A 112,382-nucleotide genomic window follows, 5' to 3' on the forward strand; every position below is an offset into this window, starting at 1 on the left:
AGCCCGTTGCCTGGAGACGGGCACGGCGGGTTCGGGAGGCGGCCCGAGGAAACCCACCGATGGCAACATCGGCAGGGCGTCTCGGGCCGACCTCACGCCACCTGTGCCGTGCGGACTATCCCGCCCGCCTGGGTCGCGCAGGTCCGCCCAGGTGGGACGATCACCGCGCCGATGCTCGGCTGGATCGGAGGAGCCGCGTTCGCCCACCTCGAGGTGGCTGAGGACGGCACCGCGAGCGGACGGTTTCGCGCCGACACCGTGTTCTTCATGCCGGCTAGGCCGCACGCTGCGCCGCCGCTGGAGTCCATGACTCTGGGCGTCGGCGATGTGAGTCACACGAAGCTCGATCCGGAGCTGCTGCGAGACTACACGGCCCTGTTCGTGGCCCAGCTCGCCGTCCCCCACACGAAACATGCCTGGGCCAACGGCGACATCTTGGCCCTTCACGATGTGGAGAGCGGCTCGGGCGCCGACGTCAGACCTGCCGAGGACGGTGGCTGGCTGGTGCATCAGCACGGTCCGCTTCGTCTTTGGGACGCGGTCGAAGAGGTTCTGACGGTGTGGAGCGATGCCAGGAGGCCGGACCCGTCGGCGTTCACCCTTACGGTTACGCCGGACCGGCAGTGGATATCGTTTGGCGGCCCGGAGTGGCTGAGCTGGGATCTTCCCGCCTAGCAGCACCACCCGTCGTCTGGTCGCACCGGCGGCACGACGCACTGGGGTGGTCACGCGTGCGTGCGAGAGCCCCGGTCCTGCTTCCCCGCAGGGCCGGGGTTCTCTTGTGGGACAGGGCAATCGATCCCAAGAACTTCATACCCAAATGTCCGCCTTATATACATTTGCCCGTTTTGCGTACGGCGTTGGCGAATTGGGTTGGGCACGGCTCGTTTCGAGGGAGCTCGCGAGCTGGGCATGTGGGGTTCTTGGAAGGGAACAGAAGCCCCGACCAGGGCGGGACATTCCTGTCACAAGCGGATGCTTGTATACCCGTATGGATCCCGAGACAGTACTGTCCGACCTGCGTGAGTTCTGCGCCGAACGCCTTTGGGTCGAACTCGCTGCCGACTGCATCGATCTTGCCCGGCCCGGTTTTGTCCTCACCCCCGCCGAACCCGGGAAGGAAGCCGGGCACAGCCGCTTCGGTGGCCGGGCGCTGCTTGAACCTGGCACGCCGTGGCCGACATGCGAGGGCTTTCCGCTGAGCCTGCTCGCCGTCCTTGACACTGACGCTCTGTCCCCCTGGCTCGGTGATCTCCTGCCCGCGGGGACAGGCCTGCTCAACTTCTTCTACCTCGACAGCGAATCCGAGCAATCAGACGACGACGCCTGCGACCTGGCGATGAAGTACCACAGCTATGACCCGCACGTGGGCAGAGTGATCGCAGCCCGGTCGGCGGATGCCGTGGAGACGCCCCCACCCACCCGGTCAAGTGTCTTCGCGCCGGTCACGTGGTCGGCATCGCCAGGAGTGTCGTTCCCCGACGCCCACGACTCGGTCTGGGAAACCCTCGACCTGAACCCTGAGGCCCACGATATGGACCTCTACGACGTCGCGGACCAGCTTGCCAAATGGCCAGGGTCGTCAGGCGCCTTTTACGCCCGGGACATCGCCTTCGGCTGGCCGCTCCTCCCGTCAGGAGCTCCCCTGGCGCTGCCCCAGTACGAAGTCCCGATCTACCACCACCTGCTTCAACTGTCCGGACATGGGCCGTACGAATGGGGCATCGAGGGCGACGGCGGCTGGATGCACTGGTCGATCCCCACTAAAGCACTGAAGGCCGGCGACTTCGGCCAGGCGATCCCGGCTCCGGACATTTGGTGATCAGCGGGCACCCTCACGAGCAGGCTGCCCGCGAGTCGAGAACGCCTCGGCGAACTCCTCATCTGCGAACAGCGCGTCACCGGAGCAGGCGACACGTTCGCCCGGCCAAGCACCGCACTGATGAGCGCCACGAACGCCGCAGTCTGCTGCTCCGTCACCGTCCACGAGACGCTGAAGATCGCCCATGTACGGGAACCCGATTAGCTGTCGACGATCACCCCTCCTATCGCGGTGCGGCCGGCCGGGGTGGCGACGAGTTCGACCGTGATGGTGTCGCGCAAGTGCGCTCCGAGGACGTCGGCCGCGGCGTCGGTGACGGTTCGCACGAGCTTGGCCACGAGGTCGCCGCTGTCGGGGCGGGTGAACGCCGCCTCGCGGATGCCGAACATGATCGTGGGTGGGGCCTCGTCGACCGGCTTGCCGCGCAGGCCCCACCGTCCGGCGGGGACGCCGTCGAGGTGGATGACCGCGACGTCGCGCGCCCACGCGCCGTACACGTCGACCACCGCGTCGGTCAACGCGGGGCCGGTGCTTCACGCGTAGCGCTGGAATTCCCACGGGTCGTGCGAGCTGAAGATCTCGACCTCGTCGCCGTGCTCGCGGTGCAGCGCGCGGAGCCGTCGCAGGCTGTCGAGCCGCACGTCGCGGTCGACCTGCACGCTTTCCTGGACGAAGTCGAATTCGGGGTGTGACGTGGGAGGGTCTGCCGTGATCTCACCGTGGTAGAAGTACGCGTCTCCCGCGTGCAGCAGCCAGCGGTCGCCGAGTCGGACGGCCACTCCGCTGTGTCCGGGGGTGTGCCCGGGAAGCGGGATCAGCAGGATGTCGTCCGGCAGCCCTTCCAGCCTGGCGGCCTCCATCCCGAACCATGGGACGCGCCCCTGGGACGGCGCCCAGCGCGGGCCGTGCGCACGGTGTGCCTCCATGAAACGGTCGAGGCTGTCGCGGTGGTGTTCGGCGTCCGGGTCGGTGACGGCCCGGTACTCCGCCTCGTGCACGTGGACCGTGGCGTGCGGGAAGTCGGGAAGACCTCCGGTGTGGTCGCGATGCAGGTGAGTGAGCACGATGTGCCGGACGTTCGCGGGCGCGAATCCGAGCCGTGCCACCTGTCGTATGGCGGTCTCTTCCGGGTCCAGCACCGGTTCGGCGAAGGCCAGGAAATCAGCTTCAAGCGATTCGCGCGGACGCTCGATGTCGGTCAGCCCGAATCCGGTCTCGACGAGGACGAGTTCGTCCGTGTCGGTCTCGATCAGCAGGCAGTGACAGACGGCACGTTCGGGAGACGACGAACCCTCGATCGGCGTGATTGTTCGCAGTGACCCGCAGTTGAGATGATGCACACGCATGGCGCCCCCCTGATCTTGGACTGAACACTCAAGGACGTTAGGAGACGCGTTCGTGGCTCACCAAACGGTTGGTCATGCCGGGCTGCCGGGCGTGTGCACGGGCCCGGACGCCGCCCCCAGCCCAGACTGCCCCGTTGAGGCCGCTCTTACCGTGCTGCGCGGGCGCTGGATGCCGCTGGTGCTCCTGCAGTTCCTGCGCGACGGCGAGCTCGGCTTCTCCGAACTCGCCGTCGCCCTGCCTGGCCTGTCGGACAAGGTGCTGTCAGAACGCCTGGCACAGCTCACCGACGCGGGCGTACTCGTCCGCCACCGCACCCCCGGCTGGCCACCGAGGGTGAAATACGTGCTGACCGACCGAGGACGGACGCTCGCCCCGGTGCTGGAGGCGCTGTGGTTGTGGGGCGCTGGGCATGACGGCCCTGAAGACCACATCGTCGAGCAGGCTGGCTGATGACGTGCGTTGGTGTGATTTTGGCGACTTCGACTGAACCGCCACGTGGCGTGCATCGCCTTGCTGGCAGGGGATCGAGACGCCTCAAGAGTCTTGTTGAGTCACCCCAACCTCACGGGAATGTCCTCATTTAGGTGACAAATTAGTTGCGATCCCGCCAGAATGCGGAGCCACCAGCGTCTACCGCAACTGGAGGAAGCCCAATGCGTAGACCCCTTGGGGCATTCGCCGGACTCGTGAGCCTGGCGGCTCTCTGCACGCCCATCACTGGGGCAGAGGCCACCGCGGCACCGGCGAAGACGACATCGCAGGCCGACTGCCGGGTGAGCGTGACCAAGCCACGCCTCACCGGCAAACTAAAAATCACCTCTTCTGCGGCCCGCGAGGGCTGTTCCGACTCCGCGCTCATGCGGATCCGTATCAACCGCGCCGTCCCTGGCGAGGACAAGGTCGTCAAGAGCGGCGCCACCGAAGACGGCAAGCTCACCCTGACCCTGCCGTGCGCACCCGGCACCTACTACGCCACCGCCACCGACTACCGGGGGCACACCGCCAGGTCCAAGCCGGTCAAGCTGACCTGCAAGCCCGGGGCCGCGTCGTCGGTCGGCACGACTTTGGAGAACGAGGTCGTCAAGCTCACCAACGCCGAGCGGGCCAAGGGCGGCTGCCGGCCGCTCACGCACGACCCGAAGGTCCGCGCCGCCGCCTTCGCCCACTCCTCCGAGATGGCGAGGACGGGGAACATGGACCACACCTCAGCGGACGGCCGCCAGATGCAGGACCGCCTCAAGGGCGTCGGCAGGGTGTCGGCCATGGCGGAGAACATCGCCGAGGGCCAGCGCTCCGCCGCCGAGGTCATGGGGAGCTGGATGAACAGCCCAGGCCACCGGCGCAACATCATGAACTGCGACTACACCCACATCGGGGTCGGCGCGGTCAAGAGTTCGGGCGGCCGGATCTTCTGGACGCAGGACTTCATCGCCCGCTGACCAAGTCAACAGGTCAGACCCAGCCACGGCGGATCGCTTCGACGCCGGCGTGGAAGCGGCTCTTGGCGTTCAGCGCGACCAGCACGGCCTGCACGCGGCGCCGAACCGTGCGCGTGGTGATGTCGAGCTGACGGGCGATGGCCTCGTCCTTCAGCCCGGCGGCCAGCAGGGTCAGCACCTCACGCTCGGGTTCGTCCAGGGTGCCGGGCCGGGCCTTCATGGGCACGGCCCGGCTCCAGCAGGTGTCGAAGAGCATGAGCAGGCCGTCGAGGAGCGGCGAGGGCCTGATGAGCAGCGCCCTGTCGTTCTGCGACTCGCGGTCCATCGTGATGACGCAGAGTCTGCGGTCGGCGATCGCGCCGCGAAAGGGCACGTCGGGGTGGAGCCTGGCCTGCAGGCCGCGGAGCTCGGCGAACTCCGCGATCAGCTCCGTGGGCAGGTCCCGCGGATCGCACAGCACGTGGAAGCGCACTCCGCGGTCCAGCGCGGCGTACTCCTTGGGCGCGTTCGCTCCGACGACGTACGGCGCGTGGTCCCACATCAGCACCTCCTGCCGCGCCTCCTGCAACAGTTGGTGGTAGCGGTTGCCGATGTCCTCCCAGCTGTCCAGGCTCTCCAGCACGCCCTCCGCGCCGTCGTCCTCCCGCGACCGGTGGAACCGTTCCCGCAGGTCGGGCAGGACGCCACGGATCCGGTGCAGTTCGTCCTCACGCCGGCGCACGAGCTCGTGCAGCGCGTGCGCGGGGTCGGCGGCCGCCCACACGTGGGCCCCGCCGGACAGGGCCAGACTGTTGGCCTTGAGCACCAGCCCCCGCGCCCGCAGCCAGGCGAGCAGGCCGGACACCTCCTCCTCGGTCCTGCCGGTCTCGGCGACCAGGTCGGCCGTCGTGGTGGTGGGCCGCTCCAGCATGGACAGGTAGATCGCCTCGGCTCCCTCGGGCATGCCGAGTCCGGACAGTGCACGGGACACATAGCGATCTTTCCTATTGCGGACACAGTCCACAAGGGGACGGATCTTACTCATTGTCCTAAACCGGTCCCGAAGCGAGCCTTTTGTGCATCGAGCCTGATACGGTCCCCCACCCCTCGAGGACACGATGCGCAAACTGATCTCTGTCGCGACGGTGGCCACCGCCACCGCGGCCTTGCTGGCGGTGAGCACGCCGAGCCACGCCGAGCCGGTGCCGGCCCAGCCGAGCCAACCGGCGACCCACCGCCTGACGTTGCTGACCGGCGACGTCATCACGGTCCAGACCTTCGCCGACGGCCGGCGCGGCGTCGCCGCCGACCCGTCCGGGCCGTCACGCGGCGGCGTGTCGGTGTACCGCTGGGAAGGCGACCTGTACGCCGTCCCGCTGGCCGCCCAGGAGGAGCTCAACCTCGGCGCGATCGACGAGGCCGTCTTCAACGTGGACGAGCTGATCCGCAGCGGGTACGACGACGCGGCCACGACCTCGATCCCCATCGTGCTCGACAACCACGGCAAGGGCGACACCCCCGCCGCGCCCGAGAAGGCCCGCGCCCGCCACGCGCTCGAAAGCATCGACGCGCTGGCCGTCACCGTGCGGAAGGCGGACACGCGAAGCTTCTGGAAGAGCCACGACACCCCCGCAGAACGCCGCTCCGCCGGCATCGGCAAGATCTGGCTGGACCGCAAGGTCAGCGTCGACCTGGCCCAGTCGGTGCCGCAGATCGGCGCCCCGGCCGCGTGGTCGGCCGGCTTCGACGGCAAGGGCGTGAAGGTCGCCGTGCTGGACACCGGCGTCGACGACTCCCACCCCGACCTGGCCGGTCGCATCACCGCCGAGCGCAACTTCACCACGGCCGCCGACGCCAAGGACCACTTCGGCCACGGCACCCACGTCGCGGCGACGATCGGCGGCAGCGGCACGGGCAACGGCGCCAAGGGGGTCGCCCCCGGCGCCGAGCTGATCAGCGGCAAGGTGCTCGACGACACCGGCTCCGGCCAGATGTCCGGCATCATCGACGGGATGGAGTGGGCGGTCGACAGCGGCGCGGCCGTGGTCAACATGAGCCTCGGCACCGACGTCCCGGACGACGGAAAGGGGCCGCTCAGCCTCGCGGTCGACACCCTCACCGAGCGCACCGGGGCGCTGTTCGTCGTGGCCGCCGGCAACGCGGGACGGCCGGCGATCGGCAGCCCCGCCTCGGCCGGCGAGGCGCTCACCGTGGGCGCGGTCGACCGGGCAGAGGCGCTCGCGCCGTTCTCCACCAGGGGGCCGAGGAGCGGCGACTTCGCCGTGAAGCCGGAGCTGTCGGCTCCCGGCGTCGACATCGTCGCCGCCCGCGCCGCGGGCACCGGCATGGGCACGCCGGTCGACGAGCGCTACACCAAGGCGAGTGGCACGTCGATGGCCACCCCGCACGTCGCGGGCGCGGTCGCCCTCCTCAAGCAGCAGCACCCGGACTGGACGGCGCGGCAGCTCAAATCGACGCTGGTCACCACCGCGACGGCGGGCGGCTACCAGGTCGCCCAGGGCGGCGTGGGCCGGGTGGACGTGGCCCGCGCCGTCGCCCAGCAGGCGTACGGCACTCCGGCGTCGCTGAACCTGGGCGCGATCAGGTTCGCCGAGACCTACCAGCCGGTCACGCGCGAGATCACGATCCACAACGACGCCGGCCAGGCCAGAACGTTCGCGCTCGAAGCCGCCTGGGTGAACGCCGCGGGCGCCGCCATGCCGCGGGACGCGGTGGCCTTCGGCAGCCCGTCGGTCACCGTGCCCGCCAAGAGCACGGCGACGTTCACCGTCAGCCTCGACCCCAACGGGCTGACCAGGGACACCTTCTACAGCGGCAGGATCACGGCCACGGCCCAGGACGCCGTGCTCCGCTTCCCGTTCTCCTTCCAGATGGAACCGCTGATGTACGACGTGGCAGTGACCGGGGTCGGCCGGGACGGCGTCGCCGCCGGCGGCCCGAGCCAGGTGATCCTCTTCTCCGAGACGCAGGGCACCACGCTGACCTACCGGGTGAGCTTCAGCGACGGTGTCGCGCGGGCACGGGTGCGACCGGGCACCTACACGATGCAGAGCGTGATCTACACCCCCGACGCGGCCAGGAACTGGATCGACGACGTCACCGCGGCCTACCGGCCCTCGATCGTGGCCGACCGCGACGTGGCGATCACGCTCGACGCGCGGCAGGCCCGCGAGATCACCGTGAACACCGGCAGGCCGGTCGAGCGGATGGGCGGCGCGCTGGCCTACTACCGGACCTGGCAGCAGAACGGCCGCGGCCTGTCGTGGGACTGGACCACGCTCATCTCCCCCGACGTGAAGCGCTGGTTCGCCTTCCCCGCGCCCGCCGCCGCCAACGGCACACAAGAGATCGCGATCCAGTCCACGCTGACGGCGCCGCCGCTGACCGCGAGCATCGAAGGCAGAAAGCCGCTCCGGCTCAACCCGACCCGCCTGGACGGCGCCAAGCCCTTCGAGGGCCGTCGCACGCTGGAGGTCTTCAGCGCGGGCACCGGCGTCGACTACCCCGCCAGGCGGGCCCGCGGCAAGCTGGTGCTGGTCAAGCACTCCTCCGACGTCCCGATCGCCAAGGTCGTCGACACGGCGGCGGCCAAGGGCGCGGCGGCCGTCGCCGTCATGAACGCGGTGCCCGGCAGGCTCGTCGCCGCCGCGGGCTCCACGGCCGTCCCCGCCTTCGCGCTCACCGGCGAGGAGGGCGTACACCTGGCCGCCCGCGACGGGGCCGAGGTCGCCCTGTTCGGGGTGCCCTACAGCCCCTACCAGTACGACCTGGTCAACTCCTTCACGGGCACGATCCCGGAGGGCGACCTCACGTTCACCGCCGACGCCGGCAACACCGCGAAGATCACCGCCAACCACTACGCGCACGCCCAGCCCACCGGCAAGCTGCTGCAGGCCGGCAAGCGCTCCTGGGCCTACATCTACGCCTCGACGCAGACCCCGATCCGGTTCGGCGGGTCCCACGAGGAGTGGGTCAGCGCCGACCCGAACACCAGGTACCAGACCGGCGTGGCCTTCGACGGCTCGGGATATGCGATGTTCGAGCGGTCCTGGCACTCCTTCACTCCCGGCGCCCAGCTCACGACCGAGTGGTTCAAGCAGGTCAGCTCGCCCAGGGACTACGGCATCACGCAGTCGTACTCCTCGGCGCGCGGGGACTACCTGTCGCTGGGGGCGCAGTTGTGGCCCGACATCGACCCGACGCACCTGTCGCTGGGGGACTACACCGACAAGACCACGCTCGTGCTGTACCAGGGGGAGACCGAGGTCGGCCGCTGGCCGTACTCGTCCGTGAGCCCCGGCATCAGCGCCGATCCCGCCTCCTACCGCGCGGTCCTGACCGCCGAGCGGACCGTGCCCGGGTGGGCGTTCTCCCCGCGCTCCACGACGACGTGGACGTTCGCCACCACCGGCAGGAAGACGAGCCTGACGCGGATCTCGATGCCGCAGATCTCCTACGACGTCGGCGTCGGCCTGGACAACCGGGTCAAAGCGGGGCGCCGGCTGGTCTTCACCGTCCGCGCCGCCGACAGCACCCAGGCCGGCACGTGGCTCTCGTTCGACGACGGCCGCTCCTGGAAGTCGGTGCGGCTCGCGCCGACCGGCACGGCCGGCGTCTTCACGGTGACCGTGGACCTGCCCAAGGCGCCGGGTTATGTCAGCTTGCGAACCCAGGCCGCCGACGCCGCGGGCCACCAGGTCGACCAGACGGTCGAGCGAGCCTTCGGCCTGAAGTAACACCTGGGACGGGCGCCCATCCGCGCGCGAAGGACAGCGGGCGGATGGGCGTACGGCACGCCGAGAGGCCGAGCCCGTACGACGGCGGGAGATCAGCCCATGTCTTCGAGTTTGCGGCCCTTGGTCTCCCTGATCCACTTGGTGACGAAGACGAACGACAGCAGCGCGAACAGCGCGTACATGGCGTACGTGACCGGCAGGTTCCACGCCGCCAGGGCCGGGAACGTGACGGTGACCAGCCAGTTGGCGATCCACTGAGCCGCGGCGGCGAGGCCGATTGCGGCGGCGCGGATGCGGTTCGGGAACATCTCGCCCAGCAGCACCCAGACCACCACGCCCCACGACAGCGCGAAGAACAGCACGAACAGGTTGGCCGCGATGAGCGCGATCGCGCCCTGCGGCTGCGGCAGCGTGACCGCGCCTGCGGCCGGCACGGCCGCGCTGAACGCCCACGCCGCCGCCGCCAGTGAGATCGTCATCCCGGCCGAGCCGATCAGCAGCAGCGGCCTGCGCCCGATCCTGTCGACCAGCGAGATCGCGACGAACGTGCCGACGATGTTGATGATCGAGCTGGAGAAGCTGATCAGCAGGGAGTCGCTCTGGTTGATGCCCACCGACTGCCACAACACGGTCGAGTAGTAGAAGATCACGTTGATGCCGACGAACTGCTGGAACGCCGACAGGGCGATGCCGATCCAGACGATCGGCAGCAGCCCGGACACCGGGCCGCGCAGGTCCTTCAGCCCCGGCACGCGCTCGGTGCGCAGCACCCGCTGGATCTCGGCGATGCGGCTGTCGAGGTCCACGTCCTCGCCCTCGACCTCGGCCAGCACCTCCCGCGCCCGCCTGGTGCGCCCCGCCATGATCAGGTAGCGCGGCGACTCGGGGATGGTCAGGGCGAACCGCAGGTACAGCAGGGCAGGCACGAGGCAGGCGCCCAGCATCCACTGCCAGGCCTCCAGCACCCACAAGTGATCGTTCACCTCACCGCCCGCCAGACGCGCGATCAGGTAGTTGACGAGCTGCGAGACCGCGATGCCGAGCACGATGGCCAACTGCTGGAACGAGCCCAGCCGCCCCCGGTAGGCCGGCGGCGCGACCTCGGCGATGTAGGCGGGCACGAGCACCGACGCCATCCCGATCGCGAACCCGGCGATCACCCGCCAGAACGCCAGGTCCCAGATCGCGAACGGCAACATCTGCCCGATCGAGCTGACGGCGAACAGCAACGCCGCCACCTGCATCGACCTCGTGCGCCCCCACCGGTCGGCCAGCCCGCCGCCCGCCCACGCCCCCGCGGCGGACCCGAGCAGCGCGATCGCGACCACGACCCCGGTCGTGACCGGCCCGACGTCGAAGTAGCGCTGGATCCCGATGACGGCGCCGTTGATGACCGCGCTGTCGTACCCGAACAGGAACCCGCCGATGGCCGCCGCCGCCGTGATGAACACGACGTGTCCCAGATGCTCCTGGTGGGCGTGCTGACTGGCCATGCGGGTCCTTCCCGAGGATCGGGAACTACCCGTGAGCCGGGCCTCTATTCACAGGCGCGGGTCGACCGGCTCCGACTCCAGCGCCAGCACCGCGAAGACCGGTTCGTGCACCCGCCAGCCCGCCTCGCCGTCCGCCAGCCGCGACAGCGCCTCCAGGCCGAGCGCGTACTCGCGCAGCGCCATCGAGCGCTTCTTGCCCAGGAAGCGCCGGCGCAGCACGTCGAGCGACTCGCTGTAGTCGGGGCCGTAGATGATCCGCAGGTACTCACGCCCGCGCACCTTGACCCCCGGCTGCACCCGCCCCGGCGCGTAGACGGCCGGTTTGACGACCATGCCCTCGCCGCCCGCCGCCGTCATCGACTCCCACCAGGCGGTGGCCGCCTGCCTCGACTCGGGCGAGTCGAGGTCGACGAAGACGTGCTCGGTCCTGGTGATCAGCGGCGAGTCGAGCAGCGCCAGCGTGTCCAGGTGCCAGGCGTGCGGCTCCAGCGCCGTGGCACGCCCCTCGCAGGCCAGGATCTGGAACGGCGCCAGCCGGATTCCATCCAGACCGTCGACCGGCCAGCAGTAGCGCGCGTAGGCGTCGCGGAACAGGGCAGCGTTACCGGCGCGGCGCCGGGTGCGGTCCAGCAGATCGCTCACACCCAGCCCGCGCCCGGCCGCCGCCTCGAGGGCCGTGACCGCCTCGGGGAGCGCGGCGCGCGCCGCCGCCCCGACCGAGGCGTACTGCGTTCTGATCAGCTCGCCGGCCTTCGCCGACCAGGGCAGCAGTTCGCAGTCGAGCGCCACCCAGTCGGAGCCGAGCGCGGCCCACAGCGGCTCGCACGCCTCGCGCAGCCGCTCCACCAGCGGCGCCGTGTCGGCGAAGAACGGCCGCCCGGTACGCGTGAACACGGCCCCCGCGGAGCCGTCGCCCACCCCGAACCTGGCCGCGGCCACCTCGGGCGTCCTGGCCAGCACGGCCACGGCCCGCGAGCCCATGTGCTTCTCCTCGCACACGACCTCGCGCACCCCGGCGGCGGCGAACTCCTCGAACGCCTCGTGCGGGTGCTCCAGGTAGCCGTCGAGCCGGGACGTCTCCGGCGGGGCCATCGTCGGCGGCAGGTACACCAGCCAGTGCGGATCGACCGCGAACCGGCTCATGACCTCCAGGGCCGCGGCCGCGTTCTCCTCCATGACCTTGACCCTGGAGCCGAACCTGGTCTCGACGTACCGGGTGCCGATCACGTCGGTGATGTCCAGCATGCCGGGGTCGCGGGCGGGGCCGTCGAGCGGCTTGGCCGGCTCGTACCACACCTTCTCCGCCGGAACCTGGACGATCTGCCGCTCCGGGTAGCGCAGCGCGGTCAGGTGGCCGCCGAACACGCACCCGGTGTCGAGACAGATCGTGTTGTTGACCCACTCGGGGCGGATCGTCGGCGTGTGGCCGTAGACGACCATGGCCCGGCCCCGGTAGTCGTCGGCCCACGGGTAGCGGACCGGCAGGCCGTACTCGTCGGTCTCGCCGGTCGTGTCGCCGTACAGGGCGAAGGAACGCACCCGGCCTGACGCGCGGCCGTGGTAGGCCTCCTTGAGCCCGGCGTGCGCGACGACCAGCCGGCCCCCGTCGAGCCGGTAGTGGCTGATCAGGCCGTACATGAACTGGGTGGCCCGCTCCACGAACTCGGGCGGCTGCGCGGCGAACTGGTCGAGCGACTCCTGCAGCCCGTGCGCGACCTTGACGTTGCGGCCCTTGAGCGCGCGCACCAGCTTCTGCTCGTGGTTGCCCATCACGCAGATCGCGGTGCCGGCCTCGACCATGTCCATCACCAGACGCAGGACGCCCGGCGTGTCGGGGCCGCGATCCACCAGGTCGCCGACGAACACCGCCGTGCGGCCCTCCGGGTGGGCGAGCCCCTGCCAGCCCAGCTCGCGCAGCAGCGTCTCCAGCTCCGCGCGGCAGCCGTGGACGTCGCCGATGATGTCGAACGGGCCGGTCAGGTCCGTCTTGTCGGTCCACGCCTTCTCGTAGGTGATCGCGGCGGCGTCGATCTCGTCGAGGCCGCGCAGCACGTGGACCCGCCTGAACCCGTCTTTGGAGATCTTGCCGAGCGAACGGCGCAGGTCCTTGCGCTGGCGGATCACCACCCCGGGGCCGAAGTCGCGGTCGGGACGGCCGGCGTTGCGCTCGATGGCCACCTCCTCCGGCACGTCCAGCACGATCGCGTCGGCCAGCACGTCGTATTTCTTGGCCAGCTCGATCAGGCTCCGGCGGGCGGCGTACTGCACGTTGGTGGCGTCCACGACGGTGAGCAGGCCCCTGGCCAGGCGCACGCCGACGATGTGGTGCAGCAGGTCGAAGGCCGCGGGGGTGGCCGACTGGTCGTTCTCGTCGTCGGAGACCAGGCCGCGGCAGAAGTCGGAGGAGATGACCTGCGTGGGCTTGAAGTGCCTGGCCGCGAACGTCGACTTCCCGCTGCCCGACACGCCGACGAGCACGACGAGGGACAGCTCAGGAACGCTGATCACGGGTGAACACTCCCATCTGGGTCGGGGGGCCGACCTCGGGGTCGATGTCGCCGACGGGCTCGAAGGCGACCTGGTAGCCGTAACGGGCGGCCACCTGGGCGGCCCACTCGGCGAACTCGGCGCGGGTCCACTCGAAGCGGTGGTCGGGGTGGCGCAGGCCGGTCAGGAACTCGTAACGGACGTTGTGCTCGACGTTTGGGGTGGTGACGAGCACGTGCCGGGGTTTGGCCTGGCCGAACACGACGTGTTCGAGCGAGGCCAGGCGGGGCGGGTCGACGTGCTCGACCACCTCCATGAGGACGGCGGCGTCGTAGTCGTCCAGCCGCCTGTCGGTGTAGGTGAGCGCGCCCTGGAACAGCGTGAGCCGGGCGCGCTTGCCGTCGGGCATGCGGTCGAGGCGCAGCTTGCGGGCGGCGATGGTCAGCGCCATCGGCGAGACGTCCATGCCGCCGACCCTGACGAACCTGGGCCTGGACAGCAGCGCGCCGACCAGCTCGCCCTGGCCGCAGCCGAGGTCGATGACGCTGGCCGCGCCGAGCTCTTCGAGCTTGGCGAGCACGGCTTCGCGGCGGCGGGTGTTGAGCGGCCTGGGCTTGGCGCCCTGCTCGGGCGCGCCTGCGGACCCGACCTCCTGGGAGGCGTCGCCGCCGGCTTCCGCCTCGGGCGCTGCCGCCTCGTCGGCGGCGCTCTCCTCGGGCTGGAGCTCCTCGGCCACCGCGGGCTCCAGCTGCTCCTCGACCTCGTCGCCCAGCTCCGCCAGCCTGGCCAGCGCCGTGCGGGTCAGGGCCCAGCGCCGTCCCATGTAGCGCCGGGTGATCAGCGCGCGTTCCGGGTGGCCGTACAGCCAGCCCTCGCCCGCCCTGATCAGCTTGTCGACCTCGTCGGGCGCGATCCAGTAGTGCTTGCCGTCGTCCAGGACGGGCAGCAGCACGTACAGGTGGTTGAGCGCGTCGGCCAGGCGTACGGTCCCGGTCAGGGTGAGCCGGACGTAGCGGGAGTCACCCCATTCGGGGAAGCCCTCGTCGAGCGGCACCGCCCGCGCGTCCACCGTCCACCCGAGCGGCTCGAACAGCCGCCGCGCCAGATCGGGCCCGCCACGGCAGGGCAAGGCGGGAAGCAGCAACTCCAGCGGCAGCGCGGTGCCCGGCAGCTCCGGCCTGGCCTTGCAGCGGCCCGCCCGCGCGGTGCGGAACACGTCGCCCAGCGCCACGGCCAGCAGCGACGAGGCCGCGTAGGGGCGGTCGTTGACGTACTGCGACAGACTGAAGTCGGGCGAATTCCTGCCACGCGACCTGACCAGCGCGATCGGATCGACCTCCAGCATGAGCGCCGCCGTGCAGCGCTCATCGCCCGCCTCCGGATAGAACACCGTGGCGGTGCCGAAGGACTGGCTGAACTCCTGCACGCGCTCGGGATGCTTGTGCAGGAGAAAGCCAAGGTCGGTGGCGGGCCTCGCGGTGGTCGTGATCATCAGCAGCACGCCCCAAGTCTGCCGTAACACCGCAAAACGCCGCCATAGGGTTTACCCCACGTGCGGAAGGACCTCGGCGGCGATCAGTTCCAGGTGTTCGAGGTCGGACAGATCCATGATCTGCAGGTAGACCCGGTCGACCCCGAGCTCGGCGAACTTCCTGATCTTCTCGACCACCTCGGCGGGGGTTCCGGCCAGACCGTTCTCACGCAGGGTGTCGGGCACCTGCTCGGCGGCGGCCGCGCGCCGCTCGATCTCCGCCTGGTCGCGTCCCACGACGGTGGTCTGCGCCACGGAGTAGGCCAGGGTGCGCCCGGTCTCCTCGCAGGCCGCGCGCACCGTCGCCAGCGCCGTCTCGGTGTCGGCGAGCGTGCGGAACGGCACGTTGTACTCATCGGCGTACCTCGCCGCCAGCCGGGGGGTCCGCTTGGCGCCGACGCCGCCGATGATGAACGGTGGCCTGGGCCGCTGCACCGGCTTGGGCAGCGCGGGCGAGTCGACGAGCCGGTAGTAGCGGCCGTCGAAGGAGTACCCCTTCTCCGCCGTCCACAAGCCGGTGATGATCTCGAGCTGCTCCTCGAACCGTCCGAACCGCTCGTTCAACGGCGGGAACGGGATGCCGTACGCGGAATGCTCGGTGTCGAACCACCCGGTGCCGAAACCGAGCTCGACCCGCCCACCGCTCATCTGGTCGACCGTGGCGACGCTGATGGCCAGCGGCCCGGGCAGCCGGAACGTGGCCGGCGTCACCAGCGTGCCGAGCCGGATCCTGGAGGTCTCCCTGGCCAGGCCCGCCAGGGTGATCCACGCGTCGGTCGAGCCGGGCCCCGGGTCGCCCGCGCCGATGCGCTGGTAGTGATCAGACCTGAAGAAAGCATCGAAACCCAGGCGCTCGGCGGCCTGGGCGACGGTGAGCAGGTCGTCATATGTCGAGCCCTGCTGGGGCTCGGTGAAGATCCGCAGCTTCATGCCCACATTATCCGCACACTTCGGACGCGAACCGGAAAAGGCCCACGCTGTTCCGCGTCGGCTTGCTAACGTTCACCTACGAACGCCGTACGTAGCCGACCGAACACATGGGGTGGCCGATGTCGCGGCACAAGAGGGAGCCCGGCCTGCTCCCGCGCCCGATCGCGATCCTTGGCGCGCTCGCGCTCATCGCCGGCACCGTCGGCGCGGTCCGCCTGCTTCCCGCAGGCGCCGCGCCGGCTCGCAAACCACCGCCGGCGGCCCCGAACTACTCCCTCGCCGCCTCGTCCCCGGCGACCCCGCCGATCGCCGCGTTCGTGGCCTTCGTCGACACCGCCCGCGAGCCCGACTTCAACCTGCCCGTCGAGTCGCGCCGCACCGGCGTCCTGCACTACGCGCTGGGCCACCTGGTGGCGGGCGACGACGGGTGCGCACCCAAATGGGCACCCCCGCTCGATACCGAACAACACCAGACGAGCCCGCTCGATCCCGGCAAGAACCCGGTGGCCAACAGGATCGGCCGGCTCAGGGCGCTGGGCGGCGACGCCGCGCCCGTTTTCGGCGGCCCCGGCGGCCGGGAGCTGGCCGTCACCTGCACGAGGCCGGGCGGCCTGGCCGCCGCCTACCGCAGGGTGGTCGGGGCGTTCGACGCCACGGCCATCGACTTCGAGGTCCGCGACAGCGCCGACAGGGCCGCGGTGCTGCGCAGGGCCAGGGCCATCCAGTCCATGCAGAGCGAGCGGCGGCTGCGGGTGAGCTTCACGCTGCGCCTCAGGCCGGACGGGCTGAGCGACGGGGACGTCGCGATGTTGCGCGCCACCCGCCAGGCCGGTGCGGAGGTCGCCACGGTCAACCTGCTGGCGCCGGTCGAGCCGCGTACCGCGCCCGAGGGCCGCCTGCGCAGGATCGCGGAGGCCGTGCTGACGGCCAGAGACCAGGTCGCGCGGGCCCAGGCCGTCACGGACCCGGGCCAGGCGTGGCGGCGCATCGCGCTGACCCCCGTGCTGACCGGCGAGTCCGACCTGAGCGAACTCGACGCCCACAAGCTGGCCGACTACGCCGCCGGCCACGGGCTGGCCTGGTTGTCACTGCGTGGAGTCATCCCGAAGCCGGACGTATCCCGAATTCTTCGGAGTATCCCTCCCTGACTATAGGATTCTTGACATCGCGGGCAGCGGAGGGGAGGCGCGGTGGCGGCACGTCCTGAGCACGCGCGCAGGCTCCTGCTCTTCTGGATGGACGTCGTCATCGGCTTCCTGTGCCTGATGTTCCTGCTGGTCGTGTTCGTGCACGCCGTCAACGAAAGGATCTCCCCCCTCAGCGCCGCGCTCACCATCGTGTGCCTGGCCGGGGTCTGCGGGCTGTTCCCCTTCCTGATGCGGGACGCCTACGACGTCCCCCGCAAACCCACACCGAAGCTGTTCCTCGCGGGGCTGCTCGCGGCGGGCGCGATAGCTCTCCTGCCGGACCGGCCGCTGACGGGGACGACCACCTGGATGGAGGTCGGCATCCTGTGGCTGGCCGTGGCCGCGCTCTACCTGCCGCTGGCCGCCACCATCTGCCTCGGGACGGCCGTGGTCGGCCTGGTCGCCGCCTATGCCGGCCTCGTCACCGAGCAGCCGTGGCAGGGCGTGCTGCTCACGCAGGTACCCAGCGCCGTCGTGGTGACCGGCGGCATGCTGGTGTGGCGCTGGGTCTGGTGGTCGATCAGGGACGCGCACGACGGCAAAGAGGCCAAGGCCACGCTCGCCGTCTCGGAGGAGCGGCTGCGCTTCGCCCGCGACCTGCACGACCTGCTCGGGCACAGCCTGTCGGTGATCACGCTCAAGAGCGAACTGGCCGCCAAGCTGGCGAGCAAGGACCCGGAGCGCGCGGCGTCCGAGATGGCCCAGGCGCGCCGGCTCATCGCCGACGCGCTGAGCGAGGTGCAGCAGGCGGTGCACGGATACCGGGCGCTAGACCTGGACGAGGAGCTCTCCGGGGTGCGCGCGACGCTGGAGGCGGCCGGCACCCGCTGCGTCATCGACGCCAGGGCCGGCGGGCTGTCGCCTGCCGCCAGAGTGCTGCTGGCGTGGGCGGTGCGCGAGGGGGCGACGAACGTGCTCAAGCACAGCAGAGCCACCCACTGTGCGATCACGATCGACGGCGGTGTGCTGGAGATGCGTAACGACGGCCTGGACGGGCAGCCGTCCGGCCACGGCAACGGCCTGCGCGGCCTGTCGGAGCGGCTGGTGGCGGCGGGCGGCTCCTTCTCGGCCGGGCGGACGACGACGGACGAGTTCCTGCTGCGCGCGGCGGTGCCCGCGTGAGGCGGCGCGCGACGAAGCTGGACAAGATCCGCTGGCTGATCGTCTACGGCAACGACTGCATGCAGTTGCTGTCGCTCTTCGCCTACTACGATCTCTATATCCGCTGGCAGGCGGGGGTGCCGCTGCCGTTCATCGTGGTCGGCGTCGTCCTGATGCTGGTCTTCAACGTGCTCATGACCCGGCCGGTCAGGGTCGCCATCAGGGGCGGCAGGCGGCCCACGGCGATCCTGTCGGTGACAGGGGCGATCACACTGCTGCTGAGCGCCTTCGTGGTCTGGTGGGTCATACCGACGTGGCTGGGCATGCTGGTTCCCTTCGTGCGCAGAAGGACCGTCGTCATCGTCTCCGTCGCGTCCGTCGTGGCCGTCAACCTGTTCGTGACGGTGATCGTCGGCCTCAACCTGGGGGTGCTGCTGATACAGACCCTGTTCACCACGATCGCCGTGGGCACCACGATGGCCAACCTCAAGCTCTGGTCGATGGCCAAGGAAGCGCACGAAGGGCAGGAGACCCTGGCCATGCTGGCGGTCTCGGAGGAGCGGCTGCGCTTCGCCGGCGACCTCAACGACCTGCTCGGCCAGAGCCTCACCGACGCCGGGGCCAGGATCGCCCACGCCGAACGCGTCCTGCGCACCGACCCCGCGCGGGCCGCGGCCGAGATGTTCGAGGTGCGCGACCTGACCAGGCGGTCGCTGCGCGAGGTGCGCTCCGTCGTCCAGAACTACCGGGCCATCGACCTGGACGAAGTGCTCGCCAGCGTGCGGGCCGTGCTGGAGGCGGCGGACGTCCGCTGCACCGTGCGGGCCGAGACGGGCTCGCTGACGCCGGAAACCCGCACGCTGCTGGCCACCGTCGTGCGCGAGGGCGCCACCAACGTGCTCAAACACAGCAGAGCGGAACGCTGCACGATCACGATCGAGAACGGGGTGCTGGAGATGTCCAACGACGGGGTGAGCGGGACGCCGGGCGAACACGCCCCCAACGGCCTGGCGGGCCTGGCCCAGCGGGTCCGCGCGGCGGGCGGCACCCTGGAGGGCCGTCCGACGGACGAGGGCCGCTACCTGCTGCGCGCGGCGGTGCCCGCATGACCGAGCTTGCCGAGGTCATCAGCGAACAAGGAATCATGGGGCCGACGAAGGAGGCCGCATGACCACGCGCGTGCTGCTCGCCGACGACGAGCACCTGATCCGCGGCGCCATCGCGGCCCTGCTCGACCTGGAAGAAGGCATCGAGGTCATCGCCCAGGTCGGGCGGGGCGACGAGGTCGTGGCGGCGGTGGCCGAGCACCGCCCCGACGTGGCCGTGCTCGACATCGAGATGCCCGGCATGGACGGGCTGAGCGCGGCCGAGCAGATCAGCTCCCAATGCAAGATCGTCATCCTGACGAGCCTCGGCCGTCCCGGCTACCTGCGCAGGGCCATGGCGGCGGGGGTCAGCGGCTTCCTGGGCAAGGACGCCTCGGCGGAGGAACTGGCGATGGCGATCCGCAAGGTCCAGAGCGGCGGCCGCTACCTCGACGCGGAACTGGCGGCGGCCGCGATGGCGGCCGGCGACAGTCCCCTGACCGAACGCGAACGCGACGCCCTACGGCTGGCCGGCGACGGGGCCACGATCGCGCGGATCGCCGCCGAACTGCACCTGACCGAGGGCACGGTCCGCAACTACCTGTCGAGCGCGATGACCAAGCTCAACGCCCAGAACCGCTTGGAGGCCATCAGAACCGCCCAGCGCATGGGCTGGCTCTGAACCAGGTCGAAAGCTTTCGCTGCTGAACGCTATGCGGCGCCCGCGCTGTATTGCAGCGGGCATCACCGACAGGGGGCAAGGCGGCTTTTCGAGTTTCGCGTCCCAGCGGCGCCCCGCGACCAACGGTGCGTGTCTATCGAGAGGCGAGTTCGGGCCAGCCGTGCAGGCCGATGCCCACACTTTCGAGGTAGAGGCCGATCCCGGCGGCCGTGTAGGGGACGGTGTTGTCCGGCAACTGCTTGGGCGGCGCCCAGCGCAGCTCGGCGCACTTGGCGGGCTCGGCGTTGAACACCTCGCCGTCCCAGGAGTCGGCGGCGAAGAACACGCCCAACCGTGGCTTACCCTCCGGTGACAGGTGGTGTACAACGGTGGCGGGCCGCAAGGAGGCCGGGTCCAGGTGGATGCCGACCTCCTCTCGAGCCTCGCGGATCGCGCAGTCCACCACCGTCTCACCCTCTTCGAGATGACCGGAGGGCAGGCAGTACCAGCCGTCTCGGTATCCCGTGCCGTCTCGCAGGCACAGCAGGATGTCGCCGCCGCGCTCGAGGATCACATGGACATCGACGACCACCTGGTACCGCTGCGCCATGCCAATCACCTCTGTGAGCTACTCCGCTTGGTTGCGTGACAGTAGCGCACTGGCGTGGCAGGTGATGGCCTGGACGGCGGCTTGCGGTGAAAACTCCCCGCTGTCCAGTTTGAATGTTGGGAAGCCGTCCTCGGCGAGTACGCTGGCCAGCTCGTCGTACAGGCGCACCTCAGGACCGCTGGAGCCGTCGTGCTCGAATCGGGAGTGCGTGCCGCGCTCGCGTAACCTGGCGTCGAGCAGGTGCGGGGCGGCGGTGAGGAGCACCGCCAGGTCCGGGCGCCGGGCGGGTGCGTTGAGGCGGCGGACGTATTCCAGCGGCACGCCATCGAGTACCTGCAAGACGTAGGAGGAAGGCACGTACCGGTCGCACAGCACGAGTCGGCCACGAGCCAACGCGGGCTGGATCTCTTCCGCCAGGTGATGGAAGCGGTCGGCGGCAACCAGGCATGCCAGCGACAGTCCGTGGAAATCGCTGGTCCGCTCGCGGGCGGCGCGGCCGAGCGGTCCGTCTGAAGGCTCGCGGGTGAGATGCACATGGTGGCCTGCCGTCTCCAGGGCAGTACCGAGAAGCGGCAGGAGAGTCGACTTGCCTGTGCCACCTGGCCCGTCGACGGTGATGAACAGGCCAGACATCAGGGGCTCCTGGTGGCGTGATGGCGCGCGTGCTGTTCACGGGCGAGCTCGGCCAGGTGCTGATGGATCTCGTCCTCGGTGGCCTCTCCGAACTGGATGCCGGAGGAGAAGTTGAACTCGTCGCGTCCGCGCAGGGCTGCGTCCTCGGCTCCGAGGTCGACGGGGGTGTAGTTGAGCAGCTGCTCAGCGGTGTAGCGGTCGTCGGCCATGAGTCGTCCCCATTCTGGTGTGCCCGGGTAGGGGCGGAACTGGAAAACGGACGCCCGGAACGTTCCAGAATGGCGGTCGGTTACCTCCCACAGCTGCCGGACGAGGTTGACCGTCTGCTGTAGTTCGGCGCGGCTCTCGCCGGGGAAACCGAGGATGAAGTACCCCTTCACGCCGATGCCGCGGTGTGCGAGCCGCTCGACGACCGATAGCACCATGTCTGGGGTGATGCGTTTGTCGATGTAGGACAACATCCGCTCGCTGCCCGACTCGATGCCGAGCGCGACCTCGCGCAACCCGCATGCGGCGAGCTGGTCGAGCTGGTCATCACGACGTCGGTCGAGCACGTTGATCCGTCCGGTGGCGTCCCATACCGCCCATCTCCCGATGTCGGCCTGCTCGAAGGCATACATCATCCGGTCAATGATGCGGCCGGCGCCGAGGAACAGGTCGTCTACGAACCGGAACGCCCTCACCGCGTGCCGGTCCTTGAGCTGCTGCATCTCGCTGATGATGTTGAGCGGGTCGCGTACGCGGATCGTCACGTCCGGATTTGCGGAAACGGCCGCGCCGCAGAACGAGCAGTCGTACGGGCAGCCGCGGGCGCCCACCATGTTGGCTTCTATCCGGCCGTCGTCGGCGACGTAAGGGTCCTGGGCAAGGTAGCTGCGGTCGACGAACGGGAGTGCGTTGATGTCGGGCGCCAAGTGGTGGCTGGTGTTGGCCCGGCCGCCGGTGACGGGCTGGCGGAGGATCGGGTCCAACCACATGACGGCGGGCAGGTCGGCCCGGGATCGGTGGTCGGCGAGGAGCTCGACGACACGGGTCTCGGCTTCGCCCAGGATGAGGGCGTCGCAGCGGGTCATGCGCGGGTCGGTGAGGATTCGCTGGGGCATGGCTTTGGCGTGGTGGCCGCCGGCCATGATGCGGATGTCCGGGTCGAGTGCGGCCACGATGGTGGCGGTGAGTTCGTAGGTGGGGGCCAGAAGGTTGAACCCTGCCCAGCGGGGGTGAGCCTGGTTGATGAGGGCGATGGTCTCGTCCACCGGGAGACCGGCGGCCTCGGCGTCCAGGACGCCGACGCGGTAGCCGCGGGTGGCGGCGTAGGTGGCGATGTAGGCCATCCCGAGGACGGGCAGCGTGTAGTCGTTGACGCGGGGGCGGATTCGGTAGTCGCGCAGCGGCGCGTTTACGAGGAGCAGGTCGAGCTGCCCGCCGGGGTCAGTGCACGGGCCTTCCTGGATGAACGTGGTGTTGATGGACATGATGGTCTCCCCAAGAGAGGGTGAGAGCGGTCAGGGTGGACAGGTGCGGCCCGGCCAGCTCGCGCCAGCGGGCGGCGAAGGCGAGCTCGTCGTGAGGCCACGCTGATGCCGGGTCGGCACGGCGGGCCCAGGTGCGTACGGCCAGATCGTCGTATGGGTAGAGCGAGAAGTCGCCTGTGTGATCGGCGACCGCGGCACCGGCAGTCCACGGACCGATCCGGGGTACCGACTGCAGTGCCTTGACCAGCGCGTCGGCAGGCATGGCGGCCCACTCGTCACGGTGGCGTAGGTATGCATCGGCGGCGGCCTGGAGAGGGCGGTGCTTGAACGCCATCCCGAGATCCGCGAACTCCTGATCCGTCATGGCGAGGATCTGCTCCGCTGTTGGAGGCAGATATGCCTGATCGACCGGTTGCCCGCGAGCGTCGAGCAGGGCTCGGTACAGGGTGCGGGCTTGGGCGGCGCGGATGACCTGGCGGATGATGGCCGTGGCCAGCGCGTCCCACAGATCGGCGTTGGTCACTCGGCGAATGGGGTTGAGCCCCTGCAGGGAGTGGGCCAAGCCTGCGGGCAGGGGAAGTTCCGCCAGCGTGGCGGGGTCGTAGATTTCCAGACGTGGGGCTGCTCCCTCGCCGTGGAGCAGGATCGGGTCGTATGTGGTGGTGGCCTTGATCAGCCATATCGCCGTCGGGGTGCGCATGGCACGTGTGGGCTGAGGATGCAGGTTCCAGCTCGGATGGTCGAGCATCCAGCTCATGGGCGTCGATCTCCAATGTGTGCGGCCTTGGGCTCAAGTGCAGAGTGTGACAGGGCATTGACCTCCAGGAGGTGTGTGGCGCGATATCAGGACCAGAACACGAACCAGACCCACGGGTAGAGCACGGCAACTGCAGCTGCGGTCAACGCGCAGCAGCCCCAGACCTTCGTATGGTGGCTGGCGGTGCGAACCACCTCCGTGTCCCGGCGCGTCTCGGCCGCGTACGCGCGGGCCTGGTGGGCGTGGCGTTCGGCGTCGCCGAGAGCGACCTTCAGCGCAGCGAGCTCGTCGGGCGTGGTCATCGCTCTCCCCCGCCGGCAAGTTCGATGTGCAGGGCCTTGACTTCGCCGAGGATCGAGGCGACCTCGTCAGGATCGTGGGGGACGCCGGCGGCGACAGCGCGCGCGTAGTTGGCGGCCTGCGTTGCGATGCGCTGGGCGCGAGCATCTGCGGTGCGGTTGCTCATTGTGGTGGTGGGTGGCTCACCCATGCTGGGTTTCTCCTCGATGGGGCGTGGCAGTGAGGGCCGTGCGATGTGAGGGCTTCTTTGGGACCGATCGAAGGGGGGATCGGGTCTCGGGCGGGGCCCGCCGCCTGCGGCATTAGCGGCGGGCCAGTGCTGCTCATATCGGCCCGATGCGAGCGGGCTCCTTGTCGGGTTTCCAGTGCATGGTTCCATCACAACTCTCAGTAACGCCACGCGGACAGGTGCGGTCGGGGGACACTGGGGGACGCAAGCGTGTCCCCTCCCAGGTGATGAGGAGCGAAGACATGGCAGAAGGCGGGCTTTCGCCCTGGGTCCACCGCATTCGCGACGAGCGACGCACACGAGGCTGGTCCCAGAAACGGCTCGCGACACACCTGTTCAGGGCAGCCGGGACGGACATCACGCTGCCCGAGTTCGAGTCCGTGGTACGCCGCATCAAAGACCATGAAGCAGGCTCCCGGCCGAAGGACCCCTATCCACTGCTGTACTGCAGGGCGTTCGGCATCGACGAGGCCACACTGCTCGGCGACACCAGCGCGCCCGCAACCCTCGTACCCGACATCGAGGACATCAGCGCGCACGCCGCGTGGATCGAGCAGACCAACGTCGGGGACATCACCATTAGTATGATCGACGAGACGCGCTATCACCTGGCCGAAAGGCACACGCAGACACCGCCGGCCCGCATGCTGATCAGCGTGCTACATCAGCATCGTCAAGTGCGGGCCCTCCTACGTGGCGGCCGACAGCGGCTACGGCAGACGCGCGAGCTGTTCCGAATCGACGCCGACCTGCTTGCTCACGCCTGCATCCTTCTCGGCGACCTGTACGACGACGAATCAGCCGTCGCACACGGGATGGCGGCATTGTTGTCGGCACAAGAAGCTGGTGCCAATGAAGCTGCAGCTTTGAGCGCCCAGGCCAAGACCGAGCGGTGGCGACGCCGGTACGCGGCTTCCGCGGATGCCGCCGCGCACGGTTTCAATCGCAGTCCTCCCACGCCGATGCGTGTGCTTCTGGCCTGCCAAGAGGCGAACGCCGCCGGCCTGCTCGGCGACCTTGACCGAGCTCGCGAAGCGCTGCGTCGAGCTGAGGAGGCTGCCGAATCTGCGGCTGACGATTCCGGGCTGTCGCCATGGTCGTGTCCTCCGTCCCGGCGGGCCCTCTTCACCTTGTCTGTGGCTTTGCAGGCGAACGACCCAGTCGCGGCGTTGAAGGCGGCTGCGGCGGCGGAGGAGGCGTGGGCGGGCGGTGCCCCGTGGGTGGCAGGCACGTGGGCGCAGGTTCGTTTCGGCGCCGGGATCGCTTGTGTGATGATGGACGACCTTGACGCCGCCGCCGAGCAGATCGATCCTGCCCTGTCGCTGGCGCCCGAGTATCGCCTCTCGACGATCACGAGGCATCTGGTACAGATGGACACGCGATTGACCGCGCCGAGATTCCGAGGCTCCGATATGGTGACGACGTTGCGCGAGCAGATCAGAGTGTTCAACTCCGACCGCGCTCTTCCCGCCCTTGAGGAGGATGCGTGAGCCCACTGCCGACGCGCATGGCCAACCGCTGGGAGCGTCGGCAGGCGTTCATGCTGCCGCCCGGCCAGGGACGGCTGTACTGGCATGTCTTGCTCGGCGAGGATCCGGCGGCGCGAGCGATTGTGCAGGAGGCTCACGAGCGGCTGACCGGCTGCTCCGGCCTCGACCTGGTGCCGCACCAATTCATCCACCTGACCACGTTGGTCGCCGGGTTCGTGCACGAGATCACCGACGTCCAGGTGAGCGCGATGGTGGACGAGGCCACGCGGCGACTCGCCCAGGTCGAGCCCATCACCGTGTCGCTGGGTCGTGTGCTGTACCACCCGGAGGCGATCGTGCTGGAGGCACGACCGGCTGAGCGGCTCTCACCGCTGCTGGAGGCGGCGAAGGCGGCGACCGAGGTCGCGACGGGCTGGGAGGGGGTTCTCGCGCACGATGCATGGATCCCGCACGTCACAGTGGCCTACAGCTGCGCGGACGGCCCGGCTGCGCCCATCATCGGCGCGTTGGGGAGGCGGCTGCCCGATCGTGAAGTGACCATCCGTAGCTTGCACCTCGTCAACCAGGACGGGCCTGAGACAGTGTGGGACTGGCGCCCGTTGGCCGAGGTGCGACTGGGCGTCCGCTAGCGCGCACGGGCGCCCCAGCTACGGCCTGAGCCATTAGCCCGCTCCGGCCTGTTGCGGGTCAGCTCTTAGGTTGCGGTCCTCATGGGCGTGGCCCTGTCCGGCATCGGGAATCACGGTTCTCCGGCGCGCGTCTCGTGGGCCGGGAGTTCGCGGACCTCGCGGACGGACAGCGCGCAGGCGGTGGCGGCGGCGATCGTGAGGGCGCTGCCCCAGAGCGCTCCGGCCAGCCCGAACGCGGCCTGCGCCGGTCCGGCCAGGGCGTTGCCCAGGGGTACGACGGCGTTGGAGCCGAGGGCGTCGTAGGCGTACACGCGCGACAGGCGCTCGGCGGGGACGTGACGCTGCAGCATGACGTTCCAGTTGACCGCGAAGACCTCCAGCCCTGCCCCGGCCAGGAACGCCACCCCGGCCACCAGCGGCAGCGGCACGGCGGAGGCGAGCGCGGCCGGTAGCGGCGCCACCAGCAGCAGCGCGGCCACCCCTGCGAACAGCGGCCGTGACGTGCGCGACCAGGCCGCGGCGATCCCACCGGCGACCAGCCCCGCTCCCTGGGCGGCGACGACGATTCCCCACGCGCCGGCCCCGCCCCAGTGCCGCTGGGCCGCGACGGGCCCCAGCACCTCGAAGCCGGCCGCGATGGCCGCGTTCACCACGGCCGCCTGGCAGACGCAGACCCACAGCCACGTACGCGAGCGCACGTCGCGCCACCCCTCGGCCAGATCCCGCAGCGCGCTCTGCCGGGGTCCGCCCGCCCGCGCCGGGGTGAGCCTGATGCCGGCGAACAGCGCCGCGGAGACCACGAATGACAGAGCGTCGGCGGCGATGCTCCAGCCGGGCCCGACGGCGGCCACGAGCAGCCCGCCCAGCGCCGCGCCGCCGATCATGGTGCCGTTGGCGCCCAGCCGTACCAGGGCGTTGGCCTGCTGGAGCCGCTCGGACGGGACGGCGCGGGGCAGGGCGGCGTTGGTGGCGGGGAACAGCAGCGCCGCCGCCAGCCCGTTGCCGAGTTGGAGCGCGGCCAGCAACCAGACGTGGGCGTTCCCGGCGAGGATCAGGACGGCGGCCGCGGCCTGTGCCGCCGCGGCGAGCAGGCTGGCCGTGACCAGCACCGAGCGCAGCGGGAACCGGTCGGCGAGCACGCCGGCGAACAGCAGCGAGGCGACCACGGCGACGGCGCGGGCGCCCAGCACCAGGCCGATGTCGCCGGCCGAGCCGCCGCTCTGGATCAGTGCGAAGGCGAGCGCGATGGGGGCCACGGCGTTGCCGATCGAGGACACGAGCCGGCCCGTGGCGAGTAAGACGAACGGGGGATGGGTGAGCATGCGGGAAGAAGGCATGCAGAAGAAACGTAACACCTGCTGTCAAGCTGTCGGCCGCTTCGACCGGCACAGGACCTACGACCGCACCCAGAACGAGAGCCGGCGGACTCCGTACCCGCTGGAGGAGCTCGAACGACGGCCCTGTTGAACCGGTTAGTCCTGTTCCTGAGAGCGTTCACAAGCGCACGTATCGAAACCGTCACGGCTATTGACGGCACAGACATGCTGAATTTACGTTCGCGGTACTTATCCGGTTCAGCAGATTCCCATCGATGAAAACAGCTCCCCTGGGAGCGCTCCCAGAGTTTCGCCAGGACAACCGGCTCATCGGGGTGCCGACAAGCACGTGCGAACCTTCGCGCCGGGCGCGGAGGAAGGAGAGAAGCGATGCGTAACCGGGCTCGGATCATGATTCCGCTCGTGGCGGCGGGCCTGCTCGCCACGGCCTGCACCGGCGGCGGAGCCACGCCGGCCCCGACGGCCGCAGCACCGCAGAGCCAGGGCGCGGCGACCAACGCCAATCCCGACTCGCTGCCGCGCAACGAGACCCTCTACACGACCGGCACCCAGTGGGGCCCGCCGCCCAACTTCAACCCGATCAGGGAATGGGACTCGGCCGTCGGCACCAAGGGCCTGGTGTACGAGACGCTCTTCCACTACGACACGGTCGCCGCCAAGCTCACGCCGTGGCTGGCCACCGGCGGTTCGTGGACCGACACCAGCACGTACGAACTCAAGCTCCGCCCCGGCGTCAAGTGGGCCGACGGCCAGCCGTTCACCGCCAAGGACGTCGTCTTCTCCCTCGAACTCGGCAAGATGGAGACGATCCCGTACCACAACCTGTGGAACTGGCTGAAGAGCGCCGAGGCCACCGACGACCAGACCGTGAAGTTCACCTTCTCCAAGGCCAACTACCAGGAGTGGGACTTCATGCTCTACACCCGCTCGATGGTCCCCGAGCACATCTGGAAGGGCCGCTCGGAGAAGGACGTCCTGGACGGCGTCAACGAGAACCCGGTCGGCACGGGCGCCTACACGTTCATGAGCAAGGACCAGGACCGCGTCGTCCTGCAGCGGCGCGACGACTGGTGGGGCAAGACGGCGCTCAACATGGAGCCCAAGCCCCGCTACATCGTCGACATCGCCACCCCGAGCAACGAGGTCGCGATGGGCCTGCTGCTGCAGAAGGGCCTGGACCTCAGCAACAACTTCCTGCCCGGCGTGGCCAACCTGGTCAAGGGCAACTTCGGGCTGACGACCTACTACAGCGAGCCCCCGTACATGTTGTCGGCCAACACCGCCTGGCTGGTGCCCAACACCACGAAGAAGCCGATGGACGACCCGGCCTTCCGCAAGGCGCTGGCCTCCTCGATCGACGTCAAGAAGATCGTCGAGGGCGTGTACGGCAACCTCGTCAAGGCTTCCAGCCCGACAGGGCTGCTGCCGCAGTGGGACAGGTTCGTGGACCAGAACGTGGTCGGCGCGTCCGGCTTCGCCTTCGACACGGCCAAGGCCAAGAAGCTGCTGGCGGACGCGGGCTACAAGGACGGCGACGGCGACGGGTACGTGGAGAACAAGGACGGCTCCAAGATCGCCCTGACCCTCATCGTGCCGTCCGGCTGGACCGACTGGATGGAGTCGGCCAGGTCGATCTCGGCCAGCGCCAAGACCGCCGGCATCCAGATCACCCCAGACTTCCCCGACTTCAACGCGCTGGTGGAAAAGCGCGCCAAGGGCGACTTCGACCTGCTCATCAACAACGAGCGCCAGCTCTCGAACTCCCCCTACACCTACTACGAGTACATGTTCCAGCTTCCGATCCAGAAGCAGCAGAACACGGTCAACTTCGCCCGCTACGACAACAAGAAGGCATGGGACCTCGTCCAGCAGCTCGACCAGGTCAAGACCGACGACACCGCGGGCATGCAGAAGATCATCTCCCAGCTCCAGCAGATCCATCTCGACGACATGCCGATCATCCCGCTCTGGTACAACGGCCTGTGGGCGCAGGCCGGCACCAGCGTGTGGAAGAACTGGCCGGCCGCGAACGGCAGCGCCCCCAAGACCGGCGCCGTGATGTGGCGCAACTGGCTCGAACTGGGCGGCTTCGAGACGCTCACCCAGCTTCAGCCCGCCGGCTCGTAGCCGATCCCACCCCCTCCGCCGCCGGAGCCACGGGGGCGGAGGGCCTCCCCGGAGAAACTCAACGTGCGTCGTTATTTCGGTAGGAAACTGCTCATCTACGGGCTGACCTTCTTCGTCGCCGTCACCGTCAACTGGATGATCCCGCGCTTCATGCCGGGCGATCCGGTCGCCAGCATGGTCGCCAGGGCCAACGTCGCCAACGCCGGGGCCGTCGAGGCGATGCGGGCCTACTACAACAACCTTTTCGGCCTCGACCAGCCGCTGTGGCAGCAGTACGTCAACTTCTGGGGCGCGCTGTTCAGGGGCGACTTCGGGCTCAGCATCTGGCTGTTCCCGACGCCGGTGGCCGACGTCATCACGAGGGCGGTGCCGTACACGCTGGCCCTGATCGTCCCGTCGGTGCTGCTGAGCTGGGTGGTGGGCAACCAGTTCGGCGCCTACGCCGCCCGGCGCAAAGTCCTCGACAACACCGTGCTCCCGATCGGGTACGTGCTGACGGCCATGCCGTACATGTGGCTGGCGGTGCTGCTGGCCTGGGCGCTGGGCGTGATCGCCGGCCTGTTCCCCGTCGCGGGCGGCTACAGCTTCTCGATGCGCCCCAACTGGTCGTGGACGTTCCTGCTCGACCTGATGCACCACTGGGCGCTGCCGTTCCTGTCGCTGTTCCTGGTCGCGCTGGGCGGCTGGGCGATCGGCATGCGCAACATGATCATCTACGAGCTGGAGTCCGACTACTCCACCTACCTGTCGGCGCTCGGCGCGCCCACCAGGCTCATCCGCAGGTACGCCTTCCGCAACGCCGTCCTGCCCCAGATCACCGGACTGGCCCTGCAACTGGGCGTGCTGGTGGCGGGAGCGCTGGTCACCGAGATCGTCTTCGCCTATCCGGGCCTGGGCAGCCTCATCCTCAAGGCCATCCAGAACAAGGACTTCTTCCTCCTGCAGGGCACGTTCCTGTTCATCGTCCTCGGCGTGCTGATCGCCAACTTCATCATCGACATCGTCTACGTCGTGGTCGATCCGCGTACCAGGGCGGGAATGGCGGGCTCGTGACCGCACTTCAGGAAGTCGCGCCGCGTGAGCGGGCAGGGGTGCGGCGCGAGGCGCTCTACTTCGCGGTGCGCAACGGCAAGCTGATGACCGGGTTCGGCATCGTGCTCGTGCTGCTCGTGCTCGGGCTCGCCGGGCCCGTGCTGCTCGGCGGCGTCCCCAACGAGTACGGCACCCGCCCCATGACCCCGCCGTCGGGCGAGCACTGGTTCGGCACCACCACCTTCGGCCAGGACGTCTTCCTCCAGTTCGTGCACGGCCTGCGCAGCACGTTCGCGGTCGGCGTGATCGGCGGTGGCATCGCGGCGGTCATCGGCATGCTCATCGGGTTCGTGGCCGGCTACCGGGGCGGCCTGGTCGACGAGGTACTCAACATGCTGACCAACGTCATCCTGGTCATCCCCACCCTGGCCGTCCTGCTGATCGTCAACGCCTACCTGGGCATCAGGAGCGTGGCCGTGCAGGGCCTGTTCATCGGGCTGACGCAGTGGCCGTGGGCGGCGCGGGCGATCAGGGCGCAGACATTCTCGCTGCGTACCCGCGAGTTCGTGGACCTGGCCAGGATGAGCGGCGCCGGCACCTGGCGGATCATCACCAGGGAGATCGCCCCGAACATGAGCTCCTACCTGTTCATGACGTTCATCCTGCTGTTCGGCGGCGCGATCCTCATCGCCTCCTCGCTGGACTTCATCGGCCTCGGCCCCACCGAGGGGGTCTCGCTCGGCCTGATGCTGCAGAACGCCAACCAGTGGAGCGCGCTCCAGCTCGGCCTGTGGTGGTGGTTCGTGCCCCCTGGAGCGGCCATCACCGCCGTCGTGGGCGCCCTGTACGTGGCCAACGTCGGCCTCGACGAGGTCTTCAACCCGAAGCTGAGGGAAACATGAGTCTGCGGGTCAGCGAGCTGCGGGTGCACTACAGGACGCTCAAGGGCGAGGTGCGCGCCCTGGACGGCATGTCGTTCGAGCTGGCCGACGGCGAGATCCTCGGCCTGGTGGGGGAGTCCGGCTGCGGCAAGAGCACGCTCGGCAAAAGCCTCATCCGCATGGACGGCCGCATGCGCCACGTCGGCGGCACGGTCGAACTCGACGGCGAGGAACTGCCCATCGGCGACGACCGCGCGATGAACGACTTCCGCTTCAAGAAGGTCTCCCTCATCCCGCAGTACGCCATGAGCGCGCTCAACCCCACCCGCAAGCTCCGCAAAATGGTCACAGAACTCCTCAGGTCCAGAGGCGTCGCCGTGGACGCCGCCGCGCTGGAAAGCCGGATGTCCCAGGTCGGCCTGCCCCGCGAGGTCCTCGACCGCTACCCGATCGAGCTGTCGGGCGGCATGAAACAGCGCATGGTCATGGTCATCTCGACCCTGCTCGACCCGTCCCTGCTGATCGCCGACGAGGTCACCTCTGCCCTCGACGTCTCCACGCAGAAGGCCGTGGCCCGCGCCCTGCTCGGCTTCCGCGACAGCGGCTACGTCAAGAGCATGATCTTCGTCACCCACGACCTCGCGCTCACCCACCACATCGCCGACACGATCATGGTCATGTACGCGGGCAAGCTCGCCGAGAAGGCGCCCGCTGACGTGATCGTCAAGGCGCCCCGGCACCCCTACACCAAACTGCTGCTCGACTCCCTGCCCGAGGTCGGCGTCCGCTACGCCGACAGGCGGCTGGAAGGCATCGCCGGCAGCCCGCCGTCGCTGCTCGACCCGCCCGCAGGCTGCCGCTTCCGCGAGCGCTGCCCGATCGCGGGAGAGGAGTGCGCGCAGGACCCGCCGGTCACCGAGCTCGCCCCCGACCACCACGTCGCCTGCTGGAAGGCATGATGCTCAAACTCGACGACGTCACCAAGGAATTCAGGATCGGCGCGTTCGGCGGCAAGAGCGTCGCCGCCGTACGCAACGTCAGCTTCGAGGTCGTCCCCGGCGAGGTCGTCTCCCTGATCGGGGAGAGCGGCAGCGGCAAGAGCACGATCGGCCGGATGATCCTCGGGCTGAACCCGGTCACCCGGGGCTCGATCACGTTCGACGGCCTGCCGGTGCGGGCGGGCAAGGAGTACTACCGTCACATCCAGGGCATCTTCCAGGACCCGTTCAGCTCCTTCAACCCGGTGTTCAAGGCCGACCGGGTGTTCGCCATGATCAAGGACACGTACTACCCGGACGTCGCCGAGGCCGAGTGGGCGAGGCGGGTCGCCGTGGCTCTGCGGGACGTCCGGCTCAACCCTGACCAGGTGCTCGGCAAGTACCCGCACCAGCTCAGCGGCGGCCAGCTCCAGCGCCTGCTCATCGCCCGCGCGCTGCTGCTCGACATCAGGCTGCTGGTCGCCGACGAGATCACCAGCATGCTCGACGCCTCCACCCGCATCGACGTGCTCAACCTGCTGGCCGAGCTCAAAGCCAGGGGCCTGGCCGTGCTCTACATCACGCACGACCTGTCGCTCGGCAACTACCTGGCCGAGCGCACGGTGGTGCTGCGCGGAGGCCGCGTGGTGGAGATGGGGCCCACCGAGCGCGTCTTCGGCGACCCGCTGCACCCCTACACACGCGAGCTGCTGTCAGCCGTGCCGCGCCTGCACGAGCCCTGGGACGACGCCGCGCCCGTGGACACCTGCCCCTACCACGAGCGCGGTGGCTCGGGCGGCCTGGTCGAGGCCGAACCCGGGCACCACGTGGCCTGCGCCGAGCTCCAGAGGTGCCTCAGACCCTGAACTCCTCCGTGCGGTGGGCGTAGGCGGGCAGCGCGGCCCGCATCTCGTCCGTGACGACCGGCGGCGGCAGCGGGGCGATCTCCCGCTCGTGGAAGTCGAGCACGTCCTCCCCCTCGGCGAACAGCTCGCGCACCGCCCGCAGGCAGGGGCCGACGACCAGGGGATCGGTGATCCGCCTGCCGCCCCCGCCTCCGCCGTACCGGTCGTAGAGCACCTCATACATGAGGGACGCGGAGAAGATCACCAGTTCCGGCAGCGGCTCCAGCGCCGCCACCCGCGCGGCGGACACCACCCGGCAGGGGGAGCCGGCCCTGGCACGCTGGGCCAGCACGTGCATCTCCCACTGCAGATACGGCGTGATCGGGAACTCGACCACCCGCACCCGCCAGACAGGCACCCGGCTGCGGAAGAAGTCGGCCAGCGGCTCGGCCATCCGGGTGACCAGCTCCAGCGAGCCCGGCCAGTCGCCGTCCATCATGGCCCGCCAGCTGGCCACGTCCGGCTCGTAGAAGACCTGCGCGCGCTCCAGCTTCCACATCGGCTCCGCGCAGAGGGCATGGTCGCGGTCGAAACCAGCTTGGTACTCCGGCACGTCCAGGTCGAGGCCGCCTGCCGTGAAGACGGCGGCGAACGGATTCGGAGTGCCGTACTCGATCACGAGACCTCCTTCGTCGGCCTCGTGTTTCCCTGCTTACTGATGACCTCGACAAGCTCGGTCACGAGACCTCCTTCGTCGGCCTCGTGTTTCCCTGCTTACTGATGACCTCGACAAGCTCGGTCATGGCTCCCTTTCACGTCTGAAGACCCGCCCCAGATCATCAGCGCAGGCCCTGAGAGAATCAAGGCCCAAAACGATCTGGGCGGGCGATCAGTCGCGGTAGTGGAACCTGCGGCGAACCATGCTGAACAGCATGCTCCCCAGCCACACCGCCAACAGCACCTTGAAGATGCCGAAACCGCCGAAGATCAGCCCCAGCACCATCAGCACGAACAGCATGGGCACGAGCGGATGCGGGCCCCGGTGGCGCCGCCACGGGCCGCCCCGATGCCCGCGCGACTCACGCATCGAATGCATCTGCTGGTGGCGCATCTCACGGTGAGCCTCACGCATCGACCGCATCTGCTGCCGCTGCGCCGCCATCGCCTCCCGCCAGGCGTCCCTGTCCCACTGGTGCGGACGGTCGGGAGCGTCGTAGACGGGCGCCTGCCCCTGCCCCGGCAGGTCGGCGGTCACCTGGTCGAGATCGCGGGCCGTCTTGGCGGCCAGCGTCCTGTCGAGTCGCTCGTCGAGCTCCTCGTGGGTGAGGCGGCCCTGCGCGAAGTGCTCGCGCAGGGCGGCCATCGTGTGTTCGCGCTCGGCGTCGCCGATGCGGAGATCGTTGCGGTCCAAGCTCGTTTCTCCTTCCCCCGCCGCTCGACTGCTAGGCGTCCTCGCCGGGGTCGCCGTCGGCGAGGATCTGATAGAGCTTGCGCCGGGTCTCAATCAAAGTCTTACGCGCTTCGCGGATTTGTGCGTCGTTTCCTGTCTGGAGAACCTGCATCATCGCGAAGGCCGACTGTCGAGCGATGTGCCACAGATCGGCGGTGTTGTCGTCGATGTCCGGCCGCATCTCGTCCCACGGCGCGCGGACCTCGTCCGCGTGGGCCTCGATGTAGGTGCGCCCCTCCTCGGTGAGCCGGAACGTCTTACGCCCCTCGTTCTCCTCCGAGATCACCAGCCCTTCGTCGGTGAGCTGCTGCAGCGCCGGGTAGACGGCGCCAGGGCTGGGCTTCCAGCCGCCCTCGCTGCGCTCGGCGATCTCCTGGATGATCTGGTAGCCGTTGCGCGGCTCCTCGGAGAGCAGGGCGAGGATCGCGGCGCGTACGTCGCCCCGCTTGGCCTTGCGACCCCTTCCGCCCCAGCCGCGGTGCCCGCCCCACGGCCCTCCGGGGCCGCCCCACGGGCCTCTGGGCCCGAAGTCGAACGGGAACGGGCCCGGCCCGCCTCGATGGGCGCGCTGCCGGTGCTCGTGGCGGTGGTGACCCATCTGGTCGAAGGCGTCGGCCACGGCCTTGAACGCCTCGCGGGCCGCCTGCTTGTACTCGTGTGCGCCGGGCCAGGGCTGGCCGGCTGCGTGTGCGGAACCCATAGTTGTCCCCCTATATCGTGATCTATTCTCGATGCGTCAACGATATATCGATACTATGTCGGTAGCAACCCAATGGGAGGAGTGAGCCAGATCACGAAAAAGTTGCGGAATTGGGGAACACGACTGGGGAGAGGCGCGTTGTTCAGAGCAGACGAGGTCGTTCCGCGTCGGCAGGGCTGGGGGGTGCTGTCGCCGCGGAGACGACCTCGTCTGCGTTTCCGGACACTTCTCGCGCAGAGGACACTTCCGTCTGCTGACGCAACGGTCCCAGGCCAGATTTCACCACTTACCCAGCCAAGTATGCGCGCGTAACGGCGCCCGGCCCCGTGCGGGTCAGCGGGCGTATTCCTGGAGGCCATCGGCCACGTGCGACGGGCAGCGGCCTGCTTGGCACCGCCGTACGGGATGGGGATTTTCGAGAGGAAGAGCCGTGTACGGCGAGCACAACCAGAGCTGCGGGGGAGCGCAATTTCGGTGGGGGAAGGCAAAGAGCCGCTCGGTGGGGGGTGTCCCACCGAGCGGCTCTTTTTTCGGGTTGGGTGATTCCCCCGAGACGGGCGCGGAAGGATCGCGCGCCCAATCCCCGGCCCCTGCCCGGCTCATGACCAGGCGGGAGCGCGGGAAGCCAGTGTGCGCCCGGCCAGCGAACGACCGGAGGGCCAGGAAATCCGCGCGCCGGCCGACGGACGGCCGGATGGTCAGGAAGTCAGCGCCCCGGTCGGCTCACGAGCCGACCGGGGCGCGGGACGTTACTTGGCGAGCAACGAGCGCAGAACGTACTGCATGATGCCGCCGTGCCGGTAGTAGTCGGCCTCGCCGGGCGTGTCGATGCGCACCACCGCGTCGAACTCCACGTCGCCGGCCTTGACGTGCACCGTGCGCGGGATGCCGCCCCCGTTGAGCTCCTCGACGCCCGTGATGTCGAACGTCTCCTCGCCCGTCAGCCCGAGCGCCTCCGCCGATCCCCCCTCGGGGAACTGCAGCGGGAGCACGCCCATGCCGATCAGGTTGGAGCGGTGGATGCGCTCGTAGGACTCGGCGATGACGGCGCGGACGCCCAGCAGTGCGGTGCCCTTGGCCGCCCAGTCGCGTGAGGAGCCGGAGCCGTACTCCTTGCCTGCCAGCACCACCAGCGGCGTCTGCGCGGCCGCGTAGTTGACCGAGGCGTCGTAGATGAACGACACCGGCCCGTCGGGCTGGGTGAAGTCGCGGGTGTAGCCGCCCTCGGTGCCGGGGGCGATCTGGTTGCGCAGGCGGATGTTGGCGAAGGTGCCCCTGATCATCACCTCGTGGTTGCCGCGCCGCGAGCCGTAGGAGTTGAAGTCCTTGACCTCGACACCGTGGGCCTGCAGGTACTGGGCGGCAGGGGTGCCGACCTTGATGGAGCCGGCCGGCGAGATGTGGTCGGTGGTGACCGAGTCGCCGACCTTGACCAGCACGCGGGCGCCGGCGATGTCGCGGACGGGCTCGGGCTTCTCCGGCATGCCGTCGAAGTAGGGGGCCTTGCGCACGTATGTCGAGGACGGGTCCCACTCGAAGGTGTCGCCGGTCGGGATCGGCAGCGAACGCCAGTGGTCGTCGCCCTTGAACACATCGGCGTAGTCGCGCTCGAACATGTCGCGGCCGATGGAGGAGTTGACCACGGCCGAGATCTCCTCGGGCGAGGGCCAGATGTCCTTCAGGAAGACCGGCCGGCCGTCGCCGCCGATGCCCAGCGGCTCGTGGTCGAGGTCGATGTCCATCGTCCCGGCCAGCGCGTAGGCGACCACCAGCGGCGGCGAGGCCAGGTAGTTCATCTTGACGTCGGGGTTGATGCGGCCCTCGAAGTTGCGGTTGCCGGACAGCACCGCCGTGACGGCCAGGTCGTTGGCCTGGATGGCGTCGGAGATCTCCGGAAGGAGCGGGCCGGAGTTGCCGATGCAGGTCGTGCAGCCGTAGCCGACGAGGTTGAAGCCGATCTTGTCGAGGTACGGCTGGAGCCCCGAGCGCTCGAAGTAGCCGGTGACGACCTGCGAGCCGGGAGCCAGCGAGGTCTTGACCCACGGCTTGCGGGTCAGGCCCTTGTCGACGGCGTTGCGGGCCAGCAGGGCCGCGCCGAGCATGACGAACGGGTTGGAGGTGTTGGTGCACGAGGTGATCGCGGCGATCGAGACGATGCCGTGGTCGATCTCGAACGCCGTGCCGTCGGCCAGCGTGACGGGCACCGGCTTGTGCGGCCGGCCGCCGTTGGCGGTGGCGTTGGAGGCGGGCGCGTCGGAGGCGGGGAAGGTCTCCTCGCCGGCCTCGTCGACGTCGTCCTCGACGTAGTTCTGCACGTCGTGACGCCACGTGGCCTTGGCGGCCGACAGCGCGATGCGGTCCTGCGGGCGCTTGGGGCCGGCGATGGACGGGACGACGGTGGCCAGGTCGAGCTGGATGTACTCGGAGAAGGCGGGCTCGGGCGCGGACGGGTCGAGCCACAGGCCCTGGGTCTTGGCATACGACTCGACCAGCGCGATCTGCTCCTCGGAGCGGCCGGTCAGGCGCAGGTAGTCGACGGTCTGGCCGTCGATCGGGAAGATCGCGCAGGTGGAGCCGAACTCGGGGCTCATGTTGCCGATCGTGGCCCGGTCGGCCAGCGGCACGGATGCGACGCCCTCGCCGTAGAACTCCACGAACTTGCCGACCACGCCGTGCCCACGCAGGATCTCGGTGATGGTCAGGACCAGGTCGGTGGCGGTGGCGCCGGCGGGCAGCTTGCCGTTGAGCTTGAAGCCGACCACGCGCGGGATCAGCATGGAGATCGGCTGGCCGAGCATCGCGGCCTCGGCCTCGATGCCGCCGACGCCCCAGCCGAGCACGCCGATGCCGTTCTCCATGGTGGTGTGGGAGTCGGTGCCGACGCAGGTGTCGGGGTAGGCCTTGCCGTCGCGGGTCATCACCACGCGGGCCAGGTGCTCGATGTTGACCTGGTGGACGATGCCGGTGCCGGGCGGGACGACCTTGAACTCGTCGAAGGCGGTCTGGCCCCAGCGCAGGAACTGGTAGCGCTCGCGGTTGCGCTCGTATTCGCGCTCGACGTTGCGCTGGAAGGCGTCGGGGTGGCCGAAGTAGTCGACGATGACCGAGTGGTCGATGACCATCTCGGCGGGCGCGAGCGGGTTGATGCGCCCGGCGTCGCCGCCCAGGTCGCGCACGGCCTCACGCATGGTGGCCAGGTCGACCACGCAGGGGACGCCGGTGAAGTCCTGCATGATCACCCGCGCCGGGGTGAACTGGATTTCCACGCTCGGCTTGGCGTTCGGGTCCCAGCCGGCAAGCGCACGGATGTGGTCGGCGGTGATGTTGGCGCCGTCCTCGGTGCGGAGGAGGTTCTCCAGAAGGATCTTCAGACTGTACGGGAGGCGTGTGGCGCCCTCGACCGCGTCCAGCCGGAAGATCTCGTATGACGCGTCGCCGACGCGTAGCGTGTCACGGCTGCCGAAGCTGTTCGCGGACACGGTGATTCGCCTCCTCGGTAGACAAGTGTTCAGATCAAATCCTGCCGCACTCTGCGATGGCCGAGCACGTTAGGTGCCCCTAACCAGCAGGCGGCGGTTAATGTCTCGACGTCAAGATATCTCCTACGATATCTCGACATCAAGTTAAACCGGCGCCAGCCGCCAGAACAGCAGCCCGACGATCGCCACGGACAGGGCCGGCGCGAGGATCTTCTGCTCGAACTTCCTGCCCGTCTTGATGCCGATCTTCCACGGCAGCACGAACTTGAACCCCAGCGGCCACAACACCGGGCACCCCCGCTCGGTCATGCAGTCGCCGACGACGTGGATGAGGCAGCCGAGCGCGACCGCCAGCCCCAGCCAGGCGTAGCCGACCGACTGGGAGAGGAAGACGGCGTACAGGCCGGCGGTGAGGCCGATGTTGATCATCGCGGAGCCGAGCTTGTTGCCCGGGATGCCGACGCCGATGGCCCGCAGGGCCAGGCCGATGAGCAGCACGACCATGATGTCGCGCCCGATCGGGTAGGCGTTGGCCAGCCAGTGTGTCCCGAACCCGAGCGCCACGGCGAAGGCCAGCGAGTGCGTCGCCCCCCGATGGCCGCCGCTGACCCAGGACACGGCCTTGCTGAGCGCCCACGTGACCGGCCCGAACGTCTGGGCGATGGTCGCGCTCGGGTGGTCGAGGTCGGGCAGCATGGCGGCGCCCGCGCAGATGATCGCCCCGGCGATAAGCTCGGCCGGGCTCAGCGCGCTGGCCATGATGCCGGTGTCGATGAAGCGTGAGGACTCGTTCATCAGCGGGAGTGCGGCCAGCGGCGGGGCCAGCCCCAGCCAGGCGATGGCCCCGGTCATCGCGTGCGTGTGCCCCATCATGATCGGGACTGTACGGCAAAGAAGTCTTTGACGCGCTGAGGCGTGCCGCAGACGCGAAACGCGACGGCGGAGGGGTTTTCGAGCGGCGGCCGCTCAACGATCGATGCGATGTGGCACGATGAGGGTGCCACCCGGCGAACCGATATTTCGCCGGGCGGCAAACCCTCAAAGCATCCGCTTGAGCACGGCGACTGCTTCGGCGACGATTTCGTCGGGCGCGTGACCGACGAAGAAGTCAAACCGGTCTGGTGAGACGGCGCGCACTTGCTCGATCATCGCCCAACTCGTCTTGGTCAGCCCGGTGTTGTCGCGACCGAGTCGGATGTGCGTCGGGTAGCCGCGTTCACGCGACGTCAGCGGCGCCACCAGGACCAGGCCCAGCCGTGACCGGTTGAAGCTGTCGTTGCTGACGATCAGGGCGGGACGGTCGAAGCCCTGTTCGCGGCCTCTCGGCTTCTCGTACCGGGTGAACCAGATCTCACCTTGCGTTAGTTTCATCGTTCTCCTCGGGGAATGTGATCAGGCCCTCCCATTCGGGCGCGATCTGGCGGGAGCGAGGGCGCGGACCCAGGACGAGTTCGCGCTCGGCCAGGTAGTCGGCCCAACCTTCGGGGTCTTCGCGCTGGGTCCGCTCGATCTGCTCGTTGACGGTGTCCCAGAACTGCTTCTGCTCGTAGTCGGCGATGGCTTCGTTGAGCACCTCGGTCATGCTTCTGCCCTCCAGTCGGGCGATGCGGGACAGTCGATCTCTTGTCTTGACGCTGACGCGTATCGTCGTCGCTTTAGGCTTCATGCTCATACTCCACAGGCTACGTCGGCGTCATTGAGGACACTACAGCACTTTGGTTACTCTCGCATCATGAATGGCAACGGAGAGTAAAGGTGATTGACTCTCCTCCATGACAAACACGGCATTAGTCCTGATAATCGGCGGTCTGGCCGTCTTCGTGGGAGCAATTGTCCAAGGTGGCGTGGGTTTCGGGCTTGCCCTGGTGGCGGCTCCCGTGCTCACCATGCTCGCGCCCGACCTCATGCCCGGCGCCATCCAGGTCGCCAATCTGACGTTGCCGCTGTTCACCCTGGCCATGGAATGGCGCAAGGTCGACTGGCGCGGGGTGGGTTTCGCAGTCCTCGGAAGGCTCCCGGGAAGCGCCATTGGAGCAGTCATCATTGTCTACTTTTCTGTCTACACAAGGGGCGTCTTCGTCGCTGTCATGGTGTTGATCGCCGTCGTGCTGACCGCCAAGGCGCTGAGCGTTCCGCGCAACGGCGCGACGCTCGCCTCCGCCGGGTTCGTCTCCGGCATCACGGGCACGGCCACGGGCATCGGCGGGCCGCCGATCGCGCTGGTGTACCAGAGCGCCAAGGGTCCGCAGATCCGCGCGACCCTGGCGATGTTCTTCTTCCTGAGCTCCGTGCAGTCGCTGCTCGTGCTGGCACTGGTGGAGGAACTGCCGCCCCAGGCGCTGCTGACCGGCGCCGTGCTACTGGTGCCCATGGGGTTGGGGTTCCTGGTGTCGGGTCCGTTGCGGCGTTACCTCGACGGGGGCAAGGTGCGGGTGGCCGTTCTGGTGGTGGCGGCGGCCTCCGCGGTGGCGCTCATCGTGCAGAACGTGGTGACCCAGACCCTGGCCCCATAGGCCCGCTCGCCGTCGGCCCGCCGCCCGCGACGAGCACGTCGATCACGCCGTCACCGCCCCGAGGCGAGGGCGAGAGCCGCGTTCTCACATCGGATCCGCACCACCATCAGCGCAGCGTTGAGCACCGTGAACGCCAGCGCGGTCACCCAGGCCGTGTGCACCAGCGGCAGCGCGAGCCCCTCCACCGCCACTGCCACATAATTGGGATGTCGCAGCCACTGGAACCGGTAGGGGCCGCGCGTCGCCAGCGACAGGCCGGGCACCACGATCACCTGCGTGTTCCAGCGCGGCCCGAGTGAGGTGATGCACCACCACCGCAATCCCTGGGCTGCCAGGACGAGGGCGAGCATCGGCCAGCCGAGCGCGGGAAGGAAGGGCCGCTGCGCCAGCGCCGCCTCCAGCGGGGCGCAGACGAGCAACCCGGTGTGCAGGGCCACCATCCATGGATAGTGTCCCTGACCGGTAACGACACCGCCGCGCGCCAGGCTCCACGCGGCGTTGCGCCGGGCGACGACCAACTCGGCCACCCGTTCCAGGCCGACCAGCGTGACGAGCATCAAGTACCAGATCATGAGCCCTCCTAATGAGTCGGTCTCATGATTCCTTGCCTATTGACGACCTCGACAAGCACGGTCACTGGGCAGTCACCAGCAGCCGGGTCATGGGCGGCGAAGACGACAACGCCCGGCGCGACGTTTCTGGATTGTTACGCGATACAACAAACTCCCGGCCTACAGGCTCTTCCAAAAGGGGCGATCCCGGAATACGTTGCCGCAAACAACATTCATCCGGGCCCCTCCGGAAGAAAGGACCCTGCACCATGCGCAAGGGGATCCTCAGCCTGACCGCCTCGGCAGCAGCGCTCGCCCTCGGTCTCACCGCCTGCGGGGGCGAAAGCGGTCAGACCACTCCGGCGTCGACCTCGTCGGCCTCCGCCCCGGCGGCCAAGGCCGGGAAGATCGGCGTCATCCTGCCGGACAGCAAGTCCTCGGCCCGGTGGGAGACGGCGGACCGCAAGTACCTGGAAGAGGCGTTCAAGGCCGCCGGCGTCCAATACGACATCCAGAACGCGCAGAACGACAAAACGGCGTTCCAGACCATCGCCGACCAGATGATCACCAACGGCGCCACCGTCCTGATGATCGTGAACCTGGACAGCGGCAGCGGCAAGGCGGTCATCGACAAGGCCAAGTCCCAGGGCGTGGCCACCATCGACTACGACCGGCTGACGCTCGGCGGCGGCGCCGCCTACTACGTCAGCTTCGACAACACCAAGGTCGGCACCCTGCAGGGCGAGGGCCTGAGCAAGTGCCTGACCGACAAGAAGGCCGACAAACCCATCGTGGCCTATCTGAACGGCTCGCCGACGGACAACAACGCGACCCTGTTCAAGGCCGGCTACGACGGCGTGCTCAAGCCGAAGTTCGACGCCGGCGAGTACGTCAAGGGCCCCGACCAGGCCGTCCCCGACTGGGACAACACCCAGGCCGGCACGCTCTTCGAGCAGATGCTCACCCAGCAGCCGAAGATCGCCGGCGTGCTGGCCGCCAACGACGGCCTCGGCAACGCCGCCATCACCGTGCTGAAGAAGCAGAACCTCAACGGCAAGGTGCCGGTCACCGGCCAGGACGCGACCGTGCAGGGCCTGCAGAACATCCTGGCCGGCGACCAGTGCATGACCGTCTACAAGGCCGTCAAGAAGGAGGCCGACGCCGGGGCCAAGCTCGCGGTGGCCCTGGCCAAGGGGGAGAAGCCCACGGCGAGCGGCAGCGTCAAGGACCCGGAGACCGGTCAGGACGTTCCCTCCGAACTCCTGGAGCCGCAGGCCATCTACCTCGACAACGTCAAGGACGTGGTGGCCGACGGTTACGTGACCAAGGAGGAACTGTGCACGGGTGACTTCGCCGACAAGTGCACCGAGGCCGGAATCCAGTGAGAGCGAGGGGTGCGGCCCACCGGCCGCACCCCCTAAGGGAGCCCCATGACCCCCCTCCTCGAAGTGCGCGGGATCGACAAGAGCTTCGGCCCGGTGAAGGTCCTGCACGACGTGGCCTTCTCCGCCTACGCCGGCGAGGTGACCGCCCTCGTCGGCGACAACGGCGCCGGCAAGTCGACGCTGGTCAAGTGCGTCGGTGGCATCTACCCGATCGACGCGGGCGAGATGCTCTTCGACGGCCGCCCGGTCCAGGTCCACAGCCCCCGTGACGCGGGTGACCTCGGGATCGAGATCGTCTACCAGGACCTGGCCCTGTGCGACAACCTCGACATCGTCCAGAACATGTTCCTCGGCAGGGAGCGCAAGAACGGTCTCCTGCTCGACGAGGACAGCATGGAGGAGTTGGCCGAGCAGACGCTCAGCGGCCTGTCCGTGCGCACGGTCAAGTCCATCAGGCAGCAGGTCTCCAGCCTGTCGGGCGGGCAGCGGCAGACCGTGGCCATCGCCAAGGCCGTGTTGTGGAACAGCAAGGTCGTCATCCTCGACGAGCCCACCGCCGCCCTGGGCGTGGCCCAGACCGCGCAGGTGCTGGAGCTGGTGCGCAGGCTGGCCGACACAGGCCTGGCCGTGGTGCTCATCTCGCACAACATGAACGACGTGTTCGCCGTCTCCGACCGGATCGCGGCGCTCTACCTCGGCAGGATGGCCGCCCAGGTCAAGACCGCCGACGTGACGCACGCCCAGGTCGTCGAACTGATCACCGCGGGCCGGAGCGGGGATCTCGGCCTCAGGAACGGGGTCACCCCATCATGAACAAGATCAAGGAACTGCCCGGCGAGGCCATCGTCGCCGCGACGCAGGCCCCGTCCATCACCAACAGCTTCCGCGCCTACATGCAGCGGGTGCGCGGCGGGGACATGGGCGCGCTGCCCGCCGTGCTCGGCCTGCTCGTGCTCTGCGCGGTCTTCGCCACCGCGCGCCCCTCCTTCGTCACCGCGATCAACTTCGCCAACCTCTTCACGCAGGGCGCCGCCATCACGCTCATCGCGATGGGCCTGGTGTTCGTGCTGCTGCTCGGCGAGATCGACCTGTCGGCCGGTTTCGCCAGCGGCGTGTGCGCGGCCGTGCTCGCCGTCACGCTCACGGGCATGGGACTGCCCTGGTATGTGTGCGTATTGGCGGCGATCGTCACCGGCGTGGTCATCGGCGTCGTGCTCGGCACGCTGGTCGCCAAGGTCGGCATCCCGTCGTTCGTCGTGACGCTGGCCGCGTTCCTGGCCTTCCAGGGCCTGGTCCTGGTGCTGGTCGACGAGGGCACGAACATCTCCATCCGCGACTCCGTGATCGTGGCGATCGCCAACAGGAACCTGCCGCCGTGGCTCGGCTGGGCGCTCTACGCCGTCAGCGTGGCCGTCTACGCGGGCGTGCAGCTCCTGCGGGCCAGGAAGCGCGCCAAGCGCGGCCTGGTGGCCGACCCGCTGTCGCTGATCGGCTTCCGCGTCGGCGTGCTGGCGGTGCTGGCCGGGCTCGCGGTCTTCGTGCTCAACCTGGAGCGCAGCCGCAACCCGGCGCTCGTCTCGCTCACCGGCGTGCCGATCGTGGTGCCCATCATCCTGGCGCTGCTGGTCGCCTGGACGCTGGTGCTGCGCCGCACCGCGTTCGGCCGCCACCTGTACGCGGTCGGCGGAAGCCCCGAGGCCGCCCGCCGGGCGGGCATCTCGGTGGACCGGATCAGGATCAGCGCGTTCGTGATCTGCTCCTCGATGGCGGCGGTCGGCGGGATCATCGCCGCCTCCAGGGCCAGTTCCGTCGACCCGAACACGGGCGGCAGCTCCGTCCTGTTGTACGCGGTGGGCGCGGCCGTCATCGGCGGCACGAGCCTGTTCGGCGGCAAGGGCCGGGTGCTGGACGCCGTGCTCGGCGGCGCCGTGGTAGCCGTCATCGAGAACGGCATGGGTCTGATGGGGTATGGAGCCAGTGTGAAATACCTGGTCACAGGGTCTGTCCTGCTGCTCGCCGCGGGTGTGGACGCGCTGGCGCGCAAGCGGGCGGCAGCCGCTGGTCTAAGGTGATCAGCGACTCTCAGCCCCTGAAGGAACCCCAGACCATGCGTGCCGGCCCGTCCCAAGAGGACATCAGGCGCCACAACCTCGGCGCGCTGCTTCGTCATGTCCATCTGGGCGGGCCCATTTCGCGTGCCGAGCTGACCTCGAAGATGGGGCTCAACCGCAGCACGATCATGGCCCTGACCTCCGATCTCACGGCCGCGGGGCTGGTGCGCGAGGAGTTGCCGCGCGAGACGGGCCGGGCGGGCAGGCCCTCGCTCGTGGTGCGGCCTGAGTCGGCCCGCGTCTACGTGTTCGCCTTCGACGTGAGCCCCGACCGGCTCGCGGTCGCCCGCGTCGGGCTGGGCGGGGTGATCCTCGACCGCAGGGAGACCACGTGCGAGCGCGGCGCGTTCGCGCTGGAGGAGCTGGCAGGCACGCTGTCCGGGTTCGCCAGGCAGATGCGCCGCAAGACCAGGGCCGACACCGTGTGCGTCGGCGCGGCGGCGGCGGTCAGCGGCGGCGTGCGCAAGGGCGACGGCGTCGTGAGGTTCGGCCCCAACCTGAAGGCCGACGAGGTGCCGTTCGGGGAGGAGCTGGGCCGCAGGCTCGGCCTCGGCCTGACGGTCAGCGTGGGCAACGACGCCAACCTGGCCGCCCTCGCCGAGCACAGCCGCGGTGTCGGCGCGGGCGTCAGAGACCTCATCTACCTGCACGGCGACGTCGGCATCGGCGGCGGGATCATCGCGGGCGGTCACCTGCTCGGCGGCCACGACGGCTACGGCGGCGAGGTCGGCCACATGGTCGTCAACCCGGACGGCCGGGCCTGCGGCTGCGGGTCGCACGGCTGCCTGGAGGCCGAGGTGGGGGAGCGGGCGCTGCTGGAGTCGGCCGGGCGGTTCGGGGCGGGGCAGCAGGGCAGGGACGCCGTGCGCGCCGTCGTCGAGGCCGCCGACCGGGGCGACATCGTGGCGCAGGAGGCGCTCAGCAGGGTCGGCGACTGGCTGGGGCTCGGCGTGGCGAACCTGGTGAACATCTTCAACCCGGAGATGGTGATCTTCGGTGGGATGTTGCGGGAGATCTATCTCGGGTCGGCGGCGCAGGTGCGTTCCCAGCTCACCCTGCACGCCATGGCGCCGCAGCGCGAGAAGCTGCGGCTGCGCACGTCGGCGCTCGGCGACGCGGCCACGCTGGTGGGCGCGGCCGAGCTGGCCTTCGCCCACGTGCTGTCCGACCCCCTCGAAGTGCTGGCCCGCGCCAATGCCTGAGCCCGTGCCAACGTTCAGGCCCGTGCCGGTGCCTAGGTGATTCTGCTCTTGCGCGCGGTCCAGGTGTTGCAGAAGCCGGTGGCGCCGCCGCGGTAGCCGCGGTCCTGCCAGAAGGCCAGGTTGCCTGGCTTGCCGTGGATGTCGCTCTCGTCCGCCATGCGTACGGCCTCGATCCACTCGTCCCAGTCGAGGCCGGGCTTGATCGACTCGATCGTCGCGCTGTAGAAGACGCCGGCGAAGCACTCCGCCTGCATCTCCAGCCGGTGGCTCAGCAGTTTGCGCGCGTCGTCGGAGGCCGGCCAGTACAGCGCGTTCTGCGCGTCCAGCACACCGACGAGCTGCTGGACGTGGTGGCCCCACTCGTGGGCCACGGAGTGCGCGATGTTCATCCTGAACGGGTCGCGCAGGTCGTGCTTCATGATGCGGATGGCGATCGCCCGCTGCTCGGGGCAGTAGTGGGCGCCGTTGCTGTTGATCTTCCCGCAGACCGAGTCGGTCCCGGTGGTGACGGTGACCTCGGGCGAGGTGTACCGCAGCCCGGCGGCGGCGAACCTGGCGGCCCAGAAACGGTCGGCGCAGTCGGCCATGGCGCGGTGGAAGGACTTGAGCGAGTTCGCGCTGCCCTGGCGGATGGCCGGGACGTCGCATGTGTGGCGCGGCCCGTCATCGCTCATCACGCTGGTCAACCCGGGCTGTGCCACCCCTGCGGCTGCGTTCGCCGGCGTGGAGGAGAGCAGCCCCGCGACGAGGCACACGGTCGCCGCTAAGAGGGAAATGCGCACGATCGCGGATCATAGATGAGTTTGTGGTGATTTAGGGTTTCGTGCTCAGCGGGAACTCACAACGTGTTCCTGGCCTGGGCGGCCCAGGTGTTGCACGCTCCGGGGGTGCCCCGGTTGAAGCCCCGCGTCATCCAGGCCGCCTGGGTCGGGCCCTTGCCGTGGTCGTTCTGCGGCCAGCCCTTGGCGCCGTTCTTCCTGAACCACTCCACCGTGTAGGCCCAGTCGGAGTCGGTGACGAGCCGGGTGCCCTTCATCGTGCTCATGAAGGCCGCGGAGAAGCACTCGGCCTGCAGTTCGGAGTTGCGTGAGAGCTGCAGGCGCCTGGCCTTGCCCGCACCCGACCTGGCGGCCCAGTAGTAGGACCAGATGCCGGAGGTCTGCTGGACGTGGTGTCCGTACTCGTGCGCGATCAGCCGGGAGATGCCCAGCGGGAACGGGTTGCGGAGCTGGGCCCGGCTGATCATCAGGTACATCGTGCGGTCGGTGGAGCAGTAGACGCCGTCGGCGCCGGCGTTCCACAGGCCGCAGGGCGTCTTGACCTTGGTGGTGATGATGCGCAGCCGGGGCTTGGAGAAGGGCAGGTCGGCCTTGCGGAACTGGGCGGCCCACGCCTTGTTCAGGCAGGCGGTCACGCGGGTCAGGAAGCGGCGGTAGGCGCTGATGCTGCCGGCGGGCAGGTCGCCGGGGTCGCAGTCGACGTCCGTGAGCCGGCCGGTCTTGTAGAGCGGGTTCCGTGTCGCCAGCGCCCTGCCGGCGTCGGCGCGCTTGCCGTCGGCGGGCGCGGCGGGTGGCGAGGCGAGTTGCTGGGCTGCGGACTCCGTCGAGGTCGTGGCCACGTCGGCCAGGACGAGCACCAAACTTGCTGCTGCAAGGGCAAGAGCGAGCATGGCTGCCACAAGTGCCACGATCTTGATTTTGGGGACGGAGTTCATAGGTACCGAAAGACTAGGTCAAGATCGGACATAAGTGGGTGGATTTGACTTGATGGAGTCAGTGGGGCGTCCGCGAACTAGACTCGGGGGAATCGGCGCACAAGAGCAGAGGGGAGTCGGATCCGTGAGCGGGTTGCTGGGCTCGATAGAGGGACCGCACGACGTCAAACGGCTCACTGTCGAGGAGTTGCCGCGGCTCGCGGGGGAGATCCGTGACGTGCTCGTCGACGCCTGCGCGAGGTTCGGCGGCCACCTGGGCCCCAACCTCGGCGTGGTCGAGCTCACCATCGCGCTCCACCGGGTCTTCGACTCGCCGAAAGACCCGATCGTCTGGGACACCGGCCACCAGTCCTACGTGCACAAACTCCTCACCGGCAGGGCTTCGGGGTTCGAGGCGCTCAAGCAGGAGGGCGGCCTGTCGGGCTATCCGAGCCAGGCCGAGTCGGAGCACGACCTGGTCGAGAACTCCCACGCCTCCACCGCCCTGTCCTACGCCGACGGCCTGGCCAAGGCGTTCAAGCTGCGCCGCGAGCACGACCGCACGGTCGTCGCGGTCATCGGCGACGGCGCGCTGACCGGCGGCATGGCCTGGGAGGCGCTCAACAACATCGCCGCCGTCAAGGACCTGCCGGTCGTGATGGTGGTCAACGACAACGGCCGCTCCTACTCGCCCACCATCGGCGGCCTGGCCTCCCACCTGTCCTCGCTGCGGGTCAACCGCCGCTACGAGGACGTGCTCGAGTACGTCAAGGACAAACTGGGCAACGTCCCCGTCCTGTACGACGCCCTGCACGGCTTCAAGAAGGGCGTCAAGGACGTCCTGGCGCCGCAGGCCATGTTCGAGGACCTCGGCCTCAAGTACGTCGGCCCCATCGACGGCCACGACGAGCAGGCCATGGAGGCCGCCCTGCGCAAGGCCCGCGACTTCCGCGGCCCCGTCATCGTGCACGCGCTCACCCAGAAGGGCCGCGGCTACACCCCCGCCGAGAACCACGACGAGGACCAGTTCCACTCGCCCGGCGCCTTCGACCGGGTCACCGGCGCGGAGAAGCCCAAGCCCCGCATCTGGACCAACGCCTTCAGCGAGGAGCTCGTCCGGCTCGGCAAGGAGCGCGAAGACCTGGTCGCGATCACCGCCGCCATGCTCCACCCGACCGGGCTCAACGCCTTCGCCGAGGCCTACCCCGAGCGCATCTACGACGTCGGCATCGCCGAGCAGCACGCGCTGACCAGCGCCGCCGGGCTCGCCCTCGGCGGCATGCACCCGATCGTGGCCGTCTACGCCACCTTCCTCAACCGCGCCTTCGACCAGCTCCTCATGGACGTCGCCCTGCACCGGCTGCCGGTCACGGTCGTGCTCGACCGGGCGGGCGTCACCGGCGACGACGGCGCCAGCCACAACGGCATGTGGGACCTGTCGATCCTCCAGATCGTCCCCGGGCTGCGCATCGCCGTGCCACGCGACGGCGACCGGCTCGCCGAGCTGCTGCGCGAGGCCGTCGAGGTCACCGACGGCCCGACCGCGCTGCGCTTCCCCAAGGGGCCCGTGGCCGAGCCGGTCGAGGCCGTGGGCAAGCTCGGCGAGATGGACCTGCTGCGCGCCGGGGAGGGCGAACCCGACGTGCTGCTCGTCGGCGTCGGCCCGATGGCCCAGCTCTGCATGGACGCCGCCGTCCTGCTCGACGCCCAGGGCATCTCGGCCACCGTGGTCGACCCGCGCTGGGTCAAGCCGCTCGACGAGGCGCTCGTGCTGGCCTCGAGCGCCCACAAGCTGGTGGCCGTCGTCGAGGACAACGGCCGCGTCGGCGGCGTGGGCGACGCCGTGGCCCGCCTGCTGCGCGACGGCGACGTCGACGTGCCCGTACGCACCTTCGGCATCCCGCAGGAGTTCCTCGACCACGCCAAGCGCGCCGCCATCCTCGGCCGGGTCGGCCTGACCGGCCAGGACCTGGCCCGGCAGATCACCGAGGCCGTCGCGAAGCGGACCTCTTCCGCGGAGCCCGCCCGCCACTGACCACCTCGCGGGCCGCGGCGATGATCACCGCCGCGGCCCGGAATCCCCGACCCCGCGCCGGATACGCATGATCACGCTCGGTGCGGGAAGGATCGCCGAGCGTGGACATCTTTCGGAAGAAGAGTGTCGAGCAGTCGATCCGCGACACCCAAGCCCCCGAACACCAGTTGCGCAAGCGCCTGACCGCCCTGGACCTGACGGTCTTCGGCATCGGCGTCATCGTCGGCACGGGCATCTTCGTCCTGACCGGGCAGGTCGCCAAGGACACGGCGGGCCCCGCGGTGGCGATCTCGTTCGTCGTCGCGGGCGTCGTGTGCGGCCTGGCGGCTCTGTGCTACGCCGAGTTCGCCTCCACGATCCCGGTCGCCGGGTCCGCCTACACCTTCGCCTTCGCCACGCTCGGTGAGTTCCCCGCCTGGGTGATCGGCTGGGACCTGCTCCTGGAGTTGGCGCTGGCCGCGGCCGTGGTGGCGGTCGGCTGGGCAGGGTACTTCGACTCGATGCTGACCTCGTTCGGCGTCGACCTGCCGGACGCGATCTCCGGCGCGCATCCTGCGGTGAACGTCCCCGCCATGATCATCGTCGCGATCCTGACCACGGTCCTGGCCCTGGGCATCAAGCTGTCCTCCCGGGTCAACCTGGTCCTCGTGCTCACCAAGGTCGCGGTCGTGCTGCTGGTGATCGTGGCGGGGCTCTTCTTCGTCAAGGGCGCCAACTACACGCCGTTCATCCCCGAGGCCATGCCCGAGGCGCGCATCGAGGGGCTGCGGGCTCCGCTGATCCAGCTCCTGTTCGGCATCACGCCCGTCGCGTACGGGGTGTTCGGCATCTTCGCCGCCGCGGCGATCGTGTTCTTCGCCTTCATCGGCTTCGACATCGTGGCCACCGCCGCGGAGGAGACCATCAACCCGCAGCGTGACGTGCCGCGCGGCATCATCGGCTCGCTGGCCATCTGCACGTTCCTGTACGTGGCCGTCTCCCTCGTCGTCGTCGGCATGCAGCGATACAGCGAGCTGAGCACGACGGCGCCGCTGTCGGACGCCTTCATCGCCGTCGGGCAGCCCTGGCTGGCCGCGATCATCAGCGTGGGCGCGATCGCCGGCCTGACCACGGTGGTGCTCGTGCTGCTGCTGGGCCAGACCCGGGTGCTGTTCGCCATGTGCCGCGACGGGCTGCTGCCGGTCTGGCTGGCGAAGGTCAACCCGGGGTTCGGCACGCCCGCCAGGCTCACGGTCATCATCGGTGCGGTGACGATGCTGCTGGCCGGGTTCGTCTCGTTCGGCGAACTGGCCGAGTTGGTGAACATCGGCACGTTGTTCGCGTTCGTGGTCGTCTCGATCGGCGTGATCGTGCTCAGGAGGACCAGGCCCGATCTGCCGCGCGCGTTCAGGGCGCCGCTGGTGCCGGTGCTGCCGATCCTGTCGGTGCTGGCCTGCCTCTACCTGATGCTCAACCTGCCGGCGCTGACGTGGTTGCGGTTCGTGCTCTGGATGATCCTCGGCGTGCTGCTCTACGCGGGCTTCGGCTACTGGCACAGCAGGCTGGTGGCGCGCCCGGGGAAGACGGACGGGGTGAGCGCGTGACCCACCCCGCCGGCCGGGTCAGATCGAAAGGACCGCTCCGAGGGCCGCCTTCACCTGGCAGCCGTTGGTGAAGACCTTGGCCCACTTCACCGCCAGGCCGTACCAGCGGCCCACGATCACGACGGCGTGCGGCTGCACCTCCTGGGTGCACACGGCGTTCGGTGAGACGTTGAGCTGCTCGGGCTTGCCCTTGACCTTCTCCAGCAGTTGGCAGGCCGCGCGGGCGTTGGGGTGGGTGCCGCCGACCGGTGCGCAGTGGAGCCAGACCGTCTTGGTCTCCCCGCCCTTGACCGCATCGACGATCTTGAGCTGCACCTTGGGCTTGGGGGCGGCCACCGCGGGCGCCGACGCGCCCAGCAGGAAGGCTCCGCAGAGCGTGATCGTGCCGACTGCTCGCATCATGGTTACTCTCCGTTCGTAGGACGGCACCACACGCTACGGCGGAGGTTCTGGCGAGTTAAGGAGGCCCGCCGGGCGGGCCTCCTTAAAGAATCAGGCAGGCACGGAGGCGACCCCGGGCGGCAGGAAGCGCGGCTGGGCGAAGCCGGCGCGGTCCAGGTACGGGGTGATCCCGCCCAGGTGGAACGGCCAGCCGGCGCCGAGGATCATGCACAGGTCGATGTCCTGTGCCGCCGCGACGACGCCCTCCTCCAGCATGACGTGGATCTCTCTGGCCAGCGCGGCCAGGACGCGCTCGCGGACCTGCTCGGCCGTGGACGGCGTGGCGCCGCCCGCGAAGAGCGCCACCGCCTCCGGGTCGAGCGTGAAGTCGGGCAGGTAGACGCCCGGCTTGCCGGCCGCGACGAGCTTGGCCATGTTCGGCGAGAGACCGAACCGGTCGGGGAAGGCCTGGTGCAGCGTCTCGGCCACGTGCAGGCCGACCGCAGGGCCGACGAGCTGCAGCAGGGCGAACGGCGACATCGGCAGCCCGAGCCCGTCGAGCGCGTGCTCGGCGACCTCCAGCGGCGTGCCCTCGTCCACTGCCGCCACGACCTCGCCCATGAAGCAGGTCAGCAGCCGGTTGACCACGAACGCCGGGGCGTCCTTGACCAGCACCGACGACTTCTTCAGCGTCTTGCCGACGGCGAAGGCCGTGGCCAGCGTGGCGTCGTCGGTCGCGGCGCCCCTGATGATCTCCAGCAGCGGCATGACCGCGACCGGGTTGAAGAAGTGGAAGCCGACCAGCCGCTCGGGGTGCTTCAGGTCCGCGCCCATCTCGGTCAGCGACAGCGAGGAGGTGTTGGTGGCCAGCGTGCACTCGGCCGGCACCACGGCCTCGACCTCGGCGAACACCTGCTTCTTGACCGCCATGTCCTCGAAGACGGCCTCGATCACGAAGTCGGCGTCGGCGAAGGCGTCCTTGGTCAGCGAGCCGGTCACCAGGGACTTCAGCCGGTTGGCCTGGTCGGCGGAGATCCGGCCCTTGCCCAGCAGCTTGTCCACCTCGGTGTGCGCATAGCCGACGCCCTTGTCGAGCCTGGCCTGGTCGAGGTCGGTGAGTACGACCGGGACCTCCAGACGGCGCGCGAACAGCAGCGCCATCTGCGAGGCCATCAGGCCCGCGCCCACGACGCCGACCTTGGTGACCTTGCGGGCGAGAGCGGCGTCGGGCGCGCCCGCCGGCCGCTTGGCACGCCGCTGCACCAGGTCGAACGCGTAGAGCCCGGCCCGCAGCTCGTCACCCATCAGCAGGTCGGCCAGCGCCTCGTCCTCGGCTGCGAAGCCCTCGTCGCGGGAGGCGGTCTCCGCCAGCGCGATCAGGTCGAGCGCCCTGTAGGGGGCGGGCGCGGCTCCGCGCAGCTTCATGTCCAGCAGGAAGCGCGCGTCGGCGACCGCCTTTTGCCAGCCGTCGTGCCGCTCGCGCTCGACGGTGATCTCGCCGCCCACGACCTTGGCCGCCCAGCGCAGCGACTCCTCCAGGAAGTCGGCGGGGTCGAACATCGCGTCGGCGACGCCGAGCTCGTGCGCGTCCCTGCCCTTGATCATGCGGTTCTGGGAGAGCGGGTTGTCGATGATCAGCTTGATCGCGTTCGCCGGGCCGACGAGGCGGGGCAGGAGCTGCGTGCCGCCCCAGCCCGGCACCAGGCCGAGGAAACACTCGGGCAGGGCCACGGCGGGCACACCCGCGGAGATCGTCCGGTAGCCGCAGTGCAGCGCGATCTCCAGGCCGCCGCCCATGGCCGCGCCGTTGACGAACGCGAACGTCGGGATCGGCAGCTCGCCCAGTCGGCGGAACACGTGGTGGCCCAGCGCGCCGATCGCCAGGGCCTCCTCGCGCGTGGTCAGCGCCGCCGCGCCCTTGAGGTCGGCGCCGACGGCGAAGATGAAGGGCTTGCCCGTCACGCCCACGGCGGCCAGGTCGGTGCGCTCGGCGATCTCCGACAGCGCGCCGTTCAGCGCGAACAGGCCGTGCGGGCCGAAGGTGTTGGGCTTGGTGTGGTCGAAGCCGTTGTCAAGGGTGATCAGCGCCATCGTGCCCGCGCCGTAGGGGAGCTGGACGTCGCGCACCAGGGCCTTGGTGACGACCTCGTCGGTGCTGCGCTCGCTCAGCAGCGCACGCCAGTTGTCAATGGTAGTCACGCGAGGTTCTCCCAGATCACAGTGCCGCCCATGCCCATGCCGACGCACATCGTGGTGATGCCGTAACGCACGTCGGGACGCTCGCCGAACTGCCGCGCGAGCTGCGTCATCAGTCGCACGCCGGAGGAGGCGAGCGGGTGCCCGTAGGCGATGGCGCCGCCGTAGGCGTTCACGCGGGGGTCGTCGTCGGTGATGCCGAAGTGGTCGAGGAAGGCCAGCACCTGGACGGCGAAGGCCTCGTTGATCTCGAACAGCCCGATATCAGAAATTTCCAGATTCGCCAGGCGAAGCGCCCGCTCCGTGGACGGGATCGGCCCGACGCCCATCACCTCGGGGTCCACGCCCGCGAACGCGTACGACACCAGCCGCATCTTCGCGCCCAGCCCGAGCTCCTCGGCCACCTCGCGGGCGGCCACGACGCAGCCGGTCGCGCCGTCGTTGACGCCGGAGGAGTTGCCCGCGGTGACGTTGCCGTGCGGGCGGAAGGGCGTCTTGAGCCCGGCCAGCCCCTCCATCGTGGTGCCGGGGCGCGGGGCCTCGTCCTCGACGGCCAGGCCCCAGCCCCTTTCCGCCGTCCTGATCGCCGCCGGCACGAGGTCGGGCTGGATCTTGCCGTCGGCGTACGCCTTGGCCGCCCGCTCCTGCGAGAGCACCGCGTAGGCGTCGGCGCGCCCCTTGGTGATCGCCGGGTAGCGGTCGTGCAGGTTCTCGGCCGTCATGCCCATGACCAGCGCGCTCGGGTCGACCAGCTTCTCCGACAGGAAACGCGGGTTGGGATCGACGCCCTCGCCCATCGGATGGCGGCCCATGTGCTCGACGCCGCCGGCGATGGCGACGTCGTAGGCGCCGAACGCGATGCCGCCCGCGACCGTGGTGACCGCGGTCATCGCGCCCGCGCACATGCGGTCGATGGCGTAGCCGGGCACGGACTTGGGCAGCCCGGCCAGCACCGCCGCGGAACGGCCGATGGTCAGGCCCTGGTCGCCGATCTGGGTGGTCGCGGCGATGGCGACCTCGTCCACGCGCTCGGGTGGCAGGTGGGGATTGCGCCGGACGAGCTCGCGGATGACGCGGACGACCAGGTCGTCGGCGCGGGTCTCCGCGTACAGCCCCTTCGGCCCCGACCTGCCGAAAGGCGTGCGCACGCCGTCGACGAACACGACGTCACGAGAGGAAGGCACGGATTCGCTCCTCGTTGTTGGGGTTACCCCGCCTATGCTACTCGTCGGTAACTACTCCGCAGACGAGGGCGACGGTGAGCAGTCCGTAGACGACCCCCGTCGCCGGCTCCCACAGATGGGCGCGGGCTCCGACCAGGGCCGCGACAGCCACGATCGCGCCCGTCCAGAGCACCGCGCCCTCTCCCCGGCGCGCGCCCGAGCCGGGATCCCACGGATCGCCAGGTGATCCCCCCGGACGCCGGACGCGCGTCAGCATCTCCAACGCCTCACGTGCCCACCACAGCAGGAACAACACCCCGGCCGACAGGCTCAGCACCGCCAGGGCCTCGGCGGCCCAGTTCAGGGCGTCGGCGAAGGCGTACCACGCGGCCTGGCGGAAGAAGCGCGGGGACGTCCAGCCGAGCAGCAGCGTCACCGCCCAGCAGCACGCCACGCAGATCCGGCTCAGCGGGCGGACCCTGCCGGAAGGGACGTCGGCGTACAGTTCGCGCTCCCTGCGGCGCACGTGACGGGCGCGGGCGCCCCAGACGTACTGGGTGGCGGCCAGCGTGGGCAGCGCGACCACGAAGACCGCCAGCGACAACACCGCGAGCGGCAGCGTCTGCTCCCTGGTGGCGGCCCTGTCGGCGAGCAGCTGTGCGGTGGCCTGCAACGCGATCGAGGTGGACAGGGCGACGAGGGCGCTGCGGCGGGCGTTTCTGGCCCTGGCGCGCAGCCCGGCCACCTCGTGGGCGCCCGGGGGCGGCGGGAGCTCGGTCAACAGCATGAATGTCATCATGTCGTCACCGTACGTAGTGGTGCTCCGGATTTTCGCGCTTTGCATGGAACCCTTGCCGGAGACCGCGCGTATCCCAGAAAGACGCGCATTCGCGCTGGGCGGGGGCCAGGCTGATTCATAGGCGGACGCACCGCCTTTGTAGCTATGCTTCGCGATCATGGTGCAAGGGGTGAACCGCATGAGAGAGCGGCCGAGCAGTGCGGTTCATGACCAGGAAGCGCCCCCGCGAAGGGGGACGAAAGACGCGCGCGACCCGAACGCGCGGCGCAACCCGCTGACACCACTGGGGTGGGTCAGTGTGGCGCTGACGTCGCTTCTGGTCGTCGTCACGCTCGGCGGGTACGGGTACTACCGCAGTCTCGACAGCGGGATCATCCGCGTGCCGATTGAGCCCGGCGCGAACCGCCCTCCGGAGACCGGGGCGCTGAACGTGCTGCTCGTCGGCTCCGACTCCCGCGACGGCAACAACCAGAGGTACGGCGCCACGACCATCAACGGAGGAGAGCGCACCGACACGATCATGTTGCTGCACATCTCCCCGAACCGGGACAAGGCAACCATGATCAGCTTTCCGCGCGACTCCATGGTTCAGATCCCCCCATGTCCGGGCAAGAACGGCGCCACACTGCCCGGCGGGCTCAACCTGATCAACGCCGCCTTCAACGAGGGCGGCATCAACTGCACGATCATGACCATCGAGTCGCTCACCAACATCAAGATCAACCACTTCGTGAAGGTCGACTTCACCGGCTTCAAGGGCATCATCGACGCCCTTGGCGGCATCGAGATCTGCTTGCCCAAGGCGGTCAACGACCCCCAGGCGAAGCTGGTGCTCGACAAGGGCAGGCACGTGGTCAAAGGGGAGCAGGCGCTGGGCTACGTGCGCACCAGGTACAAGCTCGGTGACGGCAGCGACCTGAGCAGGATCCAGCGTCAGCAGGTCTTCCTCACCAAGGTCATGGAGAAGGTCACCGACGGCGGTCTGCTCACCGATCCCGTCAAGTTGGACGGCTTTCTGCGGGCCGCCACCAAGGCCGTCACCGTGGACGAAGGGCTCACGCTGGAGCGGATGCTGGAGGTCGCCAGGAGCGTCGAGGGTCTGACGGCCAAGGAGCTCAAGGGCATCACGGTGCCCACCGAGCCCTATGCGCCGAAGCCGGCCCATGTGCAGTTCAGTGAGCCGGCCGCCACGAACTTCTTCGACCAGGTCCGCAGAGATGTGGAGGTCACCGCCACCGCCGGCCCGGGCAAGCCCGCCGCGCTCAAGGTCGAGCGCGAGCAGGTGCGCGTCCAGGTGCTGAACGCCACAGGCGAGTCGGGCAAGGCCCTCCAGGTCGCCGACGAACTGGCCGACCAGGGATTCGTGGTGACGCAGGTCGGTGACGCCCCCACGACCGACGCGACCTCGATCAGGTACGCCAAGAAGGACGCCGCCAACGGCACCGCCTACGCCGACACGGTGGCCGCCCGGTTGTCGAAGGAGAAGAAGACCCCGGCCGAGGGCAAGGTCAAGCCTCTCAAGACGCAGCCGTACAAGGGAAAGACCGCTGTCAAGGCCCCCGATGGCCCGATCATCCAGCTCGTCATCGGCAAGGATTGGCCTGGTGTGCGGGTCGAGTCGGTGATTTCCAGCTCGCTCAAGGACAAGGTGGTCGACACCAGCACCAACCCGTGCCTGTAATCCTCATCAAGCGGTCACGCCCGCGTCCACGGCGATCGTCGCGCCGGTGATGGCTCGCCCGCCGTCGCCCGCGAGGTGGGCGACGGCGGCGGCGATGTCGTCGGGGGAGCAGTAGACGCCGAGCGCGGTGAACCGGCGTTCCTCCTCGGCCTCGGGGCTGTCGGCCGGGTTCATCTCGGTGTCGGTTGAGCCGGGGCTGACCAGGTTCGCGGTGATGCCGCGTGGGCCCAGGTCCCTGGCCAGGCCCTTGGTCAGCCCGATCAGCGCCGACTTGCTCATCGCGTACGCCGACCAGCCCGGGTAGGGGACGCGTTCGGCCAGGCTGCTGCCGATCATGACGATCCTGCCGCCCCGCTCCATGTGCCGGGCCGCCGCCTGGGCCAGCACGAACGAGGCGCGGGCGTGCACGGCCAGCAATTGGTCGACCTCCGCCAGCGTCACCTCCTCCAGCGCCCCGTAGGGCGCGATGCCCGCGTTGCTCACCAGCACGTCCAGCCGCCCCAGCTTCGCGGCCGCGTGCTCCACGGCCGCGACCAGCGCGACCGCGTCCTCGGCCGGGGCCCGGACGGCCAGGGCGCGCCCGCCCGCCGCCGCGATCTCCTTGGTGACGGTCTCGGCCCTGTCGCCAGCCGTGTTGTACGTGATCGCCACGTCGAATCCGTCGGCCGCGAGCCGTCGTGCGATGGCCGCGCCGATGCCCCTGCTGCCACCTGTTACCAAAGCGACCTTGTTCGGCATGGCTCCTCCTAATCCGGAATCGGTTCCGGTTAACCGTAACCGGAACGCGTTCCGAATCGCAAGCGATGGAAGGATGGGGGCGTGAAACGCGAGCGCACCGACGCGGCCCGCAACCGGGCGAAGATCCTCGCCGCGGCCGAGGGCATCGTGGCCGCCCAGGGGGTCCAGGGGCTGTCGATGGCCGACGTGGCCGCGGCGGCGGGCGTCGGCGTGGGGACGCTCTACCGGCGCTTCGGGGATCGCTCCGGGCTGGCGTACGCGCTCATCGACGCACGGGAGCGGGAGTTCCAGGCGGCGTTCCTCGAAGGGCCGCCGCCGCTCGGGCCGGGGGCGGAGCCGGGCGAGCGGGTCGGGGCGTTCATGCGGGCGCTGTCCGATCGCACGGTCGAGCAGCTCGACCTGCTGCTCATGGCCGAGACGGCGGGGCCGATGGCCCGCTTCGGCGGCGCGTACGACGCCTATCACGGCCACCTGGTCATGCTGATCGGCCGGGTCCGGCCGGACGTCGACGCCTTCTGCGTGGCCGACGCGCTCCTCGCGCCGCTCGCCGCGCCGCTGCTCGCGTACCGGATGCGTGAGTGCGGGGTGGACGTGGGGCGGGTGAAGGCGGCGCTTGACAGCCTTCTTGACGGGCTCCTCGGCTGATCGGGGCCCCTTTGGCAGGGACTCTCCGTCCGGTCCTGCTGCTCAGAGTGACGAAAGTTACCCTACGTGATTTTAGGGAAACATGTGAAATTTCCGGACAAGCGGTGGTTGGGTCTGCTAGGAAAGGGCGCGGTCCGAATTCGTACTAGAGAGGTTCCATCGTGGCGCGCGACGAGAACGACAGGCCATATGAGGATGGGCAGGGTAGGTCGTTAAACCCGGAGCTCGCGGGTGACGTGCTGTCGCCGCGGTGGAGCACCGACGACACCGACGAGCAACCCGCCATCCAGGTCGTCGGCAACGAGACCTACATCCTTCCGCCCGGCGGGGGCACGCCCATGCCCATCGGCGAGCCGAAAGTCGGCGAGGGCGTTCGTGACGTCCTGGACGACAACCCACGCGACGTGCTGAGCGGGTCGCATGACGTGTTGAGCGGATCCTCCAGTTCTCATGACGTGTTGAGCGGGCCGGGAAGTTCCCACGACGTTCTGGGCCCGCCGAGCGGCGGTCACGACGTGCTCGGCGGCTATGAGATGGGTGCCCCGAGCGGGTCGCATGACGTGCGCGGCACCGGTGCCCCGCACGATCTGGGCGGTCCCAGCGGTCCGCATCGGATCGAGGAGGAGAACCCGTACCTGCCGATCGACCGCAGCTACGAGCGCGCCCCCGGCGACGAGCGCGCCTTCGACCGGGACGGTTTCGACCGGGACCGGGACGGCTTCGACCGGGACCGCGACTCCTTTGATCGGGACTACGACCAGGACGGTTTCGACCGGGACCGTGACGACGATCGCGACTGGGAGCGCGACGGCTTCAAACGTGGCGGCGCCGACCGGGCCGGCTTCGACCAGGACGGCTTCGAGCGCGACGACGAGCCCAAGCGCGGCTTCCTCGGCTCGGGGTGGAGCGACGACTCCAAGGAGCCGCCCGCACGCTCCGGCGGGCGGTCCAGCGGTGGGCGTTCCGGCGACGGCGAGGTGCGCCGCCGTACCAGGAAACTGCTGGTGGCCGCGGCGGCGGTGGTCGTGGTCGGCGTGGGCGCCGGCTTCATGCTCACCGGCACCTCCTCCGACGACCCGTGCGCCGGCGGCAACTGCGCGAGCGCGCGTCAGGTGAACAAGCCCTCCGAGACCGCGGCGCCTGCGGACGACACGGCGACGGAGGAGGAGCCCGAGCCCGACATCACCGAGTCGGACACGCCCGAGCCGACCGATACCGAGTCCGCGGAGCCGACTCCGACGCAGCAGCGGGCCCGGCCCACGCGCGAGCCCGAGCCCGAGGCGGAGCCGACTCGCGACCGCGTCGGTGAGCCGACCCAGAAGGCCAGCTCCAGGCCCACCCGGTCGCAGGAGGAGGAGCGCCAGCAGATTCACGAAACCGATGACTCCGAAGGCGCGCCCGCGACCCAGGCGCCCAAGGAGCAGCCGGTCCAGGAGCAGAAGCAGCCCGAGCAGACCCAGGCTCCGGTCCCGGCGCCGACGCAGTCGAGCGGAGGAGGGTTCCTGGACTTCCTGTTCCCGTGGGCCTGAGGCGTGTAAGGATGCGGATCCAGGGGCCGGTCTGGCAGACTTGGAAACCGCTTTCCCTGGAGGTCTCGTGGTCACGCTGGAAGACGTCGCCAAACAGGCGGGCGTCTCGCTCGCGACCGCTTCGCGGGTGCTCAACGGCAGCACCCGCCAAGTGGGCGCCGCCCTGCGGGCGCGCGTCGAGCGGGCCGCGGACGAGCTGGGTTACCGCGCCAACATCGCCGCCCAGACGCTGGCGCGCGGCGCGAGCAACGTCATCGGCATCGTCGTCCACGACCTGACCGACCCCTACTTCGCCGCCCTGGCCGACGGGGCGATGCGGGCGGCGGCCACCGAAGGGCTGCTGGTCATGGTGGGCACCACGCATCGCGACCCGGAGCAGGAGATCGCCTACGTCGCGACGCTCAACGCCCAGCGGGTGCGGGCCGTCCTGCTCGTCGGCTCCCGGGTCGCCGATCCGGTCGTCACCGGGCGGCTGCGCGACGAGCTCGCCCGCTACCAGGCCGGCGGCGGCCGGGCGGCCTGCGTGGGACAGGACCTGCTCGGCGTCGACACCGTCGCGCCCGCCAACCGCGAAGGTGCCGCCGAGCTGGCGCGGGCGCTGGCCGGGCTGGGCCACACACGTTTCGCCGTACTGGCCGGGCCGCCGCACCTGGTGACGGCGGCCGATCGGTGCGCCGGGTTCTCCGGGGCGCTGGAGGAGATGGGGCTGCCCGCGCCCCAGGTGATCCACGGTCCGTTCGACCGCGACGGCGGTTATGCGGCCGCCCAGCAGGTCGGGGACGCGACCTGCGTGTTCGCGGTGAACGACGTGATGGCGGTGGGGGCGTTGGCGGCCTGCCGCGAGCGTGGGGTCCGGGTGCCCGAGGACGTTTCTGTGGCGGGCTTCGACGACATCGTTACGTTGCGAGACCATGTTCCCGCGTTGACGACCGTGCGGCTGCCGTTGAAGGACATGGGGGCGCGGGCTCTGGAACTGGCGCTGGGGGAGCAGGGGGAGGTCGTGGTCGAACAGGTCGCGGGTGAGGTCGTGCTGCGGCGGAGCGTACGGAGGATGACGGCGTGAAGCTGGCGGTCAGCACGTTGGGGATGCCCGGTGAAGGGCTCGACAGGGCGATCGAGATCGCGGTCGGCGGGGGCTGCCAGGGGCTGGAGTTGCGCCTGCATCCGGACACCGGCGTGCACAGCGGGCTGGACGCGGGGGAGCGGCGGTCGGTGCGGTCGCGAGTGGAAGGGGCGGGCCTGGAAATTTCCGCCCTCGCCGGATATGTCAGGGTTTGTGAGCCCGGACCGGACGAACCGGTTATCGAGGCGCTGCTCGCCGACCTGCGGCTCGCCGCCGACCTGGGCGCGCCCGCGGTACGGGTGTTCCCGCGCGGCGACGATCCGGCCATCGGCGCCCGCAGGCTCAAAGCCGTTTCCGGTACGGCCGCCGGCCTCGGACGCCGCGTGCTCGTCGAGACGCACGACAGCATGGCCACCGGCGCGGCCCTGGCCGAGGTGCTCGCCGCCGCCGACTGCCCCGGCACGACCGGCGCGATCTGGGACCTGCTGCACCCGTGGCGCCACGGCGAACCCCCGGCCGCCACGCTGGCCGCGCTCGGCCCGTACCTCGCCTATGTGCAGGTCAAGGATGCCGTCTCGGCCGAGGACACCACGCCGGTGCCCATGTGGACGGGTTCCGTGCCGCTGGAGGAGGCCGGGGAGCTGCTGCGCGGGGCCGGCTACGACGGGTGGGTCTCGCTGGAGTGGGAGCGTACCTGGTATCCGCATGTCGCGCCGGTTGAGGAGATTCTGCCGGGAGCGGCGGAGTGGGTGCGGAGATTCACCGCTTAGATGGGGGTATGTCCCCTTTCAGAGATAAAGTCCTCGTCGTCGGGATGGACGGCCTGCGTTTCGACCGGCTCCAGGTTCTCGACGCGCCCGTGCTGGCCGGGTTGATGTCCTCCGGCGCGTACGGCACCAGCAAACTCCCCTACGGAGAGGCGGGAACGCCGCGTACGGAATCGCCGGGAGAGATCGTCCCCAAGGCTCCGGAGCCGGGCGGCAGGGTCATCAGGTCGCGTACGGACTCGGGCCCCGGGTGGTCGTCCATCGCCACCGGGGTCTGGCCGGACAAACACGGCGTCGTAGACAACAGCTTCTCAGAAGCCGATTTCACCAAATTTCCTGACTACTTGACTCGTGTGAAGAACGCTCGCCCCGACCTGACCACGTCGGCGTTCTTCTCCTGGATATCGCTCGCCGAACAGGGCGCCTTCGGCGACGCCATCGACCACCGCTTCGCCCTCGACGGCTACGCCCTCGGCTGGGCCGCCGCCGACGAACAGGTCGCCGAGGCCGCCGAGCGCCACCTGGCCGACGACGACCCCGACGCCGTGTTCGTGTACCTGGGCGACATCGACGAGGTGGCCCACGCCCTCGGCGCGTTCTGTCCCGAGTACGCCGCCGCGCTTGAAACCCAGGACGCCTACCTTGGGCGCCTGCTCGCCACGATCCGCGGGCGGGCCTCGTACGCCGCGGAGCGCTGGACCGTCCTGGTGACGACCGACCACGGGCACGTGGACGACGGCGGCCACGGGGGCACCTCGGATGAGGAGCGCACGGTGTTCGTGATCGCCGCCCGGCTGGGGGAGGACCTCGGCGGCCGTTCTCTCCTCGCTCCCCGGTTGGTGGACGTGGGGCCGACGGCGCTGGCGCTCCTCGGGGTGGCCATCGATCCCGCATGGCGCCTGGACGGGGTGCCGCTGGAGCTCTGATGTTCATCACCTGTTGAATTTCTGCCGGACGAGCGTGACAATTGTGAGGAAACGCTGAACGGCTGGGGTGCACTCAATGACGACCGCACTGGACTTCTCCGAGATCGACGCCGGGATGCCGGCCGAGGTGGGTGGCAAGGCCGCCAACCTCGGCGAGCTGACCAGGGCGGGCCTACCGGTGCCGCCCGGCTGGGTGCTGACGACGGAGGCGTACCGCCAGGTCGCGCAGGGGCTGCAACCAGGCGACCTCGCCGGCCCGACGCTCGCTGAGCAGGCCAGGCGGCACCTGCTGGAAGCGCCGGTGCCCGCCGAGGTGCACGAGACGATCGTGACGTCCTACGCCGCGCTCGGGGACGACGTGCCGGTGGCGGTACGCTCGTCCGCCACAGCCGAAGACCTGCCATTCGCCAGCTTCGCCGGACAGCAGGACACGTTCCTGAACGTCGTGGGGGCGCAGGAGGTGGTGGCCGCCGTACGCCGCTGCTGGGCCTCCCTCTGGACCGACCGCGCCGTCGCCTACAGGGAGGCCAACGGCATCGACCACGCCTCGGTACGGCTCGCGGTGGTCGTCCAGGTCATGGTGGACGCGCAGGTCGCGGGGGTGATGTTCACCGCGAACCCGGTAACGGGCCGACGCCGCGAAAGCGTCATCGACGCCAGCCCCGGCCTTGGGGAGGCCGTCGTGTCCGGCGCGGTCAACCCGGACCGGTTCGTCGTCTACGAGGGCGAGATCCTCGAACGGCACCCGGGAGACAAACGGATACTGATCCGCCCCCGCCCGGGCGGCGGCACAGAACGCCTCGAAACCCCCGATCCGGGCCCGGCGGTCGCCCTGGACGTCCCCGAAGTCACCGCTGAGCCCGCCCCCGCCTCACCGAACGGCCTCGATCCCGTCGCCGTCCCGAGTGGTGGCTTCTGCCTGGACGATGTGCGGGTACGCGAGCTGGCGGCGCTCGGCATTCGCGTTGAGGAGCACTTCGGTGCGCCCCAGGACATCGAGTGGGCCATCGACGCCGACGGCGTGCTCTGGCTCACCCAGGCCAGGCCGATCACGACCCTCTACCCCCTGCCCGAGCCGACCAGGCCGGGCCTGCGCGTGTACTTCTCGCTCAACGTCGCCCAGGGCGTCATGGGCCCGCTCACGCCGCTGGGGCTGGAGACGTTCAAGCTGGTCAGCGGGGGCGCGGCGCGGCTGTTCGGCTACGGCTCCAAGCGCCGCCTCGACGGCCCGGCGTTCATGACGGAGTCGGGCGGGCGCATGTGGATCGACCTCACCACGGCCGTACGCAGCCGCGTGGGCCGCACCGTCCTGCCGCGCATGCTCACCCTGGGCGAGGCCCGTACCGTCGCCGTCTTCAACCGGTTGGCGGAGGATCCCCGGCTGCCGCTGACGCACACCTCCCCGCTCCCCGCCCTGCGCGGCGCGTTCCGCTTCGCCCGGGGCGTCCACGCCCCGTCCCGCGTCCTGATGGCGCTGACCAGGCCGAACAGGGCCCTGGCTTACGCGGCGCGTGTCGGTGAGGAACTCGACAGGAAGCTCAAGCTGCCCGCCGACATCACCCCCGCCCAGCGGCTGGACCACGCGGAACGAACCCTCGCCGGCACCTTCCCTGCCATCGTCTCGATCATGCCCATCGTGATCACCGGTTACGGCCTGTTCGCCCTGGCGTCCAAGCTGTCGGGCGTCCCGGTGGACCAGATGCAGGACGTGCTGCGCAGCGTCCCCCACAACCCGACCACCGAGATGGACCTGGAGCTGTGGCGCCTGGCCACCCGCATCGAGCCCGAGCCGTTCCTGCGGGAGTCCGTGCCCGAGCTGGTGCGCCTCTACCGGTCCGAACGGCTCCCGCCGAAGGCGCAGGCCGAGATCACCGTGTTCCTCGCCGAATACGGCCACCGCGGGGTCGCCGAGATCGACCTGGGGGTGCCGCGCTGGTCGGAGGAGCCCGCCCACATCCTCGGCGTCCTGGCCAACTACCTGCGCATGGACGCCGGCGTCGACCTGGCTCCGACGGCGGTGTTCGCCAAGGGCGTCGAGCAGGCGCGGGCCGCGACCGCGAACGTGATGGCGCATGCCCGCGGCAAGGGCCGGTGGCGGGCCGCCGTGGTGCGTTTCGGGCTGCGGCGCACCCGGACGTACGCGGGGCTGCGCGAACTGCCCAAGTTCTACGCGGTCAAGGCCATCGCCGCCATACGGCAGAGCCTGCTCGTGGTCGGCGCTCACCTGGTGGAGGCGGGCGTGCTGGATTCGGCGCGCGACGTGGTGTTCCTGACCTTCGACGAGATCAGGTCGGCCCTGAACGGCGACAGCGGCTTGCGGGCTCTGGTGGGGGAGCGGCGGGTCGCCTACGAGCTGGAGTCGCGCCGCAGGCACGTCCCCAGGGTGCTGCTGTCCGACGGCACCGAGCCCGAGACCCTCGTCGCCACCGCCCACGAGGGCGCGCTGATCGGCACCCCTGCCTCGGCCGGCACCGTCACCGGCGTGGCCCGGGTGGTGCTCGACCCGATCGGCGCCCACCTGGAGCCCGGCGAGATCCTCGTGTGCCCCTCGACGGATCCGGGCTGGACCCCGCTGTTCCTGACGGCCGGCGGGCTGGTGATGGAGATGGGCGGGGCCATGTCGCACGGCGCGGTGGTGGCCAGGGAGTACGGCATCCCGGCCGTCGTCGGCGTACCCGACGCCACCCACCGCATCACCACCGGCCAGGAGATCACGATCGACGGCGCCGCGGGCACGGTGTCGATTTCATGACCAAATCGGGGATGCTCAGGGCCTGGCGAGCACCACGTCCTCGTAGCGGGACTTCATCGTGGCCACCACCTGGTCCGGGTCGGCGGCCCAGATGTCGGCGTTGAAGATCTCCACCTCGACGTCCCCGGCGTACCCGGCCGCGAGCACCGCCCGGGTGATCGGCCGGAAGTCGATCACGCCGTCGCCCATCATGCCCCGTCCGAGCAGGATGTCCTGCGGCAGCGGATGCAGGTAGTCGCACACCTGGTAGGAGGCGATCCTGCGGCCCGCCCGCGCGATGTCCTCGAACAAGCGCGGGTCCCACCAGACGTGGAAGGTGTCGACCACCACGCCGACCTGCTCCTCGGGGTAGGGCAGGCTCAGGTCGAGCGCCTGGCCCAGCGTGGACAGGACAGCGCGGTCCGGGCAGTAGATCGGGTGCAGGGGCTCCAGGGCCAGCTTGACGCCGCGTTCGCCGGCATAGGGCGCAAGCTCCGCGAGCGCCTCGGCCACCCGCTCCCGCGCCCCGGCCAGGTTCCGGGAGAACCCGGCGGGGGCGACCGATCCGGTCGTGGAGCCGGAGCCGGTGGCCGTTTCGGGCAGGGGTTCGCCGGGTTTGACGCCGGGCAGCCCGCCCACCACCATCACCAGGCAGGCCGCCTCCAGCTCGGCCGCCTCGTCGACGGCCCGCCGGTTGTCGTCCAGCGCCTGGGCGAACGCCCTGCGTCCTTCCTCGCCCGGCAGCCCGCCGGCCGTCAGGAAGCCGCCCCGGCACAACGACGACACGCGCAGCCCGGCCTCACGCACCAGCTTGACGCTGCGCGCGAGCCCCTCCTCGGCGACCTTCTCCCGCCACAGCCCGACCGCCTCCAGGCCGTGCCGTACGCACCCGTCCACGGCCTGCGTGACCGTCCAGCGCCGGGTCGTCCACTGGTTCAGCGAAAGGCTCACAGCCCGTTCACCGCCAGCAGCGTCTTCATGCGGCGCACGGCCAGCTCCTGGTCGGCCAGCAGCCCCGCCTGGTCGGCCAGGCGGAACACCTGCGCCAGGTGCCGCAGCGAGCGGGCCGACTGGGCGCCGTTCACCATGGCGAACGCGTCCTGGTGGCCGTTCAGCCAGGCCAGGAAGACGATGCCGGTCTTGTAGTGGTACGTCGGCGTCTCGAAGATCTTCCGCGACAGCGGGACGGTCGGGGCGAGGATCTCGTCGTAGGCGGCCAGCAGCCGGTCGCGGTCGGCCACGTCGCCGGCCGCCTCGGCCGCGTCCAGCGCCTGGAGCGCCGCGGCGGCGGCGGGGGCGATGGCGTCGAAGATGCCCAGCAGGGCGTGCGAGCCGGTCCTGATCAGCGACGGGTAGTTGAAGTCGTCGCCGGTGTAGAGCTTGACGCCCTCGGGGAGCGCGGCGCGCAGGCGCACCTCGTGCTCCTCGTCCAGGAGCGACACCTTCACGCCGTCCACCGTCGCGGCGTGGGCGTGGATCAGCTCCAGGAACGACTCGGTCGCCGCCGCCACGTCCCGCGAACCCCAGTAGCCGGCCAGTTGCGGGTCGAACATCTCGCCCAGCCAGTGCAGGATCACCGGGCGGTCCGCCAGGCCGAACAGCTTGCCGTACACCTGGTGGTAGTCGCGCGGGCCCTCGGCCGCCCTGGCGAGCTGACGGGAGGCCATGATGATCACCCCGGCGCCCGTGGACTGGACGGTCTCGATCTGCTCGGAGTACGCGGCGGTGATCGTGTGCAGGTCGGCCGCGTCGGGCGCGTGGTCGGTGCCCGCGCCGCAGGCCACCAGAATGGCGGGGTCTCCGACCGTACGGGCCTCGGCGGCGCTGCGCCGGACGAGCTCCTTGGTGGCCGCCCAGTCCAGGCCCATGTTGCGCTGGGCCGTGTCCATGGCGTCGGCCACCCGCAGCCCGTGCGACCACAGGTGGTGGCGGAAGCGGAGGGTCGCGTCCCAGTCGACGACGGCGGGGGCGCCGGGCGTGTTGTCGCCGAGCGGGTCGGCGACGACGTGGGCGGCCGCGTACACGATGCGGCTGGTCGCGGGCGCGTCGATCGCGGGCCAGGACACGGGCTCGTTGAGGGTGTAGGCGCCGATGCCGGGAAGGTCGATCATCACAGCTGCGGCACCTCGATCCTGCGTCCCTCGGCCGACGAACGCAGGCCCAGCTCGGCGAGCTGCACGCCACGGGCGCCGGAGGCGAAGTCGTTCGGGAAGGGCGCGTCCTCCAGCACGTGCCTGACGAACGCCTCCCACTGGATCTTGAACCCGTTGTCGAACTCGGCGTTGTCCGGCACCTCCTGCCACCCGTCGCGGAAGCGCGCGGTGGCGGGCAGGTCGGGGTTCCAGACGGGCTTGGGGGTGGCGGAACGGTGCTGGACGCGGCAGTTGCGCAGGCCCGCCACCGCGCTCCCGTGCGTGCCGTCCACCTGGAACTCGACGAGCTCGTCCCGGTTCACGCGAACGGTCCAGGAAGAGTTGATCTGAACGACGATGCCGCCCTCGATGGTGAAGATTCCGTACGCGGCGTCGTCGGCGGTGGCCTGGTAGGTGTTGCCCTGCTCGTCCACCCGTGCCGGGATGTGCGTCGCGGCCTGGGCGTAGACCGACTGGACGCGGCCGAACAGGTTCTCCATCACGTAGTGCCAGTGCGGGAACATGTCGAGCACGATGCCGCCGCCGTCCTCGGCCCGGTAGTTCCACGAGGGGCGCTGGGCCTCCTGCCAGTCGCCCTCGAACACCCAGTACCCGAACTCCCCGCGCACCGACAGGATCCGGCCGAAGAAACCGCCGTCGATCAGGCGCTTCAGCTTGAGCAGGCCCGGCAGGAACAGCTTGTCCTGGACGACGCCGTTCTTGACGCCCTTGGCGGCGGCGGCCTCGGCCAGCGCGACGGCCTCCTGCGTGGACTCGGCGGTGGGTTTCTCGGCGTAGATGTGCTTTCCCGCCTCGATCGCCTTCAGCACGGCTTTGACGCGGGCGCTGGTGACCTGGGCGTCGAAGTAGATCAGGTTGTCTTCGTCGGCGAGGGCGGAGTCGAGGTCGGTGGTGAAATCCGAAATTCCATGCTTCTCCGCGATATCTGCCAATTTGTCTGCATTTCTACCGACAAGTACTGGCTTGAGTCTCACCTTGCCGCCGTCCGAGAGCGCGACACCGCCCTGCTCGTTGATGGCCAGGACAGAACGGACCAGGTGCTGGCGGTAACCCATCCGTCCGGTGACGCCGTTCATCACGACGCCGATGGTGCGCACGCTCATTGAGTATCCCTTCAGGGCAACATGGGGAAAGCGCTTTCCCGAACCGTACGGCCGCCCTGCCGAGCCCGTCAAGTAGCCCCGCCCCGCGCGTTGTGCCGACAGGGGTGCGACCAGGGCCGGGACAACGCTGGACCAGTGGGATGCGGCGTGGTGCCCGGGGCAAGGTGTCCCGGACCCCGCAGCGGCCACTCAGCGATGTGGCGGCGCGGGGTCAACCTCCCCTACTGGAATACGAGGGTGCGGAAGGTGTTGCGGATCTCTTTGAGCGGGTGGCGGTCGCGGCTGTAGTAGAGCTTGTTGGTCAGCAGGACGGCCCAGCGGTTCTGCTTTGGGGAGATCCACATGCCGGTGCCGGTGAAGCCGTAGTGGACGTAGACGCCGTCCGCCGGGTCGGTCCCGGAGGCCGGGTGCCAGAACAGTCCCCGTGCGGGTTGCAGGTCGCCGGTTTGGACCTGCAGGGACTCCTGGACCCAGGCGGCGCTGGTGCCGAAGGGCTGGAGAAGATGCTGCAGGTACGCGGCTAGGTCGGGCGCGGTGGAGAAGGCGCCGGCGATGCCGCAGACGCCGCCGAGCAGGCGGGCGGAGAAGTCGTGCACGGTGCCTCGGAGGTGGCGGCCGGCGTCGTCGTCGTGCTCGGTGGGGGCGCAGCGTTCGGCGGGGAGCGGGCCGAAGCGGGTGGCGGTCATGCCGAGGGGCTGCCAGACGGTTGTGCGGGCGAGGTGGTCGAGTGGGGTGGCGGTGAGGTGTTCGGCGAGGAAGCCGAGGATGAGGGCGGCGCGGTCGGTGTATTCGACGGCTTGGCCGGGTGGGCGGTTGAGGGGTTCGCGTAGGACGCCGGTGCGGATCTGGTCGGTGCCGTAGAGGTTTCTGAGGTTGGCCCGGAGCGGTAGACCGGCGGTGTGGGTGAGGAGTTGGCGTACGCTCACGGAGGCGAGCTGGTAGCCGTTCAGCTCTGGCATGTGTGCGGCGAGGGGGTCGTCCAGGCTCAGGCGCTGCTGCTGCCACAGAGTGCCGATGACGGACCAGACAGCGATGATCTTGGTGAGACTGGCGACGTCGAAGACGGTGTCCGGGGTCATGGGACGGCCGGGGTCTTCGGGGTCGAGCAGCCCGCAGGAGCCCGAAGCGTGGGTACCGTCGGCGTCGCCTGTCGCCCAGACCGCGCCGGGATAGACCTGCTGCTGGACGCCCTGGAGGAGAAGGCGCTCGATGCGATCCGGGTCGGGCGTCATGGTCTCCCTCTCAAAGGGCGGCTGGCTGCGGGTGTCAGCGTAGTGTCGTGGCTGGTCCGGCGGGGTGTATCAGGTGATGTGGTTGCCCAGTTCGGTGAGGGCTTTGGCGGCGTGGCTGATGGGGAAGCGCCGGCCGGCGGCGCGTAGTTCGGTCCATGTGCTTGGGTCGTGCTGCAGGGTTTGCAAGGTGAAGGCGGCCTCTGTCGGGTGGGTGCAATCGGTGGAGAGGGCGGTGTCGCCCGAGCGCCCGCTCGCGCGCCGCGTGCAGGTACGCCAGCATGGGCAGGGGCCGGTCGAAGCTGGAATGGACGTCGGTGGTCGCCACGATGCGCTCCAACGTGCGCCGCCCGCTCATACGGCTGCCTCGGTGATGTCAGCGCCGAGTTGGCGCAGTTTGATCGGCAGCTCGGCGTGCCCCCGGCGCAGTTGCGCCATGCCTTTCACGACGGTGAAACCCTCGGCTACCAGGCCGGCGATGATGAGGGTCGAACCTGTGCGGATGTCGTTGGCCGTCACCTCGGCGCCGACAAGCCGCTGCGGGCCGGAAAACCGGCAGTATGTTGCGGACAGCGGCTCGATGACGGCCCCGAGCCGGGCCAGTTGCGGGAGCAGGTTCCCGTGCCGGCCCGGGTTGATGGCGTCGGCGAACAGGTGCACGCCCGGGGTGCCGAGCGCCAGGACCATCAGCGACGGTTCGAAGTCGGCGTCCAGGCCGTTCGGAGCCAGTGAGGCGATCGCCCGCAGCGGCTGCCCGGTGAGCTGGGTGTCGATGGCCTGAACGGTGACGGTGTCGGCTCCGGCCTGTACGGGGATGCCGAGCCAGGTGAGCGCTTCCATGGCGGACAGGACGTCCGCGGCCCGTACGCCCTTGATCACCGCGCATCCTCTGGTGACCGCCACCGCGCAGGCGAGCGTGACCGCCTCAACCTTGTCGCCCGGCACCTCCCAGGCCAACGAACCGCTCCCGCTGCCATAGGGCGGGGCCAGGTCAAGCGCGTCCTCGTCCGCACACGCGCCCCAACCGGCCGCCCGCAGTAACGCCATGATCTCGGTCACCTCTGGCGACAGGTTCGGCTGGAACAAGGTCAACGGGCAGCGATCGATCACCGCCCGCAGCATCGCGGCCAGGGTGGCGCCCCGCGATCGGAACGGCAGCTCAATCTCCACCGACCGCGGCCTGATCATGGCCCTGTACACCTGGTAACCCGCGCCGTCCAGGTGGACCTGGTCACCGAACGCCTCGTACACCCGGAAATGCAGGTCCATGCCCCGCTCTCCCACCGAGCACCCGCCGGGCCAGGGCAGGCGTGCCTGTCCGTGGGAGGCGAGGAGCGCCGGGACCAGGTAGTACGACGCGCGGATCCGCGCCGCGTCGGGCAACTCCGGCGGTCGCCCGGCGGCGGAGACCGGCCGGATCACCACCTCTTCTGGGTTGGTGACCGCGCGGGTGACGCTGTAGCCGCATTCCTGGAGGAGGCTCAGCATGGTCCGTACGTCCTGGCATTGGGGCATGTTGCCCAGATGGACGAGCCGGCCCAGCGCCGCAGACGCCGCGATCAGCGGAAGCGCCGCGTTCTTCGATCCATCCACCCGAACGGTGCCGACCAGCGGGTCTCCGGGACGGATCGCGATCGTTTCGGCGACAGACAGAGCCGAGGACGTGGTCATCTGGGTTCCCTTCCGAGGCACGGCCACGGGTGCCGAGCGGGCAGGCTGAGAAAATTTCTGCTGACCCTCAGTAGATGGCCCACCGCAGTGCGTTGTCAGGATGACAATGGGAGACATACGCGGACGCGATTGTCCGCGCCTCCGTCCGAGGAGAGACCCGCGATGTCACCCCCGGGATATCCCACCGTGGGCCGAACGGCTGCGCACCGAGCGAGAGGCCCGGCTGTGGGACATCCCCGACATGGCACGTGAACTCCGCCACCTCGCGCCGGACTTGCCAGACATCACACCCCTCACCCGAATGATCAGACGATGGGAGACCGGACGGCACCTTCCAGGCACCCGCTACCAACTCCTGTACGCGCGTAGCTTCGGCGTCTCATGCGACCGCCTCTTCGCCGGAACGCACACGCGGCTGGAAGTCGTTGGCCATGCGAGCCCGATGCGTGCCGGCGAGGTCGCGCGCTTCGGCGCATGGGCGGAAGCCACCAGCCTCGGCGGTCAAGATCAGGATTGTTCGGACAGCGGATGTTCAAGTGCCGGACAGGTCAATCACGTCGGCCTGTGGGTTAAGGGACGGCCCTCTGCACACCGATGGCGAGGACACCTAGGCGCTCCTTGTCAGGTGGATAGATGCTTCGGATGACCGAGAGCAGTTCCTGAGGGTTCTTGCCGAGGTCACCACCGATTGCGATCGGGTCCTCGTGCTCCAGCATCTTCTCGAAGGAGGTGTACTGCGCCACTCGGACGACCCGCGTCGTCAGCCTCTCTTCGCCTGAGACGAAGTCGAGGTCCTGGCCAGGCTGGATCTTGCGCATGCTCGCGTACGCGACCCGTACCTCGACGGTTTTGACCCCTGACGCGATGAGCTCGAAGTACGGCTTGCGGATACGGAGTTCGCGTCGGGCGGGGGTGACGTCGGGCTCGCTCATGGTGCCGTTCCTACCCGCGTGGCGGCCAGAGCAGCTTGAAACTCTGCGGCCTGGCCGGTTCCGGGATATTTCGCGGCAAGGACGGCGTCCAGGTCGGCTGCCCGCGCCTGTACGGACGTGACCATCCGAGGTGAGCCCAGTGCGCGCAGCCCGTGTGCAAGCGCCTTATCGAGAGCTCCGAGGTGCACCAGCGCGATGCCCAGGTCCAGATGGGCGATCGCTTCGCGGCTGAGTGAGCGCTGGCCGGCCGGTGTCACCTCGTGGGCCCGGACTGCACGTTCGGCATAGTGACGTGCCTGCTCATAGTCGCCGAGCCAGAGGTAGGACGAAGCGGTGTAGGTGGTCATCGCATAGGCGGCCAAGGGTCCGGTGTCGGTGCCGTCCGGGCGGGCCGGAGTGCGGGCCGGCAGGGCGTTCCATAGGTTGTCGGCCTGTTGGTAAGTGTCTTGGAAGTCGTCGCGGTTGCCGAGCCGGGCATGGCCACGGGATGCCTGGGCGTACAGCCGTACCGCCAGCGGGTGACCGACGGGCACGCGGTTGAGGCCGCGCAGCGCGGCCGAGACGGCGCGTGACGGTTGGTCGGCATGCAGGGCGATGGAGGCCGTCGCGTCGGCCGCCCAGGCGCACAACTCGTCGTGTCCGGCCTGGTCGGCGTGCTCGAAGCAGTCGATGGCGTACGCCTCACCGGTCAAGGGGTCGCCCAGGTCGTGGGCCAGCCAAGCGAGGATCTCCGACAGCCACCCAGCGTAAACGAACAGCTCCCGCTGCTCCTTGAGGGTGTGCGTACCAGCGATGAGCTGGTCCACCCTGCGCCGATACAGGCGGGCTACCGGGAACAGCTCCACCGGGGGACGCCGCGCGTAACTGCCGGCGATGTCACAGACCGCAGTGTGGAGGTGGTCCAGGGTGCCGCGGCCGACGGCGGAGGTGTTCGCACGGCGGGTGAACTCCAACGCCTCGTCGGCAGCCTCACCCAACACCTGACCGAGCGTGGCGGCCAAGCCTAGTTTGAGTGCGTCGCGACGATTCGTGGATTCTTCCTCTTCCCGCGAAGTGTCTTCTTCCAGATTGTTCTCGTGGCAGCCGAACAGCATTCTCACATCACGGGAGAAAATGCGGCTATACAGCAGCCGGTAGCGCTCGGTCATCGTGGCGACCTTGCCGGACTCCCAGCGACGAATGGCGCGGACGAGCGAGTCGTGATCGGGGAGCGATTCGTCTCCGGCAGCCGCCCGTAGACGCCGGGCCGTGCTGTGCACGTCCCAGTCACGCGCCTGACGCTCATCCCGGATGCGCGCCGGCCAGTCCATGGTCATCACCTTGCGAATGTCCGCAGACACGATACATTCCCTCGCCGTCGTTGATTGTCGTCCTTCACCGGCTTTCGGAACAATGACCGTCTCTTCGGCAGCAAAACGGCCAATGTGGAGCCAATCCATTCCAGCCCTTCCTCCGGAAGAGCGAAAGTTGGTCATGTTCCAGAGAATGTGCCGCTCGGAGCCTTGATCATGGCTTTGCTCAACCATACGCTACTCTTCGAGTTCGAGGAGTTGCTTGGAGTTAAGATGTGAACGGTTGTGGTGATTCGTGGTCGCGCCTTGGTGCTCCTGCTCGCCGAACCACCGACAGGAGACACGCCAGCGGTGCCCGCCCCGCCGCCGGCCAGGCGACTCACCAGCCCGGCCACCGCCAGCGGCGCCAGGTAGGCCAGGCAGGCTCGAGGCGGGTGTGGCCGGGGCCGGGAAGGGCGGTGGCCCGGGGCCCCGGAGGCGGCGGCTCGGTTAGAGGTCGCCGCGCGATTCCAGGCGGGCCAGGGCCTTGGCGATGGGGTGGGCCGTCAGCGAGAGTTGCCACTCCCGCGCCCCCAGTGCCCGCAGCCGCCCCGTCACACTCTCGTCGGTGATCTCGGCGGGCGGCTCCCACGTCAACCGCCGCACCGCGTCCGGCTGCAGCAGGTTCTCCGTGGGCATGTGGTGCTCCTCGGCCAGCGCCGCCACCACGGCGCGGGCGGCGGCGAGGCGTTTGGCGGCCGCCGGGTCGCGGTCGGCCCAGCGGTTGGGCGGCGGTGGCCCGTCGCCCGGGGTGCTGGGCTGTGGGAGCTGGTTGTCGGGGAGGCCGCGGGCCTTGGCGACGGCGGCGAGCCAGTCGCTCATGTGGCGGCGGGCGCTGCGCCCGGTGAATGCTGAAATTTCGGTCAATGCCTTCTTGGTGCGCGGCCCCTCAAGCGCCGCCGTGACGATCGCGGCATCGGGCAGCACCCTGCCCGGCGCGAGATCGGCCTCCCTGGCGATCCGGTCACGCATGGTCCACAACTCGCGCACGATCGCCAGCGCCCGCACATTGCGGACTTTGTGGATGCCCGACGTACGCCGCCAAGGATCGGACCGGGGCGTCGGTGGCGGGGTGTTGAGCACGGCGGCGAACTCCTCGCGCGCCCACTCCAGCTTCCCGCTGTCGACCAGCTCCTGGTGGAGCGCGTCACGGAGCTCGACCAGCACCTCCACGTCGAGCGCCGCGTAGCGCAGCCAGTCTTCGGGCAGCGGCCTGGTGGACCAGTCGGCCGCCGAGTGGCCCTTCTCCAGCCGCAGCCCGAGCACGGTCTCGACCATCGTGCCGAGCCCCACCCGCTCGTAGCCGAGCAGCCGCCCCGCCAGCTCGGTGTCGAACATCTCCCGAGGCCTGAACCCGACCTCCAGCAGGCAGGGCAGGTCTTGGGACGCGGCGTGCAGCACGATCTCGGCCCCGGCCACGGCCTCGTCGAGGGCGGACAGGTCGGGGCAGCCGATCGGGTCGACCAACGCGGTGCCCGCCCCGGCCCGGCGCAACTGGACGAGATAGGCACGGTTGCCGTAGCGGTAACCTGAGGCGCGCTCGGCGTCGACCGCGACGGGCCCCGTGCCGCGCGCGAACCGCCCCACGACTACGGCCAGCCCGTCGGCGTCCGCCACGACCGGCGGAATGCCCTCCCGTGGCTCCAGCAGCGGCTGGACTGTGCGTTCTTCTGTCATGAGTTCACCGACCTCATGACGCTGGTGCTGTCTTGACTGGTGCCCTCACTTCGTTCGGTCACTCTCCGGATCATCACGTCTGCGAGGCAGGGCGGACACATCGGGCGGGAGCGGCGGGATCCCCGCGGCCACGCACATGAGGTCGCACCAGGCGGCGACATGGCCGGAGAGGTCCTCTTCGGCGGGTGACCACGACGCCCGCAGTTCGAGCTCGGTCGTGACCGGATCGTCGGCTTTGTTACCGAACCCCTCGGACACGGCTCTAGTCACGGTACCGCCAGCGGCGGAGTAGTCGGCTTGGTGGGCGTCAAGAGCCTCGGTCAGCCAGCTCCAGGCGACCGGCCCGAGCAAGGGATCGGAGGTGATCTCCGGCTCCATGTCGGCCCGGACGTAGGCCACCAACCGGAACGGGCCCTCCCAGCCGCGCTGCCCCTCGGGGTCGTAGAGCAGGATCAACCGGCCGACCGCGAGCTCGTCGTCGTCGCGGTAGACCGACGCGCCGATGGCCGCGGCGTAGGGGGCCAGCCGCTGTGGCGCAGGCAGGTCCTCCAGCTCGATCTCCGGCCTGACCCCGGCCAGCCGCAGGCTCTCCGCGGCACGCGTGAACGCGGCGGGAGGCGGAGGCTGGTCACCGAGGGTCATAGCGGAAGCGTAGGTTGAGGATGGACGGAAGGGGACCACGGGGGTGCTCATCCTTCGTGATCAAGCCGCTGCCGTAACGAGCTGGCGAACCGGTCGGGTGGACTCTGGCGTACCGAGAATGATCGCGTAACCGCACGCGACGCAGGCCCATTCGGGGCACTGGCCCTGCTCGTGCCCGTCGAAGCACGGAGGCTGCTCGAACAGCCGCTCACCGGCGCAGGAAGCGCAGCGCTCACTGCGGCGCTCTGGGGAACTCCACAACGCGGTCATCGCAACGGGGCCTTTCTTCGTGTCGTGGCTCCGACGTTGGCACGAGCCGCTGACAATTCCCCGCAACGCGCTCGGCGTGTCCCGAAAGTGGTCGCTGAATCGGTGCCGCGCGGTGGGTTGGCGAACATTTGGCCCAGTCGAGACCGGCTCGCTGGTCCGCCATGGGGTGTGTTCGACCCGTGTACGATGCCTACGCCGAGCAGACCGGTAAACCTTCATCCGACTATCTGATCATGATTTGGGGCCTCCAATGGAGGTTTTTCCGACACCTCGCGCCATCGCGTCCGGGCCACGGTGAGGACCGGCCCCCGGACGTGGCACCCTTGTGGAGTGAACCTCGACGACTCGGCCTTCCTGCGCGCCTGCCGCCGCCAGCCCGTCCCGCACACTCCGGTCTGGTACATGCGCCAGGCCGGGCGGTCGCTGCCGGAATACCTGAAGATCCGCGAGGGCGTGCCGATGCTCACCGCCTGCGCGACGCCCGACATGATCGTCGAGATCACCCTGCAGCCGGTCCGCCGCTACGGCGTCGACGCGGCCGTCTTCTTCAGCGACATCGTGGTCCCGCTCAAGGCCATCGGCATCGACCTCGACATCAAGCCGGGCGTCGGCCCCGTCGTGGCCGACCCGATCCGCGACGCCAGGGGCCTGGAGGCGCTGCGCCCGCTTGAGCCCGACGACGTCTCCTACGTCACCGAGTCCATCAGGGCCCTGACCGGCGAGCTGGGCGGCACGCCGCTCATCGGCTTCGCCGGGGCGCCGTTCACGCTCGGGTCCTACCTGATCGAGGGCGGCCCGTCCAAGAACCACGACCACACCAAGGCCATGATGTACGGCGCCCCCAAGCTGTGGCACGCCCTGATGGAACGCCTGACGGCCATCGTCCTGGAGCACCTGCGCCTCCAGGTCGCGGCGGGCGCCTCGGCCGTGCAACTCTTCGACTCCTGGGTGGGGGCGGTCGCGCCGGCCGACTACCGCGAGTTCATCCTGCCCCACACCAGGCGCATCTTCGAGGGCATCGAGGGCGTCCCGCGCATCCACTTCGGCGTCGGCACCGGCGAACTGCTCGGCGTGCTCGGCGAGGCGGGGGCCGACGTGGTGGGCGTCGACTGGCGGGTGCCGCTCGACGAGGCGGCCCGCCGGGTCGGCCCCGGCAAGGCGCTGCAGGGCAATCTCGACCCGACCATCCTGCTGGCCCCGTGGGAGGTGGTCGAGCGCAGGGCCCGCGAGGTGCTGCGGCAGGGCGCGGCGGCCGAGGGCCACGTGTTCAACCTCGGCCACGGCGTGCTGCCCTCGACGGATCCCGACCAGCTCAAGCGCCTGACCGACCTCGTCCACGAGGCCGGCTCAAGCGCCTGACGGACCTCGTCCGTGAGGCCGGCTCAAGCGCCTGGGGCAGGTGGTACCGGCGCGGGCAGTCGCCTGGTGCGGTTGCGCCGCGCCAGGAAGACCGTCAGGGCGACGAACGGCGAGACGAAGATCAGCCACGGCAGCGAGGCCCCCAGCACCGCGAGCGTCACGTTCGTGAACGAGACCAGCGCCGACCACCCGGCCTTGAGCCCGCCGAGGAACCCGGCGGTCTCCTCCTCGGGATCCTCGACGACGGCGACGGGCCCGACGAGCTGGAGCGTCAACGTGGCCATGGCGACCTGTCCGGCCAGCTGCTTCTGCCGTGCCTGCAGCGACTCCAGGTCCGACTCGCGGGTGGAGATCTCCCGCTCCACCTCGAGCACCTGGCCGATCGTGTCGGCCCGCTTCAGCAGCGTGCGCAGCGATTCGAGCGACTGCTGGGCCGACCGCACCCGGCTGTCGACGTCGGCCACCTCCAGGGTGACGTCCTGGGTTTCCTGGTTCATCGAGAGCTGCCTGCCGAGCTCACCACCGAGCCTGCCGATCACCTCGCCGTACTTGGCGGGCGGCACCTTGAACTCCAAGGTGGCCCGGTCCGCGCTTTCGTCGGCCGAGCTGGACTCCTCATTGGACAGGTGGCCGCCGGCCGCGGTCACGATCGTCTTGGCCTGCTTGACGGCGGCGGCCACCTGCTTGGCCCGCACGGTCAATGAGCCGGTGTAGATGACCTGACGCTCCTGCCGGGTGACCTTGACGTCGGAGACGATGCCGTCCTTGACGGGCCGCGGCCGTTCGGCGGCAGGCTCGCGGGCGACCCCGGCCGACTGTGCCTCGGGCGCGTCCGAGGTCGTCAAGGTGGACACCCGGTCGCCTCCGCCGCAGCCTGCCAGGAGGACGGCCGCGCAGGCGGCCGAGAGTGCGATGCCGTACCGGAATCTCCTCGCGCCCGCAGGAATCCCGCCCAAAAGTCTCATGCCCACTACACGGAGTTGGCGGCGGGTGAGTTCGACGGAGGGAATCACGTTACGGTCACGTGCCCCATGCCACTGACCGGGGGCCGGAGGCGGTAGCGTCAGGAGTCGTGGAAGGGAATCAGGCGCACGTGGTCGTCGTCGGCGCGGGAATCTCCGGTCTCGCCGCCGCCTGGTACATCCGCCAGGGCGCTGGCGAGCGGGTCAAGGTGACCGTGCTGGAGGGCGGCCCGCGCATCGGGGGCAAGCTGCACGCCTCGGAGGTCGCCGGGGTGAACGTCGACGCCGGCGCGGAGGCGATGCTGGCCAGGCGGCCGGAGGGCAAGGAACTGGCCGAGGCGGTCGGGCTCGGAGAGGACCTGGTCTTCCCCGGCACCACACGGTCGGCGATCTACACCAGGGGCGCGCTGCGCTGGATGCCCAAGGGCCAGGTCATGGGCGTGCCCGCCGACCTGACCGAGCTGGCCAGATCGGGCATCGTCTCGCCCGGTGGCCTGCTGCGGGTCCCGCTCGACCAGATCCTGCCGCCGACCCTGGTGCGCACCGACGTGTCGGTGGCCGCCTACATCCGCGCCAGGATGGGCGGCGAGATCGTCGATCGGCTGGTCGAGCCGCTGCTCGGCGGCGTCTACGCCGGCCGTTCCGAGATGTTGTCGCTGGAGGCCACGATGCCGCGGGTGGCGGCGGTGGCACGCTCGGAGCGTTCGCTGCTGAGCGCCGCCAGGCAGCTCGTGGAGGAGACGCCGAAAGAGGCGGGCCCGGTCTTCACCTCGCTGAAGAACGGCGTCGGCAGCCTGCCGGAGGCGGTCGCCAAGGCGTCGGGGGCCGACATCAGGACCGGTGTCACCGTACGCGAGCTGCGCAGGACCGAACGCGGCTGGCAGCTCGTGACTGGCCCGGTGCCCAACCCGGAGACCATCGAGGCGGACGCGGTGATCGTGGCCACGCCTGGGCCGGCCTCCAGCAGGCTGCTCAAGGCCGAGGCGCCCAAGGCGGCGAGTGAGCTGGCCAGGATCGAGTACGCCAGCATGGCCGTCGTCACCCTCGCCTACCCGATCTCGGCCTTCCCCGAGCCGCCCACGTCCAGCGGCTACCTGGTGCCCCCGGTGGAGGGGCGGCCGGTCAAGGCGGTCACGTTCAGCTCGGTGAAGTGGCCCCATCTGGCCAAGGACCTGGTGATCCTGCGCTGCTCGATCGGCAGGATCGGCGAGGAGCACCTGCTCCAGCGCGAAGACGCCGAGATGGTGTCGCTGGCCACCGCCGAGATGGGCGACGTGATGGGCGCGCGCGGGCTGCCGGTCGACACCCGGGTCACCCGGTGGGGCGGGGCGCTGCCGCAGTACAACGTGGGCCACCTCGACCGGGTGGCCAGGGTGCGCGCGGCGGTGGCCATGCAGCCGGGCCTGGCCGTGTGCGGCGCGGCCTACGACGGCATCGGCGTCCCCGCCTGCGTCGCCACGGCCCGTACGGCGGCGGCCCGGATTCTGGACCACCTCTCGCGCAGAGGAGAATAGGCGCCATGACAGAGGCCCCGCGGCTCAAGGCCCGCGATCTCAACCAGGTGATCCGTTACACGATGTGGTCGGTCTTCCAGGTGACCGAGCCGTGTCCCGTCGACCGCGACGGCCTGGCGGGCGAGGTCGAGGACCTGCTGGAGCAGGCCGCCGGCAAGGACGTCGTGACCAGGGGGGTCTACGACGTGGCCGGGCTGCGCGCCGACGCCGACTACATGTTCTGGTGGCACGCGGCCACGCCGGAAGACCTGCAGGACGTCTACGCCAGGTTCCGGCGCACCCAGCTCGGCCGGCACAGCAGGCCGGTCTGGTCGGCGATGGCGCTGCACCGGCCGGCCGAGTTCAACAAGTCCCACATCCCCGCCTTCCTCGCCGAGGAGGAGCCGAGGGCCTACGTGAGCGTCTACCCGTTCGTCCGCTCATACGAGTGGTATCTGCTGGAAGATTCCGAGCGGCGGGCGATGCTGGCCGAGCACGGCAGGATGGCGCGTGACTATCCCGACGTGCGGGCCAACACCGTCGCGTGCTTCTCGCTCAACGACTACGAGTGGATGCTCGCGTTCGAGGCCGACGAGCTCCACCGGATCGTCGACCTCATGCGGACGCTGCGGGCGGCCAAGGCCCGCCGCCACACGCGGATCGAGATCCCGTTCTACACGGGCGCGCGCAAGCCGGTGCGCGAGCTGATCGCCGCCCTGCCCTGACGCGTGGAATTCGGTGACACCCGCGCAGGCGCGGGTGTCACCGAATGGCGAGCCCCAAATTGGCGATCCAACTGAAGTGATCTACCCCCTTTGTCACAATCAGGGAAATCCCTTGTTGGCTGGGCGCTGCGTGCGATGGCACGTTCCAAGGGGGCAGGGTGGAAGGATCCGGCAAACGCGGTCAGGGGCGTAGGCGGCGCGCGGGTGGGCGTCATGTCGCCCCTTCGGGACGGGGATCCCGGCACGCGCGGGGCCGGCGCCGCGTCGGGAAGGGGCGGGTGCTGGCGGGCGTGCTGGTGCTCGCGGGCGGGGTCGCCGCCGTGCTGGGCGCGAACGGGACGTTCAGCGTTCCCACCGCGCCCGAGGTCGCGGCGGGAACGCCTGGGCCCGAAGTCGTCGCGGAGGCGGGCAACCGGGCCGCGGCGCTGCCCGAGGCCGCCCCTAACGCGAGCACGCAGGCCAGGCCCCGCTCGGCGGAGCAGAGCGAGCCGCCGAAGCAGCCGTCCAGCGAGCCGGTCCAGGCGGCCGGGACGGTCGAGCCAGGGCTGGTGGCGGGCGCCACGGACCCGGACGCGGTGCTCGCGGAGGGGCCCGATCCCGGGGACATCGCCGGGTACAAGGCCGATGGGCCTTCGCGGCACACCGATCTGCGTGCGGCCGATTATTTCCATACGCACTGGGGCGCGGGCGACAAGGCGGTGAAACGCCTCAAGGACATCCGCACCGTCGGCGGATATTTGCGCATATATACGGACTTGCCGGAAACGGCGGGCAACTCCAGGACCGCCCTCACCCTGTGCGAACGCGGCCTGGCCTACCTGCGCGCCGCCGGAGTGGCCAATCCGGTCGTGTTCGTGCAGGCGGAGTTCGGCGAGAACGGCAACCCGGTGCTGGCCAACATCCTCGGCCCCACCGACACCACCTGCCGCGTCACCCACCCGGCGCCCGGCTGACGGGACGCCCGCTACCTCACCCTGACGCGGGTCTTCGCGCACACCTCACACCGCTGGGTCACCACACGTCCGATGGTCTCGATCGTCACCCAGCGATGGCGGAGGTGGACGAAGCGCACGCGACACTTTTACCCCATGCGGCCGGTCGGTACGCGCTGTCGCGAGTCGATCACCCCTTGGGTTCGAGCCGCAGCGAGACCGAGTTGATGCAGTAACGGTCGTCGGTCGGCGTCGGGTAGCCCTCGCCGTGGAAGACGTGCCCCAGGTGCGAGTCGCAGCGGACGCAGCGGACCTCGGTGCGCACCATCCCGTGGCTGCGGTCCTCGATCAGCTTCACCGCCTCGGACTCCGACGGCTCGAAGAAGCTCGGCCAACCGCAGTGCGACTCGAACTTGGAATCCGACCGGAACAGCTCGGCCCCGCAGGCGCGGCACGAGTAGACGCCTTCGGCCCTGGTGTCGACGTATTCCCCCGTGAACGGGCGCTCGGTCCCGGCCTCCCTGAGGACGTGGAACTCCTCGGGCGACAACTCGGACCGCCATTCGGCCTCGCTCTTGACCACCTTGTCCATGCGTCCAGACTACGAGATCCGGCAAAAAGAGATCTCCGTAGGGTGAAGCATCCTTTCTGGGCCGAATTCGCGTCTTTGTAGGCAAGGGGGTGTCATCGCCTCCTTCAAAGGGGTGAGATCGTCCGCAGATCCGGACCGAGCGGCACAGCCCACGCCCGTGCTGGCGCCGCGCCGGGGGATCACAACGGCCGGACGGGTGGCGCGCCAGCGCCCGTACCGGCGGCGGACGGTCTGCTGGCCCGTCCCGTCGAGCCCTCGGTCCCGCCACCGAGGAGGCTCCGGGACGGGCCCGCCCCGGCTTGGTAGGTTCGGGGCTATGGCATCGCCGTACATAGAGCTCGTAGTGGGGGAACGGACCGTCAAGGTCACCAACCCCGACAAGGTGTACTTTCCGGAAATTGGCGCCACCAAGCGAGAGCTGGTCGAGTACTACGTGAGCGTCGGAGAAGGAGCCCTGCGCGCGCTCAAGGACCGGCCGACCAACCTCAAACGCCACCCCGACGGCGTCCAGACCGAGGCCATCTACCAGAAGCGGATGCCGCCCAGGCACCCCGACTGGCTCCAGTCGGTCACCGTCACCTTCCCCAGCGGCCGCACGGCGCAGTCGATGCGCGTCACCGAGGTCGCTACCATCGCCTACTGCGCCAACCTGGGCACCATCGACTTCCACCCCTGGCAGGTGCGCGCCTCCGACGTCGAACACCCCGACGAACTCCGCATCGACCTCGACCCGCAGCCCGGCCTCGGCTTCGACGCCGCCCGCCGGGCCGCCTTCCTCGCCAGGGACGTGCTCGGCGAGTTCGGGATGACCGGATTCGTCAAGACGTCCGGCAACCGCGGCGCGCACATCGCCGTCCGCATCGAGCCGCGCTGGGACTTCGTCCAGGTACGCCACGCGGGCATCGCCCTGGCCAGAGCCATCGAGGAACGCGACCCCGACCTGGTGACCACGGCCTGGTGGAAGGAGGAACGCGGCGACCGCGTCTTCGTCGACTTCAACCAGAACGCCCGCGACCGCACGGTGGTCAGCGCGTACTCCATCAGGGCCCAGCCGCACGCCCCCGTCTCGACACCGCTGACCTGGGACGAGCTCGAAGACGCCGACCCGCGCGACTTCGACATCCGCACGGTGCCCGCCCGCTTCGCCAAGCTCGGCGACGTGCACGCCGCCATCGACGACCAGGCGTACTCCATCGAGCCCCTACTCGACCTCTACGCCCAGGACGAACGCGGCGACATGCCGTACCCGCCCAACTACCCGAAAATGCCCGGAGAGCCCAAGCGGGTGCAGCCCAGCAAGGCCAGATCCGACACCTAAGGCATCCTGAATCCCGGCAGGAGCTCCACTCCGCCGCTCGCTTGGCGGGATCGTCCGCCCGTACCCGTCCCGCCACTGCTCGAAGCCGACGGGCACCAGGCGTCGTCCGGCCGAGGGGCGGGATGGCGGGTTATGCCTGTCCCGGCTCGGGTGGGAGTGCGGGGCTGGGGTTCGGGGTGAGCGGGACCGGGCTCGGGTTCTGGTCCGGTGGGCTCGGGGTGGGGATCGGGTTCGACGGGAACGCGCTGGGGGTCGGGGGCGGCGGGAGCGGGCGGGCCGGTGCGGTGCCGGGCGGCTTGGGCGGTCCGGTGCTGCCGCCCGTGGAGGTGATGCTCGGGCACGGGGGCTCGACGTCGTCGCCCCCGCCCGCCAGGCACGATCGCATCGGCACGTGGCCGGGGTCGTGGTGCGGCTCTGTCGCGTACACGCGGGCGGCCCCGTCGAAGGGCGTCGTCACGGTCGGCTTCGGCGCCGGGGTCGAAGGGTTCGCGTGAGAAGGCCGGGGGATGGCTGAGGGCGCGGCTGCGCCGGTGTGCGCGCAGCCGGTCGCCGCGACACCCAGCAGCGCCGCGGACAGCAGGGCCGTGCCCGCGCGGATCACGTTGTTCATCGGGCGATGGACCGCCTAAGCTCACTATGGGCTGTCATTTCGCTACGGATGGTAATCCTCGGATAGTCGGCCAGGGGCCCGAACGGCCACTTCGGCCTAGCATCGGGGTATGCGGCCAGGCGGGATAGGCAGGATGGATCTCGGTCCCATCGTCGACGAGCACTTTCTCGTCCAGGCGGAGGCCGCCTTCGTGGCCACCCACTCCGCCGAGCCCTGGAGCTATCCCGACGCTGTCATGGCGCGGGCGCTTGTCAGGCTCCGTCGTGAGCTCGCCTCGCCCGGGGCCGTCGCCTGCAGCAGCTGGCATCTGCCCGGAGGCTTACGCCCCCCGCCTCCTGATCCGAGTGTGCCCCCTGAGCGGCGGAGGTCGCACAACCCGACCCGCCAGCCGGGAGCGTCCATCGTCGCGATCGCCTATGGTCACCGGATCCGCGGGGACGCGCGGGCCATCTCGGTGGACGACTTCGCGCGCCCGCTGCCGGACGGCTCCGCGGCCCTGATGACGTTGTGCGGGCATCCCCACGAACCGCTGCGCTGGAACCGGACGCTTCCCCTGAGGGACCTGATGCTCCACCTGCGCCGCCTGTCGGCGGAGCGCGCTTTCATGCTCCTGCCGGAGGGGGTCGTCCTGCCGGAGCCGCTGGACGAGCTCGGCTGGGTGAAGGGTGGCCGGTTGCCGGATGATCTGTCGGGACGGCCCCTCGATCTCTACGAGGGGCCGCTGTCGGCGTGATCAGTGGCGGACCAGGTGGTGCGGGGCGAGTTCACGGGTCTCACCCCGTTCCATGTAGACCACCCTGTCGGCCAGTCCGGCCTGCTCGATGTGGTGGCGGAAGTCGTCCAGAGGCGAGCTGAAGACGGCGTAGTCGTTGAAATGCACCGGGACGACCGCATGCGGGTTGATCAGATCCACCCAGGACGCCCCCTGTTCGCCGTCCATCGTCACGGGCGGGCTGCCCAGGAGTCTGGCGCCGCCGAGGTGGAGCAGGGCCAGGTCGACATCGGGGAAGCGGCGCGGGATCGCGTCCAGCCGGCGGTCGAGCAGGGTGTCGCCGCTGATGTGGATGATCAGTTCCACCCGTTCGTCCTGGTTGCAGAACTCCAGCATCGTGCCGATCACGGGCGGCAGCAGCGCTTCGGCCGGTCCTGGCGCGTGTTTGGCGGGCAGGGCGGTGATTCTGATGGTTCCGTCCTGATTGCGGAGCTCGTGCTGGCGCCACTCCTCCAGACCGACGCTCCGCGTGAAGCCGCGGCGGCGCAGGCGGCGGGCCGCCGCCGTGGTCGTGATGATCGGCGTCGCCTTGTCCAGCCCTCTGCCGGCGACCCGGTCCCAGTGGCCGCCGTGCATGTGGGACAGCACCACCGCGTCGAGCGGCGGCAGGTCCTCGATCCGCACGGCCGGGTCGGTCAGGCGGGGCGAGGTCAGGCCGTAGCCCAGGTACGCGCGCTGCCCCCGGCGCAGGAAGTTCGGGTCCGTCAGCAGCGTGAACCCGTTGTAGCGGATCAGTACGGTGGCGTTGCCGATGAACTGCAGGCTTCCTTTCACCATGCTCACCTCGGATGCCGCGGTCGCTGCCCGGGAGGCACGCCCCCGCCCTTGCCGCCGCCCTTGGAGCCCTTGTCGGTGCCGTGCGGGTGAACGGCGCGCGGGGCTCCGCTCTGCTTCCTGCCGACGGCCATGGAACAGATGGTTGTTCTACCTGATCTGCGCAGCTCGGGCTGTTGCGGATTACTCATGGCTTTTGTCCCCCTTTGGGGGATATCCCTGCCACGTCAGGCTCGGGTCAAACACTCCGTGTCCGCCTGTTTCACTTCGGTCACATTACTTGACGATTGGTCTAATAGTTCGCAAGGCTCTCTTTTACATCGGGGGCGCGACAACCGATCTGGAGCCACTTATGGCAAGAGCGCGACGTCTCGCGATGGCTGGAGCGGTGACGGCCTTCGTGATCGCAGGCGTGAGTCTGGCGGCGGGCATCGGAACCGCCTCCGCCCAGTCCGGTCCTCAGGTGCCGGCCGCCGTGTCCACCTGTTTGCTTCGTCTTCCTCTCCCGCTTCCGCTGCTCTGCGACTCCTCCGAGGATTCCCGGCCGGGGGAGGAGCGGCCCGGCGACTTCCCGCCAAGTGCCCCCGAACCCGAGGACTCCTGGTCGCCGGAGCCCGAGGCGCCCAAACCCGAAGATCCGTGGCAGCCGGCGGGCGAGGACGAGCACAAGGTGCCCAGAGGACACCCGGAGACCGGCGGCGGCGGGCTCGCGCCGCAGGAGCCGGTGTGGCCGTTCGCGCTGGGCGGCGCGGCCCTGCTGACCGGCGCCGGGCTGGCCGGGTTCGCGGTGCGGCGCCGCTAGGACGTCGCCTAGCACCTCCCGGCTGGGCTCCGAGTCGTGGGGCGAAAGAGCCGGTCAGAAGGGTCGCATGGAAGCGACGGTGGGAGGCGAAGGCGGGGAGGGGCGGTTGGGGCAGAAGGCGATCCTGGCAGGGGCCGGCGTGGTGTCGCTGGCCGGGGCGTTGCTGATCGGGCTCGGGCTCGGCGGCATCGTGGGCGGCGGGCCCGAGCCGTCCCCCGCCACGACCGCGTCACCCCGTACGGGCGTGCCCACCGACCTGCCCGTCACCGGCGAGGGCAGGACGGCCAGGCCCATGAGGCCCGAGCGCCCCACGGCCGTCTACATCCCGTCCATCGGCGTGGCCGCCCCGCTGATGGAGCTCGGCCTGGACGCGCGCGGCGCCATCGAGAACCCGCCCTTCGACCCGCCGAACCTGGCCGGCTGGTACCGCTACGGCCCCGTCCCCGGCCGGCGCGGCGCCGCGGTGATCACCGGCCACCTCGACACCAGGACGGGCCCGGCCGTCTTCGCCGACCTCAGGAAGGTCAAGCGGGGCGACCAGGTGCAGGTGCTGCGCGCCGACCGCTCGGTGGCCGTGTTCGTCGTCGACAAGGTCGAGCACACGCCGAAGCGGAGTTTCCCCGCCAAGAAGGTCTACGCCAAGCTCGGCTATCCGGGGCTGCGGCTGGTGACCTGCGGCGGGACTTTCGACCGGCGGGCGCACAGCTATCAGGACAACACGATCGTGTACGCGCACCTGGCGGCCCCGTACTACCCCAAGAGCTGATCACGGGTCGCGGGGCAGGCCGAGCGCGCGTTCGGCGATGATGTTGAGCTGCACCTCCGTCGTCCCGCCGCCGATCGTGAACGCGCGGGTGCTGAGGACCATGCGGTTCCAGTGGCGGCTCGCCGGGGCCAGCGACCAGCAGAACTCCGAGACCGCCTGGGCGTGCCGCATGCCGAGCAGCTTGCGCACGCTGGAGGCCGTACCGGAGCCGGCGCCCGCGCCCGGCAGCTTCGAGAGCGTCACGCGCAGGCCGAGCGCAGAGATGGCCTGGCCCTCCGCCCACAGGCGGCCCGCCTGCTCGCGCTGCGACTGCCGGATCGGCGGCAGTTCGGCGATGAGCTGGATCATGTCGGTGTGCCGGGAGCCGGGGCCCCAGGAGTCGCCGAGGGCCACGCGTTCGTGGGAGAGGGTGTCGCGGGCGACCCGCCAGCCCGCGTCCACCTCGCCGACCACCAGGTCGTCCGGTACGAAGACGTCGTCGAGGAAGACCTCGTTGAAGATCTCGTTCCCGTTGATCTCCTTGAGCGGCCGGACGGTGACCCCGGGCGACCTCATCTGCACCAAGAAGTAGGAGATGCCATCGTGTTTGGGCTTTTCCGGGGACGTACGGGCGAGGCAGATGCCCCAATGGGCGAACTGCGCGAGCGACGTCCAGATCTTCTGCCCGGTCAGCGACCAGCCGCCCTCCACCCGCGTGGCCTTCGTCGACAGCCCGGCCAGGTCGGATCCCGCCTCGGGCTCGCTGAAGAGCTGGCACCACACGATCTCGCCGGTGAACGTCTTGGGCAGGAAACGTTCCTGCTGCTCGCGGGTTCCGTATCGGACGATGGACGGGACGGCCCAGGCGGCGATGCCCAGGTTCGGGCGTTTGAGGTCGCGGAACTCCTGGTGGATGATCACCTGCTCCAGCGGCGAGGCGCCCCTGCCCCACGGTTCCGGCAGGTGCGGCATGATCCAGCCCTCCCGCGCGAACCTGCCCCGCCTGGCCACCGGCTCCTCCGCCCGCAGCGACTCGGCCTGCGCCCTGATGGCGTCCCTGATGGGGGCGGCCTCCTCGGGCAGGTCGGGCTCCATGCTCCGCCGGACGCCCGCCACGGCCAGGCCGGTCACCTCTTCGGCCCACGTCCCGGGGTCGCCCGACAACATCCGGTCGGACAGCGCCCTGCGGTAGTAGCGGTGCGCGTCGTGCTCGAAGGTGTAGCCGATGCCGCCGAGCACCTGGATCGCGTCCGCGGCGCACCGCACGGCCGCGTCGGGACCGAGCACGGCCGCCACCGCGACGGCCAGCCTGACGTCCTCACCAAGTCCACCAGCCCCTGCTGCGGCCGGTCTGGCGCCCGGGGCTTCGTCGAGGGCTCTGGCGGCGTCCCAGACGGCGGCGCGGGCCTGTTCGAGGGCCACGAGGGCGGCGGCCACCCGGTGCTTGACGCCCTGGAACTGCCCGATGGGCCGCCCGAACTGCTCGCGCACCTTGGCGTGCTCGGCCGTCGTGGCCACGGTCCACGCCGCCACGCCGCACGCGTCGGCGCCGAGCAGCACGGCGGCGAGTTCGCGCACCGGAACTCCGGGGAGCACCCGGTCGGCGGGCACGGTGTCCACGGTGACCGAGCAGAGCGCCCGATCCAGGTCGACGCCGTCGGCGGGGACGGCGGTGACGTCGGCGCGGTCGAGCACCGCCCACGCGCCGCCGCCGACCGGCACGACGAACAGGTCGGACTCCGGCGACCCCAGCGCCAGCAGCCCGCCCTCGGCGGAGAGCACGACGGCGGCGGTCAAGGACCCGCCCGCGAGCCCGGCGACCAGATCGTCCCTGCCCCCTGCCCTGACCAGCACCGCCGAGGCCAGCACGGTCGGCAGGTATTCGCCCGAGACGCGCCGCTCGCCCAGAGCCTCCAGCGCGAGGCACAACTCCAGCACCCCGAAGCCCTGCCCACCGTAATGGTCGGGCACGTGCAGCCCCAGCACCCCGAGCTTCGCCAGGGAGGCGTGATCGGCGCCCCGCCCTGCCAGCCCTCGCACGGATTCGGTCAACGCCAGATGTTCCTCGCTCAGCCCCAAGCTCATATGCCCGAATCTAGAAGGCCGCTCCGACGATCTCCAGTCCGAGGTCCTCAGGAAGGGCCGCCGGAGCGCGACGGTTGGGGGATCGCCCGGACGTCGAAGCAGAGCTCCTGGCCGGCGGATGGGCCACCACAACCTCTACCGCCCGACCAGGAGCTCTTGGGATTTTATATCGCGCCGCCCGTCCGTTTGTCGCCCGGAATACGGAACTGCGGAGCCGGATTGGCGCCCATTTCCGCCGCGAGGGGAATTTCAGTCCCCGAACTCCAGATGAAGGGCCCGGGTGAAGTCGGACACGGCCTCCTCGTGCCGTTCCAGCTCCTGATAAATCTCCCCTCGCACCCGATATGCCCAAATATATTCCTGATCCAGCTCGATAGCCCGCTCCAAGTCCCGAAGAGCGCCTTCGTTGTCGCCCAGCTCGCTCAACACCGCGCCCCGGCTGCCGAATGCGCGATCGTTGTCGGGGTCCAGGTCCAGCGCCCGATTCAAATCGGCGAGCGCCTCCTCGTATCGGTCGCTCATTCGCAGCGCCTCGCCCCGGCGGCTCAACGCGCGCACATGCTCAGGGTCGATCTCCAAAGCCTTGGCGTAATCCGCGATCGCCTCGGCGTAAAGGTTCATTCGCTGATAGAGATCGCCGCGCGCCACCCACGAATAGGGCAGGTCCTCGTTCAGCGCGATGATTTTGGCGTGCTCCTCCAGAGCCTCGTCGAGCCGGTCCAGGTCCGTGAGCACGTCCGCTTTCGCCTCCAGAATCCACAACGAGTCGGGGGAGAGGGTGAGCGCGTGGTCGAAGTCGTCCATGGCCTCCTCCAGGCGGCCCATCGCGGCGTAGGTCTGGCCGCGGGAGCCGAGCGCGTAGGCGCTGTCCGGTTCGAGTCGCAGCGCCTCGTCGAAGTCCTCCAGCGCGACCTCGTGCCGCTCGGTGACGCGGTGGCTCTCGCCGCGCAGTCGCCAGGCGCGGGCGTTGTCGGGCGCCAACGCGATCGACTCCGTCAGATCCGCGATCGCGGCGTCGTGCCTCGACAGCGCGATGTATGATTCGGCGCGGCTGCGCAGTACGGACGCGCGCGACTGGGCGGCCGCGTCGGACAGTCCGGCCCTGTCCTTGATCCCCTCGCTCATGAGGCGTAAATCTATCCGACTAAATCTGGATAATGGCTGCCTTTTCGCGGGTGTACTCCAGGACAGAATCGTGGCCGTAGCCGCTGTCCTTGACCCCTCCGAACGGCAGCCCGGGCGGCATCTGGCGGAAGGTGTTCACCCAGACCGTGCCGCTGCGCAGATCACGCACGAACCGGTGCGCCCGGCCGAGGTCGCGCGTCCACACGCCGGCCGCCAGCCCGTACGCGGAGTCGTTCGAGATGGCCAGGGCCTCCTCCTCCGTCGAGAACGGCAGCGCCACCGCCACGGGCCCGAAGATCTCCTCCTGGCAGATCCGCAGCGAGTTGTCCTCGCTCGTGTAGAGGGTCGGCGCGACCCAGTAGCCGCCGGGCAGCGCGGGGACGACGTCGGCGCCGGTCCGCCCGCCGAACACCAGCCGCGCGCCCTCCTTCTCGGCCAGTTCGAGGTATGAGGTCACGCGCTCGTACTGCCCCGCCGACACGATCGGGCCCATCGTCGTCCGCAGGTCCAGGGGGTCGTCCAGCACCAGGTCCGCGCAGGCGCGGGTGATGCGGCCGAGCATCTCGTCCCAGATCGAGCGGTGGATGAGGATGCGGGAGCCGGCCACGCACACCTGTCCGGCGTTGCCGGTGTAGATGGAGTTCACGGTGACGCCTTGGGCGGCCGCGTCGAGGTCCGCATCAGGGAAGACGATATTTGGGGACTTGCCGCCCAGTTCGAACGTCATGGGCTTCAACGCGTCCGCCGACGCCCTGGTGATCGCCTGCCCGGTGGCCGTCGAGCCGGTGAGGCTGATCTTGCCGACGTCGCGGTGCCGTACGAGGGCGTCGCCGACCTGTTCGCCCAGCCCGCTGACGATGTTCAGCACCCCGGGCGGGAAGACCTCCGCCAGCAGTTCGCCCAGCCGCAGCACCGAGGCGCTCGCCTGCTCGGCGGGCTTGACGATCACCGTGTTCCCCGCGGCCAGCGCGTAGGCCGCCTTGGCGGAGAACGTGGAGATGGGGGAGTTCCACGGGATGATGCAGACCGCGACCCCGTACGGCTCCCGCCGCGTCAGCCCCAGCGTGTCGGGGCCGAGGATGACGGTGTCGCCCTTGACCGCGTCCAGGCACTGCCCGACGGCGAGTTGCCACAGGTGTGCCATGCCCGGCAGGTCCTTCTTGAGCGTGTCGCGCAGGATCCGCCCGTTGTCGCGCGTCTCCAGCCGGGCCAGCTCCTCGGCGTGCCGCCCGAACAGCTCCGACACCTTGCGCAGGTAGTGGGCCCTGGCCAGTGCGGGCAGCCCCGACCAGGCGGGGAACGCGCGGCGGGCGGCCGCCACGGCCGCCTCGGCCTCATCGGGGCCGCCGGCCGGGACCCGGGCCCAGGCCTCGCCGGTCGCCGGATTGACCGAGTCCATCATCCGTGCGCAGGGGACCAGTTCGCCGCCGATGAGATTACGGTATTCAGCCACGAAACCAAGCATATGCTTGCTCAATCAGTCGGGCCAGGTGTCACGAAATGTCGGTCGTGTACGTCATGATGGCCAATCGTGAGTACTGAGCTGACCTGGCCGGACACCCCCGACGAAGCGACGCGGGCGGCCGTACACCGGATCTTCCACGCCGTCGTGGCGCTGGGCGGAGCCGTCGGTTACCTGAACCCGCCCACCCGAGAAGAGACCGACCCCTGGCTGGAGGAGACCCTGCGGAACGTGCGCGACAAGGACGCCCGCCTCGCGCTGGCCGTCGTCGACGGCAGCGTCCAGGGCATGGGGCTGTGGCGGCGCGGCCCCGCGCCGATCTTCACCCACTCGGCCGAGCTCGGCAAGATCATGGCCCACCCCGAGGCCCGCGGGCTCGGCCTCGGCAGGCTCGTCGTGACCGCGCTCATCGACAGCGCCCGCGCGGCGGGCATCGAGATGCTGACGCTCGGCGTGCGCGGCAACAACCACGGCGCCATCGAGCTGTACGAGTCGCTCGGCTTCCGCGAGTGGGGCCGCCTGCCGAACGTCATCGAGGTCGGCACGCGGCGCTTCGACGACGTGCGCATGTTCGTCGACCTCGGCAGGCCCGCCGGCGTCGTCCTGCACGGATCGGCCCCCGGCGGCCCGGGCTGGTCACCGGCCCGCACAGCCTAAATCTCCGGGACGCCGATGTCGGAGGCCGTCGAGGGCCCCGCCAGCGCGGGGTCGAGCTGCTCGATGAGCCGCTGCACCAGCGCCGCCCTGCGCACGCGCTCGCGCCCCAGCTCCTTCGGCACCACGCCGAGATGACCGCCCGACGGGTAGATGTTGGGCGCGTTGCGCAGGCCCATCTTGAGGTAGACGGGCGCCGCGGCGCGGACGATCTCGACCGCCTCGTAGAAGCGCACGAACCCGCCCTGGTCATCGGGCACCTCCAGATAGAGGTCGATCGGCAGCCGGGTCGCGGCCCTGACCTCGGCCAGGTGCGGCACGGTCAGGTCGGTGCCGACGTTGACCGTGGTCGCGCCCAGACGCTCCATGATCGCGGCAGTCGGGCCGTTCGTGAGCGGCATCAGCACGGACGTCTTCAGCACCAGACCGGCCGGCAGTGTGCCGTCCTCCTTCAGCAGGCGCAGCACCTCCAGCGTGCCGAGGTCGCCGACGAGCAGGCTGCGGATGCCCAGCGAACACGCCCGCAGCGCGTCGGCCACGCACGCGGCCACCATCGCGTTGCCGCGCGCCGCCGCGCCCACGGCCTGGGTCAGCTTGGCCTGGCCGCCGGTGTCCCAGGCGGCCCTCGGCCCGAGGAACAGGTTGACCTCCATGCCGCGTTCGGCGCCGATTCGCGCCATCTGCGCGATCTCGGCGTCGGTCAGCATCATCACGCCGCTGCCCTGCGAGGTCCTGGTGACCGGCACGCCGAGCCGGTCGGCCTCGGCCACGACCGCCTCCAGCACGCCTGGCCCCTCGACGCTGGGGATCTCGAACCGGTACGGCGCCCCGTCCGCGAACCCGGACGAGACGGGAGCGGCGGCCTGCACCACGGGATGCCCGATGCGAGCCATGAGACCATGCAGATCGGCAAGACTGGTCACGAGCCCCCCTCGTTGTAGATCACTTCGGCGCGGCCGAGTGTCGTGCGGCGGCCCGTGTCGTCCTCGCCCCACAGCTCCAGCTCCGCCCGCCTCCCGTCCGTGGCGACCACCCGGCCGCGGCAGGTGTGGGCGCGGTCGCGGAAGTCCATGCCACGGTAGCTGACCTCCAGCACGCTCAGCCGTCCCCGGCCGTCCAGCCAGCGCGTGACGAGCCTGCCCAGGTACGCCGCCTTGAGCAGCCCGTGTACGGCCAGTTCCGGATGGCCGAGCGAGTGGGCGAAGGCGAGGTCGTAGTGCATCTCGTAGAAGTCGCCCGAGGCGCCGGCGTACTCGACGAGCCGGCGCAGCGTGGTGGTCTCCGTCAGTGCGGGCAGGTCGGTCATTTCCTGATCCTCGTCCCGATGTGCCTGACCACCAGTTCGCCGTCCGGCCGGCGGAACTCCGTCTCGAACGTCAGCAACGCCATCGGTCCGGCCTTCCCGTGCTTCTCGACCACGCCAGTGAAGTGCGGGCGGGAGACGATCACGTCGCCGACCCGCAGCGGCGCGTGGTACTCGAACCGGTCGCCGCCGTTCAGCCATCCGGACCCGTACGACGCGGCGGCCGGCAGCGAGGGCGGCTCGTCGAGGAAGCACGCGGTGAAGGTGGCCGGCACCTCGTCCCCGTCGTCTCCGACGGCGCGCAGGTAAAAGGCCAGATGGCGGCGTTCGACGACGTCCTCGCGCGGCGGCCCGGCCCAGCCCACGGCCTCCCGCAGAGCTTCGATCATGCTTCTCCTTCCCTGACCCGCCGCAGCCAGGCCAGCGACTCGGGGGAGTGGCCGCCGACCCGGTCCTCGATGCCGTCGAGGAACGTCATGTCCCCATGTCCGGCCAGCTCCCGGTGCACGGCCTCGGGGACGCCCGCCTCGATCACCTCAAGCAGGCGCCGGTGCCGTTCCCAGTCGCCGACGAGCGACTCGCCCGAGGCTCTGGCCTGACGGTTCATGCCCATGCAGAGCAGCATCTGGAGCTGGATCGAGCGGTAGGCCTCTTCCAGCCGCCGGTGCCCCGACAACCCGATGACCGAGCTGTGGAACTCGACGGCCTGTTCCAGCACGCCCATCCAGTCGCCGGCCCGCGCGCAGGTCTCGTGCCGGTCGAGCGCGGCGTGGCAGCGGCGCAGCCGGGACTCCTCGCGTACGGGAACGCCCAGGTCGACGGCCATCCGCTCCAGTTCGCGGCGGAGCGTGACGATCTCGTAGATGTCGTGCAGCGTGAGCCGCGTGACGAACGCGCCCTTGCGCGGCTGCTGCGTGATCAGCCCCTGCTGCTCAAGCACGCGCATCGCCTCGCGCAGCGGCGGCCTGCTGACGCCGAGTTGCTGGGTGAGCTGGTTCTCCACCACCCGGTCGCCCGGCTGCAGCCGGCCGCTGAGCAGCATGCGCATCAGGGCCTCTGTGGCGAGCTGAACCATGCTGGGGGGTGCCTCGATGCGCATCGCGGTCTCTCTTGTCCTAGGCGATCAGTGTCTGCCGCCATAGTGCCGAAGAACTTCCGGCAGAACTCTTGTCTAGCCGAGTTGTCTTCTGTAGACAATAGACCAATCCGGCTGAAGTGAGGTTTTTGTCCCCATGACCAGTCCACTGTCCGGTGTCCGAGTCGTCGAAGTCGGCGCGTTCATGGCGGCCCCCTTCGCGACCATGCAACTGGCCGACCTGGGCGCCACCGTCATCAAGGTCGAGAACCCCTCGGGCGGCGACCAGGTCAGGGCCATCGGCCCGTTCACGGCCGGGCACAGCTCGCCGTTCGCCAGGCTCAACCGCAACAAACGCTCGATCGCCCTCGACCTGAAGTCCGAGCGCGGCGTTGCGGCCTTCCGCCGCCTCGTCCAGGGCGCGGACGTGCTCGTGGAGAACCTGCGCCCCGGCGCCATGCGGGCGCTCGGCCTCGGCTTCGACGACCTCAACCGGCTCAACCCCGGGCTCGTGTACGTCTCCGCCTCCGGCTGGGGCCAGGACGGCCCCCTCGCGAACCTTCCGGGCCTGGACATCATGGCCCAGGCGCGCGGCGGCCTGATGAGCGTCACCGGCATGCCGGACGGCGACCCCGTCAAGGTCGGCGTGCCGATCGCCGACCTGGTGTGCGGCCTGTACGGCGCGCTCGGCGCGGTCTCCGCGCTGCACGCCCGCGAACTGACCGGCCAGGGCCAGCACGTGGACGTGTCACTGCTGGAATCGGCGGTGTCCTTCGCCATCTGGGAGGCGGGCAAGTACTTCGCGACCGGCGAGGTCGGCGGCCCGCTCGGCTCCGCGCACCAGAGCACCGCCCCGTACCAGGCCATCCGCACCTCCGACGGCTGGTGCACGGTCGGCGCCGTCACCCCCAAGACCTGGCGGGGCTTGTGCGCCGCGCTCGGCCTGAGCGACCTGCTCGGCGACGAGCGCTATGCCGACGCGCACGACCGGCACAGCCTGCGGCACGAGCTGATCCCCGCCATCGAGCGGGTGACAGGCACACGCACCACGGCCGAGGTCGTGGCCGCGCTCGAAGCCGAAGGCGTCCCGTGCGCTCCCATCAGCGACTACGCGCAGGTGTTCAACGACGAACACCTCAACCAGCGGCGCTTCTTCTGGGATGCCGAGCATCCCGAGATGGGCGCCGTACGCCAGCTCGGCTCGGCCATGAGCTTCTCGGCCACGCCGACGAGACGCGGCCCCGCGGGACCGCTGCTCGGCGCGGACACCGTCGCGGTGCTGCGTGAATGCGGCCACACCGAGCAGGAGATCGACCGGCTGCTCGCCGAAGGCGCGGCGGCCCAATCCCCCACCCCCTTGGAGTAGCTCATGAGCGACCAGTTGACCCCGGGTGTGAGCGCCAGCCTCACCTGGGTCGTGGCGGAGCGCCACTGCACCCGCCGCGGCGACCACGACATCTTCTCCACCCCCAACCTGGTCCACCTGATCGAGGACGCCGCGATCGCGGCGCTGGCCCCCTACCTGACCGCGGAGCAGGGCAGCGTCGGCAGCAAGGTCGAGATCGCGCACGTGGCGCCCACGCTCAAGGGCGGCACGGTGACCGCCACCGCCACGGTGACCGAGGTGGACCGGCGACGGGTGGCGTTCTCCGTGGTGGCCGAGGACGGCAACGGGAAGGTCGGCACGGGAACGCATGAGCGCTTCGTCATCGACCTCGGGAGGTTCGCCGCCAAGCTCAAGGAGCTGGAGTCATGAGGGCCGCCGTGCTGGCCGTACTCCTGCTCGGGGTCACGGCCTGCGGCGCGGAGAACGCGAACGCGGGCGGCGAGTGGAAGCCGCGCGGCGACGTCCGCATGATCGTGCCGTTCGCCGCCGGCGGCGGGAGCGACCTGGCGGGACGGGCCGTCGCCGCCGCCCTGGAGAAGGCCCAGCCCGGGCTGAAGGTCACCGTCGAGAACCGCGAGGGCGGCTCGGGCGCGGTCGGCTACTCGGCCATGCTGGGCAAGAAGGGCAACGGCAACTACCTGCTCGCCACCGAGAACGCGATCCTGTCCCTGCCGCTCAGCGGCCAGGTGTCCTTCACCCGCAAGGACTTCACGCCCGTCGCCAAGCTCGCAGAGGACGGCGGGATCCTCGTGGTCAAGAAGGACTCGCCGTACAAGAGCTGCTCCGACGTGGTGAACGCGGCCAAGGGCGGGCGGGTCAGCGTGGGCATGTCCGGGGCGTTCGGCGTCGACAACGTGATCTTCACGATGATCGAGCAGAAGGCCGGGGTGAAGTTCCAGCGGGTGCCGTTCGAGTCGGGCGGCGAACTGGTGCCCGCGGTGCTCGGCGGCCAGATCCAGATCGCGCTGCTGAACCCGGGCGAGGTCATCGGCCAGTTCAGGTCCGGCGACCTCAGGGGCCTGTGCGTCACCACGGACAAGCGCTACGCCTACCCCGAGCTCGCCGGGCTCCCGACAGCCGAAGAGCAGGGGATCGACGTCTCGTACGTGCAGTTCAGAGGCATTTTCGCGCCGGGCGGGCTGGACGGGCGGGAGCGGGCCTACTGGGAGGCGGCGGCCAAGGGCGTCACCAAGACCGCCGAGTTCCAGAAGTGGCTCAAGGACAACTACCTGCAGCAGTCCGAGCTGTACGGGGACGCGTTCGGCTCCTACCTCGACCAGGTCGGCACAGACCTCGAACCACTGCTGAAGAAGTCGTCATGAGGTCCCTGCTGCGCGGTGAGCCCGCGGTCTGGGCGGTGCTCGTCTGCCTGTCGACGGGCATGGCCGCGGCCTCGTTCGGCTACGGCGTCACCAAGGAGGGCGGGCAGGTGGGGCCCGGGTTCCTGCCGCTGGTCAGCGGGGTCGCGCTGGCCGTGCTCTCGGCCGCGTGCCTGGTGCGCTCGGTCCGCGGCGGCGCACCGCCGTCCGGCGAGGACGTGGACCCCCGGCGGATCAGGACGCTCTGGACCGTCTTCGGCCTGCTGCTCGCCGCCCTGCTGCTGGTGCCGGTGACCGGGTTCCTGGTGGCGTTCGGGCTGCTGGTGTTCACGGTGTCGGCGTTCGTGGAGCGGCAGCGCGTGGTGTCGGCGGCGGGCGTGGCGGTGGTCGCCACATCGGTGCTGTACGCGGTGTTCGTGCTCTTCCTGGGCGTGCCGCTGCCCGGCGGGCTGCTGGGGGTCGGGGGCGACGGCTGATGCTCGACAACCTGATCATGGGTTTCGGGGCGGCGCTCACGCCCGCGAACCTGCTCTGGTGCTTCGTCGGCGTCCTCGCGGGAACCGTCATCGGGCTGCTGCCCGGACTGGGCTCGACGACGGGGGTGGCCGTGCTGCTGCCTCTGACGTTGTCGTTCGAGCCGCTGACCGCGCTCATCATGCTCGCGGGGATCTACTACGGCGCCCAGTACGGCGGCACGATCACCTCCGTGCTGATCTCCACCCCCGGCGAGGCGGCCAGCGTGGTCACCGCGATCGACGGCTACCAGATGGCCCGCAGGGGCAGGGCGGGGGCGGCGCTGGCGATCGCGGCCATCGGCTCGTTCGTGGCCGCCATCGTCTCGCTGGTGCTGCTGGTGGCGATGGCGCCGCCGTTCGCCAAGCTGGCGCTCGACTTCGGGCCGCCCGAGAATCTGGCCGTCATGGTCCTCGGACTGACCACCATCGTCAGCTTCTCCAGCGGGGCCCGGCTGCGCGGCCTGGCCATGGCGGTGCTCGGGATCCTGCTGGCCACCGTCGGCGTGGACGCGGCCACCGGGCTGCCGCGCTACACCTTCGGCGATGTGGACCTGCTGTCCGGGCTGCCGTTCGTCCAGGTGATGATCGGGCTGTTCGCGGTGGGGGAGGTGCTCTTCCAGATCAGGCAGGGCGCCGCCGAGCCCATCCGGGCCCGCTTCAGGGACCTGGTGATCACCAAGGAGGAGCTCGCGCGTTCCAAGGGCGCCATCGCCCGCGGCAGCGTGATCGGCTACCTGCTCGGCTGCCTGCCGGGCGCCGGGTCCACGCTGGCCTCCTTTCTCGCCTACGGCGTGGAGAAGCGGGTCTCGCGCAACGGACACGAGTTCGGGCAAGGGGCGATCGAGGGTGTCGCCGCGCCGGAGAGCGCCAACAACGCCGCCGCCAACGCCAACTTCGTGCCCACCCTCGCGCTCGGCATCCCCGGCGGGGCGACCACGGCCGTGCTGCTCGGGGCGTTCATGATGTACGGGATCCAGCCGGGGCCGCTGCTCTTCGACGAGCAGCCGGAGCTGGTGTGGGGGTTGCTGGCCTCGTTCTTCATCGGGAACGTGCTGTTGCTGGTGCTGAACCTGCCCCTCGCGCCGCTGTTCGCGCAGCTCCTGCGGATCCCCTACGGGTACATGTATCCGCTGATTCTGGTCACCAGCTTCGTGGGGGCCTATTCGATCGACAACAACATGTTCAGCGTCTGGATCGTCTTCGTCTTCGGGCTCATCGGATATTTCATGAAAAAGTTTGACTTGCCGATGGCGCCGCTCGTGCTGGGACTGGTGATCGGGGCATTGTTCGAGAAGGCGCTCGTGCAGACGTCCGCGATGGGCGACGGCGACCTGACCTTCCTCTTCGGCCGGCCGATCGCGCTGGCGGTGCTCGCCCTGGCCGCCCTCCTGCTGGCCGGGCCCTCTCTCGTCAAGCTGATCCCCCGGAAGGAGAAGGTATGAGCGAGGAGCTCATCGTCGCGGCCGACGGGCCGGTGCTGCGGGTGACGTTCAACCGGCCCGGCCAGCACAACGCGCTGACCTGGGCCATGTGGGACGGCCTCTACGACGCCTGCGAACGGGCCGACGCCTCTGCCGAGGTCAAGGTGCTGGTGTTGTCGGGGGCGGGCGGACGGGCGTTCGTGGCCGGGACCGACATTTCCCAATTTTCCAGCTTTTCCGATGGTTCGGATGGCGTTGCGTACGAGCGTAAGGTCCAGCGCATCATCGACCGCCTCGAACGCGTCAAAGTGCCCACCGTGGCCGTGATCCAGGGCTACTGCGTCGGGGGCGGCCTCGTCGTGGCCGCCGCCTGCGACCTGCGCCTGGCCGTGCCCGGGGCGCGGTTCGGCGCCCCCATCGCCAGGACGCTCGGCAACTGCCTGTCCATGAACACCTACTCCCTCCTCGTCCACCACCTCGGCCCCGCCCGCACCCTGGACATGCTGCTGCGGGCCCGCATGTACACCGCCGAGGAGGCCCACGCCGCCGGCTTCGTCGCCGAACTCTGCACCGCGGAGGAGCTTCCCGCCCGGCAGGCGGAGGTGGAGGAACGGCTGCTGGGGCACGCGCCGCTGTCGATGTGGGCCGCCAAGGAGGCCGTCAGACGGCTGCGGGTCGCGGGCCTCCCGGACGGGGACGACATCGTCTCCACGGTCTTCGGCAGCGCCGACTTCCACGCCGCCGTCCCCGCCTTCCTGGCCAAACAACCGGTCACCTGGCAGGGCCACTGACACCCCATGAGACGGGCGACCACCGGCCGGTCATCACGGGCCGAGACCCCGACTGACGTGCCGCCAACGCCCGAGCCGCGCCCCTGCCCGGCTCGGGCACCCTCAAAGGGGCGGGGTGTTTTGGCCTGGGGGCTTAAGATCGAGGCATGCAACTGGCTCCTGGAGTGCGCGTCGCCGTCACCGATCGGCACGGGGGAGTCAGCGTCCCGCCCTTCGGGTCGCGCAACCTCGGTGGCATGGTCGGTGACGACCCCGCGACCGTGCGGGCCAATCGGGAGGGCGTGGCGGCGGAGCTCGGCGTCCGGGCCGTCGTCTTCATGCGCCAGGTTCACAGCGCCGACGTCGCCTACGTGAGCGAGCCGTTCGGTGACGACCCGCCCGCGCTGGACGGAGTGTTCACCACGGAGCCGGGGCTGGCCCTGGCCTCGCTCGGCGCCGACTGTCCCGCGGTGCTGGTGGCCGATCCGGTGGCGCGCATGGTCGGCGCCGCTCACTCCGGCCGGCCCGGCACCGAGGCGGGCATCGCCACCTCCCTGGTGGAGGCCATGGCCGCCAAGGGGGCGGAGCCGGGCCGGATGGCGGCGCTGATCGGGCCAGGCGCGTGCGGCCGCTGCTACGAGGTTCCCGCCGAGCTGCGGGAGCGGGTGGCCGGGCGCGTCCCGGAGACGTGGTCGACGACCTCATGGCAGACGCCCGCGCTCGACCTGAGAGCGGGCATCGAGGCCCAGCTCAGGGCGGCGGGCCTGACGGACGTACGCCACGACGCACGCTGCACGATCGAGTCGGAAGAGCTGTACTCGCACCGCCGCGAGCAGCCCGGCGGCCGGTTCGCCGGCCTCATCTGGCTCACCACCTGATCCCCACCTGATACCGGCGCCGCCACGGTTCCCGCGTGGACCGCTACCGAACACCCCCTCGCCAGGCGCTATCCCTTCCCCCGCGGCCCGTTGAACAGCCCGTTGACGATGATGATCCCGACCCAGATCGGGATGAGCATCGTTGCCTTCGCACTGTCGGCCAGCACCAGGACGAGGGTCGCGAGGGTGCCCAGGGACAGTGAGACGATCGCCAGCGCGAGCCGTTGCGACTCCGACGGCCCCTGACGGACGACGTTCTTGGGGGAACGGGCGGCCAGCCGCTCGTCGACCCGGCGATCGACTTCCTGGCCGACCTTGTCGAGGAACGAATCGACCACGGCGTCCTCGTAGTCGGGGCCGAGGTCGCGCCGTGCGGACACGGCGGCCTTCAGCTCATCACCTGTACTCATAGGTCGAGATATAAGGGGATATTGGGCTAACGGGCAAGGATGTCGTCAAGGTTGTAACTGATGGGACGCTCAAGCTGCTCGTACGTGCACGACTCCGGCGTGCGGTCCGTGCGCCAGCGCCGCCACTGCGCCGTGTGCCGGAACCGGTCACCCTCCATCTGGTCATAGGCCACCTCGATCACCAGTTCGGGCCGGAGCGGGATGAACGACAGGTCCTTCTTGGCGCTCCACCGCGACACCGCGCCCGGCACCCGCTGCCCGCCCGTCGCGGGACCGGCGGCGGGCTGGCCGATGTTGGCCGCCGCCTGCTCGGCCCAGTGGCCCCAGGGGTGCTCGCTCAGGTCCGTGATGTACGGCTTGATCTCCTCGACCAGCTCGGCCCTGCGCGCCATCGGGAACGAGGCCGCCACCCCCACGTGGTGGAGCTTCCCGTCGTCGCCGTAGAGGCCGAGCAGCAGCGAACCTACGATCGGCCCCGTTTTGTGCTCGCGGTAGCCGCAGATCACGACGTCGGCCGTGCGCTCGTGCTTGACCTTGAACATCGTGCGTTTGTCGGGCAGGTAGGGCTGGTCGCCGGGCTTGACGATGATGCCGTCGAGCCCCGCCCCCTCGAACGTCTCGAACCACTCGCCCGCCTGCTCGTCGCTGGTCGTGACGGGCGTCAGCCGGATGGACCCGCCCTTCTCCGGGAAGAGCCCTTCGAGCCGGGCGCGGCGCTCGGAGAACGGCGCCTCCATCAGCGACTCGTCGCCCAGCGCCAGCAGGTCGAAGGCGATGAACTGCGCCGGAGTGCGCTCCGACAACGTCTTCACCCGCGACGCGGCCGGATGGATGCGCTGCGCCAGCGCGTCGAAGTCGAGGTGCGGCCCCATGGGCAGCACGATCTCGCCGTCGACCACGACCTTGTCGGGAAGCTCGGCCCTGACCGCCTCGACCAGTTCGGGGAAGTAGCGGGTGAACGGCCGCTCGTTGCGGCTGCCCAGGTAGACCTCGTCACCGTCGCGGAAGACGATGCACCGGAACCCGTCCCACTTCGGCTCGTAGAACAGCGTGCCGTCCTGCTTGGGCATCGCCTTGACGGGCTTGGCCAGCATGGGCGGCACCGGCGGGCGAACCGGCAGGCCGGGCACCAGCTCGGGAACCTGGTCTTCCGCGGTGGGTTCAGTCATGAACCCTCCTTCGTCGGGCCCATGTTTCCTTGTTTATTGACGACCTCGACAAGCTCGGTCATGAGCTCGGCTCCCTCGTATATCTGCAGAAGAGGACCCCGTCCTCTTCGAGGACCTGGCTGAGATGCAGCCCGACCTGTGCGGGCTCGCCGTTGAGAATGCGCGCCGCGCCGCCCCCGACCAGCATCGGGCTGATCGACTGGCACAGCTCGTCGACCAGGCCGCAGGCGGAGAGCTGGGCGTTGACCCGGGGGCCGCCCTCGCACAGGATGCGGGTCAGCCCCCGATCGTGCAGCGCGGCCACGGCCTGGCGCATGTCGACGCCCTCATCGCCGGCCACGATGAGGTCGGCCCGTTTGGCCGCCTCCTTGCGCCGCTCGTGGGGCGCGCTCTCGCAGGTGATCACGATCGTCCTGCTGGTGGCGTCGGTGAACAGTTCGTCGTCGAGGTCGAAGCCGATGCTGCGGGTGATGACGGCGATGGGCGGGACCTCGGGCCTGCCCGCGCGGATCTCGGCCCACGACTCGCGCGGTTTGACCGGGCCGTACCCCTCCTTGCGCACGGTCGCGGCACCCGCGACGATCACGTCGGACAGCCCGCGCAGGGTCTGGAAGATCCGCCGGTCGCCCGCGCTCGACAGGCCACCTGACCTGCCCTTGAGCCAGGCAGCGCCGTCGGCGCTCGCCACCATGTTGAGCCGTAGCCACGTCCGGCTCTCGGGATAGGCGTAGGCCTGGACGATGTCTGGATTGTCCTGTATGTCGGGATGGATGCGCCGCACTCCTCTACCTTGGCACACCCCACCGACAATCGGCCGCCGGGGGGATTGCGGCAGATAGCACTTTTGCCTATCCCGGGACGGGCTCGCTGCATCGTGCTTACGTGGTCGAAAGGGGAAGGGAGCCGCAGTGGGCCTGGTCACCGCTGTGACGTGGACGATCACCGCGCTCGCCGGAGCGTACCTGTTCCGCCTCTGGCTGTCGGGAGGCGGCCTGCGCCGGGCCAAGGTCACCCGCTACCCGGTCACGCTGGTCCTTTCCCACCCGGCGCTCGCCGTGTCGTCGCTGGTGTGCTGGGCGGCCGGGCTCGCCACGGGGAGCAGGGTGCTGGCCTGGGCGGCCTTCGGCGGGCTGGCGGTGGCGGCGCTGCTGGGGTTCGCGATGTTCACCCGGTGGCTGGGGGCCGGACGGCACGTGATCGGCGGGCGGGGCTTTCCGCTGCTCGCGGTGACGCTCCACGGGCTGGCGGGGGTGGCGACGTTCACGCTGGTGTTCCTGTCGGCCAGCGCGGCCCGCTTCTTCTGAAAACGGCCGTGGCTTCTGGAGCGACGCCCGTGCCTGGTTACTTGGTCTTGCGTGGTTTGCGGAGGACCTGGAGCGAGCGCGCGGTAACGGCCACCAGGTCGCCTTCCTGCCGGATCTCGTCCTCGAACCCCTCCTCCACCATCTCGTGCGTGGTGTCGAGCACCGGCAGCCACCCGCTCCCGAACTCTCCGCCCGGCAGCGTGAACGTCATGCTCTCGTGGTGGGCGTTGATCAGCAGCAGGAACGAGTCGTCCACGATCCGCTCGCCCCGGGGACCGGGCTCGGTGATCGCCTCGCCGTTCAGGTAGACCATCAGGGACTTGGCGTAGCCGATGTGCCAGTCGCCCGCCGTCATCTCCGTGCCGCTGGGGGTCAGCCAGACCAGGTCGCGGTCGCCGTTGTCCGGGTGGCGGCCGTGGAAGAAGCGGCGGCGCTGGAAGACCGGGTGCTCGCGGCGAAGCTTGGCCAGCGACCGGACGAACTCCAGCAGCTCCGACTCCGTGCGCACCATCGACCAGTCGACCCAGGCCAGCTCGTTGTCCTGGCAGTAGGCGTTGTTGTTGCCCCGCTGGGTGCGGCCGATCTCATCGCCGTGGGAGAGCATGGGCACGCCCTGCGAAAGGAAGAGGGTCGTCAGGAGGTTGCGGCGCTGGCGGCGGCGGAGCGTGACGATTTCGGGGTCCTCGACGGGGCCCTCGGCGCCGCAGTTCCATGAGCGGTTGTCGTTGGTGCCGTCGCGGTTGTCCTCGCCGTTGTCCTCGTTGTGCTTGTGGTCGTAGGAGACCAGGTCGGTGAGTGTGAACCCGTCGTGGCAGGTGACGAAGTTGATCGAGGCGACGGGGCGGCGGCCGGAGGATTCGTACAGGTCGGCGGAGCCGGTCAGGCGTGAGGCGAATTCCGGCAGGGCGGAATGGGTGCCCCTCCAGAAATCGCGCACGATATCCCGATATTTGCCGTTCCATTCCGTCCACAATGGCGGGAAATTTCCGACCTGGTACCCGCCCGGACCCACGTCCCACGGTTCGGCGATCAGCTTGACCTGCGAGATCACCGGATCCTGCTGGATGAGGTCGAAGAACGCGCTCAGCCGGTCGACGTCGTGCAGCTCCCTGGCCAGCGCCGAGGCCAGGTCGAACCGGAACCCGTCGACGTGCATGTCCAGCACCCAGTAACGCAGCGAGTCCATGATCAACTGCAGCGCGTGGGGCGAGCGCACATTCAGGGAGTTGCCGCACCCGGTGTAGTCGAGGTAGTAGCGCCGGTCGCCGTCGTGCAGCCGGTAGTAGGCGGAATTGTCGATGCCGCGAAAGCCCAGCGTGGGCCCCATGTGGTCGCCCTCGGCCGTGTGGTTGTAGACCACGTCGAGGATGACCTCGATGCCGGCCTCGTGCAGCGCCCGCACCATCGCCTTGAACTCCAGCACCTGCTGCCCCCGCGTCCCCGCGCTGGAGTAGCGGCCGTGGGGCGCCAGGTAGGCCATGGTGTTGTAGCCCCAGTAGTTGGTCAGCCCCCTGGCCACCAGGAAGTGCTCGGGCATGTAGTGGTGCACCGGCATGAGCTCGACCGCCGTCACGCCGAGTGACAGCAGGTGCTCGATGATCGCCGGATGGCCCACGCCCGCGTACGTGCCCCGCAGGTCGGCCGGCACGTCGGGGTGGCGCATGGTGAGCCCGCGCACATGGGCCTCGTAGATCACGGTCTGGTGGTACGGCGTGCGCGGCGGCCGGTCGTTGCCCCACTCGAAGAACGGGTTGACGACCACGTTCTTCGGCATGAAGGGCGCGCTGTCGTCGGTGTTGCCCCTGGAGGGATCGGTGAAGTGGTAGGGGAACAGCGCCTCGTTCCAGGTCAGCTCGCCGTCGATGGCCTTGGCGTACGGATCGAGCAGCAGCTTGGCCGGGTTGCACCGATGGCCCTGGGAGGGCTCGTAAGGGCCGTGGACGCGGTAGCCGTAGCGCTGGCCCGGCTGGATGCCCGGCAGGTAGCCGTGCCAGACGAACCCGTCGACCTCGGGCAGATCGACCCGCTCCTCGGTGCCGTCGTCATGGAACAGGCACAGCTCGACCCGCTCGGCGACCTCGGAGAACACCGAAAAACTGGTGCCCACGCCATCCCAGGTGCCGCCGAGTGGATAGGGCTCGCCCGGCCAGACCTCACGCATGTGACCCAATTGTCGCACGCGGCAAGCGCTCCGGGTCTCTCAATGGCCCGATCGCCGCGGCGAGGTTCGGAACGACGATCAGAGGAGCTCGGCGTTGAGCGAGATCGTGGTGCCCGTCAGGGCCTTGCTGACCGGGCAGTTGGCCTTGGCCGTCTCGGCGGCCTCCTGGAACTGCTCGGCCGTGATGCCGGGAACGTGGCCCTTGACCGTGAGCACGATGCCCGTGATGCCCTCACCCGGCTGGAACGTCACGTCGGCGCTGGTCTGCAGCGACTCGGGCGGCGTGCCGGCCCCGGCCAGACCGTGGGAGAGCGCCATCGAGAAGCAGGAGGAGTGGGCGGCCGCGATGAGCTCTTCCGGGCTGGTCTTGCCGTTGGCCGCCTCGGCCCTGGAGGGCCAGGAGACCTCGAACGTGCCCACGCCCGAGGTGTCGAGCGACACGGTGCCGGAACCGTCGAGCAGGGCGCCCTTCCACTGCGTGGTGGCGGTGCGAGTCGTGGCCATGACGGTGTGCTCCATCCGTTGACGGTTTACGCGGCGGACAAGTAGTTCTCCGACCTTATCGCGAGCCGGCAAAGTCCCCGTCGGCCGGTCATCCGTCTCTACTTTTCCAACGAATAGTGACATGCTCGGGTCGCGGCGCACTCGCCGCCTTGGTCCGTATTTACACGGGAGTGTGGTGCCAGTGGAGGCACCGTACGACGACCGCCTGCTCCATCAGCGGGTGGTCGGCGGCGACGAGTCCGCGCTGGGGGAGGTCTACGATCGGCTCTCCTCGCTGATCTTCGGCCTCTCCCTGCGGGTCACCAGGGACCGTGTGATCGCCGAGGACATCACCCAGGAAGTCTTCCTGGTCTTCTGGGACAGGCCGCTGGCCTACGACCCGGAACGCGGCACGTTACGCGCGTGGCTGGCCACGATCGCGCACCGCCGCGCGGTCGATCACGTGCGCGCCGAGGAACGCCGGCGCGTTTCCGCGCTGGGGCCCCGGCTGTTCGAGCGCGAGCCTGTGAGACTGGAGGACACCGTGCTCGCCGCCGACGAGGCCCAGCGGGTGCGGCAGGCGGTGACGGCGCTGCCCGACGGCCTGCGGCAGGCGGTGGAGCTGGCCTACTTCGGCGGCCGGACCTACCGTCAGGTCGGCGAGGAGCTCGGCGTGCCCGAGGGCACGGCCAAGTCGCGCATCCGGCTGGCGCTGCGGCGCCTGGCGGACGCGCTTGCGGAGGAAGAGGTGTGATGGACCCCGTCGAGCGTCTCTATCTGGACGCGATGATGGAGGACCCGCAGGTGCCGGTCGGCTCACTGCGGCCCCAGCTCCTGGCCGGGGCCAGGGCGCGGCGCAGGCCCGCGGCTCCGACCGCGTCATGGGCCGAACCGTACGCCGGCCGCGTCGCGGCCATGGACGCCCTGCTGGCCTCGGCCGCGGACGACGACTGGTCGCGCGTGATCGTCGAGGGCTGGACCCTCCAGGAGCTCGTCGCCCACCTGACCGCCAAGGACGGCATCCTCGCGGCCTCCGTCGGCGCCCCCGTGCTCGGCCCGCCCATCGGCACGGTCGACTCGCTGGAGCGCACGCACGAGGTCCAGGCCTACGAGCGGACCCGCAGCCCCGAACAGACCCGCAGAGACTGGCGGGCCCAGGCCGACGCCCTCTGCCGCCACCTGGCCGAGCTGCCGCCCACGACGCCGGCCACCCTGGACGGCCTGGACACGGTCGTGAGGGACCACATCCTCGCCAGGGGCCTGGAGACCTGGGTCCACGCCGACGACGCCGCCAGAACGGCCCGGATGCGCCTGCCCGCCCCGATCCCCGACCACATCCGTCCCACCGCCGACCTGTGCGCCCGCCTGCTGCCCTGGACGATGCTCTTCTCGGGCATGGACGGCTCCGGCCGCACCCTCCACCTCACGCTGACCGGCGACGGCGGGGGCGAGTGGCGCCTCCCCCTGGGCGTGGAGGAGACCGAGCCGGGCACGCCTGACGCCCGCATCGTCGCGGACGTGGTGCGCTTCTGCTTCCTGCTGGGCGGCAGGGGAGACCCCGGCGACTTCCCCGCCGAACTCGACGGAGACCTTGGCCTGGCCAGAGACGTGCTGGTCGCGGCCCCCGCGTTGTCCGGCCCTTAGGCGATGACGACGTGCCACGGCGCAGGCGGCCATTGACAGGCTGAAGGCGGCGCGGCGGGCAAAACGAGGGCCAAATCCTTGGTCGACAGCTCCTTACGTGAAGACCAGGGATTTGACAGGTTGTGAGGATTCACGGGGTTAAATGCGATTCTACGCGTGGGTACGTCAGGTTCAGTTCGGCCGCCTGCCGAAAATGGCTGCCGGATATCGGGTCAACTACCCATGAAACGGAACGAATGCACGTGAAAACAGAAACTCGGCATCCACGTCAAAAGCGCGTCGCCATGCTGGCGCTGGCGGGAGCGGCTGCCAGCCTCATGATCCTTCCGATGGGCCAGGGAGTGGCCGGGGCGAGCGCAGGCGCTTCCGACCTCCAGGTCGGCGTCGGGTCCGTCGCCCGCGGGAAGCCCCCGGCGCGCTGTGGCTGGCGTCGCTGCGGTTGGTGGGAGCCGCGCTCGCGGGGCGCTAAGCACAAGCGCAACGGCGACCTGTTCGAGCGCCGCCTCTTCAAGCGCGAGAAGCCGCGTCGTCTTCATGAGGAGCGCTTCGGGCGCACGAAGCCGGTTGAGCCGGTCAAGAGGCCTCCGGTCAAGGAAGAAAAGGACGAGATGCTCGAAAGGGACTTCAGAGACTTCAAGGACTTCGAGCGGGAAAGCGACTGGGACTGGATGGTCGGCAGCCGCGACAAGAACGACTGGTGGTGGCCGTTGTAATCACCTTGGCCATAAACAAATGCCGTGGCCGGTCAATCGGCCACGGCATTTGTCGGTTTTAGCGGTATTACTCCGTGACCAGGCCTCTGACGTCCTCGTCGTCGGCTTCCGCCAGTACCCGTTCCCGGCCCTGCGCGGCCCGCTCGTCGCCTCGGGCGGCGAGACCGCGCGTGGCCTCCGCCACCGTGCGCAGGTCCGCGTCCGTGAGCCGGTCCGCCAGCGCCTGCCTGATCTCCGGCGTGTCGGCCGACAGCCCGGCCAGCCCGGCGGTGGCCCAGTCGCGGACCTCGGTCTCCTCGTCGCGGGACATCCCGATCAGCAGCGCCAGCCCCTCCTCGTGGTCGGGCGGCAGCACGTCGGCCAGCGCGATGGCGTCCGTCATCGTGCGCTTGTGCCCGGGACGTTCGATCATGTCCAGCACGTAGGGCAGCGCCCGAGGGTCGCCCTGGTGGCCGAGCGCGGACAGGACCGAGCGCAGCACCTGCGGGTTGCTCTCGGTGGTGACCATCTTCTGCAGCAGCGGCAGCGTCCGCTCCAGGTAGGGCTTCTCACCCTCCGCGAACCCGAACTGGGCGATCGCGTCCACCCCGAACTCCCGCTCCCTGGCATCCTCACTCACGCACAGCCGGGCCAGCGCCTCGTAGGTCTCCTCGTCGGCCCGCTTGCCCAGCGCGTCGGCCACGATCCACCAGGTCTCGGCGTCGGCGTCGATGTCGCGATGCGCCACGGCCCGTGCCACGAGCCGCTCCGCCGGCGTGTAGACGCCCGCCGCGTCCTCCAGAAGGGTCGCGATGGCCGCGTGGCCGCGCTGCGCCTGCACCTGCTCGGTCTCTGAGCCGTCGGCCGAGCGGCCGGTCACCGTGACCAGCTCGGTGCCGTCGTGGGCGTGCTGGCGGACCACGACGTACTCCCAGCCCTCCTGCTCGACCTGATCGAGCAGGGCGCTCTCCAGGTGCACGCCCACCCAGTCGACGGCGATCTCCAGCGGCGTGTCGCCGTCGCCGTCGTACTTCTCGGGGGCGGCCCCCGCCTCGAGCAGGACCTGCACCACGCCCAGCGCGCCGCGCCTGGCGGCCAGCGTGAGCGGGGTGTCGCCGACGTCGTTGGTCACGTCGACCTCGGCGCCCGCCCCGACCAGCACCCTGGCCGTGTGGTCGCTGCCGTTGGCGGCGGCCCAGAGCAGCGCCGTCCAGCCGCCGTCCTCGCGCCCGTCGACCTCGGCGCCGGCCTCCAGCAGAACGGTCGCGACCTCCTCGCGATCCCGGGCGGCGGCCGCGCACAGCGGCAGGCCGCCGTCCTCGCCCTCGCTGGCCTTGTCGGGGTCGGCGCCACTGGCGAGCAGCCTGCCCACGGTCTCGGTCTCGCCGTCCAACGCCGCGCGGTAGAGCTGTTCCTCATGCATGACACGGACCCTAGCTTGGTCTGGCCGCGCCCCGGACCAAGCCAGGGCCCCGTGTCATGGCGTAGTACGCGCCCCGCCCCCCGTCAGGTTCAAACCTCGTGGTTCGACGTATGTATGGGTTTCCTCCCTAGGGAGGAGCTTCAAGCGCGGCAAGACGCGATATGTTGCGAGTATGACTGATCCCGGTGACGTCCGCGCGTCGGACGCCGAGCGCGAGGCCGTCGTCGAGCAGCTCCGTGTCGCCTCGGTGGAGGGCAGGCTCACGCTCGCCGAGCTGACCGACCGCACCGAGGCCGCCTACACCGCCACCACGCACGCGGAGCTGGCCCTGCTCACCCAGGACCTGCCCACGGGCGCCCCCGCGCCCGCTCCCGCCCCTGCGGCGCGCGAGGGCAAGAAGCGGCGCTGGTTCGTGGGCGTCATGGGCGACTCCAAACGGCGCGGCAAGTGGCGGATCGACCAGGAGCTCGGCGCGGTCGCGGTGATGGGCGACGTGGTGCTCGACCTGCGCGAGGCCGAGGTGCGTACGGACATGGTGGATATCACGGCCG

At 69.8% G+C, this 112,382-nt stretch carries 108 protein-coding genes (1 of these 108 running past the window's edge); 52 read left to right on the forward strand and 56 right to left on the reverse strand.

What is annotated here, in order from left to right; translation table 11 throughout:
- The first annotated feature begins 171 nt into the window (after positions 1-171).
- Both ACFOY2_RS20395 and ACFOY2_RS20400 read left to right on the forward strand, forming a co-directional pair.
- Positions 172-675 (forward strand): hypothetical protein, encoded by a 504-nt coding sequence (locus ACFOY2_RS20395; protein WP_379529637.1) that lies wholly within the window; start codon positions 172-174, stop codon positions 673-675.
- A 316-nt stretch (positions 676-991) separates the two neighbouring features.
- Positions 992-1,822, forward strand: coding sequence for a DUF1963 domain-containing protein (locus ACFOY2_RS20400; protein ID WP_379529638.1), 831 nt, complete (start codon positions 992-994; stop codon positions 1,820-1,822).
- Between the two features lie 200 nt (positions 1,823-2,022).
- Here the strand turns inward: ACFOY2_RS20400 and ACFOY2_RS20405 are convergent, their stop codons facing one another.
- Entirely contained in the window at positions 2,023-2,340 is a 318-nt protein-coding gene (locus ACFOY2_RS20405; RefSeq protein WP_379529639.1) for a hypothetical protein, read from the reverse strand.
- 15 nt (positions 2,341-2,355) lie between these two features.
- Positions 2,356-3,168, reverse strand: a complete 813-nt coding sequence (locus ACFOY2_RS20410) for an MBL fold metallo-hydrolase (protein ID WP_379529640.1) — start codon at positions 3,166-3,168, stop codon at positions 2,356-2,358.
- 52 nt (positions 3,169-3,220) lie between these two features.
- Here ACFOY2_RS20410 and ACFOY2_RS20415 point away from each other — a divergent pair, with 52 nt between their 5' ends.
- Both ACFOY2_RS20415 and ACFOY2_RS20420 read left to right on the forward strand, forming a co-directional pair.
- Positions 3,221-3,619 carry a winged helix-turn-helix transcriptional regulator gene (locus tag ACFOY2_RS20415; protein ID WP_379529641.1) on the forward strand — a complete coding sequence of 133 codons (399 nt, stop codon included), beginning with the start codon at positions 3,221-3,223 and terminating at the stop codon, positions 3,617-3,619.
- A 329-nt stretch (positions 3,620-3,948) separates the two neighbouring features.
- Complete coding sequence (locus tag ACFOY2_RS20420) at positions 3,949-4,608, forward strand: CAP domain-containing protein (protein WP_379529642.1); 660 nt, start codon at positions 3,949-3,951, stop codon at positions 4,606-4,608.
- Positions 4,609-4,621: 13 nt separating this feature from the next.
- Here the strand turns inward: ACFOY2_RS20420 and ACFOY2_RS20425 are convergent, their stop codons facing one another.
- Positions 4,622-5,578 (reverse strand): helix-turn-helix transcriptional regulator, encoded by a 957-nt coding sequence (locus tag ACFOY2_RS20425; protein WP_379529643.1) that lies wholly within the window; start codon positions 5,576-5,578, stop codon positions 4,622-4,624.
- A gap of 127 nt (positions 5,579-5,705) precedes the next feature.
- Between ACFOY2_RS20425 and ACFOY2_RS20430 the strand changes: the two genes are divergently transcribed.
- The gene (locus ACFOY2_RS20430) at positions 5,706-9,344 is read left to right on the forward strand and encodes a S8 family peptidase (protein ID WP_379529644.1); all 3,639 of its coding nucleotides are present in this window, start codon (positions 5,706-5,708) and stop codon (positions 9,342-9,344) included.
- A 92-nt stretch (positions 9,345-9,436) separates the two neighbouring features.
- On the opposite strand, the gene ACFOY2_RS20435 is transcribed toward ACFOY2_RS20430, so the two are convergent.
- The 4 genes from ACFOY2_RS20435 to ACFOY2_RS20450 are packed head-to-tail and all read right to left on the reverse strand — an operon-like array spanning position 9,437 to position 15,785.
- Positions 9,437-10,837: a sugar porter family MFS transporter gene (locus ACFOY2_RS20435; protein ID WP_379529645.1), complete on the reverse strand. Its 1,401-nt coding sequence runs from the start codon at positions 10,835-10,837 to the stop codon at positions 9,437-9,439.
- Between the two features lie 48 nt (positions 10,838-10,885).
- Positions 10,886-13,345 (reverse strand): polynucleotide kinase-phosphatase, encoded by a 2,460-nt coding sequence (locus ACFOY2_RS20440; protein WP_379529646.1) that lies wholly within the window; start codon positions 13,343-13,345, stop codon positions 10,886-10,888.
- A complete protein-coding gene (locus tag ACFOY2_RS20445; RefSeq protein WP_379529647.1) occupies positions 13,329-14,825 on the reverse strand; it encodes a 3' terminal RNA ribose 2'-O-methyltransferase Hen1 in 1,497 nt (498 codons plus the stop codon). Before ACFOY2_RS20445 ends, ACFOY2_RS20440 begins: the two co-directional genes overlap by 17 nt.
- Positions 14,826-14,867: 42 nt before the next feature.
- Positions 14,868-15,785: an LLM class F420-dependent oxidoreductase gene (locus ACFOY2_RS20450; protein WP_379529648.1), complete on the reverse strand. Its 918-nt coding sequence runs from the start codon at positions 15,783-15,785 to the stop codon at positions 14,868-14,870.
- 119 nt (positions 15,786-15,904) lie between these two features.
- Here ACFOY2_RS20450 and ACFOY2_RS20455 point away from each other — a divergent pair, with 119 nt between their 5' ends.
- Genes ACFOY2_RS20455 through ACFOY2_RS20470 form a run of 4 tightly spaced genes read left to right on the forward strand, consistent with a single transcriptional unit; the run spans position 15,905 to position 19,840 of the window.
- The gene (locus tag ACFOY2_RS20455; RefSeq protein ID WP_379529649.1) at positions 15,905-16,933 is read left to right on the forward strand and encodes a hypothetical protein; all 1,029 of its coding nucleotides are present in this window, start codon (positions 15,905-15,907) and stop codon (positions 16,931-16,933) included.
- Positions 16,934-16,975: 42 nt separating this feature from the next.
- Positions 16,976-18,094: a sensor histidine kinase gene (locus ACFOY2_RS20460; protein WP_379529650.1), complete on the forward strand. Its 1,119-nt coding sequence runs from the start codon at positions 16,976-16,978 to the stop codon at positions 18,092-18,094.
- Entirely contained in the window at positions 18,091-19,182 is a 1,092-nt protein-coding gene (locus ACFOY2_RS20465) for a sensor histidine kinase (protein WP_379529651.1), read from the forward strand. The genes ACFOY2_RS20460 and ACFOY2_RS20465 overlap by 4 nt, the downstream gene beginning before the upstream one ends.
- Positions 19,183-19,240: 58 nt before the next feature.
- Complete coding sequence (locus ACFOY2_RS20470) at positions 19,241-19,840, forward strand: response regulator transcription factor (protein ID WP_357804741.1); 600 nt, start codon at positions 19,241-19,243, stop codon at positions 19,838-19,840.
- Between the two features lie 133 nt (positions 19,841-19,973).
- Here ACFOY2_RS20470 and ACFOY2_RS20475 read toward each other — a convergent pair whose 3' ends face one another.
- The 6 genes from ACFOY2_RS20475 to ACFOY2_RS20500 form a co-directional block, all read right to left on the reverse strand.
- On the reverse strand, positions 19,974-20,429 hold the full coding sequence (locus ACFOY2_RS20475; RefSeq protein ID WP_379529652.1) for an NUDIX hydrolase: 456 nt from the start codon (positions 20,427-20,429) through the stop codon (positions 19,974-19,976).
- Between the two features lie 18 nt (positions 20,430-20,447).
- Positions 20,448-21,062 carry a dTMP kinase gene (gene tmk, locus ACFOY2_RS20480; protein WP_379529653.1) on the reverse strand — a complete coding sequence of 205 codons (615 nt, stop codon included), beginning with the start codon at positions 21,060-21,062 and terminating at the stop codon, positions 20,448-20,450.
- Positions 21,062-22,534, reverse strand: coding sequence for a B12-binding domain-containing radical SAM protein (locus ACFOY2_RS20485; protein WP_379529654.1), 1,473 nt, complete (start codon positions 22,532-22,534; stop codon positions 21,062-21,064). Before ACFOY2_RS20485 ends, tmk begins: the two co-directional genes overlap by 1 nt.
- Entirely contained in the window at positions 22,491-23,291 is an 801-nt protein-coding gene (locus ACFOY2_RS20490; protein WP_379529655.1) for a hypothetical protein, read from the reverse strand. The genes ACFOY2_RS20485 and ACFOY2_RS20490 overlap by 44 nt, the downstream gene beginning before the upstream one ends.
- A gap of 86 nt (positions 23,292-23,377) precedes the next feature.
- Positions 23,378-23,593 carry a hypothetical protein gene (locus ACFOY2_RS20495; protein ID WP_379529656.1) on the reverse strand — a complete coding sequence of 72 codons (216 nt, stop codon included), beginning with the start codon at positions 23,591-23,593 and terminating at the stop codon, positions 23,378-23,380.
- Positions 23,590-23,781 (reverse strand): hypothetical protein, encoded by a 192-nt coding sequence (locus ACFOY2_RS20500; RefSeq protein ID WP_379529657.1) that lies wholly within the window; start codon positions 23,779-23,781, stop codon positions 23,590-23,592. Before ACFOY2_RS20500 ends, ACFOY2_RS20495 begins: the two co-directional genes overlap by 4 nt.
- Positions 23,782-24,062: 281 nt before the next feature.
- On the opposite strand from ACFOY2_RS20500, the gene ACFOY2_RS20505 reads away from it, so the two are divergent.
- Positions 24,063-25,310, forward strand: a complete 1,248-nt coding sequence (locus tag ACFOY2_RS20505) for a hypothetical protein (protein WP_379529658.1) — start codon at positions 24,063-24,065, stop codon at positions 25,308-25,310.
- Positions 25,307-25,939 (forward strand): 2'-5' RNA ligase family protein, encoded by a 633-nt coding sequence (locus ACFOY2_RS20510; RefSeq protein ID WP_379529659.1) that lies wholly within the window; start codon positions 25,307-25,309, stop codon positions 25,937-25,939. Before ACFOY2_RS20505 ends, ACFOY2_RS20510 begins: the two co-directional genes overlap by 4 nt.
- Positions 25,940-26,049: 110 nt before the next feature.
- Here ACFOY2_RS20510 and ACFOY2_RS20515 read toward each other — a convergent pair whose 3' ends face one another.
- On the reverse strand, positions 26,050-27,276 hold the full coding sequence (locus tag ACFOY2_RS20515; RefSeq protein WP_379529660.1) for an MFS transporter: 1,227 nt from the start codon (positions 27,274-27,276) through the stop codon (positions 26,050-26,052).
- On the opposite strand from ACFOY2_RS20515, the gene ACFOY2_RS20520 reads away from it, so the two are divergent.
- From ACFOY2_RS20520 to ACFOY2_RS20545, 6 genes are all read left to right on the forward strand, one after another.
- Complete coding sequence (locus ACFOY2_RS20520) at positions 27,275-27,406, forward strand: hypothetical protein (RefSeq protein WP_379529661.1); 132 nt, start codon at positions 27,275-27,277, stop codon at positions 27,404-27,406. The genes ACFOY2_RS20515 and ACFOY2_RS20520 overlap by 2 nt on opposite strands.
- A gap of 239 nt (positions 27,407-27,645) precedes the next feature.
- A complete protein-coding gene (locus ACFOY2_RS20525) occupies positions 27,646-29,403 on the forward strand; it encodes an ABC transporter substrate-binding protein (RefSeq protein WP_379529662.1) in 1,758 nt (585 codons plus the stop codon).
- Positions 29,404-29,466: 63 nt separating this feature from the next.
- A complete protein-coding gene (locus ACFOY2_RS20530) occupies positions 29,467-30,456 on the forward strand; it encodes an ABC transporter permease (RefSeq protein WP_379529663.1) in 990 nt (329 codons plus the stop codon).
- Positions 30,453-31,337 carry an ABC transporter permease gene (locus tag ACFOY2_RS20535; RefSeq protein ID WP_379529664.1) on the forward strand — a complete coding sequence of 295 codons (885 nt, stop codon included), beginning with the start codon at positions 30,453-30,455 and terminating at the stop codon, positions 31,335-31,337. The genes ACFOY2_RS20530 and ACFOY2_RS20535 overlap by 4 nt, the downstream gene beginning before the upstream one ends.
- Positions 31,334-32,275, forward strand: a complete 942-nt coding sequence (locus ACFOY2_RS20540) for an ABC transporter ATP-binding protein (protein ID WP_379529665.1) — start codon at positions 31,334-31,336, stop codon at positions 32,273-32,275. Before ACFOY2_RS20535 ends, ACFOY2_RS20540 begins: the two co-directional genes overlap by 4 nt.
- Complete coding sequence (locus ACFOY2_RS20545) at positions 32,275-33,159, forward strand: ABC transporter ATP-binding protein (protein ID WP_379529934.1); 885 nt, start codon at positions 32,275-32,277, stop codon at positions 33,157-33,159. Before ACFOY2_RS20540 ends, ACFOY2_RS20545 begins: the two co-directional genes overlap by 1 nt.
- On the opposite strand, the gene ACFOY2_RS20550 is transcribed toward ACFOY2_RS20545, so the two are convergent.
- From ACFOY2_RS20550 to ACFOY2_RS20580, 7 genes are all read right to left on the reverse strand, one after another.
- A complete protein-coding gene (locus ACFOY2_RS20550; RefSeq protein WP_379529666.1) occupies positions 33,149-33,817 on the reverse strand; it encodes a DUF6879 family protein in 669 nt (222 codons plus the stop codon). The genes ACFOY2_RS20545 and ACFOY2_RS20550 overlap by 11 nt on opposite strands.
- Before the next feature lie 210 nt (positions 33,818-34,027).
- Entirely contained in the window at positions 34,028-34,549 is a 522-nt protein-coding gene (locus tag ACFOY2_RS20555) for a DUF1707 SHOCT-like domain-containing protein (protein WP_379529667.1), read from the reverse strand.
- Positions 34,550-34,580: 31 nt separating this feature from the next.
- Positions 34,581-35,288, reverse strand: coding sequence for a PadR family transcriptional regulator (locus ACFOY2_RS20560; RefSeq protein ID WP_379529668.1), 708 nt, complete (start codon positions 35,286-35,288; stop codon positions 34,581-34,583).
- Between the two features lie 749 nt (positions 35,289-36,037).
- Positions 36,038-38,767: an aconitate hydratase AcnA gene (acnA, locus tag ACFOY2_RS20565; protein WP_379529669.1), complete on the reverse strand. Its 2,730-nt coding sequence runs from the start codon at positions 38,765-38,767 to the stop codon at positions 36,038-36,040.
- Between the two features lie 144 nt (positions 38,768-38,911).
- Entirely contained in the window at positions 38,912-39,640 is a 729-nt protein-coding gene (locus ACFOY2_RS20570) for a metal-dependent hydrolase (RefSeq protein ID WP_379529670.1), read from the reverse strand.
- A 165-nt stretch (positions 39,641-39,805) separates the two neighbouring features.
- A complete protein-coding gene (locus ACFOY2_RS20575; RefSeq protein WP_357804773.1) occupies positions 39,806-40,138 on the reverse strand; it encodes a type II toxin-antitoxin system PemK/MazF family toxin in 333 nt (110 codons plus the stop codon).
- Entirely contained in the window at positions 40,119-40,439 is a 321-nt protein-coding gene (locus ACFOY2_RS20580; RefSeq protein WP_357804776.1) for a ribbon-helix-helix protein, CopG family, read from the reverse strand. Before ACFOY2_RS20580 ends, ACFOY2_RS20575 begins: the two co-directional genes overlap by 20 nt.
- Before the next feature lie 100 nt (positions 40,440-40,539).
- On the opposite strand from ACFOY2_RS20580, the gene ACFOY2_RS20585 reads away from it, so the two are divergent.
- Positions 40,540-41,280 (forward strand): sulfite exporter TauE/SafE family protein, encoded by a 741-nt coding sequence (locus ACFOY2_RS20585; protein WP_379529671.1) that lies wholly within the window; start codon positions 40,540-40,542, stop codon positions 41,278-41,280.
- A gap of 50 nt (positions 41,281-41,330) precedes the next feature.
- Here the strand turns inward: ACFOY2_RS20585 and ACFOY2_RS20590 are convergent, their stop codons facing one another.
- Complete coding sequence (locus ACFOY2_RS20590; RefSeq protein WP_379529672.1) at positions 41,331-41,852, reverse strand: isoprenylcysteine carboxyl methyltransferase family protein; 522 nt, start codon at positions 41,850-41,852, stop codon at positions 41,331-41,333.
- Between the two features lie 248 nt (positions 41,853-42,100).
- On the opposite strand from ACFOY2_RS20590, the gene ACFOY2_RS20595 reads away from it, so the two are divergent.
- From ACFOY2_RS20595 to ACFOY2_RS20610, 4 genes are read left to right on the forward strand one after another with little or no spacing between them, the layout of a single operon-like run.
- A complete protein-coding gene (locus ACFOY2_RS20595; protein WP_379529673.1) occupies positions 42,101-43,216 on the forward strand; it encodes a sugar ABC transporter substrate-binding protein in 1,116 nt (371 codons plus the stop codon).
- A gap of 45 nt (positions 43,217-43,261) precedes the next feature.
- The gene (locus tag ACFOY2_RS20600; RefSeq protein WP_379529674.1) at positions 43,262-44,029 is read left to right on the forward strand and encodes an ATP-binding cassette domain-containing protein; all 768 of its coding nucleotides are present in this window, start codon (positions 43,262-43,264) and stop codon (positions 44,027-44,029) included.
- Positions 44,026-45,288, forward strand: coding sequence for a sugar ABC transporter permease (locus tag ACFOY2_RS20605; protein WP_379529675.1), 1,263 nt, complete (start codon positions 44,026-44,028; stop codon positions 45,286-45,288). Before ACFOY2_RS20600 ends, ACFOY2_RS20605 begins: the two co-directional genes overlap by 4 nt.
- A gap of 35 nt (positions 45,289-45,323) precedes the next feature.
- Positions 45,324-46,529 (forward strand): ROK family transcriptional regulator, encoded by a 1,206-nt coding sequence (locus ACFOY2_RS20610; RefSeq protein WP_379529676.1) that lies wholly within the window; start codon positions 45,324-45,326, stop codon positions 46,527-46,529.
- Positions 46,530-46,561: 32 nt separating this feature from the next.
- Here ACFOY2_RS20610 and ACFOY2_RS20615 read toward each other — a convergent pair whose 3' ends face one another.
- Together ACFOY2_RS20615 and ACFOY2_RS20620 are read right to left on the reverse strand one after the other, a co-directional pair.
- Entirely contained in the window at positions 46,562-47,311 is a 750-nt protein-coding gene (locus ACFOY2_RS20615; protein ID WP_379529677.1) for a neutral zinc metallopeptidase, read from the reverse strand.
- A 56-nt stretch (positions 47,312-47,367) separates the two neighbouring features.
- The gene (locus ACFOY2_RS20620) at positions 47,368-48,216 is read right to left on the reverse strand and encodes a neutral zinc metallopeptidase (RefSeq protein ID WP_379529678.1); all 849 of its coding nucleotides are present in this window, start codon (positions 48,214-48,216) and stop codon (positions 47,368-47,370) included.
- Between the two features lie 160 nt (positions 48,217-48,376).
- On the opposite strand from ACFOY2_RS20620, the gene dxs reads away from it, so the two are divergent.
- Positions 48,377-50,257, forward strand: a complete 1,881-nt coding sequence (gene dxs / locus ACFOY2_RS20625; protein WP_379529935.1) for a 1-deoxy-D-xylulose-5-phosphate synthase — start codon at positions 48,377-48,379, stop codon at positions 50,255-50,257.
- Positions 50,258-50,358: 101 nt separating this feature from the next.
- The gene (locus ACFOY2_RS20630) at positions 50,359-51,840 is read left to right on the forward strand and encodes an amino acid permease (protein WP_379529679.1); all 1,482 of its coding nucleotides are present in this window, start codon (positions 50,359-50,361) and stop codon (positions 51,838-51,840) included.
- 18 nt (positions 51,841-51,858) lie between these two features.
- Here the strand turns inward: ACFOY2_RS20630 and ACFOY2_RS20635 are convergent, their stop codons facing one another.
- The 4 genes from ACFOY2_RS20635 to ACFOY2_RS20650 form a co-directional block, all read right to left on the reverse strand.
- Positions 51,859-52,242, reverse strand: a complete 384-nt coding sequence (locus tag ACFOY2_RS20635) for an SSI family serine proteinase inhibitor (RefSeq protein WP_379529680.1) — start codon at positions 52,240-52,242, stop codon at positions 51,859-51,861.
- A gap of 90 nt (positions 52,243-52,332) precedes the next feature.
- Entirely contained in the window at positions 52,333-54,420 is a 2,088-nt protein-coding gene (locus ACFOY2_RS20640) for a 3-hydroxyacyl-CoA dehydrogenase NAD-binding domain-containing protein (protein WP_379529681.1), read from the reverse strand.
- On the reverse strand, positions 54,417-55,580 hold the full coding sequence (locus tag ACFOY2_RS20645) for a thiolase family protein (protein ID WP_379529936.1): 1,164 nt from the start codon (positions 55,578-55,580) through the stop codon (positions 54,417-54,419). The genes ACFOY2_RS20640 and ACFOY2_RS20645 overlap by 4 nt, the downstream gene beginning before the upstream one ends.
- A gap of 58 nt (positions 55,581-55,638) precedes the next feature.
- On the reverse strand, positions 55,639-56,367 hold the full coding sequence (locus ACFOY2_RS20650) for a hypothetical protein (protein ID WP_379529682.1): 729 nt from the start codon (positions 56,365-56,367) through the stop codon (positions 55,639-55,641).
- Between the two features lie 310 nt (positions 56,368-56,677).
- On the opposite strand from ACFOY2_RS20650, the gene ACFOY2_RS20655 reads away from it, so the two are divergent.
- Positions 56,678-58,060, forward strand: coding sequence for an LCP family protein (locus tag ACFOY2_RS20655; RefSeq protein ID WP_379529683.1), 1,383 nt, complete (start codon positions 56,678-56,680; stop codon positions 58,058-58,060).
- A 6-nt stretch (positions 58,061-58,066) separates the two neighbouring features.
- Here the strand turns inward: ACFOY2_RS20655 and ACFOY2_RS20660 are convergent, their stop codons facing one another.
- Positions 58,067-58,798, reverse strand: coding sequence for an SDR family NAD(P)-dependent oxidoreductase (locus ACFOY2_RS20660; RefSeq protein WP_379529684.1), 732 nt, complete (start codon positions 58,796-58,798; stop codon positions 58,067-58,069).
- An 81-nt stretch (positions 58,799-58,879) separates the two neighbouring features.
- Here ACFOY2_RS20660 and ACFOY2_RS20665 point away from each other — a divergent pair, with 81 nt between their 5' ends.
- From ACFOY2_RS20665 to ACFOY2_RS20690, 6 genes are all read left to right on the forward strand, one after another.
- Positions 58,880-59,443: a TetR/AcrR family transcriptional regulator gene (locus ACFOY2_RS20665; protein ID WP_379529685.1), complete on the forward strand. Its 564-nt coding sequence runs from the start codon at positions 58,880-58,882 to the stop codon at positions 59,441-59,443.
- Between the two features lie 236 nt (positions 59,444-59,679).
- Complete coding sequence (locus ACFOY2_RS20670) at positions 59,680-60,972, forward strand: hypothetical protein (protein ID WP_379529686.1); 1,293 nt, start codon at positions 59,680-59,682, stop codon at positions 60,970-60,972.
- A gap of 67 nt (positions 60,973-61,039) precedes the next feature.
- A complete protein-coding gene (locus ACFOY2_RS20675; RefSeq protein WP_379529687.1) occupies positions 61,040-62,035 on the forward strand; it encodes a LacI family DNA-binding transcriptional regulator in 996 nt (331 codons plus the stop codon).
- Complete coding sequence (locus ACFOY2_RS20680; protein ID WP_379529688.1) at positions 62,032-62,805, forward strand: sugar phosphate isomerase/epimerase family protein; 774 nt, start codon at positions 62,032-62,034, stop codon at positions 62,803-62,805. The genes ACFOY2_RS20675 and ACFOY2_RS20680 overlap by 4 nt, the downstream gene beginning before the upstream one ends.
- 8 nt (positions 62,806-62,813) lie before the next feature.
- Positions 62,814-63,728, forward strand: coding sequence for an alkaline phosphatase family protein (locus ACFOY2_RS20685; protein ID WP_379529689.1), 915 nt, complete (start codon positions 62,814-62,816; stop codon positions 63,726-63,728).
- Positions 63,729-63,804: 76 nt separating this feature from the next.
- Positions 63,805-66,480: a PEP/pyruvate-binding domain-containing protein gene (locus ACFOY2_RS20690; RefSeq protein WP_379529690.1), complete on the forward strand. Its 2,676-nt coding sequence runs from the start codon at positions 63,805-63,807 to the stop codon at positions 66,478-66,480.
- A 15-nt stretch (positions 66,481-66,495) separates the two neighbouring features.
- On the opposite strand, the gene ACFOY2_RS20695 is transcribed toward ACFOY2_RS20690, so the two are convergent.
- The 9 genes from ACFOY2_RS20695 to ACFOY2_RS20735 form a co-directional block, all read right to left on the reverse strand.
- The gene (locus ACFOY2_RS20695) at positions 66,496-67,410 is read right to left on the reverse strand and encodes a sugar phosphate isomerase/epimerase family protein (protein WP_379529691.1); all 915 of its coding nucleotides are present in this window, start codon (positions 67,408-67,410) and stop codon (positions 66,496-66,498) included.
- Positions 67,407-68,570 carry a dihydrodipicolinate synthase family protein gene (locus ACFOY2_RS20700; RefSeq protein WP_379529937.1) on the reverse strand — a complete coding sequence of 388 codons (1,164 nt, stop codon included), beginning with the start codon at positions 68,568-68,570 and terminating at the stop codon, positions 67,407-67,409. Before ACFOY2_RS20700 ends, ACFOY2_RS20695 begins: the two co-directional genes overlap by 4 nt.
- Entirely contained in the window at positions 68,570-69,715 is a 1,146-nt protein-coding gene (locus ACFOY2_RS20705) for a Gfo/Idh/MocA family protein (RefSeq protein ID WP_379529692.1), read from the reverse strand. Before ACFOY2_RS20705 ends, ACFOY2_RS20700 begins: the two co-directional genes overlap by 1 nt.
- Positions 69,716-69,936: 221 nt before the next feature.
- On the reverse strand, positions 69,937-70,947 hold the full coding sequence (locus tag ACFOY2_RS20710) for a serine hydrolase domain-containing protein (protein ID WP_379529693.1): 1,011 nt from the start codon (positions 70,945-70,947) through the stop codon (positions 69,937-69,939).
- A 351-nt stretch (positions 70,948-71,298) separates the two neighbouring features.
- Positions 71,299-72,615 (reverse strand): hypothetical protein, encoded by a 1,317-nt coding sequence (locus ACFOY2_RS20715; protein WP_379529694.1) that lies wholly within the window; start codon positions 72,613-72,615, stop codon positions 71,299-71,301.
- Positions 72,616-73,184: 569 nt separating this feature from the next.
- Positions 73,185-73,547 carry an ASCH domain-containing protein gene (locus ACFOY2_RS20720; protein WP_379529695.1) on the reverse strand — a complete coding sequence of 121 codons (363 nt, stop codon included), beginning with the start codon at positions 73,545-73,547 and terminating at the stop codon, positions 73,185-73,187.
- On the reverse strand, positions 73,544-75,073 hold the full coding sequence (locus ACFOY2_RS20725) for a tetratricopeptide repeat protein (RefSeq protein WP_379529696.1): 1,530 nt from the start codon (positions 75,071-75,073) through the stop codon (positions 73,544-73,546). The genes ACFOY2_RS20720 and ACFOY2_RS20725 overlap by 4 nt, the downstream gene beginning before the upstream one ends.
- Before the next feature lie 255 nt (positions 75,074-75,328).
- On the reverse strand, positions 75,329-76,555 hold the full coding sequence (locus ACFOY2_RS20730) for an HRDC domain-containing protein (RefSeq protein WP_379529697.1): 1,227 nt from the start codon (positions 76,553-76,555) through the stop codon (positions 75,329-75,331).
- Positions 76,556-76,600: 45 nt separating this feature from the next.
- Positions 76,601-77,197 carry a DUF3000 domain-containing protein gene (locus ACFOY2_RS20735; RefSeq protein ID WP_379529698.1) on the reverse strand — a complete coding sequence of 199 codons (597 nt, stop codon included), beginning with the start codon at positions 77,195-77,197 and terminating at the stop codon, positions 76,601-76,603.
- Between the two features lie 600 nt (positions 77,198-77,797).
- Between ACFOY2_RS20735 and hemE the strand changes: the two genes are divergently transcribed.
- Positions 77,798-78,826 carry a uroporphyrinogen decarboxylase gene (hemE, locus tag ACFOY2_RS20740; RefSeq protein WP_379529699.1) on the forward strand — a complete coding sequence of 343 codons (1,029 nt, stop codon included), beginning with the start codon at positions 77,798-77,800 and terminating at the stop codon, positions 78,824-78,826.
- Positions 78,827-78,849: 23 nt separating this feature from the next.
- On the opposite strand, the gene ACFOY2_RS20745 is transcribed toward hemE, so the two are convergent.
- The gene (locus ACFOY2_RS20745) at positions 78,850-79,680 is read right to left on the reverse strand and encodes a DUF4349 domain-containing protein (RefSeq protein ID WP_379529700.1); all 831 of its coding nucleotides are present in this window, start codon (positions 79,678-79,680) and stop codon (positions 78,850-78,852) included.
- Positions 79,681-79,898: 218 nt separating this feature from the next.
- Between ACFOY2_RS20745 and hemG the strand changes: the two genes are divergently transcribed.
- The 3 genes from hemG (at position 79,899) to ACFOY2_RS20760 (ending at position 82,959) form a co-directional block, all read left to right on the forward strand.
- Complete coding sequence (hemG, locus tag ACFOY2_RS20750) at positions 79,899-81,302, forward strand: protoporphyrinogen oxidase (RefSeq protein ID WP_379529701.1); 1,404 nt, start codon at positions 79,899-79,901, stop codon at positions 81,300-81,302.
- 5 nt (positions 81,303-81,307) lie between these two features.
- Positions 81,308-82,006: a hydrogen peroxide-dependent heme synthase gene (gene hemQ / locus ACFOY2_RS20755; RefSeq protein WP_379529702.1), complete on the forward strand. Its 699-nt coding sequence runs from the start codon at positions 81,308-81,310 to the stop codon at positions 82,004-82,006.
- A gap of 278 nt (positions 82,007-82,284) precedes the next feature.
- Positions 82,285-82,959, forward strand: coding sequence for a hypothetical protein (locus tag ACFOY2_RS20760; protein WP_379529703.1), 675 nt, complete (start codon positions 82,285-82,287; stop codon positions 82,957-82,959).
- A 169-nt stretch (positions 82,960-83,128) separates the two neighbouring features.
- On the opposite strand, the gene msrB is transcribed toward ACFOY2_RS20760, so the two are convergent.
- The gene (gene msrB, locus ACFOY2_RS20765) at positions 83,129-83,530 is read right to left on the reverse strand and encodes a peptide-methionine (R)-S-oxide reductase MsrB (RefSeq protein WP_379529704.1); all 402 of its coding nucleotides are present in this window, start codon (positions 83,528-83,530) and stop codon (positions 83,129-83,131) included.
- A 316-nt stretch (positions 83,531-83,846) separates the two neighbouring features.
- Here msrB and ligD point away from each other — a divergent pair, with 316 nt between their 5' ends.
- Positions 83,847-84,848, forward strand: coding sequence for a non-homologous end-joining DNA ligase (gene ligD / locus ACFOY2_RS20770; protein WP_379529705.1), 1,002 nt, complete (start codon positions 83,847-83,849; stop codon positions 84,846-84,848).
- Between the two features lie 130 nt (positions 84,849-84,978).
- On the opposite strand, the gene ACFOY2_RS20775 is transcribed toward ligD, so the two are convergent.
- Positions 84,979-85,458, reverse strand: coding sequence for a hypothetical protein (locus ACFOY2_RS20775; RefSeq protein ID WP_379529706.1), 480 nt, complete (start codon positions 85,456-85,458; stop codon positions 84,979-84,981).
- A 133-nt stretch (positions 85,459-85,591) separates the two neighbouring features.
- On the opposite strand from ACFOY2_RS20775, the gene ACFOY2_RS20780 reads away from it, so the two are divergent.
- Complete coding sequence (locus ACFOY2_RS20780; protein WP_379529707.1) at positions 85,592-86,191, forward strand: hypothetical protein; 600 nt, start codon at positions 85,592-85,594, stop codon at positions 86,189-86,191.
- Here ACFOY2_RS20780 and ACFOY2_RS20785 read toward each other — a convergent pair whose 3' ends face one another.
- On the reverse strand, positions 86,192-87,007 hold the full coding sequence (locus tag ACFOY2_RS20785) for an MBL fold metallo-hydrolase (RefSeq protein WP_379529708.1): 816 nt from the start codon (positions 87,005-87,007) through the stop codon (positions 86,192-86,194).
- Positions 87,008-87,009: 2 nt separating this feature from the next.
- Positions 87,010-87,138 carry a hypothetical protein gene (locus ACFOY2_RS20790; protein ID WP_379529709.1) on the reverse strand — a complete coding sequence of 43 codons (129 nt, stop codon included), beginning with the start codon at positions 87,136-87,138 and terminating at the stop codon, positions 87,010-87,012.
- Positions 87,139-87,356: 218 nt separating this feature from the next.
- Between ACFOY2_RS20790 and ACFOY2_RS20795 the strand changes: the two genes are divergently transcribed.
- Positions 87,357-87,806 carry a hypothetical protein gene (locus ACFOY2_RS20795; protein ID WP_379529710.1) on the forward strand — a complete coding sequence of 150 codons (450 nt, stop codon included), beginning with the start codon at positions 87,357-87,359 and terminating at the stop codon, positions 87,804-87,806.
- A gap of 67 nt (positions 87,807-87,873) precedes the next feature.
- Positions 87,874-88,572, forward strand: a complete 699-nt coding sequence (locus ACFOY2_RS20800; protein WP_379529711.1) for a class F sortase — start codon at positions 87,874-87,876, stop codon at positions 88,570-88,572.
- Here the strand turns inward: ACFOY2_RS20800 and ACFOY2_RS20805 are convergent, their stop codons facing one another.
- The 3 genes from ACFOY2_RS20805 to ACFOY2_RS20815 all read right to left on the reverse strand — a co-directional run bounded on the left by ACFOY2_RS20805 (position 88,573) and on the right by ACFOY2_RS20815 (position 93,214).
- Positions 88,573-90,636, reverse strand: a complete 2,064-nt coding sequence (locus ACFOY2_RS20805) for an acyl-CoA dehydrogenase (protein ID WP_379529712.1) — start codon at positions 90,634-90,636, stop codon at positions 88,573-88,575.
- A 249-nt stretch (positions 90,637-90,885) separates the two neighbouring features.
- Positions 90,886-91,761: a tetratricopeptide repeat protein gene (locus ACFOY2_RS20810; RefSeq protein WP_379529713.1), complete on the reverse strand. Its 876-nt coding sequence runs from the start codon at positions 91,759-91,761 to the stop codon at positions 90,886-90,888.
- Positions 91,762-91,780: 19 nt separating this feature from the next.
- On the reverse strand, positions 91,781-93,214 hold the full coding sequence (locus ACFOY2_RS20815) for an aldehyde dehydrogenase family protein (RefSeq protein WP_379529714.1): 1,434 nt from the start codon (positions 93,212-93,214) through the stop codon (positions 91,781-91,783).
- Between the two features lie 78 nt (positions 93,215-93,292).
- On the opposite strand from ACFOY2_RS20815, the gene ACFOY2_RS20820 reads away from it, so the two are divergent.
- Complete coding sequence (locus ACFOY2_RS20820; protein ID WP_379529715.1) at positions 93,293-93,880, forward strand: GNAT family N-acetyltransferase; 588 nt, start codon at positions 93,293-93,295, stop codon at positions 93,878-93,880.
- On the opposite strand, the gene ACFOY2_RS20825 is transcribed toward ACFOY2_RS20820, so the two are convergent.
- From ACFOY2_RS20825 to ACFOY2_RS20840, 4 genes are read right to left on the reverse strand one after another with little or no spacing between them, the layout of a single operon-like run.
- Entirely contained in the window at positions 93,877-94,800 is a 924-nt protein-coding gene (locus ACFOY2_RS20825) for a hypothetical protein (RefSeq protein ID WP_379529716.1), read from the reverse strand. The genes ACFOY2_RS20820 and ACFOY2_RS20825 overlap by 4 nt on opposite strands.
- On the reverse strand, positions 94,797-95,183 hold the full coding sequence (locus tag ACFOY2_RS20830; protein WP_379529717.1) for a MaoC/PaaZ C-terminal domain-containing protein: 387 nt from the start codon (positions 95,181-95,183) through the stop codon (positions 94,797-94,799). Before ACFOY2_RS20830 ends, ACFOY2_RS20825 begins: the two co-directional genes overlap by 4 nt.
- On the reverse strand, positions 95,180-95,569 hold the full coding sequence (locus ACFOY2_RS20835; RefSeq protein ID WP_379529718.1) for an FAS1-like dehydratase domain-containing protein: 390 nt from the start codon (positions 95,567-95,569) through the stop codon (positions 95,180-95,182). The genes ACFOY2_RS20830 and ACFOY2_RS20835 overlap by 4 nt, the downstream gene beginning before the upstream one ends.
- Positions 95,566-96,279 (reverse strand): GntR family transcriptional regulator, encoded by a 714-nt coding sequence (locus ACFOY2_RS20840; protein WP_379529719.1) that lies wholly within the window; start codon positions 96,277-96,279, stop codon positions 95,566-95,568. Before ACFOY2_RS20840 ends, ACFOY2_RS20835 begins: the two co-directional genes overlap by 4 nt.
- A 133-nt stretch (positions 96,280-96,412) precedes the next feature.
- On the opposite strand from ACFOY2_RS20840, the gene ACFOY2_RS20845 reads away from it, so the two are divergent.
- The 7 genes from ACFOY2_RS20845 (at position 96,413) to pgeF (ending at position 102,545) form a co-directional block, all read left to right on the forward strand.
- Positions 96,413-97,621, forward strand: a complete 1,209-nt coding sequence (locus tag ACFOY2_RS20845; RefSeq protein ID WP_379529720.1) for a CaiB/BaiF CoA transferase family protein — start codon at positions 96,413-96,415, stop codon at positions 97,619-97,621.
- A 3-nt stretch (positions 97,622-97,624) separates the two neighbouring features.
- A complete protein-coding gene (locus tag ACFOY2_RS20850) occupies positions 97,625-98,011 on the forward strand; it encodes a thioesterase family protein (RefSeq protein ID WP_379529721.1) in 387 nt (128 codons plus the stop codon).
- A complete protein-coding gene (locus ACFOY2_RS20855) occupies positions 98,008-98,964 on the forward strand; it encodes a tripartite tricarboxylate transporter substrate binding protein (RefSeq protein WP_379529722.1) in 957 nt (318 codons plus the stop codon). Before ACFOY2_RS20850 ends, ACFOY2_RS20855 begins: the two co-directional genes overlap by 4 nt.
- A complete protein-coding gene (locus ACFOY2_RS20860; RefSeq protein ID WP_379529723.1) occupies positions 98,961-99,437 on the forward strand; it encodes a tripartite tricarboxylate transporter TctB family protein in 477 nt (158 codons plus the stop codon). The genes ACFOY2_RS20855 and ACFOY2_RS20860 overlap by 4 nt, the downstream gene beginning before the upstream one ends.
- Positions 99,437-100,918 carry a tripartite tricarboxylate transporter permease gene (locus tag ACFOY2_RS20865; protein WP_379529724.1) on the forward strand — a complete coding sequence of 494 codons (1,482 nt, stop codon included), beginning with the start codon at positions 99,437-99,439 and terminating at the stop codon, positions 100,916-100,918. Before ACFOY2_RS20860 ends, ACFOY2_RS20865 begins: the two co-directional genes overlap by 1 nt.
- Positions 100,915-101,688, forward strand: coding sequence for an enoyl-CoA hydratase/isomerase family protein (locus ACFOY2_RS20870; RefSeq protein ID WP_379529725.1), 774 nt, complete (start codon positions 100,915-100,917; stop codon positions 101,686-101,688). The genes ACFOY2_RS20865 and ACFOY2_RS20870 overlap by 4 nt, the downstream gene beginning before the upstream one ends.
- A 146-nt stretch (positions 101,689-101,834) precedes the next feature.
- Positions 101,835-102,545, forward strand: a complete 711-nt coding sequence (gene pgeF / locus ACFOY2_RS20875) for a peptidoglycan editing factor PgeF (RefSeq protein WP_379529726.1) — start codon at positions 101,835-101,837, stop codon at positions 102,543-102,545.
- 68 nt (positions 102,546-102,613) lie between these two features.
- On the opposite strand, the gene ACFOY2_RS20880 is transcribed toward pgeF, so the two are convergent.
- Genes ACFOY2_RS20880 through ACFOY2_RS20890 form a run of 3 tightly spaced genes read right to left on the reverse strand, consistent with a single transcriptional unit; the run spans position 102,614 to position 104,905 of the window.
- Positions 102,614-102,955, reverse strand: a complete 342-nt coding sequence (locus ACFOY2_RS20880) for a hypothetical protein (protein ID WP_379529727.1) — start codon at positions 102,953-102,955, stop codon at positions 102,614-102,616.
- 26 nt (positions 102,956-102,981) lie between these two features.
- A complete protein-coding gene (locus ACFOY2_RS20885; protein WP_379529728.1) occupies positions 102,982-104,124 on the reverse strand; it encodes an ATP-dependent DNA ligase in 1,143 nt (380 codons plus the stop codon).
- A gap of 58 nt (positions 104,125-104,182) precedes the next feature.
- Positions 104,183-104,905: a pyrimidine reductase family protein gene (locus ACFOY2_RS20890; RefSeq protein WP_379529729.1), complete on the reverse strand. Its 723-nt coding sequence runs from the start codon at positions 104,903-104,905 to the stop codon at positions 104,183-104,185.
- Between the two features lie 127 nt (positions 104,906-105,032).
- Here ACFOY2_RS20890 and ACFOY2_RS20895 point away from each other — a divergent pair, with 127 nt between their 5' ends.
- Positions 105,033-105,428 carry a hypothetical protein gene (locus ACFOY2_RS20895; RefSeq protein ID WP_379529730.1) on the forward strand — a complete coding sequence of 132 codons (396 nt, stop codon included), beginning with the start codon at positions 105,033-105,035 and terminating at the stop codon, positions 105,426-105,428.
- A gap of 37 nt (positions 105,429-105,465) precedes the next feature.
- Here ACFOY2_RS20895 and glgX read toward each other — a convergent pair whose 3' ends face one another.
- A complete protein-coding gene (glgX, locus tag ACFOY2_RS20900) occupies positions 105,466-107,589 on the reverse strand; it encodes a glycogen debranching protein GlgX (protein WP_379529731.1) in 2,124 nt (707 codons plus the stop codon).
- A gap of 78 nt (positions 107,590-107,667) precedes the next feature.
- Positions 107,668-108,093, reverse strand: coding sequence for an OsmC family protein (locus ACFOY2_RS20905; protein ID WP_379529732.1), 426 nt, complete (start codon positions 108,091-108,093; stop codon positions 107,668-107,670).
- Positions 108,094-108,268: 175 nt separating this feature from the next.
- On the opposite strand from ACFOY2_RS20905, the gene ACFOY2_RS20910 reads away from it, so the two are divergent.
- From ACFOY2_RS20910 to ACFOY2_RS20920, 3 genes are all read left to right on the forward strand, one after another.
- Positions 108,269-108,826, forward strand: a complete 558-nt coding sequence (locus tag ACFOY2_RS20910) for a sigma-70 family RNA polymerase sigma factor (RefSeq protein WP_379529733.1) — start codon at positions 108,269-108,271, stop codon at positions 108,824-108,826.
- Positions 108,826-109,716, forward strand: coding sequence for a maleylpyruvate isomerase family mycothiol-dependent enzyme (locus ACFOY2_RS20915; RefSeq protein ID WP_379529734.1), 891 nt, complete (start codon positions 108,826-108,828; stop codon positions 109,714-109,716). Before ACFOY2_RS20910 ends, ACFOY2_RS20915 begins: the two co-directional genes overlap by 1 nt.
- A gap of 284 nt (positions 109,717-110,000) precedes the next feature.
- Positions 110,001-110,429, forward strand: coding sequence for a hypothetical protein (locus tag ACFOY2_RS20920; protein ID WP_379529735.1), 429 nt, complete (start codon positions 110,001-110,003; stop codon positions 110,427-110,429).
- Positions 110,430-110,496: 67 nt separating this feature from the next.
- On the opposite strand, the gene ACFOY2_RS20925 is transcribed toward ACFOY2_RS20920, so the two are convergent.
- Positions 110,497-111,831, reverse strand: coding sequence for an ankyrin repeat domain-containing protein (locus ACFOY2_RS20925; RefSeq protein WP_379529736.1), 1,335 nt, complete (start codon positions 111,829-111,831; stop codon positions 110,497-110,499).
- A 172-nt stretch (positions 111,832-112,003) separates the two neighbouring features.
- Between ACFOY2_RS20925 and ACFOY2_RS20930 the strand changes: the two genes are divergently transcribed.
- A protein-coding gene (locus ACFOY2_RS20930) for a DUF1707 SHOCT-like domain-containing protein (RefSeq protein ID WP_379529737.1) crosses the window boundary here: on the forward strand, positions 112,004-112,382 show its 5' portion. Its footprint extends 455 nt past the window's final position; only the first 379 of its 834 coding nucleotides appear in the window; the start codon lies at positions 112,004-112,006; its stop codon lies off the right edge, out of view.

The organism is Nonomuraea purpurea (assembly GCF_042650645.1).
GTDB lineage: Bacteria > Actinomycetota > Actinomycetes > Streptosporangiales > Streptosporangiaceae > Nonomuraea > Nonomuraea purpurea.

Coding starts and splice junctions, on each gene's coding strand:
- ACFOY2_RS20395 (WP_379529637.1), top strand. CDS start 172: ATGCTCGGCTGGATCGGAGGAGCCGCGTTCGCCCACCTCGAGGTGGCT.
- ACFOY2_RS20400 (WP_379529638.1), top strand. CDS start 992: ATGGATCCCGAGACAGTACTGTCCGACCTGCGTGAGTTCTGCGCCGAA.
- ACFOY2_RS20410 (WP_379529640.1), bottom strand. CDS start 3,168: ATGCGTGTGCATCATCTCAACTGCGGGTCACTGCGAACAATCACGCCG.
- ACFOY2_RS20430 (WP_379529644.1), top strand. CDS start 5,706: ATGCGCAAACTGATCTCTGTCGCGACGGTGGCCACCGCCACCGCGGCC.
- ACFOY2_RS20435 (WP_379529645.1), bottom strand. CDS start 10,837: ATGGCCAGTCAGCACGCCCACCAGGAGCATCTGGGACACGTCGTGTTC.
- ACFOY2_RS20450 (WP_379529648.1), bottom strand. CDS start 15,785: ATGAAGCTGCGGATCTTCACCGAGCCCCAGCAGGGCTCGACATATGAC.
- ACFOY2_RS20455 (WP_379529649.1), top strand. CDS start 15,905: ATGTCGCGGCACAAGAGGGAGCCCGGCCTGCTCCCGCGCCCGATCGCG.
- ACFOY2_RS20470 (WP_357804741.1), top strand. CDS start 19,241: ATGACCACGCGCGTGCTGCTCGCCGACGACGAGCACCTGATCCGCGGC.
- ACFOY2_RS20475 (WP_379529652.1), bottom strand. CDS start 20,429: ATGGCGCAGCGGTACCAGGTGGTCGTCGATGTCCATGTGATCCTCGAG.
- tmk (WP_379529653.1), bottom strand. CDS start 21,062: ATGTCTGGCCTGTTCATCACCGTCGACGGGCCAGGTGGCACAGGCAAG.
- ACFOY2_RS20485 (WP_379529654.1), bottom strand. CDS start 22,534: ATGTCCATCAACACCACGTTCATCCAGGAAGGCCCGTGCACTGACCCC.
- ACFOY2_RS20490 (WP_379529655.1), bottom strand. CDS start 23,291: ATGAGCTGGATGCTCGACCATCCGAGCTGGAACCTGCATCCTCAGCCC.
- ACFOY2_RS20495 (WP_379529656.1), bottom strand. CDS start 23,593: ATGACCACGCCCGACGAGCTCGCTGCGCTGAAGGTCGCTCTCGGCGAC.
- ACFOY2_RS20500 (WP_379529657.1), bottom strand. CDS start 23,781: ATGGGTGAGCCACCCACCACCACAATGAGCAACCGCACCGCAGATGCT.
- ACFOY2_RS20505 (WP_379529658.1), top strand. CDS start 24,063: ATGGCAGAAGGCGGGCTTTCGCCCTGGGTCCACCGCATTCGCGACGAG.
- ACFOY2_RS20520 (WP_379529661.1), top strand. CDS start 27,275: ATGCAGAAGAAACGTAACACCTGCTGTCAAGCTGTCGGCCGCTTCGAC.
- ACFOY2_RS20515 (WP_379529660.1), bottom strand. CDS start 27,276: ATGCCTTCTTCCCGCATGCTCACCCATCCCCCGTTCGTCTTACTCGCC.
- ACFOY2_RS20525 (WP_379529662.1), top strand. CDS start 27,646: ATGCGTAACCGGGCTCGGATCATGATTCCGCTCGTGGCGGCGGGCCTG.
- ACFOY2_RS20540 (WP_379529665.1), top strand. CDS start 31,334: ATGAGTCTGCGGGTCAGCGAGCTGCGGGTGCACTACAGGACGCTCAAG.
- ACFOY2_RS20545 (WP_379529934.1), top strand. CDS start 32,275: ATGCTCAAACTCGACGACGTCACCAAGGAATTCAGGATCGGCGCGTTC.
- ACFOY2_RS20560 (WP_379529668.1), bottom strand. CDS start 35,288: ATGGGTTCCGCACACGCAGCCGGCCAGCCCTGGCCCGGCGCACACGAG.
- ACFOY2_RS20570 (WP_379529670.1), bottom strand. CDS start 39,640: ATGATGGGGCACACGCACGCGATGACCGGGGCCATCGCCTGGCTGGGG.
- ACFOY2_RS20575 (WP_357804773.1), bottom strand. CDS start 40,138: ATGAAACTAACGCAAGGTGAGATCTGGTTCACCCGGTACGAGAAGCCG.
- ACFOY2_RS20580 (WP_357804776.1), bottom strand. CDS start 40,439: ATGAGCATGAAGCCTAAAGCGACGACGATACGCGTCAGCGTCAAGACA.
- ACFOY2_RS20585 (WP_379529671.1), top strand. CDS start 40,540: ATGACAAACACGGCATTAGTCCTGATAATCGGCGGTCTGGCCGTCTTC.
- ACFOY2_RS20590 (WP_379529672.1), bottom strand. CDS start 41,852: ATGATCTGGTACTTGATGCTCGTCACGCTGGTCGGCCTGGAACGGGTG.
- ACFOY2_RS20595 (WP_379529673.1), top strand. CDS start 42,101: ATGCGCAAGGGGATCCTCAGCCTGACCGCCTCGGCAGCAGCGCTCGCC.
- ACFOY2_RS20600 (WP_379529674.1), top strand. CDS start 43,262: ATGACCCCCCTCCTCGAAGTGCGCGGGATCGACAAGAGCTTCGGCCCG.
- ACFOY2_RS20605 (WP_379529675.1), top strand. CDS start 44,026: ATGAACAAGATCAAGGAACTGCCCGGCGAGGCCATCGTCGCCGCGACG.
- ACFOY2_RS20610 (WP_379529676.1), top strand. CDS start 45,324: ATGCGTGCCGGCCCGTCCCAAGAGGACATCAGGCGCCACAACCTCGGC.
- ACFOY2_RS20635 (WP_379529680.1), bottom strand. CDS start 52,242: ATGATGCGAGCAGTCGGCACGATCACGCTCTGCGGAGCCTTCCTGCTG.
- ACFOY2_RS20650 (WP_379529682.1), bottom strand. CDS start 56,367: ATGCTGTTGACCGAGCTCCCGCCGCCCCCGGGCGCCCACGAGGTGGCC.
- ACFOY2_RS20660 (WP_379529684.1), bottom strand. CDS start 58,798: ATGCCGAACAAGGTCGCTTTGGTAACAGGTGGCAGCAGGGGCATCGGC.
- ACFOY2_RS20685 (WP_379529689.1), top strand. CDS start 62,814: ATGTCCCCTTTCAGAGATAAAGTCCTCGTCGTCGGGATGGACGGCCTG.
- ACFOY2_RS20690 (WP_379529690.1), top strand. CDS start 63,805: ATGACGACCGCACTGGACTTCTCCGAGATCGACGCCGGGATGCCGGCC.
- ACFOY2_RS20700 (WP_379529937.1), bottom strand. CDS start 68,570: ATGATCGACCTTCCCGGCATCGGCGCCTACACCCTCAACGAGCCCGTG.
- ACFOY2_RS20705 (WP_379529692.1), bottom strand. CDS start 69,715: ATGAGCGTGCGCACCATCGGCGTCGTGATGAACGGCGTCACCGGACGG.
- ACFOY2_RS20710 (WP_379529693.1), bottom strand. CDS start 70,947: ATGACGCCCGACCCGGATCGCATCGAGCGCCTTCTCCTCCAGGGCGTC.
- ACFOY2_RS20715 (WP_379529694.1), bottom strand. CDS start 72,615: ATGACCACGTCCTCGGCTCTGTCTGTCGCCGAAACGATCGCGATCCGT.
- ACFOY2_RS20720 (WP_379529695.1), bottom strand. CDS start 73,547: ATGAGCGAGCCCGACGTCACCCCCGCCCGACGCGAACTCCGTATCCGC.
- ACFOY2_RS20725 (WP_379529696.1), bottom strand. CDS start 75,073: ATGGTTGAGCAAAGCCATGATCAAGGCTCCGAGCGGCACATTCTCTGG.
- ACFOY2_RS20730 (WP_379529697.1), bottom strand. CDS start 76,555: ATGACAGAAGAACGCACAGTCCAGCCGCTGCTGGAGCCACGGGAGGGC.
- ACFOY2_RS20735 (WP_379529698.1), bottom strand. CDS start 77,197: ATGACCCTCGGTGACCAGCCTCCGCCTCCCGCCGCGTTCACGCGTGCC.
- hemQ (WP_379529702.1), top strand. CDS start 81,308: ATGACAGAGGCCCCGCGGCTCAAGGCCCGCGATCTCAACCAGGTGATC.
- msrB (WP_379529704.1), bottom strand. CDS start 83,530: ATGGACAAGGTGGTCAAGAGCGAGGCCGAATGGCGGTCCGAGTTGTCG.
- ligD (WP_379529705.1), top strand. CDS start 83,847: ATGGCATCGCCGTACATAGAGCTCGTAGTGGGGGAACGGACCGTCAAG.
- ACFOY2_RS20775 (WP_379529706.1), bottom strand. CDS start 85,458: ATGAACAACGTGATCCGCGCGGGCACGGCCCTGCTGTCCGCGGCGCTG.
- ACFOY2_RS20780 (WP_379529707.1), top strand. CDS start 85,592: ATGGATCTCGGTCCCATCGTCGACGAGCACTTTCTCGTCCAGGCGGAG.
- ACFOY2_RS20785 (WP_379529708.1), bottom strand. CDS start 87,007: ATGGTGAAAGGAAGCCTGCAGTTCATCGGCAACGCCACCGTACTGATC.
- ACFOY2_RS20790 (WP_379529709.1), bottom strand. CDS start 87,138: ATGGCCGTCGGCAGGAAGCAGAGCGGAGCCCCGCGCGCCGTTCACCCG.
- ACFOY2_RS20795 (WP_379529710.1), top strand. CDS start 87,357: ATGGCAAGAGCGCGACGTCTCGCGATGGCTGGAGCGGTGACGGCCTTC.
- ACFOY2_RS20800 (WP_379529711.1), top strand. CDS start 87,874: ATGGAAGCGACGGTGGGAGGCGAAGGCGGGGAGGGGCGGTTGGGGCAG.
- ACFOY2_RS20805 (WP_379529712.1), bottom strand. CDS start 90,636: ATGAGCTTGGGGCTGAGCGAGGAACATCTGGCGTTGACCGAATCCGTG.
- ACFOY2_RS20810 (WP_379529713.1), bottom strand. CDS start 91,761: ATGAGCGAGGGGATCAAGGACAGGGCCGGACTGTCCGACGCGGCCGCC.
- ACFOY2_RS20830 (WP_379529717.1), bottom strand. CDS start 95,183: ATGACCGACCTGCCCGCACTGACGGAGACCACCACGCTGCGCCGGCTC.
- ACFOY2_RS20835 (WP_379529718.1), bottom strand. CDS start 95,569: ATGATCGAAGCTCTGCGGGAGGCCGTGGGCTGGGCCGGGCCGCCGCGC.
- ACFOY2_RS20840 (WP_379529719.1), bottom strand. CDS start 96,279: ATGCGCATCGAGGCACCCCCCAGCATGGTTCAGCTCGCCACAGAGGCC.
- ACFOY2_RS20845 (WP_379529720.1), top strand. CDS start 96,413: ATGACCAGTCCACTGTCCGGTGTCCGAGTCGTCGAAGTCGGCGCGTTC.
- ACFOY2_RS20850 (WP_379529721.1), top strand. CDS start 97,625: ATGAGCGACCAGTTGACCCCGGGTGTGAGCGCCAGCCTCACCTGGGTC.
- ACFOY2_RS20855 (WP_379529722.1), top strand. CDS start 98,008: ATGAGGGCCGCCGTGCTGGCCGTACTCCTGCTCGGGGTCACGGCCTGC.
- ACFOY2_RS20860 (WP_379529723.1), top strand. CDS start 98,961: ATGAGGTCCCTGCTGCGCGGTGAGCCCGCGGTCTGGGCGGTGCTCGTC.
- ACFOY2_RS20865 (WP_379529724.1), top strand. CDS start 99,437: ATGCTCGACAACCTGATCATGGGTTTCGGGGCGGCGCTCACGCCCGCG.
- ACFOY2_RS20870 (WP_379529725.1), top strand. CDS start 100,915: ATGAGCGAGGAGCTCATCGTCGCGGCCGACGGGCCGGTGCTGCGGGTG.
- pgeF (WP_379529726.1), top strand. CDS start 101,835: ATGCAACTGGCTCCTGGAGTGCGCGTCGCCGTCACCGATCGGCACGGG.
- ACFOY2_RS20880 (WP_379529727.1), bottom strand. CDS start 102,955: ATGAGTACAGGTGATGAGCTGAAGGCCGCCGTGTCCGCACGGCGCGAC.
- ACFOY2_RS20885 (WP_379529728.1), bottom strand. CDS start 104,124: ATGACTGAACCCACCGCGGAAGACCAGGTTCCCGAGCTGGTGCCCGGC.
- glgX (WP_379529731.1), bottom strand. CDS start 107,589: ATGCGTGAGGTCTGGCCGGGCGAGCCCTATCCACTCGGCGGCACCTGG.
- ACFOY2_RS20905 (WP_379529732.1), bottom strand. CDS start 108,093: ATGGCCACGACTCGCACCGCCACCACGCAGTGGAAGGGCGCCCTGCTC.
- ACFOY2_RS20915 (WP_379529734.1), top strand. CDS start 108,826: ATGGACCCCGTCGAGCGTCTCTATCTGGACGCGATGATGGAGGACCCG.
- ACFOY2_RS20920 (WP_379529735.1), top strand. CDS start 110,001: ATGCTGGCGCTGGCGGGAGCGGCTGCCAGCCTCATGATCCTTCCGATG.
- ACFOY2_RS20925 (WP_379529736.1), bottom strand. CDS start 111,831: ATGCATGAGGAACAGCTCTACCGCGCGGCGTTGGACGGCGAGACCGAG.